General features: G+C 61.9%; 78 protein-coding genes, 1 tRNA gene and 3 pseudogenes (1 of these 82 only partly in view). 54 read left to right on the top strand and 28 right to left on the bottom strand.

What is annotated here, in order from left to right:
• Window positions 1-5: 5 nt before the first annotated feature.
• From P0D71_RS08860 to P0D71_RS08845, 4 genes and pseudogenes are all read right to left on the bottom strand, one after another.
• Window positions 6-1,580, bottom strand: a pseudogene (locus tag P0D71_RS08860) (DHA2 family efflux MFS transporter permease subunit); the annotation flags it as partial.
• Window positions 1,581-1,599: 19 nt separating this feature from the next.
• Entirely contained in the window at window positions 1,600-2,838 is a 1,239-nt protein-coding gene (locus P0D71_RS08855) for an EmrA/EmrK family multidrug efflux transporter periplasmic adaptor subunit (RefSeq protein WP_408479749.1), read from the bottom strand.
• 81 nt (window positions 2,839-2,919) lie between these two features.
• On the bottom strand, window positions 2,920-4,428 hold the full coding sequence (locus P0D71_RS08850; protein WP_091794891.1) for an efflux transporter outer membrane subunit: 1,509 nt from the start codon (window positions 4,426-4,428) through the stop codon (window positions 2,920-2,922).
• Between the two features lie 49 nt (window positions 4,429-4,477).
• Window positions 4,478-4,996 (bottom strand): MarR family winged helix-turn-helix transcriptional regulator, encoded by a 519-nt coding sequence (locus tag P0D71_RS08845; RefSeq protein WP_091794887.1) that lies wholly within the window; start codon window positions 4,994-4,996, stop codon window positions 4,478-4,480.
• 318 nt (window positions 4,997-5,314) lie between these two features.
• On the opposite strand from P0D71_RS08845, the gene typA reads away from it, so the two are divergent.
• Window positions 5,315-7,141, top strand: a complete 1,827-nt coding sequence (gene typA, locus P0D71_RS08840) for a translational GTPase TypA (RefSeq protein ID WP_091794884.1) — start codon at window positions 5,315-5,317, stop codon at window positions 7,139-7,141.
• 163 nt (window positions 7,142-7,304) lie between these two features.
• Here typA and P0D71_RS08835 read toward each other — a convergent pair whose 3' ends face one another.
• A complete protein-coding gene (locus P0D71_RS08835; protein ID WP_408479748.1) occupies window positions 7,305-8,363 on the bottom strand; it encodes a hypothetical protein in 1,059 nt (352 codons plus the stop codon).
• A 555-nt stretch (window positions 8,364-8,918) separates the two neighbouring features.
• On the opposite strand from P0D71_RS08835, the gene P0D71_RS08830 reads away from it, so the two are divergent.
• The 5 genes from P0D71_RS08830 to P0D71_RS08810 all read left to right on the top strand — a co-directional run bounded on the left by P0D71_RS08830 (window position 8,919) and on the right by P0D71_RS08810 (window position 16,591).
• Window positions 8,919-11,780, top strand: coding sequence for a 2-oxoglutarate dehydrogenase E1 component (locus P0D71_RS08830; protein WP_408479747.1), 2,862 nt, complete (start codon window positions 8,919-8,921; stop codon window positions 11,778-11,780).
• Window positions 11,781-11,920: 140 nt separating this feature from the next.
• Window positions 11,921-13,207, top strand: coding sequence for a 2-oxoglutarate dehydrogenase complex dihydrolipoyllysine-residue succinyltransferase (gene odhB / locus P0D71_RS08825; RefSeq protein ID WP_408479746.1), 1,287 nt, complete (start codon window positions 11,921-11,923; stop codon window positions 13,205-13,207).
• A gap of 150 nt (window positions 13,208-13,357) precedes the next feature.
• Window positions 13,358-14,788: a dihydrolipoyl dehydrogenase gene (gene lpdA / locus P0D71_RS08820; protein WP_091794868.1), complete on the top strand. Its 1,431-nt coding sequence runs from the start codon at window positions 13,358-13,360 to the stop codon at window positions 14,786-14,788.
• Window positions 14,789-14,883: 95 nt separating this feature from the next.
• Window positions 14,884-15,981, top strand: coding sequence for a cell division protein ZapE (zapE, locus tag P0D71_RS08815; protein ID WP_091794865.1), 1,098 nt, complete (start codon window positions 14,884-14,886; stop codon window positions 15,979-15,981).
• Window positions 15,982-16,141: 160 nt separating this feature from the next.
• Window positions 16,142-16,591, top strand: a complete 450-nt coding sequence (locus P0D71_RS08810) for a transposase (protein ID WP_091794861.1) — start codon at window positions 16,142-16,144, stop codon at window positions 16,589-16,591.
• A 206-nt stretch (window positions 16,592-16,797) separates the two neighbouring features.
• On the opposite strand, the gene P0D71_RS08805 is transcribed toward P0D71_RS08810, so the two are convergent.
• From P0D71_RS08805 to P0D71_RS08790, 4 genes are all read right to left on the bottom strand, one after another.
• Window positions 16,798-17,283, bottom strand: coding sequence for a DUF2147 domain-containing protein (locus P0D71_RS08805; RefSeq protein WP_408479745.1), 486 nt, complete (start codon window positions 17,281-17,283; stop codon window positions 16,798-16,800).
• A 259-nt stretch (window positions 17,284-17,542) separates the two neighbouring features.
• Window positions 17,543-19,252: a ShlB/FhaC/HecB family hemolysin secretion/activation protein gene (locus P0D71_RS08800; RefSeq protein ID WP_091794854.1), complete on the bottom strand. Its 1,710-nt coding sequence runs from the start codon at window positions 19,250-19,252 to the stop codon at window positions 17,543-17,545.
• A 283-nt stretch (window positions 19,253-19,535) separates the two neighbouring features.
• Window positions 19,536-20,993: a collagen-like triple helix repeat-containing protein gene (locus P0D71_RS08795; RefSeq protein WP_408479744.1), complete on the bottom strand. Its 1,458-nt coding sequence runs from the start codon at window positions 20,991-20,993 to the stop codon at window positions 19,536-19,538.
• Between the two features lie 178 nt (window positions 20,994-21,171).
• Window positions 21,172-22,731 carry a collagen-like triple helix repeat-containing protein gene (locus tag P0D71_RS08790; protein ID WP_408479743.1) on the bottom strand — a complete coding sequence of 520 codons (1,560 nt, stop codon included), beginning with the start codon at window positions 22,729-22,731 and terminating at the stop codon, window positions 21,172-21,174.
• Window positions 22,732-23,387: 656 nt separating this feature from the next.
• Between P0D71_RS08790 and P0D71_RS08785 the strand changes: the two genes are divergently transcribed.
• From P0D71_RS08785 to P0D71_RS08720, 14 genes are all read left to right on the top strand, one after another.
• Window positions 23,388-23,555 (top strand): Flp family type IVb pilin, encoded by a 168-nt coding sequence (locus P0D71_RS08785; RefSeq protein WP_091794848.1) that lies wholly within the window; start codon window positions 23,388-23,390, stop codon window positions 23,553-23,555.
• A 160-nt stretch (window positions 23,556-23,715) separates the two neighbouring features.
• Window positions 23,716-24,216: an A24 family peptidase gene (locus P0D71_RS08780; RefSeq protein ID WP_091800584.1), complete on the top strand. Its 501-nt coding sequence runs from the start codon at window positions 23,716-23,718 to the stop codon at window positions 24,214-24,216.
• Complete coding sequence (locus P0D71_RS08775) at window positions 24,213-24,710, top strand: TadE/TadG family type IV pilus assembly protein (RefSeq protein ID WP_408479742.1); 498 nt, start codon at window positions 24,213-24,215, stop codon at window positions 24,708-24,710. Before P0D71_RS08780 ends, P0D71_RS08775 begins: the two co-directional genes overlap by 4 nt.
• 91 nt (window positions 24,711-24,801) lie before the next feature.
• A complete protein-coding gene (gene cpaB / locus P0D71_RS08770; RefSeq protein WP_408479741.1) occupies window positions 24,802-25,752 on the top strand; it encodes a Flp pilus assembly protein CpaB in 951 nt (316 codons plus the stop codon).
• Window positions 25,753-25,794: 42 nt separating this feature from the next.
• Window positions 25,795-27,210 (top strand): type II and III secretion system protein family protein, encoded by a 1,416-nt coding sequence (locus P0D71_RS08765; protein ID WP_408479740.1) that lies wholly within the window; start codon window positions 25,795-25,797, stop codon window positions 27,208-27,210.
• 132 nt (window positions 27,211-27,342) lie between these two features.
• On the top strand, window positions 27,343-28,584 hold the full coding sequence (locus P0D71_RS08760) for a fimbrial protein (RefSeq protein ID WP_408479739.1): 1,242 nt from the start codon (window positions 27,343-27,345) through the stop codon (window positions 28,582-28,584).
• Window positions 28,585-28,587: 3 nt separating this feature from the next.
• Window positions 28,588-29,988 carry a TadA family conjugal transfer-associated ATPase gene (locus tag P0D71_RS08755; RefSeq protein WP_408479738.1) on the top strand — a complete coding sequence of 467 codons (1,401 nt, stop codon included), beginning with the start codon at window positions 28,588-28,590 and terminating at the stop codon, window positions 29,986-29,988.
• On the top strand, window positions 29,981-31,042 hold the full coding sequence (locus tag P0D71_RS08750; protein WP_408479737.1) for a type II secretion system F family protein: 1,062 nt from the start codon (window positions 29,981-29,983) through the stop codon (window positions 31,040-31,042). Before P0D71_RS08755 ends, P0D71_RS08750 begins: the two co-directional genes overlap by 8 nt.
• A 2-nt stretch (window positions 31,043-31,044) precedes the next feature.
• Window positions 31,045-32,043 carry a type II secretion system F family protein gene (locus tag P0D71_RS08745; protein WP_408479736.1) on the top strand — a complete coding sequence of 333 codons (999 nt, stop codon included), beginning with the start codon at window positions 31,045-31,047 and terminating at the stop codon, window positions 32,041-32,043.
• 9 nt (window positions 32,044-32,052) lie between these two features.
• On the top strand, window positions 32,053-32,904 hold the full coding sequence (locus tag P0D71_RS08740) for a tetratricopeptide repeat protein (RefSeq protein WP_408343217.1): 852 nt from the start codon (window positions 32,053-32,055) through the stop codon (window positions 32,902-32,904).
• Window positions 32,905-32,955: 51 nt separating this feature from the next.
• Window positions 32,956-33,366 (top strand): DUF3613 domain-containing protein, encoded by a 411-nt coding sequence (locus P0D71_RS08735; protein ID WP_408479735.1) that lies wholly within the window; start codon window positions 32,956-32,958, stop codon window positions 33,364-33,366.
• Window position 33,367: 1 nt separating this feature from the next.
• Window positions 33,368-35,155, top strand: coding sequence for a TadG family pilus assembly protein (locus P0D71_RS08730; protein WP_408479734.1), 1,788 nt, complete (start codon window positions 33,368-33,370; stop codon window positions 35,153-35,155).
• A gap of 10 nt (window positions 35,156-35,165) precedes the next feature.
• A complete protein-coding gene (locus tag P0D71_RS08725) occupies window positions 35,166-36,557 on the top strand; it encodes a sigma 54-interacting transcriptional regulator (RefSeq protein ID WP_091794812.1) in 1,392 nt (463 codons plus the stop codon).
• A 47-nt stretch (window positions 36,558-36,604) separates the two neighbouring features.
• Window positions 36,605-37,333, top strand: coding sequence for a DUF2968 domain-containing protein (locus P0D71_RS08720; protein WP_408186008.1), 729 nt, complete (start codon window positions 36,605-36,607; stop codon window positions 37,331-37,333).
• Between the two features lie 245 nt (window positions 37,334-37,578).
• Here the strand turns inward: P0D71_RS08720 and P0D71_RS08715 are convergent, their stop codons facing one another.
• Window positions 37,579-37,776 (bottom strand): hypothetical protein, encoded by a 198-nt coding sequence (locus tag P0D71_RS08715; protein WP_091794806.1) that lies wholly within the window; start codon window positions 37,774-37,776, stop codon window positions 37,579-37,581.
• A 333-nt stretch (window positions 37,777-38,109) separates the two neighbouring features.
• Between P0D71_RS08715 and P0D71_RS08710 the strand changes: the two genes are divergently transcribed.
• Window positions 38,110-38,337 (top strand): hypothetical protein, encoded by a 228-nt coding sequence (locus P0D71_RS08710; RefSeq protein ID WP_091800581.1) that lies wholly within the window; start codon window positions 38,110-38,112, stop codon window positions 38,335-38,337.
• 20 nt (window positions 38,338-38,357) lie between these two features.
• On the opposite strand, the gene hfq is transcribed toward P0D71_RS08710, so the two are convergent.
• Entirely contained in the window at window positions 38,358-38,906 is a 549-nt protein-coding gene (gene hfq / locus P0D71_RS08705) for an RNA chaperone Hfq (protein WP_408479733.1), read from the bottom strand.
• A gap of 352 nt (window positions 38,907-39,258) precedes the next feature.
• Between hfq and P0D71_RS08700 the strand changes: the two genes are divergently transcribed.
• From P0D71_RS08700 to P0D71_RS08675, 6 genes are all read left to right on the top strand, one after another.
• Window positions 39,259-39,402 (top strand): hypothetical protein, encoded by a 144-nt coding sequence (locus tag P0D71_RS08700; RefSeq protein ID WP_408479732.1) that lies wholly within the window; start codon window positions 39,259-39,261, stop codon window positions 39,400-39,402.
• A 14-nt stretch (window positions 39,403-39,416) separates the two neighbouring features.
• Entirely contained in the window at window positions 39,417-39,947 is a 531-nt protein-coding gene (locus P0D71_RS08695; RefSeq protein WP_091794802.1) for a sigma-70 family RNA polymerase sigma factor, read from the top strand.
• Window positions 39,947-40,798 (top strand): anti-sigma factor family protein, encoded by an 852-nt coding sequence (locus P0D71_RS08690; protein WP_091794800.1) that lies wholly within the window; start codon window positions 39,947-39,949, stop codon window positions 40,796-40,798. Before P0D71_RS08695 ends, P0D71_RS08690 begins: the two co-directional genes overlap by 1 nt.
• A gap of 243 nt (window positions 40,799-41,041) precedes the next feature.
• Window positions 41,042-41,527, top strand: coding sequence for a hypothetical protein (locus P0D71_RS08685; RefSeq protein WP_408186005.1), 486 nt, complete (start codon window positions 41,042-41,044; stop codon window positions 41,525-41,527).
• 39 nt (window positions 41,528-41,566) lie between these two features.
• Window positions 41,567-43,144 carry an FAD-binding oxidoreductase gene (locus P0D71_RS08680; protein WP_408479731.1) on the top strand — a complete coding sequence of 526 codons (1,578 nt, stop codon included), beginning with the start codon at window positions 41,567-41,569 and terminating at the stop codon, window positions 43,142-43,144.
• Window positions 43,145-43,181: 37 nt separating this feature from the next.
• Window positions 43,182-43,589 (top strand): hypothetical protein, encoded by a 408-nt coding sequence (locus tag P0D71_RS08675; protein ID WP_408186003.1) that lies wholly within the window; start codon window positions 43,182-43,184, stop codon window positions 43,587-43,589.
• On the opposite strand, the gene P0D71_RS08670 is transcribed toward P0D71_RS08675, so the two are convergent.
• The 8 genes from P0D71_RS08670 to P0D71_RS08635 all read right to left on the bottom strand — a co-directional run bounded on the left by P0D71_RS08670 (window position 43,586) and on the right by P0D71_RS08635 (window position 55,925).
• Window positions 43,586-44,611, bottom strand: a complete 1,026-nt coding sequence (locus P0D71_RS08670; RefSeq protein WP_408479730.1) for a DUF1571 domain-containing protein — start codon at window positions 44,609-44,611, stop codon at window positions 43,586-43,588. The genes P0D71_RS08675 and P0D71_RS08670 overlap by 4 nt on opposite strands.
• A 37-nt stretch (window positions 44,612-44,648) precedes the next feature.
• A complete protein-coding gene (locus P0D71_RS08665) occupies window positions 44,649-46,427 on the bottom strand; it encodes an AMP-binding protein (RefSeq protein ID WP_408479729.1) in 1,779 nt (592 codons plus the stop codon).
• Between the two features lie 85 nt (window positions 46,428-46,512).
• Window positions 46,513-47,814, bottom strand: a complete 1,302-nt coding sequence (locus P0D71_RS08660; protein ID WP_408186001.1) for an acetyl-CoA C-acetyltransferase — start codon at window positions 47,812-47,814, stop codon at window positions 46,513-46,515.
• Between the two features lie 166 nt (window positions 47,815-47,980).
• Window positions 47,981-48,901, bottom strand: coding sequence for a MaoC family dehydratase (locus P0D71_RS08655; protein ID WP_408479728.1), 921 nt, complete (start codon window positions 48,899-48,901; stop codon window positions 47,981-47,983).
• Between the two features lie 2 nt (window positions 48,902-48,903).
• Window positions 48,904-50,319 (bottom strand): 3-oxoacyl-ACP reductase, encoded by a 1,416-nt coding sequence (locus tag P0D71_RS08650; RefSeq protein ID WP_408479727.1) that lies wholly within the window; start codon window positions 50,317-50,319, stop codon window positions 48,904-48,906.
• Window positions 50,320-50,478: 159 nt separating this feature from the next.
• Window positions 50,479-52,977: an acyl-CoA dehydrogenase gene (locus P0D71_RS08645; RefSeq protein WP_408479726.1), complete on the bottom strand. Its 2,499-nt coding sequence runs from the start codon at window positions 52,975-52,977 to the stop codon at window positions 50,479-50,481.
• Between the two features lie 489 nt (window positions 52,978-53,466).
• Window positions 53,467-54,342 carry a TetR/AcrR family transcriptional regulator gene (locus P0D71_RS08640; RefSeq protein ID WP_408479725.1) on the bottom strand — a complete coding sequence of 292 codons (876 nt, stop codon included), beginning with the start codon at window positions 54,340-54,342 and terminating at the stop codon, window positions 53,467-53,469.
• A 362-nt stretch (window positions 54,343-54,704) separates the two neighbouring features.
• A complete protein-coding gene (locus P0D71_RS08635; RefSeq protein WP_408185997.1) occupies window positions 54,705-55,925 on the bottom strand; it encodes an MFS transporter in 1,221 nt (406 codons plus the stop codon).
• A 410-nt stretch (window positions 55,926-56,335) separates the two neighbouring features.
• Between P0D71_RS08635 and P0D71_RS08630 the strand changes: the two genes are divergently transcribed.
• Together P0D71_RS08630 and P0D71_RS08625 are read left to right on the top strand one after the other, a co-directional pair.
• Window positions 56,336-56,710, top strand: a complete 375-nt coding sequence (locus tag P0D71_RS08630) for an MAPEG family protein (RefSeq protein ID WP_408479724.1) — start codon at window positions 56,336-56,338, stop codon at window positions 56,708-56,710.
• A 155-nt stretch (window positions 56,711-56,865) separates the two neighbouring features.
• A complete protein-coding gene (locus P0D71_RS08625; protein ID WP_408479723.1) occupies window positions 56,866-58,197 on the top strand; it encodes a chloride channel protein in 1,332 nt (443 codons plus the stop codon).
• 144 nt (window positions 58,198-58,341) lie between these two features.
• On the opposite strand, the gene P0D71_RS08620 is transcribed toward P0D71_RS08625, so the two are convergent.
• A tRNA-Leu gene (locus tag P0D71_RS08620) sits at window positions 58,342-58,428 on the bottom strand.
• A gap of 590 nt (window positions 58,429-59,018) precedes the next feature.
• On the opposite strand from P0D71_RS08620, the pseudogene P0D71_RS08615 reads away from it, so the two are divergent.
• Window positions 59,019-59,523 (top strand): annotated as a pseudogene (locus tag P0D71_RS08615) (NAD-dependent epimerase/dehydratase family protein); the annotation flags it as partial.
• On the opposite strand, the pseudogene P0D71_RS08610 reads toward P0D71_RS08615, so the two are convergent.
• Window positions 59,515-60,262: pseudogene (locus P0D71_RS08610) on the bottom strand (transposase); the annotation flags it as partial. The pseudogenes P0D71_RS08615 and P0D71_RS08610 overlap by 9 nt on opposite strands.
• Before the next feature lie 79 nt (window positions 60,263-60,341).
• Entirely contained in the window at window positions 60,342-62,072 is a 1,731-nt protein-coding gene (locus P0D71_RS08605) for a methyl-accepting chemotaxis protein (protein WP_408479757.1), read from the bottom strand.
• Window positions 62,073-63,120: 1,048 nt separating this feature from the next.
• Between P0D71_RS08605 and P0D71_RS08600 the strand changes: the two genes are divergently transcribed.
• The 6 genes from P0D71_RS08600 (at window position 63,121) to P0D71_RS08575 (ending at window position 70,295) form a co-directional block, all read left to right on the top strand.
• A complete protein-coding gene (locus P0D71_RS08600; RefSeq protein WP_408479722.1) occupies window positions 63,121-64,242 on the top strand; it encodes a zinc-binding dehydrogenase in 1,122 nt (373 codons plus the stop codon).
• 54 nt (window positions 64,243-64,296) lie between these two features.
• Window positions 64,297-65,577, top strand: coding sequence for an acyl-CoA dehydrogenase family protein (locus tag P0D71_RS08595; protein ID WP_408479721.1), 1,281 nt, complete (start codon window positions 64,297-64,299; stop codon window positions 65,575-65,577).
• Between the two features lie 12 nt (window positions 65,578-65,589).
• Entirely contained in the window at window positions 65,590-66,339 is a 750-nt protein-coding gene (locus P0D71_RS08590) for an SDR family NAD(P)-dependent oxidoreductase (protein WP_408263461.1), read from the top strand.
• Between the two features lie 171 nt (window positions 66,340-66,510).
• On the top strand, window positions 66,511-67,263 hold the full coding sequence (locus tag P0D71_RS08585; RefSeq protein ID WP_408263460.1) for an SDR family NAD(P)-dependent oxidoreductase: 753 nt from the start codon (window positions 66,511-66,513) through the stop codon (window positions 67,261-67,263).
• A gap of 221 nt (window positions 67,264-67,484) precedes the next feature.
• On the top strand, window positions 67,485-68,801 hold the full coding sequence (locus tag P0D71_RS08580) for a carbohydrate porin (protein ID WP_408479720.1): 1,317 nt from the start codon (window positions 67,485-67,487) through the stop codon (window positions 68,799-68,801).
• Between the two features lie 36 nt (window positions 68,802-68,837).
• Entirely contained in the window at window positions 68,838-70,295 is a 1,458-nt protein-coding gene (locus tag P0D71_RS08575) for an MFS transporter (RefSeq protein WP_408479719.1), read from the top strand.
• A 64-nt stretch (window positions 70,296-70,359) separates the two neighbouring features.
• On the opposite strand, the gene P0D71_RS08570 is transcribed toward P0D71_RS08575, so the two are convergent.
• Window positions 70,360-71,010, bottom strand: coding sequence for a TetR/AcrR family transcriptional regulator (locus P0D71_RS08570; protein WP_408479718.1), 651 nt, complete (start codon window positions 71,008-71,010; stop codon window positions 70,360-70,362).
• Between the two features lie 105 nt (window positions 71,011-71,115).
• Entirely contained in the window at window positions 71,116-71,691 is a 576-nt protein-coding gene (locus tag P0D71_RS08565) for a flavin reductase family protein (RefSeq protein ID WP_408479717.1), read from the bottom strand.
• 187 nt (window positions 71,692-71,878) lie between these two features.
• On the opposite strand from P0D71_RS08565, the gene P0D71_RS08560 reads away from it, so the two are divergent.
• Genes P0D71_RS08560 through P0D71_RS08550 form a run of 3 tightly spaced genes read left to right on the top strand, consistent with a single transcriptional unit; the run spans window position 71,879 to window position 74,646 of the window.
• Window positions 71,879-73,033, top strand: a complete 1,155-nt coding sequence (locus P0D71_RS08560; RefSeq protein WP_408479716.1) for a maleylacetate reductase — start codon at window positions 71,879-71,881, stop codon at window positions 73,031-73,033.
• Between the two features lie 21 nt (window positions 73,034-73,054).
• Complete coding sequence (locus tag P0D71_RS08555) at window positions 73,055-74,011, top strand: VOC family protein (RefSeq protein ID WP_408479715.1); 957 nt, start codon at window positions 73,055-73,057, stop codon at window positions 74,009-74,011.
• Window positions 74,011-74,646, top strand: a complete 636-nt coding sequence (locus P0D71_RS08550) for an alpha/beta hydrolase (RefSeq protein ID WP_408479714.1) — start codon at window positions 74,011-74,013, stop codon at window positions 74,644-74,646. The genes P0D71_RS08555 and P0D71_RS08550 overlap by 1 nt, the downstream gene beginning before the upstream one ends.
• A gap of 565 nt (window positions 74,647-75,211) precedes the next feature.
• Here the strand turns inward: P0D71_RS08550 and P0D71_RS08545 are convergent.
• Together P0D71_RS08545 and P0D71_RS08540 are read right to left on the bottom strand one after the other, a co-directional pair.
• A complete protein-coding gene (locus P0D71_RS08545; protein ID WP_408479713.1) occupies window positions 75,212-76,225 on the bottom strand; it encodes a zinc-dependent alcohol dehydrogenase family protein in 1,014 nt (337 codons plus the stop codon).
• Window positions 76,226-76,333: 108 nt separating this feature from the next.
• On the bottom strand, window positions 76,334-77,365 hold the full coding sequence (locus P0D71_RS08540; RefSeq protein WP_408263451.1) for a cupin domain-containing protein: 1,032 nt from the start codon (window positions 77,363-77,365) through the stop codon (window positions 76,334-76,336).
• A gap of 315 nt (window positions 77,366-77,680) precedes the next feature.
• Between P0D71_RS08540 and P0D71_RS08535 the strand changes: the two genes are divergently transcribed.
• The 4 genes from P0D71_RS08535 (at window position 77,681) to P0D71_RS08520 (ending at window position 82,659) form a co-directional block, all read left to right on the top strand.
• Entirely contained in the window at window positions 77,681-79,066 is a 1,386-nt protein-coding gene (locus tag P0D71_RS08535) for an MmgE/PrpD family protein (protein WP_408263450.1), read from the top strand.
• A 422-nt stretch (window positions 79,067-79,488) separates the two neighbouring features.
• Window positions 79,489-80,625: a Rieske 2Fe-2S domain-containing protein gene (locus tag P0D71_RS08530; protein ID WP_408263449.1), complete on the top strand. Its 1,137-nt coding sequence runs from the start codon at window positions 79,489-79,491 to the stop codon at window positions 80,623-80,625.
• Between the two features lie 10 nt (window positions 80,626-80,635).
• Window positions 80,636-81,586 carry a PDR/VanB family oxidoreductase gene (locus tag P0D71_RS08525; protein ID WP_408263448.1) on the top strand — a complete coding sequence of 317 codons (951 nt, stop codon included), beginning with the start codon at window positions 80,636-80,638 and terminating at the stop codon, window positions 81,584-81,586.
• 83 nt (window positions 81,587-81,669) lie between these two features.
• Window positions 81,670-82,659: a substrate-binding domain-containing protein gene (locus P0D71_RS08520; protein ID WP_408479712.1), complete on the top strand. Its 990-nt coding sequence runs from the start codon at window positions 81,670-81,672 to the stop codon at window positions 82,657-82,659.
• An 814-nt stretch (window positions 82,660-83,473) separates the two neighbouring features.
• Here the strand turns inward: P0D71_RS08520 and P0D71_RS08515 are convergent.
• Window positions 83,474-84,310: a TauD/TfdA dioxygenase family protein gene (locus tag P0D71_RS08515; RefSeq protein WP_310699333.1), complete on the bottom strand. Its 837-nt coding sequence runs from the start codon at window positions 84,308-84,310 to the stop codon at window positions 83,474-83,476.
• A 723-nt stretch (window positions 84,311-85,033) separates the two neighbouring features.
• Between P0D71_RS08515 and P0D71_RS08510 the strand changes: the two genes are divergently transcribed.
• The 8 genes from P0D71_RS08510 (at window position 85,034) to P0D71_RS08475 (ending at window position 93,052) form a co-directional block, all read left to right on the top strand.
• Complete coding sequence (locus P0D71_RS08510) at window positions 85,034-85,663, top strand: VOC family protein (RefSeq protein ID WP_408479711.1); 630 nt, start codon at window positions 85,034-85,036, stop codon at window positions 85,661-85,663.
• 52 nt (window positions 85,664-85,715) lie between these two features.
• Window positions 85,716-86,489, top strand: coding sequence for an SDR family oxidoreductase (locus tag P0D71_RS08505; RefSeq protein WP_408479710.1), 774 nt, complete (start codon window positions 85,716-85,718; stop codon window positions 86,487-86,489).
• A gap of 95 nt (window positions 86,490-86,584) precedes the next feature.
• Entirely contained in the window at window positions 86,585-87,235 is a 651-nt protein-coding gene (locus P0D71_RS08500) for a glutathione S-transferase family protein (RefSeq protein WP_408479756.1), read from the top strand.
• A gap of 10 nt (window positions 87,236-87,245) precedes the next feature.
• Complete coding sequence (locus P0D71_RS08495; protein WP_408263443.1) at window positions 87,246-87,542, top strand: DUF1330 domain-containing protein; 297 nt, start codon at window positions 87,246-87,248, stop codon at window positions 87,540-87,542.
• 497 nt (window positions 87,543-88,039) lie between these two features.
• Window positions 88,040-89,152: a porin gene (locus P0D71_RS08490; RefSeq protein ID WP_408479709.1), complete on the top strand. Its 1,113-nt coding sequence runs from the start codon at window positions 88,040-88,042 to the stop codon at window positions 89,150-89,152.
• A 382-nt stretch (window positions 89,153-89,534) separates the two neighbouring features.
• Window positions 89,535-91,028 carry an aldehyde dehydrogenase family protein gene (locus tag P0D71_RS08485; RefSeq protein WP_310699327.1) on the top strand — a complete coding sequence of 498 codons (1,494 nt, stop codon included), beginning with the start codon at window positions 89,535-89,537 and terminating at the stop codon, window positions 91,026-91,028.
• A gap of 94 nt (window positions 91,029-91,122) precedes the next feature.
• The gene (locus P0D71_RS08480; protein ID WP_408479708.1) at window positions 91,123-91,998 is read left to right on the top strand and encodes a fumarylacetoacetate hydrolase family protein; all 876 of its coding nucleotides are present in this window, start codon (window positions 91,123-91,125) and stop codon (window positions 91,996-91,998) included.
• A gap of 412 nt (window positions 91,999-92,410) precedes the next feature.
• The gene (locus P0D71_RS08475) at window positions 92,411-93,052 is read left to right on the top strand and encodes a MarR family winged helix-turn-helix transcriptional regulator (protein ID WP_408479707.1); all 642 of its coding nucleotides are present in this window, start codon (window positions 92,411-92,413) and stop codon (window positions 93,050-93,052) included.
• 80 nt (window positions 93,053-93,132) lie between these two features.
• On the opposite strand, the gene P0D71_RS08470 is transcribed toward P0D71_RS08475, so the two are convergent.
• Window positions 93,133-93,753 (bottom strand): carboxymuconolactone decarboxylase family protein, encoded by a 621-nt coding sequence (locus P0D71_RS08470; protein ID WP_408479706.1) that lies wholly within the window; start codon window positions 93,751-93,753, stop codon window positions 93,133-93,135.
• A 503-nt stretch (window positions 93,754-94,256) separates the two neighbouring features.
• On the opposite strand from P0D71_RS08470, the gene P0D71_RS08465 reads away from it, so the two are divergent.
• The 3 genes from P0D71_RS08465 to P0D71_RS08455 all read left to right on the top strand — a co-directional run.
• Window positions 94,257-95,582: an MFS transporter gene (locus tag P0D71_RS08465; protein WP_408479705.1), complete on the top strand. Its 1,326-nt coding sequence runs from the start codon at window positions 94,257-94,259 to the stop codon at window positions 95,580-95,582.
• A gap of 93 nt (window positions 95,583-95,675) precedes the next feature.
• Window positions 95,676-97,427 carry a GMC family oxidoreductase gene (locus tag P0D71_RS08460; RefSeq protein WP_408479704.1) on the top strand — a complete coding sequence of 584 codons (1,752 nt, stop codon included), beginning with the start codon at window positions 95,676-95,678 and terminating at the stop codon, window positions 97,425-97,427.
• A gap of 128 nt (window positions 97,428-97,555) precedes the next feature.
• A protein-coding gene (locus P0D71_RS08455; protein ID WP_408263436.1) for an MBL fold metallo-hydrolase crosses the window boundary here: on the top strand, window positions 97,556-98,199 show its 5' portion. It continues 265 nt past the right edge of the window; 644 of the gene's 909 nt are visible here — the first part of the coding sequence; the start codon lies at window positions 97,556-97,558; the stop codon falls past the right edge of the window.

Raw genomic sequence — 98,199 nt, 5'->3', positions numbered from 1 at the left:
AAAACTCAGTGCGCCGCCGCGGCCGCCGCACCCGCGTCGCCACCGGCGCGCTCAGGCCTCGTGATCCAGATCAGCGCAATTAGCGCGACGAAGATACCAGCGGACACGAAGAACAGATCGTTCACACCCAGTTGCGCGGCCTGCTGCGTCGCCATCGAGTTGAACAGGCCATACGCCTGCGGTTGACTGAAGCCCGCCGCGCCCATTTGGCGGATCGACTGGTCGAACACCGGGTTGTACACGTTGGCCTGCTCGGCCAGTTGCGCATGATGCATGATCGAGCGGTGGTCCCACGCGGTCTGAAAGATCGACGTGCCGATGCCGCCGCACATGATCCGCACGAAATTCGACAAGCCCGACGCCGCCGGAATCCGGTTACCCGGCAGCCCTGACAAGGTAATCGACACCAGCGGGATGAAGAACCCGGCCATGCCGATTCCCTGAATCAAGGTCGGCACCAGCAGCGAGTACGTATCGACGCCGGTGGTATAGCGCGAACGCATCCAGAAACACAGCGCGAACACGAGGAACGACAAGGTCGCGATATAGCGCGGATCGGTACGCGGCAACACCTTGCCCGTGATCGGCGACAGCAGCACGGCGAACAGGCCGACCGGCGCCATGACCAGGCCGGCTTCGGTCGCCGTGTAGCCGATATCGGTTTGCAGCCACAGCGGCAGCAGCACGAGATTGCCGAAATAGAGCCCGTAACCGATCGACAAGGCGACCGTGCCGCCCGTGAAGTTGCGCCGGCTGAAAAGCGAGAGGTCGACCACCGGATGCTCGGCCGTCAATTCCCACACGATGAAGAACGCCAGCGCGATCACCGCGACCAGCGCCAGTACGACGATGGTGGTCGACGAAAACCAGTCGAGATCCTTGCCTTTGTCGAGCATGACCTGGAGCGAGCCGACCCAGACGATCAGCAGACCGAGCCCGACGCCGTCGATCGGCGCTTTTCTGATGACGGAATCGCGGTTGCGGAAGATCATCCACGTCGCCACGGCGGCAATCGCGCCGACCGGAATGTTGACGTAGAAAATCCACGGCCACGAGATGTTGTCCGAAATCCAGCCGCCGAGAATCGGGCCCGCCACCGGCGCGATCAGCGTGGTCATGGCCCACATGGATAGCGCCATGGGCGCCTTGGCGCGTGGATAGCTCGCGAGCAGCAGCGTTTGCGACAGCGGGATCATAGGACCGGCCACCGCGCCTTGCAACACGCGCGAAGCGAGCAGGAACGGCAGCGTCGGCGCGAGGCCGCACATCCACGACGAGATCACGAACAGGATGATCGACGCCATGAACAGGCGCACCTGGCCGATGCGGTCGGTCAGCCAGCCGGTGAGCGGCACGGAGATCGCATTGGCGACCGCGAACGAGGTGATGACCCACGTGCCCTGGTCGGACGACACACCGAGGTCGCCGGAAATCGACGGAATCGATACGTTCGCGATTGACGTGTCGAGCACGTTCATGAAGACGGCGAGCGACACCGCGATGGTACCGATCACCAGTTGCGCGCCCTCGAGCGGCGGGTGAGGGACTTGCGCCTGAGCCTGAGCCATTAAAGAAGCCTTGTCTGATTCGTCACTCGGCTTACATCAGCTTCGCGGCGGCAGGCTTCGCGCTGCCGGCCTGGGCCGACTTCTGCGAGCCGCCGTTCGGGCCTGCGTTTTCCGAAATGATGCGGGCGATTTCGGCGTCGGCCTCGCCACCGTACTTTTCGAACACGTTGGTCTGATAGACCGTGTTCGGCGCCTGACCGAGCTGGCCGCCGTTGTCGTCCTTGATGCTCACGTCAGCCTGCATCGACAGGCCGATGCGCAGCGGGTGCTGTTCGAGTTCCTTCGGATCGAGCGCGATCCGCACCGGCAGACGCTGCACCACCTTGATCCAGTTGCCGGTCGCGTTCTGCGCGGGCAACAGCGAGAACGCCGAACCCGTGCCGGCCGAGAAGCCGACCACCTTGCCGTGATACACCACCGACGAGCCGTACACGTCGGCCGTCAGTTCGACCGGCTGGCCGATGCGCATGTGCTTGAGCTGCACTTCCTTGAAGTTCGCGTCGACCCACACGCCGCCGAGCGGCACGATCGCCATGAGCGGAGTGCCCGGCGAGACGCGCTGGCCGACCTGCACCGAGCGTTTCGCCACGTAGCCCGTGACCGGCGCCGGCAGGTTGTTACGCGCGTTGTTCAGGTATGCGTCGCGGACCTTCGCGGCGGCGGCCTGCACGTTCGGGTGATTCGCGATCGTGGTGTTGGCGGTCAGCGCGCGGTTCGACGCCAGTTGCTGCTGGGCGGCGTCCACGGCGGCTTGCGCGCTCTTCACGGCGTCGCGGGCGTGCGAGATTTCTTCCTGCGACACGGCGCCGGTTTGCGCAACCGTCATACGGCGCTTCAGGTCGTCCTGGGCGCGCGACAGGTCGGCCTGACGCACGGCGACTTGCGCCTGATATTGATTGTCGTCGGCGAACAGGCCGCGCACCTGGCGCACCGTCTGCGCCAGATTGGCCTCGGCCTGTTCCAGCGCGACGCGGGCGTCGGCCGGATCGAGCACGACGAGCGGGTCGCCGGCCTTCACCGTCTGGGTGTCGTCCGCGTTCACGGCGACGACCGTGCCGGTGACTTGCGGCGTGATCTGGACGACGTTGCCATTCACATACGCGTCGTCGGTGTCTTCGTGAAAACGCGCGACGAGGAAGTAGTAAAGGCCGTAAGCGATCGCGGCGATCAGGATCACGATGACGAGCAGCGTCATCATGCGCTTGCGTTTGCCGTTATTCGCCGATTGTGCCGGTTGGGTGTTAGCCGCGGGCTGCTGGGGGGTGCTCATTGATGTGCTCCGGGTTCTCTCAAGCGTCGTCGTTTATTCGGATGTTCGTGCGAGTGTTCGTTCTGGCCGTGGTTCGCGCGCTCAATTTGCCGCCGCGGTCGCGGCGGTGGCCGATGCCGGGGCATCGGTCGGCACCACGAGGCCGGTTTGCGTCGCGTCGAAACCGCCGCCGAGCGCCTTGATGAGGCTGATCTGCATGTCGCGGCGGCGCATCTTCAGGCTGGTGACCGTCTGTTCAGCGGCGAGGCGGTTCTGGTCGGCGGTCAGCACCTGCAACTGCGGTGACAAACCGGCCTTGTAGCGGATCACCGCCAGCTGATACGCCTTGGTCGATGCGTCGAGCGCGCGCTGTGCGTCGCCTTGCTGCTGGTCGATCGACTTGATCGACGAGACTTGCGTCGCGACGTCCGAGAGCGCGTTGATCAGCGTCTGGTTGTAGTTCGCCACATCGAGGTCGAAGTCGGCATAACGGCCCTTCAGTTGCGAGCGCAGCGCGCCGGCGTCGAAGATCGGCAGATGAATCGCCGGGCCGAATTGCATCTGGCGGCTGCCGGCCTTGAGGAAGCGGCCCCAGCCGAACGCGTCGAAACCGAAGCCGGCCGCGAGGTTCACGTCCGGAAAGAATTCGGCCTTGGCTTCCTTCACGTCGTGCATCGCGGCTTCGACCTGCCAGCGGGCGGCGACGATATCCGCGCGGCGCGCCACGAGGTCGGCGGGCAGATTGTTCGGCAGTGCCACGACGTCGCCCTTGGTCAGCGTGGGTTCGGCGATCTGCAGGCCGCGATCCGGACCCTTGCCGAGCAGCGCGCCCAACTGGTAGCGCACGACCGTGATCTGGCCGTCGAGGTCGGTCAAATTGGCCTGGGTGGTCGCGATGTTGCCGTTCGCGGTTTGCCGCTCGACATTGGTGTCGAGGCCGGCGGCCACGCGGCCGTTGGTGATGCGGCCGATATCCTGGCGGTTGGCGATTTCGCGCGCGGCGATGTCGCGCAACGCGTACAGCTGCGCGAGCTGGTTGTACGTGCTGGCCACCGACGCCGCGAGCGTGACGCGCGCCTGCTGCATGTCGGCCTCAGCGGCCTTTTCCTGCGACACGGCCTGGCCGAGACGCTGGCGATTCTTGCCCCACAGGTCCAGATCCCACGACGCGCTCGCGAGCACGTTGTTTTCGCTATACCAGGTGCCGCCGTACGGAGGCGGGTAGAGCGCGTTTTCGGAGAAGAGCTCGCGGGTCCACGAGTAGCTGGCGTTGGCCTTCGGATAAAGGGCCGCGCGCGAACTCTCGATATAGGACGAGGCTTTGGCGAGCCGCGCCTGGGCTTGCGCGATCGACGGGCTGCCTTCCAGCGCTTCCGCGATCAGCTTGGGCAATTGCGGGTCGCCGAACTGGTTGGCCCAATCGAGCGACGGCCACTGGCCGCTCTGAGCGGGCAGGCTCTGCGCGGACTCGTACTGGGCCGGCGACGACATCTGCTTGTCGCTTTTCATGCCGATGTAGTTCGCGCACCCTGTGAGGGCGAGCACCGTCACCGCGGCGGCGACAGCGGCCCGGCTCGAAAGCGCGGGCGCGGACAGGGAAAGGGATTTCATCGCTCGACTCTTTGAGTGAATTGTAATGATGGACGCTGCAAGCAATTTCTTACGATTTACTGTCAAAATTGCTTGCTGCATCACGGGTTAGTCCCGTTTGGTCGCCGGAATTGAGGAGCACGCGGCGCAGCATGCTCTTCAGAAAACCCACTTCTTCCGGGGTGAAGCCGCCGAGCAGGTTGTCCATCACGCCGGTGAAAATAGCCGGCATTCTGGCGGCGATCGCGAGACCTTCCGGCGTCAGCGCGAGGCGCACGACCCGGCGGTCTTCGTTGCTGCGCACCCGTGTAAGCAGGCCGCGCTTTTCCAGCCGGTCGATCAGACGCGTGATGGCGCTTGCGTCGATGCCATATTCACGCGCCAGTTCGGCCGCCAGCAGGCACTTGCCGCTCGCCACCATGAACAGGATGCTGCCTTGCTGGCTGGTGATGCCCAACTCGGCCATGCTGCGCTGATTGACCAGGTTCGACATGGTCGATTTCACTCGCGAGATCAGGTAGCCGACGCTTTCGCCTAACTGGTACTCACTGATGACGTCCGGCGTGGGTGTGGAAGACGGCTCGGTCATGATTCTCGTGCGAATGCAATGGTTGACTAGGCAGGATTATAGTGGGCGGTTGGTTGACGCGGCAAGTGTTATTACAGCTTAGGCAAAGGTCTATTCCATCTCAAGGCAAGGTCCGCGCGATTTTGCGTAGGGTTTTGCCGGCCCTTACACTTTATTTCCGGCGCACCGCTACGAGGAAGACGGCGGGCTTATCAGGGAATACCAGAAAGCTTCATTTACGCGTGCTATAATGTTGGGTTCCCAAAAGTGCGCTTTGGGCTTTGTTGGCTTCGTACACAATGCTGCTCTGCTGGCGCACTCAACTGTCTCCAGGTTCCTATGACTCGCGCCCTACGCAACATCGCCATCATTGCCCACGTCGACCACGGCAAGACCACGCTCGTCGACCAGCTCCTCCGTCAAACCGCCACGTTCCGTGACAACCAGCAGATCGCTGAGCGGGTGATGGACTCGAACGACATCGAAAAAGAACGTGGCATCACGATTCTTTCCAAGAACTGCGCGGTCGAGTACGAAGGCACGCACATCAACATCGTCGACACCCCGGGCCACGCGGACTTCGGCGGTGAAGTGGAGCGCGTGCTGTCGATGGTCGACTCCGTGCTGCTGCTGGTCGACGCCGTTGAAGGTCCGATGCCGCAAACGCGCTTCGTGACCAAGAAGGCGCTGGCGCTCGGCCTGAAGCCGATCGTCGTGATCAACAAGGTGGACCGGCCGGGCGCGCGGATCGACTGGGTGATCAACCAGACGTTCGACCTGTTCGACAAGCTCGGCGCAACCGACGAACAACTCGACTTCCCGATCGTCTACGCATCGGGTCTGAACGGCTACGCAGGCTTGACCCCGGACGTGCGCGAAGGTGATATGCGCCCGCTGTTCGAGGCTGTGCTGCAACACGTGCCGGTCCGTCCGGCCGATCCGGAGGCGCCGCTGCAACTGCAGATCACGTCGCTGGACTATTCGTCGTATGTCGGCCGTATCGGCGTCGGCCGTATCACGCGTGGCCGCATCAAGCCCGGCATGGCGGTCGCCGTCCGTTCGGGTCCCGACGGCGCGATCCTGAACCGCAAGATCAACCAGGTGCTGTCGTTCAAGGGTCTGGAGCGCGTGCAGGTCGACTCGGCTGAAGCCGGCGACATCGTGCTGATCAACGGTATCGAAGAAATCGGCATTGGCGTGACCATCTGCGCACCGGAACAACCGGAAGCGCTGCCCATGATCACCGTCGACGAACCGACGCTGACCATGAACTTCCTCGTCAACTCGTCGCCGCTGGCCGGCCGCGAAGGCAAGTTCGTCACGAGCCGTCAGATCCGTGACCGCCTGATGAAGGAACTGAACCACAACGTCGCGCTGCGCGTGAAGGAAACCGGCGACGAAACCACGTTCGAAGTGGCGGGCCGCGGTGAGCTGCACCTGACCATTCTGGTGGAAAACATGCGTCGCGAAGGCTACGAGCTGGCCGTGTCGCGTCCGCGCGTGGTGATGACGGAAGTCGACGGCGTGAAGCACGAGCCGTACGAAAACCTGACGGTCGACATGGAAGACGGCCACCAGGGCGGCGTGATGGAAGAGTTGGGCCGTCGCAAGGGCGAAATGCTCGACATGGCGTCGGACGGCCGTGGCCGTACGCGTCTCGAATACCGTATTTCGGCGCGCGGCCTGATCGGCTTCCAGTCGGAATTCCTCACGCTCACGCGCGGCACGGGCCTGATGAGCCACACGTTCGACTCGTATCAGCCGGTGCGCGAAGGCGCGGTCGGCGAGCGTCGCAACGGCGTGCTGATTTCGCAGGACGACGGCGCGGCAGTCGCGTACGCCTTGTGGAAGCTGCAGGATCGCGGCCGTATGTTCGTGTCGCCGGGCGAGCCGCTGTACGAAGGCATGATCATCGGCATTCACAGCCGTGACAACGACCTGGTCGTGAACCCGATCAAGGGCAAGCAACTGACCAACGTGCGTTCGTCGGGTACGGACGAAGCGGTGCGCCTCGTGCCGCCGATCCAGATGTCGCTGGAATACGCGGTCGAATTCATCGACGACGACGAGCTGGTCGAAGTCACGCCGCAATCCATCCGTCTGCGCAAGCGTTATCTGAAGGAACACGAGCGCCGCAGCGCGAGCCGTAAGGGCGCGGTGGACTGAGTGAATGGCACGTGCGCTTGAGGTGCTGCTGTTACTGACCTCGGCGCCGCGTGGATAAAAATAAGCCGTTCCGGACTTGTCCGGAACGGCTTCTTTCATTTGGGCGGCGGCCGGGACAGGTTGCATTTGTCGGCCGTGATTCGTGCTTTGTGTGAGGTGAGGTTTAGAGTTGGGTGTGGTGGAGTCCAAAGTGTCGTAGCAATTCATTGGTCTCGGGCAGAACGACGCCGGGCGGAGGAACTTGGGTGACCGGCGCTGCTGAGCCCCAATCACGCGCTGCGGGCGGCGTATAGAAATTAACGCTATCCGGGGCGACCACGTACCCATCCTCTGAGAATGCTGTACCTAGGTAATTGGTCAAAGAGTTTTGCATATCCGCAAGGTTGCTATACGTGAAGGCGCCGTTGTTCGGATCGAAAAGTGTGTACTGGCTCCCGCCCGGAAGATGCTGTATGGCTAACGCGTGTCCGTATGGCTCCGACGCCATCGAGTCAGCGTGCCGGATGCCTAAACGTATGTATGCGAGGGCGCCTTCAGGCATGGTGTTGCCATCGAAGGAATGGATCAATCCGTCGATGCGGGTCGAGCGATCAGCCCTGCCGTCGGGGTTGAAATTAGTGCTCGACGACTGGCGATAGTTCGCGAGTGGCGGGAGCCTCGATCCTCTCTGGAAACCGTCGATCCGGTCATAAATGCCCCCGTGGTTTGAGGCTGACAGGGTGTCCATGTCCCTGTTCATATGGCTGATCGCTTCCTGCAAGGTGTCGGGGGCGGAGGCGCCATCGGTTGCGCGATCAACGCGGCGCATGGCTTCGAAAACAACGCCTTGGCAACTGCCCTTCCCATCGGGGCCGTTTCTCGTCCTGGCGTGGTAGGCCTGATCGAATCTTTCGTGCGATGTTGCATCGTGGAGAAGCTCCTCTCCGCCTCTGCATTCCCGGAAGTAGGACCCGCTACAGGCGCCCAGCACCTGGCCGCGTTTGTCCCGATCCAGTGTCTGATCGGCGCCCGGCCCTTGTTTCGCAGGGTCGGTCGGTCCGTTGCCGATCGCGCCCGGTGTCGGATCGACGGAACGCCCAAGGCGCGGTGTGCGCCTGTCCCCGGACAAAATCTGGCCCGGGAACACCGTTGGTGTCTGTGCCGGCGTTTTCGGTGCGAAAGACGTGCTGTCGGAAACCTGTTTCTGCATAACTGCGCTCATGCTCTGGACAGTGAGTCCCATTAGGTCATTCCTTTGGAAAATCGTAAAAACACCGTGAAAGTAACGGCATACCGATACGCATCGCTTCCTTTGATCAGCGGCGATCCTCTCGTCGGCCTGTCAATGCCGGAACCGTATTGCGTGCATGCAGTCTGTGGAAAACGTCACCGCGCAGGGTATTGAGCAGCCACTACATCCGAAGGTGGCCAGAAGGTGCGGGTGTCCGCGGCCTCGTCTTGTTTATGCGCCACGGCGAACAGCGGTGCGCCCCACAACATGATTTCCCTCTTTGTGTCTATGCATGCGGGCGCCTCCTATTGAGGGCGATCGTTGCGCATGGCGCCATGCACTCTTGCGGATTCTCGAAACGACGCGCAAACGCCGTCCGGACGGGCTCTGGCGCCGGTCCGTCTGCTATCTGCACTATCCGTTCTGTGATATGCTCCCCGGGTGCAAAGTTTTAGGTCCTTCCAAGCAAGACTTGATTCGCGCAATCCGCTAAACGGTCAGGCCGTGTCGCGGAAGGTTCTGTAACCCGCTATTTCTCGAGAAGCTCGAAGAAAGGTGAGCGTAAAAATGATGAAGCAATTCCAGTCGAACTCTTATCTGTTCGGCGGCAATGCTCCGTACGTAGAAGAAATGTACGAAGCGTATCTCGATAATCCGGCGTCAGTGCCCGAGAACTGGCGCAGCTATTTCGACGCGTTGCAGAACGTCCCTGCATCGGATGGCAGCAATGCCAACGACGTGGCCCATGGCCCGATCGTCGAATCGTTTGCGCAACGCGCCAAGGCCAACGCCTTCATCCCGCGCACCGCAACCGGCGGCGAAGACCTCGCCACCGCGCGAAAGCAAGTCTATGTGCAGTCCCTCATCGGCGCATATCGCTTCCTCGGCTCGCAATGGGCCAATCTCGATCCCCTGAAGCGCCGCGAACGTCCCGCCATCCCCGAACTCGAACCCGCGTTCTACGACTTCACCGAAGCCGACATGGACCAGGAGTTCAGCGCCACGAATCTGTATTTCGGATTCGAGCGTGCTTCGCTGCGCGAGATCGTCAAGGCATTGCGCGACACGTACTGCGGCACGATCGGCGCCGAGTACATGTACATCAGCGATCCGGAACAGAAGCGCTGGTGGAAAGAGAAGCTGGAATCGATCCGCTCCACGCCGAACTTTTCGAACGAAAAGAAAAAGCACATCCTGAATCGCCTGACGGCCGCTGAAGGCCTCGAGCGCTTCCTGCACACCAAGTACGTCGGCCAGAAACGCTTCTCGCTCGAAGGCGGCGAAAGCTTCATCGCGTCGATGGACGAAGTCGTGCGTCACGGCGGCGCCAATGGCGTTCAGGAAATCGTCATCGGCATGGCTCACCGTGGCCGTCTGAACGTGCTGGTCAATACGCTCGGCAAGATGCCGGCGGACCTGTTCGCCGAATTCGAAGGCAAGCACCACGACGACCTGCCGGCCGGCGACGTGAAGTACCACAAGGGTTTCTCGTCGGACGTCTCGACCGAAGGCGGCCCGGTTCACCTGTCGCTCGCGTTCAACCCGTCGCACCTCGAAATCGTCAACCCGGTGGTCGAAGGTTCGGCCAAGGCCCGTATGGACCGTCGCGGCGACGACAGCGGCCTGCAAGTGCTGCCGGTGCAGATCCACGGCGACGCGGCTTTCGCCGGCCAGGGCGTCGTGATGGAAACGCTGAACCTCGCGCAAACGCGTGGTTACGGCACGCACGGCACGCTGCACATCGTCATCAACAACCAGATCGGCTTCACGACGTCGGACCCGCGCGACTCGCGCTCCACGTTGTATTGCTCGGACGTGGTCAAGATGATCGAAGCGCCGGTGCTGCACGTGAACGGTGACGATCCTGAAGCAGTGGTGCTGGCTACGCAGCTGGCTATCGACTTCCGGATGCAGTTCCACAAGGACGTCGTCGTCGACATCGTCTGCTTCCGCAAGCTGGGTCACAACGAGCAGGACACGCCGGCTGTCACGCAGCCGCTGATGTACAAGACGATCGCCAAGCACCCGGGCACGCGCGCGCTGTACGCTGAAAAGCTGGTGCAGCAAGGCGTGATCACGGCTGCCGACGCGGACGAATACGTCAAGGCCTACCGCAAGGCCATGGACGAAGGCCATCACACGGTCGACCCGGTGCTCTCGAACTACAAGAGCAAGTACGCGGTGGACTGGGTGCCGTTCCTGAACCGCAAGTGGACCGACGCCGCGGATACCGCAGTGCCGCTCGCGGAACTGAAGCGCCTTGCTGAGCGCATCACCACGATTCCGGAAAACTTCAAGGTTCACCCGCTGGTCGAGCGCGTCATCAACGACCGTCGCGCGATGGGCCGTGGCGAAGCGAAGCTCGACTGGGGCATGGGCGAACACCTGGCATTCGCGTCGCTGGTCGCTTCGGGCTACGCGGTTCGCCTGACCGGTCAGGACTCGGGCCGGGGCACGTTCACGCACCGCCACGCGGTGCTGCACGATCAGAACCGCGAACGCTGGAACGACGGCACGTACGTGCCGCTGCAGAACATCGCTGAAGGTCAGGCGAAGTTTACGGTGATCGACTCGGTGCTGTCGGAAGAAGCGGTGCTGGGCTTCGAGTACGGTTACTCGACCGCTGAACCGAATACGTTCGTCGCGTGGGAAGCGCAGTTCGGCGATTTCGTGAACGGCGCGCAAGTCGTGATCGACCAGTTCATCTCGTCGGGCGAAGTGAAGTGGGGCCGCGTTTCGGGTCTCACCATGCTGCTGCCGCATGGCTACGAAGGTCAGGGTCCGGAGCACTCGTCGGCACGTATCGAGCGTTTCCTGCAATTGTGCGCAGACCACAACATGCAGGTCGTTCAACCGACCACGCCGGCGCAGATTTTCCACCTGTTGCGCCGTCAGATGATCCGCCTGTTCCGCAAGCCGCTGATCGTCGCCACGCCGAAGTCGCTGCTGCGCCACAAGGAAGCCGTGTCGGATCTGTCCGAACTGGCGAAGGGCGCGTTCCAGCCGATCCTCGGCGAAATCGACGAAGCGATCGACGCGAAGAAGGTCAAGCGCGTGGTCGTGTGCTCGGGCCGCGTGTACTACGACCTGCTGGCGCATCGCCGTGAATCGAAGTCGAACGACGTCGCAATCATCCGTATCGAACAGCTCTATCCGTTCGCGCACAAGCAGTTCGAAGCGGAAATGAAGAAGTACGACAACGCGACCGAAGTGGTCTGGGTGCAGGACGAGCCGCAGAATCAAGGCCCGTGGTTCTACATCGAGCACCACCTGAAGGACGGCATGAAGGAAGGGCAGAAGCTGGCATACAGCGGACGTCCGGCTTCGGCCTCGCCGGCAGTCGGCTACTACGCGAAGCACTACGAGCAGCAGAAGGCGCTGGTCGAAGGCGCTTTCGGCCGCCTCAAGAGCGCGTCGATCGCTAAATAATCACAAGAGCCGAACCGGGAAAGCGCAGGGCGCTTTCCCGTGCCGCATCTGAATGATCAGCGCGGCAGTCAAGGTTCGCAGGCGGTCGGCGGATCCATGGATCGCGCGCCGTCACCCGATACGTATTCAGGATATTCATAATGGCTATTGTTGAAGTCAAGGTTCCCCAGCTCTCCGAGTCGGTTTCGGAAGCCACGATGCTGCAGTGGAAGAAGAAGCCCGGCGAGGCTGTTGCTCAAGACGAAATTCTCATCGAAATCGAGACCGACAAAGTCGTGCTCGAAGTGCCGGCACCCTCGGCCGGCGTGCTCGCGCAAGTCATCGCGAACGACGGCGATACCGTCGTCGCTGATCAGGTGATCGCCAAGATCGACACCGAAGGCACGGCAGGCGCCGCTGCTGTCGAAGCCGAAGTGAAGCCCGCTCCGCAAGCCGCACCGGCACCCGCCGCTGCACCGGCTCCGGCGGCTCAAGCCGCATCCGCAACGGGTGCCAACACCGCTGCTTCGCCGGCTGCCGGCAAGCTGATGGCCGAGAAGGGCCTGGGCGCGGGCGACGTCGCCGGCACGGGCCGCGACGGCCGCATCACCAAGGGTGACGTGCTGACCGCGGGCGCTCCTGCTGCCAAGGCCGCACCGGCACCGGCTCCGGCCGCCGCACCGAAGGCTGCGAAGCCGTCGCTGCCGGACGTCAAGGCGCCGGCTTCGGCTGACCAATGGCTGAAGGACCGCCCGGAACAACGCGTGCCGATGTCGCGTCTGCGCGCTCGTATCGCCGAGCGTCTGCTCGAGTCGCAGCAAACCAACGCCATCCTGACCACGTTCAACGAAGTGAACATGGCGCCGGTGATGGACCTGCGCAACAAGTACAAGGACAAGTTCGAGAAGGAACATGGCGTGAAGCTCGGGTTCATGTCGTTCTTCGTGAAGGCGGCGGTTCACGCGCTGAAGAAGTTCCCGCTGGTGAACGCGTCGATCGACGGTAACGACATCGTCTATCACGGCTACTTCGACATCGGTATCGCTGTCGGTTCGCCGCGCGGTCTGGTGGTGCCGATCCTGCGCAATGCAGATCAGCTGAGCCTCGCCGACATCGAGAAGAAGATCGCCGAATTCGGCCAGAAGGCGAAAGACGGCAAGCTGTCGATCGAAGAAATGACCGGCGGCACGTTCTCGATCTCGAACGGTGGTGTGTTCGGTTCGATGCTGTCGACCCCGATCATCAACCCGCCGCAATCCGCGATTCTGGGCGTGCACGCCACGAAGGAACGCGCTGTGGTCGAAAACGGCCAGATCGTGATCCGCCCGATGAACTACCTGGCGCTGTCGTACGACCACCGGATCATCGACGGTCGCGAAGCGGTGCTGTCGCTGGTTGCCATGAAGGATGCGCTGGAAGATCCGGCTCGCCTGCTGCTGGACCTGTAATCACCGACCCGGCCGGTGCCGGCTTGTCGTAGGGCGAGCCGGCACCATATAAGCATCAGGCAAGCAACACGTCTTTCGCATTCCGCAGTACAGGAACGCCGCGCGCCACGAAGCGTGGCCGCGCGCCGTTCCGCCCTCAAAAGGATTGTCATGTCCAAAGAATTTGACGTCGTCGTGATCGGCGCAGGCCCTGGCGGTTATATCGCCGCTATTCGCGCAGCGCAGCTCGGCAAGACCGTCGCATGTATCGAAAAATGGAAGAACCCGGCCGGCGCGCTGAAGCTCGGCGGCACGTGTCTGAACGTGGGTTGCATTCCGTCGAAGGCGCTGCTCGCGTCGTCGGAAGAGTTTGAAAACGCGTCGCATCACCTCGCCGACCACGGCATCTCCGTGGAAAACGTGAAGGTCGATATCTCGAAGATGCTGGCCCGCAAGGAAGGCATCGTCGAAAAGATGACGAAGGGCATCGAATTCCTGTTCCGCAAGAACAAGATCACGTGGCTCAAGGGTCACGGCAAGTTCACCGGCAAGACGGACGCCGGCGTGCAGATCGAAGTGAGCGGCGAAGGCGAAACCGAAGTGGTCACGGCAAAGAACGTGATCATCGCCACGGGTTCGAAGGCGCGCCATCTGCCGAACATTCCGGTCGACAACAAGATCGTCGCCGATAACGAAGGCGCGCTGAGCTTCGACACGGCTCCGAAGAAGCTGGCCGTGATCGGCGCAGGCGTGATCGGTCTGGAACTGGGTTCGGTGTGGCGTCGTCTGGGCGCGGAAGTGACCGTGCTCGAAGCGCTGCCGGAATTCCTCGGCGCGGCTGATCAGGCGCTGGCTAAAGAAGCGGCCAAGCAGTTCAAGAAGCAGGGTCTGGACATCCACGTCGGCGTGAAGGTCGGCGAAGTGAAGACGACCGACAGCGGCGTGACGATTGCGTACACGGACAAGGACGGCAACGCGCAGACGCTGGAAGCCGACCGCCTGATCGTGTCGATCGGCCGCGTGCCGAACACCGACAACCTCGGTCTCGAAGCGATCGGCCTGAAGGCCAACGAGCGCGGTTTCATCGACGTCGACGACCACTGCGCAACGGCGGTGCCGAATGTGTACGCGATCGGCGACGTGGTGCGTGGCCCGATGCTCGCGCACAAGGCCGAAGACGAAGGCGTGCTGGTTGCCGAAATCATCGACGGTCAGAAGCCGCATATCGACTACAACTGCATTCCGTGGGTGATCTACACCGAACCGGAAATCGCATGGGTCGGCAAGACGGAGCAGCAGCTGAAGGCCGAAGGCCGCGAGATCAAGACGGGTCAGTTCCCGTTCATGGCGAACGGTCGCGCACTGGGCATCAACAAGGCGGATGGTTTCGTCAAGATGATCGCCGACGCGAAGACCGACGAACTGCTCGGCGTGCACATCATCTCCGCCAACGCATCGGACCTGATCGCGGAAGCCGTGGTGGCGATGGAATTCAAGGCGGCGTCGGAAGACATCGGCCGCATTTGCCATCCGCACCCGTCGCTGTCGGAAGTCATGCGCGAGGCGGCACTGGCCGTCGACAAGCGCGCGCTGAACATGTAATCACGCGCACGCCTGACTGACAGTACTCCGGCATTACCACGAAGGCGGGCGGGTTCATTCCCTCCCGCCTTTCTATTTGCAGCAACGGCAACACGATGAACGTCACCGAATACTACGAAAAAGAACTGCAGACGCGGGGTTACCAATCGGACCCGGCGCAACGCGCGGCGGTCGACCGGCTGCAGCGGTGCTATGAAGAGTGGACCGAATACAAGTCGCGCCGCTCGAACGCGTTCAAGAAACTGATCATCCACCCGGATCTGCCACGCGGCGTGTATATGTGGGGCGGTGTAGGGCGCGGCAAGAGCTTCCTGATGGACAGCTTCTACATGATCGTGCCGCTGCATCGCAAAACGCGTCTGCATTTCCACGAGTTCATGCGCGAAGTGCACCGGGAACTAGAAGATCTGAAAGGTCAGGCCGATCCGCTCGACGAACTCGCGCGCCGGATCGCGAAGCGCTACCGGTTGATCTGTTTCGACGAATTCCACGTGTCGGATATCGCCGACGCGATGATCCTGTACCGCCTGCTCGACAAGCTGTTCGAAAACGGCGTGCAGTTCGTGATGACCTCCAACTACGATCCGGACACGCTGTATCCGGACGGACTGCATCGCGACCGGATGTTGCCGGCGATCGAACTCATCAAGGCAAAGCTCGACGTGATCAACGTCGATGCGGGCATCGACTACCGGCAGCGAACCCTGGCTCAGGTGGAGGTATATCACTCGCCGCTTGGCGCCGCTGCTGACAAAGCATTGCGCGACGCTTTCGGGCGCCTTGCGGCCGTTCCCGATGAAAGCCCGATCCTGCATATCGAAAAACGCGAGCTGAAGGCGCTGCGCCGCGCCGACGGCGTCGTGTGGTTCGACTTCGCCACGTTGTGCGGCGGTCCGCGCTCGCAGAACGACTATCTGGAACTGGCAAGCCGCTTTCACGCCGTGGTGCTCTCGGGCGTGCCGCAGATGTCGGCGCGCATGGCTTCGGAAGCGCGCCGTTTCACCTGGTTGATCGACGTGTTTTACGACCACAAAGTGAAACTGTTGATGTCCGCCGCCGTGCCGCCCGAGCAACTATATGTGGACGGTCCGATGGCCAACGAGTTCACCCGAACGGTCTCACGTATCGTCGAAATGCAGTCGAAAGAGTATCTCGACGCGCCACGGCGGATCGTCGATACGTCGCTGACCTGACACACCGCGTGGTACCGCCGGCGGTGCTTTCGCGATAGATCGCACGGCGTTGGCGAACGGGGCAACTGCACCCGGCGTATTTTCAAGATTCGGATTGGTCTTATTCTCCGGCCGCGGACGACTGGCTATCTTTTGTCGAGGTTCTGACAAAGGAGAAACCATGAATCCCTACCGTGATATCAACGACGAAGAATGGCAACGTATCGCACCTCTTCTGCCGGAACTGCGTCCGCGCTCGGAACTGCGTGGCCGGCCGCTCGCCAATACGCGCTCTGTACTGAACGGCGTGCTGTGGGTCATGTACAGCGGCGCCACCTGGTCCGCCATGCCGCGTCGATACCCGTCGTATCAGACCTGCCATCGCCGCTTCAAGGCGTGGTATGAGTCCGGCGTACTCAAGCGGGTGATGGAACAACTGTTCGGCGCGGCGAGCGTCGAGTTGTGCGCGCTCATGGAAGGTCGGATGCGCTCGCACGTGAGTGCGGAGCAGAAGAGTGCCGAAACACAAAAAGCGGCGGTCGTCTCGCCTGCGGTGTTCAGCCCGGCATCGCCGCAGCCGCTGCCGTCCTCGCCGTTCGTGTTCAATTCGCCCTTCAAACACGCTGCATGACGGATTCGAACGGGCGACTCCAAACAAAAGAAAACGGCCGAACGATGATGATCGTCGGCCGTTTCTTGTGAGTCTCTCTCGGGTTCTTCCGCGCTCAAGTCCCCTGTATTTCTCTCGCGGTGTGGCCCGGGCTCTGCCAGGTGCTTCGGCGCATAGGTGCGCGCCTCGCGCCGAGCTCGCCGCGTTACATCTGAACTACCCGCGCATCATTGTTGACGCACCCACGTCTGCGAACGGCCCAGCAACGAAACGCCGATATATCCGCGCACGACCAGTTTGTTTCCACCGTCTTCCAGGTGCATCTTGCACTTGTAGAGCTTGCCGTTTTCCGGGTCGAGGATCTGCCCCTGGTCCCAGGCGTCACCGTCCTTCTTCATGTCGCTAATGATCGTCATGCCGAGAATCAGCTGATCCTTGCGCGCGTCGGTGCATGCCGTGCAGCGGCGGTCCGGCTGGTCGTTCGCGCCGAGTCCCTTGATCACCTTGCCATTGAGCGAACCGCTGCCGTCCTGCGCGATCTGCACGAGCGCTTTCGGCTGGCCGGTATGATCGTCGATGGTTTGCCATGTGCCGACCGGGCTGTCGGCTTGCGCCATGGCCGTCACGGCGCTGGCGAGCAGGACGCCGGCGAGCGCGGCATGTTTGACTGAGCGAAGCGCGATTGCGCGAGCACGGTGGGTGAATTGCGGCATTGTCTTCCTCCTTGATTAAAGACGGCGCGATCATGGTCGCGCGGCGTTATTGGCATCTCGGGCGGCCTTCGTACTTTGCCGCCGTGATGCCTGCTGATGTCTGCATGGCCTCTCAGGTTCTGCATCGTCCGGCTGGGTGCGCTACGTGCGGATTGCAGCTCGTGCGCCACCGGTCGCGACATCGTCAGCGCAGAATACGTGAAAGTGCGCGCGCCGTTTGATAGTGGACCCTCTAATCAGGACGCGGCACTTTGGCGAATCAGTTCAGCTGGTAGGAGAACGTCGCGTTGATGCGCGGACTGCGTGACGCGCTTTCCACCGGTGCATCGCCGATCGCTTTGGCCACCGACAGATCCAGGCTGTAGTACTTCGCGTCCGAGATCCGGAAGCCGAAGGCGATCGATGAAAGCTTCGAAGGTGAGGGCGTACCCGCATGCAGATAGACGCGCGCCATGTCGAACGAGACGTAGGGTGTGAGCGTGCGTAGATACGTGAAGCCCGGCGTGAAAGCGCGATTGACTTCGAACATCGCGCCCCAGCCTGAATCGCCCGATGCTTCGCCCGGCTGATAGCCTTGCGCAAACCGCTGCGCACCGAACGAGATCTGTTCCGAGGTAGGCAGCGACACGCCGCTGTATTGGCCGGTCAGCGAGACCGCGGTGCCGATCTTCAACGGCCACTCGTTGGTTTGCGAAAAGCTGGCGCCTGTTCGCACGAAGTTGATCGACGCCGGATTGGTGACGGGCGAGCCCGGCACATTCGAGTCGCCGGATTTCGACGCGCCCAGAATGTCGAACGCCTTGGCCACGTTGACACTCGCACGGCGTACCTGGCCGGTCTGCACGCCGGTGTAGTCGGCCTGCAACTGCATGACGCGTATTTGCGAGCGGAAGCCGATCTGCGCACCCGTGTCGTGGTTGTTGTAGCGATCCTCGTCGTGCGACGCGTAGACCGACGCCGTGCCGATCACGCTCTGCGTGTTGCTCAAGAGGATCGGATACGCCAGCGAGCCGCCCACCTTGTCGTTGATGACCGTGCGTTCGATCGAAGAGGGCAGTCCCGGGTTGTCGGTCGGGTTGCCGCGATAGTGCGAGGCGTCGATCTTCGCGAGCAGGCCGTTGCTGCCGATCGGCACCGCGCCGTGCGCGGCGAGATAGGTGACGTTGTCACGCCCCTTCGGCAGCAAGGCCGACACGCTCAACTGTTCGCCGAACGAGGTCAATCCGTTTTCGGTGGCGGTCAACAATCCTTGTACGCCGGGGTGATTGAAGTCGATCCCGGTGCTGACGTCGAACGGCTTGCGCTCCACGTTCAGCTCGAGCGTGGTGGCGCCGTCGGTGTTCTGCGGCGGCGGCACGTTGGCCGCGACCTTCACGCCCGGCAGCAGGCCCAGCACGTTGACATAACGCTCGAAGGTGGCGCGCCGCAACGGGCGGTCGGCGGTGATGTGGTCGGCGATCGCGCGGATCTTGTCTTCCACGGCGCCCGCCTTGCCCGTTACCTTGACCGCGGACACGTAGCCTTCCACCACCGTCACGCGCACCACGCCGCCTTCGAATGTCTGTGCCGGAACAAACGCGAACGAGAGCGCGAAGCCGCGATCCTGATAGAGCTTCGTGACGCCGTTGGCGACCTGGATCAGATCGCCGATTGTCGTGTCTTTACCGACAAGCGGCGTGAAGCGTTGTGCGACGTCGTCGAATGGAATGGACTTCACGCCCTCAACCTGAATGCGCGAGGGCGTGATGTGGCGGGCGAGCAATTCTTCGAGTTGGGGGGCTTGCGGTGCGACTTGCACGGTCACGTTGGGCCCTTTGTCGGGCGCCTTGATCTGCGGCAGCGAATCCAGGGGATTGCCGCCAACTGCCGTGCTGCCTGCGCGGGACTGCGCGTGTGCCTGCATCTGTAGGGTGCTCGCCGCAATCGCGGCGACTACGACGGTCCATGTGCTGCCATACCCGAGTTTCATCGGATCTTCCTCGTATGCCGTTCTTGTGTCGCGCTCGCGTTGCCTGGCCGGGCGGGTTGCGAACGCTTATATGTGGCTCGATGCGTACTGCCATGCTTGCATGTATTACGTCACATGCTCCGTGGGGCTTGAGCCTTCGCCGAAAAAAACCGGAGCACGTGATGAGTCGGACTGTTTATGCGCATTGGCTATTCGCGGCTTCAGGTTCCATCCGATGAGCTTGCGTGGAGCAAGTCTCATCGGATAGATGATGCGTGCGATAGCCGCAATACAGTTAGGCTTACTACTTATGGGTTGCCGGCAGCAAGCCGCCGAGCAGGGTCGTCAAGCCGCCCGTCGCGGTGCCCGAGCCGCTCGTCGAGCCTGCCGCCGAACTGAGCGTGCCGGTCAACTGGCCGACCAGTGCGGTCACCGGCGCGAGCGGCTGAGCGCTGCTACCCGAAGTGCCGCTCGTGACGCCGGACAGCGCGCCGGTCAGCGTCGACAACGGATTCGAAGCGCTACCCGAACCGCCCAGCGTCGAAGTCAGCGAACTCAACGGCGAACCGCCCAGCGTCGAAGTCAACGAACTCAACGGCGAACCGCCCAGCACCGAAGTCAGCGAACTCAACGGCGTGCCATTCAGACCGGAAGTCAGCGAACCCAGCGGCGTGCCGCTTAGCGCCGAGGTCAGGCCGGCGAGCGGGGTGCCGCCGAGCAGTGTCGATAACGAGCCGACCGGATTGCTGCCAAGTCCGAGACTCGCCAGCGAACTTTGCAGCGGGCCGAACGGATTGCTACTGGCGGGCGGCCCATTGGCGACGTTGACGTTCGTGCTGCCGACGAGGCTCGTAATCAGTCCGGGAATCGGCATGGCGCCGTTCGGGCCGTTCGGATTGACGAGGCCGCCAGCGTTCGTCACCGTGTTGCCGAGCGAGCCGACCACCGTGCCGAGATCGGCGCCGAGCGGGTTCTTCGTGGCGCCGCCTACTTGCGAGCCGGCGGCGCTCAACGCGCCGCCCACTTGCGCGAGCACGCCGCCGAGCGGTGCGCCGAGGCCGGTCTGCGTGCCGACCGTTTGCGTGACGAGGCCGGCCGTCGTCACGATCGGCGTGATGGCGGTGCTGATCGGTTGCGTGATCTGCTGCACGGGCACGGAGCCGAGCGAATTGCCGAGTGTCGCGCCACCGGCGTTCAGCGCGCCCGCGGCGGTGGAGAGGGTGCTGGCCAACGGTGTCGTGAGCGGCGACAGCGGCGCGAGATTGCCGCTGCCGAGACCGCCGACCGCGGTGCTCAATCCTTGCACCACGCCGCTCGTCGAACCGACCACGGAGCCGAGTCCGGCAACCGTGGTGCCGACCGGGTTGGCCGTGGTGCCGATCTGGCCGACGCCGCTGCTCACGGCATTGGCGAGCGCGTTCAGCGTGCCGCTCGTGCTCGATACGGCATTGCCGAGACCTTGCGTGACCTGCGGGCTCAGGCCCGGAATGGTCTGCGAGGCGATCGTCGAGCCGAGGTCGTTGGTGGTCTGTGCGGCCGCGGTGGCGAGGCCGGTGGTGCCGGTCTTGGTGGTGGTGGTGCCGCCGGTGGTCGAGCCGGAGCCGCTGCCGCTACCGGTGCTCGAGGTGGTCGGCGGCGCGCTGACGGTGCTGCCGCCACACGCCGCGAGCAGGCCGGCGACGGCCACGGCGATCAATGGTGTGCGCAACGACGACACAGTCGCGCACGTCGCGTGGAGAGAAAAAAAACGTTGAGTGGACATGTGTGCTCCTCCGTGTCTTCTGGATGTCGTGTGCGTTGGTTCCAGTGCGCCGGTGCAACGGGTCTCTGAGCGGCGCGCCCAGTTCAGTCGGCTTCGGGTAGTGCCGGAGCACGGCTGGCGGGCCGCGCTCCGGCTTGGTCTCGCGCTACGTTTTTTGTGCTGTTTCCGAACGTCCTGTTTACTTCTTGCCCAATCCGCCGAGCAGGCCGCCGACGAGCGAGGTCACCGGTGCGAGCGGATTGCCTGTCGTGCCTTTACCCGTGCTGGTCGACAGCGACAGACCGGCGCCCGAGCTGGTGGAGGCGGCCGTGGTCGTCGTAGTCGGCGTGGCGCTCGCCGTGGTCGTGACGCTGCCAAGCGCGCCCGTCACGCTCGTCAGCAAGCCGGTGACCGGAGCGAGCGGGCCGCTGCTGCCGCCTGCCGCGCCGGAGAGGCCGCTCGTCACGCTCGAAAGCAGGCCGGTGACGGGTGCGAGCGGGCTGCCGCCGCTGGCTGCGCCGCCAACTGCGCCGGTCACGCTGCTGAGCACGCCGGTCACCGGAGCGAGCGGACCGCTGTTGGTGCCGCCAGTCAGGCCGCCGAGCGCGCTGGTCAGCGGAGCGAGCGGGCCGCTGCTGGTGCCGCCGGTCAGGCCGCCGAGTGCGCTGGTCAGCGGAGCGAGCGGACCGCTGGTGGTGCCGCCGGTCAGGCCGCCGAGCGCGCTGGTCAGCGGAGCGAGCGGATTGCCGCCGCTGCCACCCGTGAGCAGGCCGCCCACCGAAGCCACTGTCGTCCCGGTGTCGGTCACCGTGTGGCCGAGTGCAGCCGTGACCGGGTTGCCGCCGGTCGCGGTCAACAGCGCGCCGGCTTTGCCGAGACCGCGGCCGACCGCCGAGAGCAGGCCGTTCAGCGGTGCGCCGAGGCCGGTGGTGTTGCCGACCGTCTGCGTGGTCGCGGCGACCATCGACGTAATCGGCGTGATTGCGGTGCTGAGGGTTTGCGTGACTTGCTGGACCGGGCCCGTCGAGAGGGCGGTGGTGAGCGTGCTGCCGCCATTGGTGAGCGCGCCGCCGAGCGTGTTGACGACGCCGCCGAGCGGCGAGGTGATCGCCGACAGCGGAGCGAGCGGGCCGCTGCCGAGGCTCGTCACGAGGTTGCCCGCATCCGTCACCGCGCCGCCGACATGACCTACGACCCCTCCCAGGCTCGAGACCGTCGTGCCGACCGCGTTGCCGCCGGTGCCGAGTTGGCCGAGCCCTTGCGACACCCCGCCGCCGAGCGTGGACACGGCCGCGCCGACTTGCTGGACGATGCCGCCGGCGGCCTGGGTGGTTTGCGAGCTGACGCCGGGCAAGGTCTGCGAGCCGATCACGGTGCCGATGCTGCCGACCGTCGAGCCGACGTCGCTGACCACGCCGCCCGTATTGCCCGCGACCGTGCCGAGCGCGTTGGCGACCGCGGTGGTGCCCGTTCCCGTTCCCGTTCCGTTGCCTGTTCCCGTGCCCGACGTTCCCGAGCCGTTGCTGCCGGTGGTGGTGCCCGAGCCCGAGCCCGAGCCCGAGCCCGAGCCGCCCGAACCCATCGAACCACTGCCGCCACCCGAGGTGGACAGTGTGCCTCCCGCGGAGCCGCTACCGTTGCTGCCGGTGCCGGAACTCAGGCTGCCGGAGCCGCCGCAAGCACCGAGAGAAAGCATCGCAGCTACGCTGGCCGCAATCAGGGTTGCCCGTATCGTCGTGTTGGTCGTTTGAATGTTCATGTCGCCCTCGAATCGCATGTGTTGTTGGATGTTGCTGCGTGCCTATCTCTGCACGAGCCGTGCCATTTCGATTGAGCGATGCGGAGGATTTTCTCGAGGTGTCGCGCCGCGCCTTATCCGATAAGGCTTTGCGAGAAGTTGATGGAATGCGCGCTGAATCAGAATGGGCTCGCAAAATGCGATGCGCGGGGGTGGTTACGCAGGCGGCGTAACGTAACGAGCCGCGCGCGCCGTTACGCTGTACGACGTAACGCAGGTGCGCGAAACGGGTCCGCGCGCTTGAAACGTTCTGTTCAAACAAATAATTAGTGGAGCGAATCTAACTCATGGTTATACCTATGTGCTGCAACGCACGGACTGCCGTTAATCTGATCGAGCGGATAAAACGCACACGTGACGAGCATCGGGGCAGCGAACAATTGCTTAAATATCATTGTTCGGCTATAAAACCCGAAAGCATCGGAGATTGACGAGGGAGGTGGCTTATCGAACAGACAGCTCATAAGCATCCGTTTTACTGACGGCGGCTGCAAGGTGAAGCTACTGCGGTGCAACAAAAGAACCGGGAATGAGAGACCAACGGTTCGCGCACTCGGGTACTCCACCGACCGATGCAGCACGTACACGAATGAAATAAATGAAGTCCGAGGGTTCACATGAAAAAATTCACACAACGTTTTCTGAACGACAACAAAGGCGTGACCGCCATTGAATATGGCCTGATCGCGGGGCTTGTCGTGCTCGTCATCGCTGGGGCGGTGGGGACTGTCGGCTCGAATATCTCGACTGTGATGAACAAAGTCGCCAGCCTGATCACCACGTAATGATCGTCAAGGGCAAACCGTAAGCGTTATGCAAAGCGGTTGGGCGTAGCGGTCGTCGTTCCGGCGGCCGCTCGTTTCGCTGACGTATTACGCATCGCTGAATGATTAATGCGAATTGCATTGCAATTCGCAGGGCGTAGCTTTGCCTGTCGAGCGCGAAATGAATGTTTTCGTTGGCATTATGTTATTTATCGCCTGGGCCGCGGTAGTCGCGATTAGCGATTGCCGCTGGCGGCGTATATCCAATTCGATTGTCGTGGCGGGTTTAGCCGCGGCATTCGGCTGCGCGCTATTTAAATGCGGGCCTTTCGGCATTTCCCCTGCTCACGCGGGTATTGGGGCACTGATTGGTCTCGCTGCGTTGCTGCCGTTTTTTGCGCTCGGTGTCATGGGCGCCGCCGACGTCAAGATCTTCGCCGTGCTGGGTGCGTGGTGCGGTATGCAGGCGTTGCCCGGTCTGTGGATGGCCGCGAGTCTTGCAGCCGGCGTGCATGCGCTCTGGCTGCTGATCAAGACGCGCACGCGGCTCATGAGTCTTGTCCGTCGATCCGGCGCGACCTTCGAACTTGCCGGTAAAGCATCCACGCCGTACGCCGCGTGTCTCACCGTGGCCGCGAGCGGCTGGCTCGTGCTGCATGGCATGGCCGGAGGACTGCGATGAAGCCCGCCACGATGCAGCGCGCATGTTTGCAACACCAACGAATCCATCAGCGCGGAGCGCGGGCGCAGCGCGGTGCCACGGCGATTGAATTCGCCCTGGTGTTCCCGCTCTTCTTCGCGATCCTGTACGCGATCATCACGTTCAGCCTGATCCTCGTGGCCCAGCAGAATCTGACGTTGGCCGCGGAAGAGGGCGCGCGCGCGGCCTTGAACTGGCAGAGCAACACGTCGCTGCAAACCGCGTTGACCAACCGCGGCAATGCGGCCTGCGCGGCGGCCAAGCTGGTGGCCTCGAAACTGGTGCAGGCCATGCAATGCACGCCGTCTTCCGCGACGTGCGGGCCGGGCGGCGCCATGCAATGCGTGAACGTGCTGCTCACTTATAACTATCAGGCAAATCCGATCGTGCCGATCCTGCCGCTGCTGGGAATCGTGGTGCCGAAGTCGCTGACGAGCAGCGCCACCGTACAACTCAATCCGGAGAACATCCAGTGACGCGCGCGCCGGCTCCATGCCTCGTCGTCCGTGAATGCGTGATTGCACGCGCGCACGGCACCGCATCGTTTAACCGAAGCAGCCAATCGTCATGCCGAATCTGACCAGAATTTTTGCCGGTGTATTGATCGTGGTGGCGCTCGTGCTCGGGATGTTCGCGTGGACACTGTCGCGCCGCCCGGCGCCCGTGGCCGTCACGCCCGCCACGCATGCGAGTTTTCCGGTGGTGGTGGCGACCCGCACGCTGACGGCGGGCAAAGCCATTACCTCCGACGATCTGCGCGTGCAATCGCTGCCGATCAATCCGAACGGCGCCTTCACGGAGCCGGCGCAACTGACCGGGCGCGTGCCGAACGCGGAGATCGGCGCGGACTCGCCGGTGCTGGAAAGCCAGTTGTCGTCGGGACTCGCGGAGCGCGTCGAACCGGGCGAGCGCGCGCTCGCCGTAAGGGTGGACGAAGGCAACGCGGTCGGCAACCGTCTGCGGCCGGGCAATTTCGTCGACGTATTTTTTACGCTCAAGCGCGACGGCGGCAGCATGGGGAACGGCGGCGAAATCGACCGGACCCAGGCGCGTCTGCTGATGTCGAAAGTGCGCGTGCTGGCGTTCGGCAACGCCACCGCGAGCGGCGACAGTGCGGGCGATCCGAACGGCATGGTTCGCACGGCGGTGCTCGCCGTGCCGGTCGCCGATGTGGATCGTCTAACGCTCGCCGAGAGCGCCGGCCGTCTGATCTTCGCGTTGCGTAATCCAAAGGATGCCGAAGTAGTCGATCAAAGCGTTTTGCCGGCTTATCCGGGCGTGCTGAAGACGGCGGCCCAGGCGGGCACTGGCGCGCCGCTTCAGGATTCGACCCGCGCCGCAGCCGGCGTGGCGCTCGACACCTTGTCGGGCAGCGTGAACGCTGGCAGCGCCGGCGCCGCCACGCGGCTGCCGCCGCTTCCGCGCGTGCCGCCGACGCGCGTGGCCGGCAATACCAACAGTACAAAGAGCGGTATCGAAGTGATACGGGGTGGGCGCGCCGAGACGGTCGCCTGGTAAAGCAGTTTCAGGGAGCGGGCGGCCGGTCGCGTCCATAACTACATGACAGAACGGATTTTTGTTTTCCGCAAGACGGCGTGGCTGGGGGTGGTCTTGCTGGCCGTATCGGCGGCGACCGATGCAGCGGGGCCGGTGCAGCGCGGGCAAGCGGCACAAGCGGCACAAGCGGGTCAATCGGCCCAGCCAGCGACCGCCGCGCCTGGGCAGACCATTGCGCTGACGGTCGGCGCGCAGCAGCAAATCGCCGTCGGCCACACGCTGCAACGTGTCGCGATCGGTGACCCGTCGGTGGCCGACGTGCTGATCATCAAGGGCGACAAACGCGGTGGCGTGCTGCTGGTCGGCAAGGCCGCGGGCACGACCAACCTGATGCTGTGGGCGCGCGAGCGCGAAGCGCCGCTGCAATACACGGTCGACGTGACCACACCGGCCGCCGCGTCGTTGCTGGGACCCGACACGCCGGCTGTGAAAGTGCTCGGCGGCACGGCCGTGGTGTCCGGCACGTCCGCGACGATGGAGGCTCACCAGCGCGCCGTGGTCGCGGCCGAGGGCTCGCTCGGCAAGGACGGTTCGGTATTCGACACGTCGAGGGTGGCGAGCCGCGCAGTCGTCCAGGTGGACGTGCGGGTGGTCGAGTTCAGCCGTTCGGTGTTGAAGGAAGTGGGCTTCAACTTCTTCAAGCAGAACAACGGCTTCACATTCGGCTCGTTCGCGCCGTCGGCTTTGACTTCGGTGTCGGCGACGGCGGGCCAGGCGCCGAGTCTGACCGGCGTGACGCCGATCTCGTCGGCGTTCAACCTGATTTTCAACTCCGCGACGCACGGGCTGTTCGCGAACCTGAGCCTGCTCGAGAGCAACAACCTCGCGCGGGTGCTCGCGGAGCCGACTCTGGTCGCGTTGTCAGGCCAGAGCGCGAGTTTCCTCGCCGGCGGCGAGGTGCCGATTCCGGTGCCGCAGGCGCTCGGTACGACTTCGATCGAATTCAAGCCGTACGGCATTGGACTCACGCTCACGCCGACCGTCCTGAGCCCGCAACGCATCGCCCTGAAAGTGGCGCCGGAGGCTAGCCAGCTGGACTTCGCCAACGCGGTGACGATCAGCGGCGTGTCGGTGCCCGCGTTCATCACGCGGCGAGCGGACACCACCGTCGAACTCGGCGATGGCGAGAGCTTCGTGATCGGCGGGTTGATCGACCGCGAGACGGCGTCGAATGTCTCGAAGGTGCCGTTGCTCGGCGACCTTCCCGTGATCGGAACGTTCTTCAAACAGCTGAACTACCAGCAGAACGAGAAAGAGCTGGTGATCATCGTGACGCCGCATCTGGTCTCGCCGCTCGCCAAGGGCGCGACCTTGCCGTCGACGCCGGGCGAGCAGTCCGAGCAGCGCAATGGGCCGGTGTGGCGCTCGCTGATCGGCGGCGTGGCGGCGCGCGATTCGTCGCCGGGATTTTCGAAGTGAAGCCGGCAGGCGCTCTTGCAGTGCGCCGGATGAATACAGGGGTGAGCCGGCGTGCGCGCGAACCGCGTGGGCCCGCCGGCAAGCAGTACGACGCGGGGGCTTTGTCGCCTATGCCGCATAAGGAAGTCCAACATGAACGCGAGAACGCATTCATTGACTGAACGGGCGGTCACCGACTATTTCGTGTTCGCGTCGCTAACCGACGAACACGTGCATTGGCTCGCCGATACGCTGGTGGGCGCCGGTGTGGTCGAAGTGGCCACGCTCGATCCGTCGATGCTGACACAGCGCATCGCGACGCTGAATCCGTCGCTGGTGTTCGTCGATTTTTCCTGCGGCCGCGCCGCGGCGGCGAGCGCTGCCGCGAGCGCGGTGCGCACCGCTTATCCCAGCATGCAGATCGTCGCGCTGGGCTCGCTCGCGGAACCCGAAAGCGCGCTGGCCGCGTTGCGTGCCGGCGTGCGCGACTTCATCGATCTGACGGCGCCCCGCGAAGACGCTCTGCGAATCACGCGCCAGGTGCTCGACAACCTCGTCGAGCCGGTTAGCCGCCATGGCCATGTCACCGCGCTGCTGGGCGCGCGCGTCGGCATGGGCGTGAGCACGCTGGCCGCGAATCTTTCAGTGATGCTGCAACGGCGCGACGTCGCGCAGGGCCGGCAAGCCGCCTTGCTCGATCTCGGCCTGCCTGCCGCGGACGCCTCGCTGCTCCTGAATACGCGCAGCGAATTCAATTTCGTCGAAGCCGTGCGCAACCTGCGCCGCTTCGATCAGACTTTCGTGCATACCGCGCTGTCGCACCACGCGAGCGGCCTCGCGCTCACCACGCTGCCGCCGAATCTGGCGGACATGCGCGAGGTCTCGTACTCGTCGTCGATCGGTTTGCTGAGCCGCCTGCGGGCGTTCTTCGACCAGCAGATCGTCGATCTCGGCGGCTTCACCAATGGCGAGTTCATCGCCCATGTCGTGCAGGCCGCCGATGAAACCTGGCTGCTGTGCGATCAGGGCGTGGCCTCGATCGTATCGGCCGTCGGCGTGCTCGACGCGTTGCGCGAAGAGGGCGTGGATACCTCGAACGTGCAGCTGATCGTCAACAAGTTCGACGCCGATCTCGGTCTCGCCGCCGCGCAGATCGCGCAACGTCTGGACATTCCATTGCTCGCCACCTTGCCGGAGCGGCGTATCGCGCTAGGGCAGGCGGTCAATCAGGGGCATCTGCTGGTCGATGTCGCCGCGCGCGATCCGTATGTGCGCGCGCTCGAACCGTTGATCGAGCGGCTCGGCGGCGCCGAGCGCACCGCTTCGCAGGCACGCGGCAAATCGGCTCTCGGCGCGCTCAAGCGCCTCATTCCAACCACTCACAAGCGGTCATAGACGATGGCAAAAGAAATCGAATTTGCCGACGACGCGCCTTCGTTCGCGCATAGCCAGCAGTTCCAGGATATCAAGAACGCGGCGCACGAACATCTGCTCACGCGCATCGAGGAACTCGGCTCCGAGTTCGGCCGCTGGTCGCGTAACGCAATCAACCAGTTCGTCGATCTGGAGATGGACAGCTTCGTCAGGCTGCGCCGCATACCGATCAACGAGAGCGAAGTGCGCCTGATCGCGGAGGCGCTGACCAAGGAACTCGCGGGCTTCGGTCCGATCGAGGATCTGCTCGCCGATCCGGCCGTCGAAGACATTCTGATCAACGGCTACAACGACGTGTACGTGTCGCGCCACGGCATTCTGACGCGCATTCAGGTGCGCTTTGCCGACAACGCGCATCTGCTGCGGATCGTGCGGCGCATTCTCGCGCCGATCGGCCGGCGTCTGGACGAATCGAATCCGATGGTCGATGCGCGTCTGCCGAACGGCGGCCGTGTGAACGTGGTGATCGAGCCGCTCTCGATCGACGGGCCGATCGTCTCGATCCGCAAATTCCGCAAAGATCCGATGCGGCCGGACGATCTGCTCGGCAACGGCACCTACAGTCCGGAGATCGGCGCGTTGCTCGAAGCCGCGGTGGCGGCGCGCTGCAACGTGCTGGTGTCGGGCGGCACGAGCTCGGGCAAGACGTCGCTGCTCAATGCGCTGGCGTTTCATATTCCCGAACCGGAACGGGTCGTGACCATCGAGGACACCGCCGAACTGTCGCTGAACCATCCGCACGTGGTGCGGCTGGAAAGCCGGCCAGGTGGCTTCGACGGCGCGGGCGTCGTGACGATTCGCGACCTGCTGCGCAATACCTTGCGGATGCGGCCGGACCGCATCATCGTCGGCGAAGTGCGCGGCGGCGAGGTGCTCGAAATGCTGCAGGCGATGAACACCGGCCACGACGGCTCGATGGGCACCGTGCACGCGAGCTCGCCGCGCGAATGTCTGTACCGGCTCGAAATGCTGGCGGGCTTCGCGGGCTTCCAGGGCACCGAGTCGAGCCTGCGCCGCCAGATCGCCAATGCGATCGACTTCATCGTGCAGATCGGCCGGCTCTCCAACGGCCGCCGTCGGATCCTCTCGATCACGGAAGTGACGGGGCTGTCCGACAACATCATCGCCACGCAGGAGCTGTACCGCTACGAGCCGATCCTGACCGCCGAAGGCGACGAGCTCGACAACTGGGTCTCGCTCGGCATTCATCCGCACTCGCCGAAGCTGGCGCGTTTCCGCCAGGCGCTGGGCGGCGGCGAGGCAAACAATGCGTTCGGCAACGCGGGATTCGGCGGCGGCTTTGGCGGGTCGGGCGGCGGCTTCGGCGGTGGCGGCGGCGGGTTTGGCGGAGGCTTCAATGTCTAGCGCGGTCCTGGTCTTCGCGGCGCTTGCGCTGCTCTGCGCGGCGCCCGCATTGCTGCTCTGGCAGCGCGGCGCGCAACGCAAAGGCCAGGTGAGCGCGGAACGCTATATCGACAGCCGCATGGCGTCGCCTAACGGGGGTTCGTTTGGCGCGTCCCCCATGGCGGCCGGCGTCGCTGCGGGTGGGATGGGCAGCGGCCCGGCAAGCGGTGCGCGCGGCGGCCCCGCGCGCGCCGTCGTGACGCAGGCCGTGATCGCTCCGCAGGCGCCGTCTGCCGACGCTAGCTGGCTCGAGTATTGGCGTTATCTGCAGGCGCGCGTGCGTTTCATGGTGCGGCACGCGATGGCGCGTGCGGGCATTGCCAATGCAAAAGCGCCGGCCGCGCTCGCGGGCACCGTGGTGTTGCTGCTGTGCGGCTGGGCCGCGCTGGCAGGCGGCGTGCTCGCGGCCGGCGCCGCGTTGATCGCCTGCGTGATGTTCTTCTATTTTCTGTTGACGCTGCGCGTGAACAAACGCCGTCAGCAGATCGTGCGGCAGTTGCCGCTGTTTCTCGACGGCATCGTGCGTCTGATCACGCTCGGCAACAGCGTGCCCGCGGCCTTCCAGGCCGCGATGCAAACCACCGAGGCGCCGCTGCGCGAATGCCTCGACTACGTGTCGCGAATGCTGCGCACCGGCGTGGAGATCGATCGCGCGCTCTCCCAGGTCGCGCTGATCTATGGCGTGCGCGAACTCGAACTGGTCGGCGCCGTGCTGCGTCTGTCGGTCAAATACGGCGGCCGCGCCGACGTCATGCTCGAACGGATGGCCTCGTTCATGCGCGACCTCGAACACGCCGAGCGCGAACTGGTCGCGATGTCGGCGGAAACGTGGCTTTCGTCGTGGGTGCTGGCCATGCTGCCGGTCGGGATCGGCGGTTTCCTCATCCTCTCCAATCCTAAGTATTTCGCGTCGATGTGGTTCGACCCGACCGGCCGGCAACTGGTCTATCTGGCGTTTGCATTGCAGCTGGGCGGGGCCTATCTGCTGTATCGCCTCGCGAACCTGAGGAATTGACGATGCAGACTCAACAACTCGTCGCACTCGCGCTTGCTCTGGCGGCGCTCGGCTTGCTGCTGATCGCAGGCCTCGTGCTGGCGCGCGTGGCGGCGGCGCGGCGCAGCGAACGCACGCTGCGCCACGCGCTGGACGAGCGCGCGCTGCTCGCCGCCGCGGCGGCCCGCAATGGAGAAGGCGCACAGGGTGGCGCGAAGGCGGCAGCGCGCAGCGCTCGGCCCACGGGTCTAAAAGGCTTGCTGGAGCGCTTTGCGCATGCCGGGATTCGCTGGCTCGACACGCCGTTCGGCCGCCAGGTCGTCGCGGAAGAAGATCGCCGGCTGCTCGAACAATGCGGTTTCGTGGATACGCGCACGCGCGGCCTCTTTCTGGTGGCGCGGCTGCTGGGTGCGCTGGTGCTGCCCGTGCTGGTCGCCATGCTGGCGCGCGGTCAGCTGGAGGGGCCGCGCTATGTGGCGCTGGTGATCATTGCCGCGATGGCGGGCTTCATGTTGCCGAAGGTCGTGTTGCGGCGGCGTGCCAGCAAGCGCCGCAACGGTGTGGTCGACGAGTTGCCGTTGCTGGTCGATTTGCTGCGTCTCCTGCAAGGCGTGGGCTTGTCGCTCGATCAGAGCCTGCAAGTGGTGGTCAACGACTTTCGCGGCATGTTGCCGGTGCTCGCCGGCGAGCTGGAGATCGCGCAACGTCAGTTCGCCGCGGGACGCACGCGCGAGCAGTCGCTGAACCGGCTCGCGACGAGTTACGACAACGAAGATCTGCGCGCGGTGATGCGCTTGCTGGTGCAGGTCGACCGGCACGGCGGCGCCGTGCAGGAACCGCTCAAGCAGTTCGGCGACCGGCTGCGGGAGACGCGCCGCGCGATGCTGCGCGAACGTATCGGCCGGCTCGCCGTGAAGATGACAGGCGTGATGATCGTGACGCTGTTGCCCGCGTTGATGATCGTCACGGCCGGACCCGGCGTGCTGGCTGTCCAGCATTCGTTGGGCGCAGCGAAGCACTGAGGATTTGCCATGACTTACAGTCTCCCGTTCGATTCCGTCAAACCGGGCGCCCGTTGCGCCGCGACGCTGGCCGCGCTGTCGCTGCTCGGCGCGTGCGCATCTAAAGACCTTGTGGGTTACGGCGTCGGACCGCAGGCCGAGCGCGCCGTGCTGGCCCAGCAGGCCAATAAGGATCCCGCGCCGGACACGCCCGGCATGTACCTCGGCTTGATCGACCGGATGCAATCTCAGGGACTGTACTTCGCTTCGCTCGCGCATATCGATGCGTACGACAAGCAGTACGGCGCGAGCCCCGACTCGATTCTGCTGCGCGCCGACGCGCTGCGTATGACCGATCAGCCTGCCGCCGCCGTGGCCGTCTACGGACAACTGCTGAAGACGCCGCTCGCCACGCGTGGCTATCGCGGCCTCGGTCTGATCGCCGGCGCGGCCGGCGACTTCACGCGCGCCGCGCAGGAATTTCAGCAGGCGGTCCAGCTCGCGCCGACCGATGCGGCGACCTTGTCCGACCTCGGCTATGCGCGTTTGCGCGACGGCGATGTGGACGGTGCGCGCGTGCCGCTCATGAAGGCGGCCGAACTGGACCCGACCAATCCGAAGATCGTCAGCAACGTGGCGCTCTATCTGCTCGCCAATGGCGACCAGGCGCAGGCGCTGGCCGTGATGAATCAGCAGCAACTCGCGCCGGACGTGCGAGCCGCGATTCGCAGCGACGCGGCGAAAGTGGCCGCGGCAGGGCGTGCGCAACGCGGCGCGCCAGCGCAGCCACAGGTGGGCGCGGGGAGTACGGGCGCGCGCACGGTCGCGAGCGCGCAGGGGATCGAGCCCGCGCCGCGTCTGTTGCAGCGTTTTTCGCAATGAGCGGGCGCGTGGCGACTTCGTGCTGAGGCATCAGGCAATCATGGAGCAACAATGAAAAACAGAATGACGAAGCGGGGTTGGCGGGCGGCAAAGTCGAGCCGGCGGCTGGCGAAGGCCGCGATGGCCGCAATGGCCGGTATGCTGCTGGGCGCGGCCGTTCCCGCGAGCGCGCAGACGAGCGAAACGGAACAGCCGGTTCAGGCTGTGCAACCGGTGGTGCAGGCCAGTGAAGTGGGTCACGCGGCCCGTGCCTGGCTCGACCTGCAGAGCAGCAATACGCAGGCTGCGCCGGCGCTGCCAATGCTCGGCGCCGAAGCCGGGCTGGCCTACCGTCGGTATATGGAATCGTTCAAGAGCAAGATTCCCGATCTGTACGGCTCCGCATTGAATAGCGGCAGCGGGGGCAGCGGCGCGATGGGCGTGAACAGCGGCATCGGCGGAAGTAGCGGTGGCTCGAACTGACATGCGCAAATTGCCTTTCGCCATGCGCCTCGCCGCGCGCAACGCACGTCCGCTGCGCGCGCGGCGCGCGCTCGCGCGCGGTCAGCACGGCGCGGTCGCGGTGGTCGCGGCGATCTGGCTGAGCCTCGCGATCGCGGCGCTCGGCGCGATCGATGTCGGCAACGTGTATTTCGCGCGCAGGCAATTGCAGCGCACGGCCGATCTGGCCGCGATGGCGGCGGTTCAGATGATCGCCTCCTCGGGCGGTTGCGCGACGGCTACCACCGCCGCGCAGCAGAATGCGAGCGCCAACGGTTTCACGACCGGCAGCACCACGACCATCAGCACCACATGCGGCCGCTGGGACACGAGTTCGAGCACGTACTTCGGCACCAGCGGCAACCCGCTCAATGCGGTGCAGGTGACGACGACTCAACGCGTACCGTACTTCTTCGTCGGACCGAACCGTAACGTCTCGGCGACGGCTACCGCGTTCGCCTCCAACATCGACGCGTTCTCGCTCGGCACCGGCATCGCGACGATCAATACGCAACAGTCGGCGCTGTTGAACGCGATCCTCGGCGGTCTGCTGAAAACCAGCGTGTCGCTGAGCGTGGGCGATACGCAGAGTCTCGCGACGGCGCACGTCAAGCTGGACGATCTGAAGGTGGCGCTGGGTGCCGCGACGATGAAGGGACTGCTCGGCACCACGGTGAGTTTTCAGCAACTGATGGTCGCGATGGTCAACGCGCTGCAGGCGGGCGGCGACACCATCAACGCAGCGATTCTGCAGAAGGTGGCCGTGGCCATTCCCGGCGGGCAGAACATTGCGATCGGCGACGGCGGCAAATCGGCCCCCGGACTGCTCGCGCTCGGCCTTGCTAATCCGAATGCCGCGGCGAGTGCGACGATCAACGCGTTCGATGCTTTACTGGTCGCCGCGCAGATCGCGCAGCGCAGCCCGGACGGCAGCCAGGGCAACGCGCCGGTGATCAATGTGGCGGCTGGGCTGGCGGGCGTGGCGGGCATTTCGCTGCAGATCATCAATCCGCCTGTGCTGGCCGTGGGCGAGGGCGGTACGTCGGCCGACGGGACGTATCGGACTCAAGCGCGCACGGCGGTGATCAACGCGAGTGTGAATCTGTTGCCGCTCAACTTGCCGACGATTACGGTGGGCGGCGCGCCATTGCTTGCCGTGACCCTCTCGGCGTTGAGCACGCCTTTGAACATCTCGGTGCAAGCCGCGCCCGGTAGCGCGTATCTGACATCGGTGGATTGCGAGAGCACCAAGGCGGCCACGAATGCCACGATCAAGGTCAAGCCCGGCATCGCTGCGCTTTGCATTGCCGGCGACGCGTCCTGCAGCACGCCGGTCAACGTGGTGTCGTTGTCGGCGGTGGTGCTCGGCGTCACGGTGCCGGCGGGAACGGTTGCGCTGAACCCGATCAAAGCCTCGCTCGATCCGGGCACGCTGACTCCGCTTGTCTTCAACGGTTCGTCGGGCAGTTTCGACGCCAGCAAGAGTGCGAATTCCAACGCTATCGGCAGCGATGGCGCCGTGCTGACCTCGACGTTGCTCAATAGCCTGTCGGGCGCGCTGGTCGTCAATGTCGGCCCTGTCCCGCTGGGTGGCGTCGTGTCACTAATACTTTCGGGCCTGACCGGCATCCTATTGCCCGTTCTCCAACCCGTTTTCAACCTGCTCGACGCAGTCCTCGTCCCGACACTTTCCCTGTTGGGCGTTCAGGTCGGCACCGCCACGGTCCACAACATGTCGCTGACGTGCGGCGTCGCGCAACTGGTCAACTAGCCTATCCAAGATGAGAACCACCACCAAAATCGAGGAACTCGATATCTACGTCTGGGAGGGCAAGGCCGACATCGTCGACCGGGTCGCGCGCTGCATGGCGAGCTTCGATGTCGAAGTGATCCGTGCGGACGATATCGCGATCTCGCCCGAACGGACCGCGCTGCGGCCGTCGCTCGCGATCATCAGCGTCTCGGTGATCGACAGCGGCGCGTTGATCCTGCGCGACTGGCAGGCGGCGCACGGCATCCCCGTCGTGTGGGTCGGCGCCGCGCCGCGCGAACACGATCCGGCCACCTATCCGTCCGAGTACTCGCATATCCTGCCGCTCGACTTCACCTGCGCCGAATTGCGCGGCATGGTCATGAAGCTCGTGCTGCAAATGCGCGCGCATAGCGCGAAGACGCACGAGTCCGACGCGATGATCGCGAACTCGGAGTGCATGCAGGCGCTGCTGCACGAAGTCGATACCTTCGCCGACTGCGACACGAGCGTGCTGGTGCACGGCGAAACCGGCGTCGGCAAGGAGCGCATCGCGCAACTGCTGCACGAGAAACATAGCCGCTACGGGCAAGGCCCGTTCGTCGCGGTGAACTGCGGCGCGATTCCCGACGGGCTGTTCGAGTCGCTGTTCTTCGGGCACTCCAAAGGCTCGTTCACGGGCGCGGTGGTCGCGCATAAAGGCTATTTCGAGCAGGCCGACGGCGGCACGCTGTTCCTCGACGAAATCGGCGATCTGCCGCTCTATCAGCAGGTCAAGCTGCTGCGCGTGCTCGAAGACAGCGCGGTTACGCGTATCGGTTCGGCGACGCCGGTGAAGCTCGACTTCCGGCTGGTGGCGGCGACCAACAAATTGCTGCCGCAACTGGTGAAGGACGGCACGTTTCGCGCCGACCTGTACTACCGCCTCGCCGTGATCGAGCTGAAGATCCCGTCACTCGAAGAGCGGGGCGCCGTCGACAAGATTGCGATCTTCAAGGCGTTCATCGCGCAGATCGTCGGCGCCGAGCGTCTGGCTGCTTTGCCCGACCTGCCGTACTGGCTCGCCGATGCCGTGGCCGACACCTATTTCCCCGGCAATGTGCGCGAGTTGCGCAACCTGGCCGAGCGCATTGGCGTAACCGTGCGCCAGATCGGCGCCTGGGATGCGGCGCGCCTGCAACGCCTTCTTGCGCTGGCGCGCACCAGCCAGCCGGTGCCGGCGGAGAGCGTCGCCGAGGTGCTGGTGGACCGCAGCAAATGGGACATGGCCGAACGTAACCGCGTGCTGGCCGCGCTCGACGCAAACGGCTGGCGTCGCCAGGATACGGCGCTCTATCTCGGCATCAGCCGCAAGGTGCTGTGGGAGAAGATGCGCAAGTACCAAATTTTTGACGAAGAGCCCGAAACACGCGAAAGTGAGTAATAATGAGACGGTTGTACTAAAACAAAAACTGTTCAAGCAGGAATTACATGGACCGAAAGTCGAAACTACGACAGATTGCCTTCGCCGCAGTCATCGCGATGGGGGCAGCGCGGGGTGTCAATGCGCAGGCTCTGCCGGACAGCAGCGCGAGTGCTGGCGCCGTGAGCGGCGTTGTTTCCCAGCCAGGCACGATGGCGGCGTTGCCGGCAACTTCACAGGCGGGACAGGCCCAGACTTCCGCGCTCACGCCCGACGAAGCGAAGCAATCCGCAGCGGGCAACGTGGCGGAATTGCAGCAAATGATCCACGGCTCGGATCTGAGCGAATTGCGCACCACCTATAACGGTAGTTACGGCGCGAGCTTGCTGTTTTACGGCAAGGAAATGACGTACTACGTGGCGCTGTTCCAGCAGAAAAACTTCTGGCGGGTCATCAAGACGCAGGACGCGGCGCGTGCCGACATGATCTACAAGGATTTCGTGCGTCAGACGGTGCAACTGTCGGACGTCGAGATTCGCCGCACGCAACTCGAGGCGCAGAAGGCGTTCACGGAGCGGATGATCGCGCTGTCGCAGGACCGTGCGAACCGCCTGCAAGCGGACCTGGATGTTGCGCGTCAGCAGCAGACCATCGTGGCGAGCCAGCAGCAGCAAACGCGCGCCGAAGCCACGGCGCTCGCTCAGCAGAAAGCTTCCGCGCAAGATCAGTTGCGTGCTGCGCAGCGTCAGGTGCGCGAACTGCAACGCCAGTTGGAAAGCGGTTTGCCCTCACACTGACGGCGATGCTCTGAGGACTGTCGGCTGGGCAGGGCGGCGCGGGATTGGAGATGCCGCCCGACACCTGCCCGCTGTGCTTGCTGCGCAAGCAGCGCATGCCACCCTCGGCATGCGACCTCTGCGATACCTCATCTGACGTGCACGCGCTCAAGGGGCCACGCCTGGCTCACCGCATCTGCGCAGGCGAGCTCAACGTCCACGACATCATTTCGCTGTGCCCACGTGATACATCAGTGCGGCAATTTCTAGCGCCGCTTCTTTCCCTCCGGAGATGCCTCTTTGTCCTCCACGTGATGCGGGTCTCCCGTGTCCACGGCGATCGGATCGCTGGCGGGAAAACTTTCCTCGAGTGCCTCATCGAGCCTGTTGTCCGCGGACTCGGCGGATTCGGCGGGCGTTTTCGTTTCGGCTTTGTGAGTTTCGTGTTGCTTCTTGCTGGTCATGACGTGCTCCGTGAGAAGAGAGTCGGCAATCCAGCATAGCGCAAAGCGGGCGCCGGCGAATATCGGCCGAATGGCTTAGGACTTCGCGCCGTGAGCGTCTGCTTCAAAAGCGCAAGGCGAACGAGCGGGGAGGCGAAGCGGCGTCGTCAATAAAAACTTAAAACCAATGCGCATCAGCTCGTTTTCCGTGTGTCGACGCAAAGCGGCGCGGGAAAAACAAAATCAATCGCCGATCGTGTTGGCCGGAAGACCGCAACGCATGTCGCGAACCGGCAGTGTCGAGCTCGGGAGGAGCGCAACCAGGAACCCGTGAACAACTAGGCAGCGAAAACCATGAACCGGAAAAAAACTGCGTGCGCACAGCGCCTCAACGCGTCACACGTCGTGGAAGCAGAACTGGAACATCTGGATTGGGCAACGAGGCAACCGGCGCAGCGCATGCTGGACGCCTGCTATTGGCGCCGCCGCGTGCTGGCGGTCAAATGCGGATTCGAACTGACAGAACTGCAGGTGATGCGCCTGGAAAAGATCTTGCAGCGGCTCGGCCATTCAACGGAGTAGCCGAGCGCTGTTGCGGCAACTTACTCGGTGCCGCCATTACCGCCATTACCACCATTACCACCATTACCGCCGCCGTTGCCGTTGCCACCGTGACTGCCGCCACCATGGTGGCCGCCGCCATGATTACCACCGTCGCCGCCCGTGCCGAACAAACGACGGCGGCGCGTCACGACCACCGGGCCGTCCGACGTGCTGCTGCTACGATCTGACGCAGGCCGGTCCGAAGACGGCGCGCCATACGACTCGCGCGGTTCACGCGGTTCGCGCGGCTCACGATGATCGCGCGGCTCGCGCGAACCGTGCGGACCGCGCGTGGTGTGTTCGCCGTGCGACGGACGCCCCGCGCGCGGAGCCGGACGCGTGCCGGTGTCGAGCTGGATCGTCGAGATCGCGCGCTTGTAGATGCCTTGCAGGCCGACAGGCGTGCGCAGCATCACCAGATACTGATCGAACGACTCGATGCACCCGGTCAGGCGGATGCCATTGACAAGGTAGATCTCAACGCGCTTTCGTTCTTTGCGCGCGGCGTTCATGAAGTCGTTTTGCGGATGCGATTCTGCGGAAGCCATGGACAATTCAGGTTAGAAAGACGGTTGTTCGCCGCGATTCTACCCTGTGTGGGGGCGGAACGCGTCGGCGGGCGAACTGCGTCCACTATAACGGCTTGTGGACACATAAGCATCTGATAACTATTGACTGTAACGTTGCGTTACGAATCTGCGGACGAATGCCGCATTCTTCCGCCACCCGCAGGCCTTCGCGGCGCGGATGGCGGAAAAAGATAGCGCAGGGCGGCGCCTTCAGCGGAATAAACCACCGGCTGCCGGCGTTATATCAGGCATGGCGGCGCTGCATCGTGCGCGCGGCCGATCGGTTGCACGGTTCGCGCGAGGCGTCCCGGCGCCCATGAGGAGACTCACCATGACACTATCCCGCATTCTCTCCGCCGTTTTCGTCCTGCTGGCGCTCGCGGGCGGCACGCTCGCGACGAGCGCGTGCACGTCCGCGACCGATAGCAGCGCCTCCGGCACGAGTGGTGGCACGGGCAGCGGCGGCGGCTACTGAATGCCTTACGCCGGGTGAGTTTCGAAACTGAAGTAATTTCGTGGCTCCCGCAGTTGCGCCGCTACGCGCGCGCACTGACGGGTGACCGCGCCTGGGCCGACGACCTCGTGCAGGATACGGCGGAGCGCGCGCTCGCGCGCTGGGCGGCTTTCCGGCCGGACAGCAATCTGCGCGCGTGGCTGCTGACGATCCTGCGGCATCTCTACATCGACCAGTTGCGCGGCCGCCGCGAGATTGCCGTCGACGAAGAGAGCGCGCCGTGGCGCAATCTCGAAGCGCCTCAGGGTGAAGTCGACGGGCTCGTGCTGCGCGATCTGCAGCGCGCGCTGTATTGTCTGCCGGTCGAACAGCGCGAAGTGCTGTTGCTGGTCTGCGTGGAGGATCTGTCTTATCAGGAAGCGTCGCGCGCACTCGGCGTGCCGATCGGCACAGTCATGTCGCGGCTGTCGCGCGCGCGCGAACATATGCGCGCGTTGCTGACGGAGGGGCCGGCTCAAGGCCCGGCGCGTAAAACTCCGCCGTTGAAAGTAGTGAGAAACCCGTGATGAATAACGACGACTACGATTCCAGCTTGCCCGAAGGGCTCGACCTGCGAGCGCTGTCGGCGTTTGTCGACGATGAATTGCCGGGCGCGGAGCGCGCCGCGATCGAGGCGCAACTGCACCAGCATCCGCAGGCCGCCGCGCGCGTGGCCGCCTGGCGCGCGCAGAAATCCGCGTTGCGGGCTTTGTGCGGCGCGCCGCCGCGCAGCGAGCGTGATGAGCGCAATCAACGCCGTGCGGACGATGCCGCCGACGAACCGGCCTTCATCGTGTTGCGCCGGAACACGCCATGGTGGCAGCGAGTGGGCGTCGCGGCCTGCTGGCTGGCGGCAGGCGCCGGGCTCGCGCTGGCTCTGGGTCCGCTCGCGCCGCGTCTGACGGGTGGTGCGTGGGGCGGTTTGGGCGGCCAGCCGCCGAGCTTCGCCCAGCGTGCGGACATCGCTTATGCGGTGTACACGCCGGAGCGTCGTCACCCGGTGGAGGTCGCGGCCAGCGAAGAAGAGCATCTGATCAACTGGCTCTCCAAGCGGCTGAACCGGCCGCTCTCGGTGCCGTCGTTGCAGGAGTATGGCTATTCGCTGGTGGGCGGGCGGCTGTTGCCCGGCGAAGCGGGACCGGCCGCGCAATTCATGTACGAGAACGGCAGCGGCGCGCGGCTCACGCTTTACGTCACTGGCACTTCGCGCGACGAAACCGCGTTCCGGCTGTTGCGCGAAGGCAACCGGCGCACCTTCTACTGGATCAACGACGGCATGGGCTATGCGCTCTCCGGGCCGATCGCAGAAGGCAAACTGCGCACCATCGCCATCGACGTGTGCAGCGCGCTCGGCGGCAAACCGGAGTCCTGGCAGTAGCGGTGTTCGCAGACGCGAAACGCCGTCGCGCGGCGCTGCAATACGCGGTAACCGAAACCGCCGGCGTTGCAGCGGCGCAAGCGGAATAGCGTTGCGCGGCGTTTCGTTTACTCGGTGCTGGATCGTGTCGTCCTCGTGTGCGCATGCGCGGCACGGTTTCGAGCAAGGCAAACCGACGGTGTCTTCACGGCGCCGACACGTTTTTTGCGGGTCGCAACGCCGGTGCGTCGAGGCAGCAAAATCATGTTCACATTTCATCTTTTCGGCAGCCGGCTGTTTAGCGCCGCAGCCTGCCTGTGTTTTTGCGCCGCATGCGCGGCACCCGTCGAGGCGCAAGCGGATCCGGTTTCAGCCGATACGTCGACGTGCCGTTTCGTGGTGGGGCAGGCGGAAATCGACGGCGTCATGCAGCAGATCACCGGCCGCGCGTGCCTGCAAGCGGATGGCACGTGGCAGATCGTCGAAGACGATGCCGCTGCGCAGGCCTTGGCGGATGGGCCGGTCTACTACTACGATCCATGGTATTGGGGGCCACCGGTTGTGTTCGGTGTCGGCGTGTCGTTCGTGTTCGTCGACCGCTTTCATCATTTTCATCACATGGATCATGTGCGCTACATGCACGGCGTGCGCGGACCGTATGGCGTGGGCGGCCATGGCGGTTGGCGCGGTGCGCCGCCCACCCGCTCGTGGGGTGGCATGTCGCATGGCGGCGGTGGAATGCGCCGCTAACCCGCTGCCGCTCGCGCGCGCGACGGCCAAGGAGATGCTTTGATTCGCAGCTTGCCGCCGAAGGTATCCGCCGCGCAGTTCGATCGCGCGCTCGCCGCCTGGCGCTCGATTGTCGGCGAGCCGCAGGTGGTCACCTCGGCGGACGGGCTCGCCGCGTATCTCGATCCGTTCGCGCCCGGCGAGCGCGAGGCGTTTTCGGCCAGTGCCGCGCTCTTGCCTGGCTCCGTCGACGAGATTCGCGCGATATTGCGGATTGCCAATCAATTTCGCATTCCGCTGTGGACCGTCTCGACCGGGCGCAACTTCGCCTATGGCGGAGCGGCGCCGCGACTCGCCGGTTCGGTGGTGCTCGATCTGCACCGGATGAACCGCATCATCGAAGTGAACGAGACGATGGGATACGCGCTGGTCGAGCCGGGCGTGAGTTATTTCGATCTGTACGCGTATTTACGCGAGAAAGGCTACAAGCTGTGGGTCGATCCGCCCGCGGCCGGTTGGGGCAGTGTGGTCGGCAATACGCTCGAGCGCGGCTTCGGCTATACGGATTACGGCGATCATGCGGCGGCGCAATGCGGCATGGAAGTGGTGCTGGCCAATGGCGACGTGTTGCGCACGGGAATGGGCGGGATCGAAATCGGCACCGCGTGGCAGTTGTATCAACCGGGCTTCGGCCCCTCGTTCGACGCGATGTTCATGCAGTCGAACTACGGCATCGTCACCAAGCTGGGCGTCTGGCTGATGCCCGCGCCGCCCGCGTATCTGCTGGGCGAAATCCAGTTTCGCCATGAAGCGGACCTCGAAGCGATCGTGGAGACTTTGCGTCCGCTGCGGCTCGATGAAACGATCCGCAATCATGCGGTGATCGAAGGCGGCCTGCGCCGCGCGGCCGGTTTGTCGGCACGCGCGCAGTGGTATGACGGGCCGGGCGCGATGCCCGAGCGCGCGGTGGTCGCCATGCTCGACAAGCTGAACGTGGGCCGCTGGAATCTGCATTTCGCGCTATACGGTACGCCTGAATTGATCGACGCGCGTTATGCAATCGTGCAGCGCGCGTTTGCCCGCATGCCGCAGGCGCGGTTCTCCGCCACGCGCTATGCGGGCGATGCGCAGCCCACGGCGGGCGGCGACCGCAATCTCGCCGGCATTCCCGCGATGAGCGCGTTTCGCATGCTCGACTGGCGCGGCGGCGCGGGCGCGCATGTCGACTTCGCGCCGGTGTGCCCGGCGACCGGGCGCGACGCGTTGCGTCAATACACGATGGTCAAAACGCGCGCCGCGGAGTACGGCTTTGATTACTACGGCGGTTTTACGGCGGGCGCGCGCCATCTGCATCACATCTTCGCGGCGATTTTCGATCGCGACGACGCGAACCAGGTCGAGCAGGCCGGCGCGCTTTTGCGTTCGCTGATGAGCGACGCGCGCGCCGCCGGCTACGGCGAATATCGCGCGCATCTCGCGTATATGGATTTTGCCGCCGCCCAATACAGCTTCAACGACGGCGCCTTGCTGCGCCTCTCGGAAACGATCAAGGACGCGCTCGACCCGAACGGCATTCTCGCGCCGGGCAAGCAGGGCATCTGGCCGGCTGCGTGGCGCGACCGGCGAGGCTACACCTGAGGGCGCGTCTCACGCGCTATGACGACAGGAGCGAACCATGCATCGGCGCACTTTCATGATGACCGGCGCCTGCCTGCCGAGCGTGGCGGGCAGCGCGTGGCCGTGGCTCGCGCATGGCGCGGCGCGTAGCAACATGGTGGCGGTGGTCGATTCGACGCTCGCGCACGGCGTCGCGCTCGCCGAATATGCCGCGCACAGGCAGTGGCCGATTTTCGAAACCGGCGACGATATCGGCGTGCTCTGGTACACGACCCTCGCGCCGCTGCTCGGCGCGACGTCCGCGCGATCGGCGGCGAGGCTGATCGGCCTCACGCGCGCCTCGGATTTCTTCGTCCTTAGCGAATTCGCGACCCGTGCGGGACACCGGGTCGAACGGAGTGACGAGCACGGGACGGGCGCCCACGCGCAACCGGTCCATGTCGCCTTCGCGTTCGCGCCGCGCTAGAACCTGTACGCCTTGTTCTTCGGATCGAACGTCGAATCGTCGAAGGTTTTCGGCGTGATGGTTTCGAACACGATCCGCTCGAAGATATTGCCGTTGTTGTCGTAAGACTCGACGGAGCGGAAATACGGGTGCCGCAGATCGAGGCCGAGCGTCTCTTTTTTCGCGTAGAACTGCGGTTGGCCGTTCGGCGTCTCGAAGGTGAAGGCCACCACGCGCACGCCGTCGATGGTTTTCACGTTTATCGTGGTCGAGCGCGGCAAGCCGGCCTCGGCGTATTTCTTGCCCTCGGCGAGGTACTGATTCGCAATGTATTCGGTACCGAGATCGCGCACGTCATGGTTCGACTGCGCGCGGGCGAGGACGCCGTGCAGTGAGGTCCACAACGGCATCACGTTCAGGATGCCGCCCAGGTGTCCGTACATTTCGTCGGTCCGCCTGGACTCGTCGTAGATGACTTCCTGGCCTGCGCGCGCGCCGTCAGGCAGCCACTTCGCGTAGATTCGCAGCGGGTCGCGCGCGAGGCGCACCAGCATGTGATCGGGCTTATCGGGCCATTGGCCGTGAATGCGTTCCGAACGCAACATGGTGAACTCGTACGACGGATAACCGTTCGGCCCTTCCTTGATATAGCGCGGCAACGCGAGCGGATCGAGCGACTGGAATAGCGCGACCAGTTGCGCGTCGTCGAGCTTTTCCATGGCGCCGCTTTGCTGTGCGGCACGCAGCCATTTGACCTGCTGATCCAGCGTGAGCTTGCCGACCTGCGAGGACGGCGTGGCCGGCGCCTTGACGGCGCTGACAGTATCGAGCGCGGGCGGCGTATCGTCGTTTTGCGCGAATGCGTGAGGCGTGGCCAGCGCGACCGCGCTCGCCACGAGCGCCGCGAGCAGCAGTTTGCGCGACGGCGCGCTTTGCAACGGCGCATGGAGCGACGCCCGTATACCGGCGGCCTGCGTCGAAACACGGGGGAGAGGCATGAAGGCCGACGTGCGGCATGAGCGTGCGGACATGCGGTGCTTCATGAATCTCTCCGTAAGGTGACGCGAGGCGCAATCCCAGTCAGGCAGGCTTTTGCTTCGCGAGTTCCTCGTCTCGGAGCGCGCGGCGCAGAATTTTGCCCACGTTGGTTTGCGGCAGCTCGTCGCGGAACTCGACGAGCTTCGGCACCTTATAGCCTGTCAGGTTCTTGCGGCAGTGGGCAATCACCTGTTCGGCCGTCAGCGAAGCATTGCGCTTGACGATGAACACCTTCACCCGTTCGCCCTGTGCGGCGTCGGGCACGCCGATGGCCGCCACTTCCCGCACGTCCGGATGCGCGGCGATCACGTCTTCGATTTCGTTCGGATAGACGTTGAAGCCCGACACCAGGATCATGTCCTTCTTCCGGTCGATCAGGCGGATATAGCCGCGCGAATCCATCACGCCGATGTCGCCCGTGGCGAGCCAGCCGTCGTTGTCGATCACCTTGGCGGTTTCGTCCGGGCGGTTCCAGTAGCCTTTCATCACCTGCGGCCCCTTCACGCACAATTCGCCCGCCTCGCCGATGTTCGCCCAACTGCCGTCGTCTTTCCTGAAACGCACGTGGGTGGACGGCGCGGGCAAACCGATCGAGCCTTCGAAGTCACGCATGTTGTTCAGATCGACCGGATTCATCGACACGATCGGCGAGCATTCGGTCAACCCATATCCCTCGATGATCGGCTTGCCGGTCACCGCCTTGAAGCGCTCGGCCACCGATTTCTGCGTGGCCATGCCGCCCGCCATGGCGAGCTTCAGATTTGAGAAGTCGCGCTTGCAGAACTCCTCGTTTTCGAGGAAGGCGTTGTAGAGCGTATTCACGGCCGTCATACCGGTGAATTTCTCGTGACGGATGATCATCATCACGCGTTTCATGTCGCGCGGATTGGCGATCAGAATGTTGCGCCCGCCCAGCCCCATGAAGATCAGCGCGTTCACGGTCAATGAATAGATGTGGTAGAGCGGCAGCGGCGTGAGCACGGTTTCGATGTCGCCGGTCAGTTGACCTTCGGACCATGCTTTCGCCTGCAGCAGATTGGCGATGATGTTCTTGTGCGTGAGCATCGCGCCCTTGGCGACGCCGGTCGTGCCGCCTGTGTACTGCAGGAACGCGATGTCCGCATGCGTGGGGTGCACGGGTGTCAGCGGCCGCGAGTAGCCGATCGACAGCGCCTCGAGGAGCGGCACGGCCTTCGGCAGGTTGTACGCGGGCACCATCTTCTTCACGTGCCGGAGCATGAAGTTGAGCAGGCGTCCCTTCAGATTCAGGCCGTCGGCGAGCAGATCGCCGAGACCCGTCACGATGACGTTCTGCACTTTGGTGCCGGGCAGCGCGTCTTCGACCGTCTTCGCGAAGTTCTCGAATACGATGATGGTTTGCGCGCCACTGTCTTTCAACTGGTGCGCGAGTTCGCGCACCGTATAGAGCGGATTCACGTTCACCACCACGCCGCCGGCTTTCAGCACGCCGAACAGCGACACCGGGTACTGGAACGTGTTCGGCAACATGATCGCCACGCGTTCGCCAGGTTTCACGCCGACGCTTTGCAGATACGCGGCGAACGCGCTGGCCTTGCGGCCGAGTTCGCCGTAGGTCAGGTTCGCGCCCACGCTCACGTACGCCACGCGCTCGCGGAACTGCGCAATGCATTCGTCGAAGAACTGCACGACGGATTCGTACTGGTTGACGTCGATGTCGTGCGGCACGTCCGCCGGATAGGACGCGTACCAGATGCCGTCGGTGTTGGGCGCGTGGGTTGCCGCGCTCGGCGCCGCGGAATCCGTGGCGAGCGGGAAAGGGGTTTGAGTGGGCTGCGTCATGATCGTCTCCTCCCATGCAAAGCTTGATGCGGAATAATCGCTGAAGCTAGGGCTTCATCTATTTGTATGCTGTTCCTACGGCCGTTCACCGCTCCAGAATCGCCACCACACCCTGGCCGCCCGCCGCGCAGATCGAAATCAAACCGCGTGCGGTGCCGGCCGGTTTGTCGAGTTGCGCGAGCATTTTCGCGAGGCCGGCGACAATGCGTCCACCTGTCGCGGCAAACGGATGACCCGTTGCCAGCGAGCTGCCGTTCACGTTCAATTTTGCCCGGTCGATTGCCCCGAGCGCGCCTGGCAAACCGAGTTGCGTGCGGCAATACTCGTCATCCTGCCACGCCGTGAGCGTACACAACACCTGTGCGGCAAACGCTTCGTGGATTTCATACAGATCGAAGTCCTGCAAGCTCAGTCCGGCGCGCGCGAGCATGCGCGGCACGGCGTACGCGGGCGCCATCAGCAGGCCTTCTTTCTTGTCGAAGAAGTCGACGGCCGCGGTCTCGGACCAACTCAGATACGCGAGCACCGGCAATCCGTGCTGCGCTGCCCAGTCCTCGCTCGCGAGCAGCACGGCAGAGGCGCCGTCGGTGAGCGGCGTCGAATTGCCGGCGGTGAGCGTGCCGGCGTCGCGGTCGAACACGGGCTTGAGGCTCGCGAGTTTTTCGAGCGTGAGGTCGGCGCGCAGATTGTTGTCGCGCGCGAGTCCCCGGTACGGCGTCATCAGGTCGTTGACGAAGCCGCGTGCGTACGCCTGGTTGAGCTTGCGGTGGCTGTCGTAGGCGAGCACGTCCTGCGCCTCGCGCGAAATGTTCCAGCGCTTGGCCATCAGCTCGCAATGCTCGCCCATCGAGAGGCCCGTGCGCGGCTCGCCGTTGCGAGGCAGAAGCGGCTTGAAAAACATGCCGGGCCGAAGCTTGGTCAGCGCGCCGACGCGTTGCCCGGCGCTTTTGCCGCGATTCGCCTCGAGCAGAATTTTGCGCATCCGCTCGTTGACGCCGATCGGCGCGTCGGAAGTCGTATCGACGCCGCCCGCAATGCCCACCTCGATCTGTCCCAACGCGATCTTGTTGGCGACGAGAATCGCGGCTTCGAGTCCGGTGCCGCAGGCCTGCTGCACGTCGTAGGCGGGCGTTTCCCTGGCGAGCGTGGTGGACAGCACGGATTCGCGCGTCAAATTGAAGTCGCGCGAATGCTTGATGACGGCGCCCGCCGCGACTTCGCCTAGCCGTTCGCCGTGCAGGTTGTAGCGGTCGATCAGGCCTTGCAGCGTGAAGGTCAGCATGTCCTGATTCGACGCGGTCGCGTAGGCGGTGTTCGAGCGGGCGAACGGAATGCGGTTGCCCCCGACAATGGCGACGCGGCGTACGGCTGGCTGCGGGTTGGACATGCTCGGCTCCTTCGGGTCGTTCCCTGGTTATTGAATGGGCGAATGGTGCGACTGCTGCGATGATCGACTGCGGCGGTCCTGATCGTGCTGACCGTTCTGACCGTCCTGATAGAACAACGATTTCAGCCGGTTCTGATTCCATGACTCGATGCACACCGCGCGCACCTCATTGCAGTCTCCACTGCATGCGGCCGCGCAAATGCGGCTTTTGCCCGCTGATGTCGCGCACTTCGATGTCGCGTTCGATCAGCGAAGGCGACGCGCTCCACAGCGACGCTTCGCCGGGCAGCAGCATCGGCAGTTTGAATTCGGCGCTGAGCGTGGCTTCCGCGAGCGGCTTGGGCGGTTGCAGTGCGGAGGCGGCGCGCGCCAGCGTCCACATGCCATGCGCGATGGCGCGCGGAAAACCGAACGCCTTCGCTGACAAAGCGGTCAGATGGATCGGGTTGTAGTCGCCCGATACGCCGGCGTAGTCGCGGCCCAGTTGCGATGCGAGTTGCCAGCGCGCGATGCGTTGCAGCGGTTCGGGCCCGAGTTCGAGCGGATCGAGCACACTGCCGCTCGCCGGCACGCCGCGCTTCAGATAAACGCTGTCGCCGTCCCACACCGCTTCGCCGCGCCGGTACATGCGGGTATGGACCACGAACGCCTGGCCTTTGTCGTGGCGCAGCAGCGCGCCGAATTCCACCTCGACGCGCAGCATGTCCTTGTAGGCGAGCGGCCGGCGCAGGCGCACGTGGTTGGCCAGATGCACGAGTCCGAGCGCCGGCCACGGAAACGCCGGGTCGGTCAGCATCAGCAGATGCAGGGGAAAAGCGAGCAGGTGCGGATACGTGAGCGGCACGCCGTGCTCGGGGATGAAGCCGCACACGCGCGCATAGCGCCAGATCGGGCCCGGGTCGAGGGGGACGGCGGGGCGCACGAGGCGCAGCGGCGGCAGATGCGTCTCGCGCCCGCGTTTGACGACGCCGGACAACGCGCGCGCGTAGAGCTTCGCGGGCGCCGGCAAGGTCTCGATCACGACGGTCTTCGGCCGCGCCGTGTTCGAGGCATGACCGCCGCCGAACGGGTGCCCCGGCTCGCTCATGATCACGCTCCAATCAGGCTTTGACCGCACACGCGCACGACCTGGCCGCTCACGCCGGCCGATCCCGGATGCGCGAGCCACGCGATGGTCTGCGCGACGTCGACCGGCTGGCCGCCCTGGCTCATCGAATTCATGCGACGACCGGCTTCGCGGATGGTCAGCGGAATCTTCGCGGTCATCTGCGTCTCGATGAAGCCGGGTGCCACCGCATTGATCGTGATGCCACGCGCGCGCAGCGACGGCGCCATGCTCTGCACCCGGCCGATCACGCCGGCTTTCGAGGTGGCGTAATTGGTCTGGCCGAGATTGCCGGCAATGCCGCTGATCGACGACACGCCGATGATCCGGCCGCCGTCGCGCAGAATGCCGGCGGCGAGCAGGGCGTCGTCGATCCGCTCCTGCGCGGACAGATTGATGTCGATCACGCTTTGCCACGCGGCGTCGGTCATCTTCGCGATGGTTTTGTCCTTCGTGATGCCGGCGTTGTGCACGACGATATCCACGCCCTGTTCGTCGAGCGCGGCGGCGATTTGCGCGGGCGCTTCGGGGGCGGCGATGTCGAACGCGAGCGCGGTGCCGTTCAGCTGACGCAGGGTCGCGTCGAGCGCCTCGCGCGCTGAAGGAATGTCGATGCCGATCACGTGCGCGCCTTCGGCCGCCAGCACGCTCGCAATCGCGGCGCCGATGCCGCGCGCGGCGCCCGTCACGATCGCGCGCCGGCCCGCGAGCGGTTGCTGCCAGTCGAAAGCCGGCATGGCCTCATGGCCCGCGCCGGCAGCGGCGATGCGTACGACCTGACCCGACACATAAGCCGAACGTGGTGACAGAAAGAATCGCAACGTCGCTTCCGCACCGTTCTCGGCGCCTTGCTCCACATAGACGAGATTGGCGGTGATGCCACGCCGGGCTTCCTTGCCGAGCGAACGCGTGAGGCCTTCGAGCGCGCGCTGCGCGGTCCACTGACGTGGCGTCGCACAGCTTTCCGGCGGCCGTCCCAGCACGATGATGCGCCCGCACTTGCCGAGCGAGCGCAGCGTGTCGTGAAAGAAGCCGTGCAGCGGTTCGAGCTGGGTGCTGTCGTCGATTCCGCTCGCGTCGAACAGCAGGGCCGCGAGCTTGCCTTGCGATGCAGAGTCGGCAGGTTCGAAACGGCCCGTCATGAGACCGTGGCGATTGGCGAGCGGCACCCATAGCCCGACGCTCTCATGCGCGACGCTCGTCACGCCGATGCTGGCCACGAGATTTGCGAGCGCGTCGAGCAACTGCGGTTCACGGCCCGCACCGATCGCCACCAGACCGCCGAACTCGGGCTGGTCGGCGCGAAAGCGGCGCAGCACCTCGGGCTTGGGCAGGCCGAGCGAGCGCGCAAGACGCGCGCCGAACGGCGAATTGACGAAGTTCAGATAAGAGTCGTTCATATTATTGGTTGCTCCGCTGGCCACGCCTCGAAGGAAGCCGCCCGCCCCGAAGGAGTTCGCCTTTGGGGAGCCGGGGGCGTCGAACGTGTGTCAGTGTGCACCGAGTTCGGCGCACGCGGCGCGCCTTGCCCGGATGTTTTTTTCAAGCCCGCGCAGGGCTCAGGCCGCGAGCTCCAGCGCCTTTTCCAGAGTCTCCTTGCGCTTTTGCAGGTTGGCGAGCATGTCGAAGTCGGCGGGGAAGTCGTCCACCTTCACGACTTGCGCGCCATAACGCGCGTAATCGTCCAGCACGCGGCGCTCGTCGGCGTCGAGCAGGCCTTTTCTCTGTGCCGCTTCGGTCCATGCGGCCAGTTGCGGCAGGCTCTGCGGCATTGGTTCGAGCAGGCCTTGCTTGACCGCTTCACGCAGCTTCTGGTCGATCTGCGTGAAGCGCGGGTTCAGCTCGAACACCAGCTCGCCGTAACCGAGCGCGTCGACATCCGGATGCGGCACGTACGAATCGGACACCAGACGGTTGCGCGCGGCGCCAGGTGTCTGCATGAGTTCCGCGATTTCGCTGCCGAGGCGGTCGGACGGTTCGCGGTGGGGCAACCCGAACGGGAACGCGAGCACGCGCACGAGGCCGGCGGCGAGGCGGTTCGGATAGTTGGCGAGCACGCCGTCGAGCGCATGTTGCGCCTTGTACAGCGAATCCTCCACGCCCCAGCGAACCAGCGGCAGGTCTTCTTCCTGACGGCCTTCGTCTTCGAAACGCTTGAGCGTGGCCGAGATCAGATAGAGCTGCGAGAGCACGTCGCCCAGACGCGCGGAGATGCGCTCACGGCGTTTCAGGTCGCCGCCGAGCACGAACATGGAGACGTCGGCAAGCAGCGCGAACGCGGTGGACAGGCGCGTGGTCGCACGATAGTAAGCATGCAGCGGTGCATACGCCGTGCGCGGTTTGACGATGAACGCGCCACCCGTCACGCCGTACACGAAACTGCGCACCACGTTGGACAGCGTGAAGCTGACGTGGCCGAAGAACGCCGCGTCGAAATCGCGCAGCGCGCGGGTGCGATCCGTTTCGCGCGTGGCGGCCATTTCCTTCAGCACATACGGATGGCAGCGGATCGCGCCCTGGCCGAAAATGATGAGGCAGCGCGTGAGAATGTTCGCGCCTTCCACGGTGATCGCGATCGGCACCTGCTGATAGGCGCGCGCGAGAAAGTTCGACGGCCCCATGCAGATGCCCTTGCCGGCGGCGATATCCATGCCGTCGTTGATGACCATGCGGGCGCGCTCGGTGATGTGATATTTGGCGATCGCCGAAATCACCGAGGGCTTTTCGCCGAGATCCACCGCATGCGCCGACAGGCGGCGCGCGGCGTCCATCACGTACAGGTTGCCGCCCATGCGGCCGAGCGCTTCCTGCACGCCCTCGAACTTGCCGACGGCGGTGCGGAACTGGCGGCGAACCGCGGCGTAAGCGCCGGTGCCGCGCACGGCGATTTTCGCCATCCCCACATTCGAAGACGGCAGCGAAATCGCCCGGCCCGCGGCCAGACATTCCATCAGCATGCGCCAGCCGTTGCCGACCTGAGCGCGCCCGCCGATCACCCAGTCGAGCGGAATGAAGACGTCCTTGCCCGAGTTCGGGCCGTTCTGGAACACCGCGTTGAGCGGCCAGTGACGGCGGCCGATGTTCACGCCCGGATGGTCGGTCGGAATCAGCGCGCAGGTGATGCCGGGTTCGTTGTCCGTGCCGAGCAGATGGTCGGGATCGAGCGCGCGAAACGCGAGGCCGAGCACGGTGGCGATCGGTCCGAGCGTGATGTAGCGCTTGTCCCACGTCACGCGAAAACCGAGCGTCTCGCGGCCCTCGAACGTGCCCTTGCACACGATGCCGACGTCCGGAATCGCCGCCGCGTCGGAACCCGCGTATGGGCTCGTCAACGCGAAGCAGGGGATTTCCTCGCCGCGTGCGAGGCGCGGCAAATAGTGGTTTTTCTGCTCGTCGGTGCCGTAGTGCATCAGTAACTCGGCCGGGCCGAGCGAGTTCGGCACCATCACCGAAACGGCGGCGGCCGAGCAGCGCGTGGCGAGCTTCATGATGACCTGCGAATGCGCGTAGGCGGAGAACTGCTTGCCACCGTACTGCTTCGGAATGATCATGCCGAGAAAGCCGCGCTCCTTGATGAACTGCCAGGTGGTCGGCGACAGGTCCTGCCAGACCATGGTGGTTTCCCAATCGTTCGCGAGATCGCACAACTGCTCGCATTCGACGTCGAGGAACGACTGCTCCTCCGCTGTCAGCGTGGCGGGACCGTAGCCGAGCAGCTTGTCCCAGTGCGGGCGTCCCGAGAACAGTTCCGCGTCCCACCAGACCGTGCCGGCTTCGATCGCATCACGCTCGGTCGGCGACATCTCCGGCAGGATCTTGCGGAAGATGTCGAGCACCGGTTTCGCGAGCCACGCGCGGCGCAGCGGCTTGAGCGCGAGCACGAGAGCAGGCAGGACGAATACGATGGCGAGCAGCGTCGTGGCCAGCGGTCCCGCCGCGCCGCTCACATGCGCGGCCGCGACCCAGACGATCATGAAGGCAAGCCACCAGACGGCGCGTGCCTGAACGTAGACGAGCGCGAAAGCGGCGATGACGAGCACTAGGATGAACCACGGCATGACGTTTCCTCCTGTTTCGATGGTGCGTGCGAACGCATCCACGGGGCGCGGATGGTGCGCGTTCTAATGATTTTGTTTCCGGCGAGCGGGATGCTTTGTCGCGCGTCCGGGCGGTGCTTGCGTTTCGCTTTCCTGTCGAGCCTGCTTCGTTGGCGTGTCGCGTTTGTAGTTCGACAGCGCGGCGACGCTTAGGTGCGGGACTTAGACGTCCCGCTCAGGTTGCTGGTCGGGTTGCTGGTCAGGTCGTTGCTCAGGTATGCAGCGTTCATGATGTCCGGTCGCCTTCCTGCTGAGTGTGTATCGGGAACGTGTTGCTTCTCTGATGCTGACCGGCTCTTTAGGGATTGCCGGTCGAGGACTCTTTCGATGCTGCGGCGTGCTTAACGTTGCGTGGGTTGCTTGCATGGTGCGGCGGCGATCCGGTTATTGCCTTGCATGGGCACTCCGTGGCGGACGGCTCACGACAGTGCCGTCCGCCACGGTTTAACGCTATGCCGTGCCGTGAAGCGCCTGCTGAAACGCGCCCGCTTCCATAGTGCCGCCATGCCGTTCGCCTTCCGATACGGACGGAAAGGGCGACGCCGAAGCTGATTCGCCCGACTCGCGTGCCGCGCTCGCCGCGCTTTCCGTGCCGTCTCCAGTCGCGCATTCCGAGCCGCCTTCAGTCGCGTCGCCGAGCACCGCGGCGAACACGGCCAGTTGCGAGCCGTCGGGCAGCGGTGCCTTGAGCGCGGCCACCATCAGCGAGGCGAGGCGTGCGATGAGTTGCAGATCGTTCATCGACTTGCCTTGCGAAAACTCGGAAAGCAGACTGTCCGTGTCGGTGCCGGCCAGCACGCCCGAGAGCGCGCCGATCGCGAAGTGAAGGCGCCAGCCGAGTTCCTCGCGCGGCAGATGCGGCAGCGCGCGTTGGAACGCATCGAAAAAGCGCACCGCCACGGAAGCGTAATGCCCGTTCAGAAAGTCGCGAATGAACGACGACGGGTCGGTATAAGCGCGGCCGAGCAAACGCAGAAACGCCTTGCCACCCACGCGCGGATCACGTGACAGGCGCAGCGCCGGAATGAACATCGCGCCGAGCACATGCTCGCAGGTCAGGCGCTCGCCGAGCATGGCGTCGAAGCGGTCGAGCAGCTTGAGCCGCTCCTGATTGAGACGGTCGAGACGGCGTGACAGCATCGAGTGGATCAGCGACTCCTTGCTGCCGAAGTGGTAGTTCACTGCCGCGAGATTCACTTCGGCGCGCGAAGTGATCTGGCGCAGCGACATGGCCTCGTAGCCGCATTCGATAAAAAGCGTTTCGGCGGCGTCGAGGATGCGGGACTTCGTATCGCCGGCATGCCGGCCTGTTGTGCGAACTGCCATGTTGCGTCTCCCAGTTGCCGGGCATCCGGCCCGCAAACAAGCGATTCAAATGTTGATTTGAAACAGCCGTTTTTTTCAGGATAAGAAGGAATGATGCTTGCGAGCAAGGGGTCGGTGTCGACTAACTCCTCTAGAAGACCTGACGAAGGTCGAGCTTTCCCTGCGCGCAGTGCGTCAAACCGCGCGGAAATAAAAAAAGGCCGTTCCGATGAAAATCGGAACGGCCTCGTATTGCTTTGCTACCTGTGTTTGGCCCTGCTTCTGTTTGCTGACGCGTGCTTTGCGTCGCGGCGGTTCGAGCCGCCTTTGCAGGCTATTGTGCCTGATAACGCGCCGGCAAAATAGCTGTTTAGTTCGAACGCTTAAAGCTGTGCCGCCACCTGTTTGGCGGACTGCGTCATGTCGATGCCGCGGCGCTCGCGGCTGAACGGGATCAGCGCGGCGATCACCACCGCCACGATGCCGATCACGACCGCCATGATGAGCGCGTAGTTGTTGCCGTGCGCTTCAGCAGCGCTCGCCTGCAACGGGCCGTTGACCGACGCGATCAGATTGCCGAGCTGATACACGAGACCGGGGAACGTCGCGCGAATTTCGTCGGGCGAGATTTCGTTCAGGTGTACCGGAATCACACCCCATGCACCCTGCACCGAGATCTGCATCAGGAAGGCGCCGAGCGCGAGCAGCACCGGCGTGCTCGAGAAGGCCCACAGCGGCAGCACCGGCAACGCGATCAATGCGGCGATGAAGATCGCGCGTTTGCGGCCGATCTTCTCGGACAACGAACCGAAGAACAGGCCGCCGCAAATCGCGCCGACATTCAGCGTGATCGTGATCCACGAGACCGTATGCGCGTCGAACTGATGCTGCACGCGCAGGAAGGTCGGATACAGATCTTGGGAGCCGTGCGAGAAGAAGTTGAACGCGGTCATCAGAACGATCGCGTACAGCGACAGCTTGATGTTCTGCCTGAGCGTGGCGACGAGACCCGGTCGCGCTTTCTTTTCGAGCGTCTTGAAGGCGGGCGATTCCGGCACATGCGCGCGTACGTACAGCACGAGCAACGCCGGCAGCACGCCGACGAAAAACATGCCGCGCCAGCCGATGTATTGATAGAACACGCCGAACACGACCGAGGCGAGCAGGTAACCGCTCGGATAGCCGGCTTGCAGCAGACCCGAGACGATGCCGCGCGATTTCGGCGGCACGGTTTCCATGGTCAATGCGCCACCGACGCCCCATTCGCCGCCCATCGCGATGCCGAACAGCGCGCGCAGCACGAGCAGGGTGGCCAGATTCGGTGAAAAGCCGGAGAGCAATTCCAGTAGCGAGAAGCACGCGATGTTGACCATCAGCGTGGGACGGCGGCCGTACTTGTCGGCGAGCCAGCCGAAAATCAATGCGCCGAGCGGACGCATCATCAAGGTCAACATAATGCCGAAGGCGACTTCGGGGATTTTTGTATTGAACTCCGCCGCGATATCTTTCAATACGAACACCATTAGAAAGAAATCGAATGCGTCGAGTGTCCAGCCCAGATAGGCGGCGATCGTGACGTTTCTCTGTTCCCGTGTCCAGCTCATTGATTGTTCTCCTGAGTCCCCGATATCCCGTGGCCGACCACGGGCGGCTGTGCAGCCCCGTACGCCCCCGTGGCATAGGCTTCGAGCGAGTGTACGCCGACTGTTAAACGCTTGCATGAATGAACGCGCGTTTATCCGTATTAATCCCTGGAGCCAATTTCACGCGGAATCGCGGTGCATGTTTATGCGTCGGGTAAATGTAATTATTGTATTAATGGTGTGTGCAATAGAGACCGTAATCTGTAATGTTTTTCGGCTGTCGTTGCGCTAATCCGGTCAGTTTGACTTAAGGTAATTCGCTTGCAGGTAGAGGTGACACTCCTGGGATTCCGGTTGGCGACGGCGCGCACCGGCGGGTATAACAGCGGCTCGCGCGGCATTCGCGCCGCGCATACAAGGGAGACTAACCAATGACGATTCCGCATATATGCCTGCTCATCGTGGCGCTGCTGCCATTCCCGTGGACCATGCTGGCGAAGGTCAGCAAACGCTACGACAATCGCACGCCGCGCGCTTATCTTGCGAACCTCGAAGGCTGGCGAGCGCGAGCTCATGCGGCGCATCAGAATGCGTGGGAGGCATTGGCGATGTTTACCGCTGCGATCGTCGTAGCCGGACAGGCAGGCGGATCGAGCACGTGGATCAACTGGCTGGCGATCACCTTCGTGGTCACACGGGTGCTGCACGGCGCGCTGTATGTGGCTAACCTGGCGTCGCTCAGGTCGCTGGTCTGGTTCGTCGGTGTCGCGTGCGTGGTGTCGATGTTCTTTGTGTCGGCTCGCTAGGCAAGCGTGAAGGCGCCGCGGCTTTCGCGCGGCGGGTTGGTCCGTCTTATATATGCGTGCAGTGAATCAGTCGAGCTAAAAAATCAATTTGATTCATGTTGCGTCGCGGAATAACATGGTTGGCATTCCACTTGTTTCGCCGTAGCCCACGCGCCATGTCATTCAAATCAATCACTTCCGAGCCAGTACGCCGCGAGCGGAGTCCGTTTGCCGTAGTCGCCGCCGTCACGCTGCTCACGGGTCTCGGCGCCGGTCTCGGCGGCATGCTGCTCGCGTTGCTGCTGCATGGCATTCAGCATCTCGCTTACGGCTACAGCGTGACGCACGTGATCAGCGCGGAGAGTTTTCTGCAGGGCGTAAGCGGCGCCTCGCCTGAACGCCGGCTGCTCGTGCTGACGGTTTGCGGACTCGTGGCAGGGCTCGGCTGGTGGGCGCTGTACCGGTTCGGCCGGCCGCTCGTGAGCATTCGCCAGGCCGTCAAGTCCGACGATCCGCAGATGCCTGTAGCAAGCACGACGGTCCATGCCGTGCTCCAGATCGTCACCGTCGCGCTGGGCTCGCCGCTCGGCCGTGAAGTGGCGCCGCGTGAAATCGGCTCGGCGCTGGCCGGCTGGCTGTCGAGGCGGGCGGGCCTGTCGGTCGCGCAGAGCCGGATCATGGTGGCGTGCGGCGCGGGCGCCGGGCTGGCCGCCGTCTATAACGTGCCGCTCGGCGGCGCGGTGTTCGTGCTCGAAGTGTTGCTGGGCAGCTTCGGCTGGCCCGTTCTGGTGCCGGCCATCGTGACTTCGTCGGTGGCGGCGCTGGTCGCTCAGGTGGGCCTCGGCAACGAGCATCAATACCTCGTGCCTTCGCTGACGCTGAGTTCGTCGCTCGTGGTGTGGTCCGTGGTGTGCGGTCCGATTTTCGGCGCGGCGGCGTGGAGCTTCGCGGAACTGATGCAACGCTCGCGTGCGGCCGCGCCGAAAAATTGGCGCCTGCCGGTGTTGTCGCTGCTGAACTTTGCGATGATCGGCGTGCTGGCAATGCATTTCCCGCAGTTGCTCGGCAATGGCAAGGGCCCCGCGGGACTGGCATTCGATGGTGGCCTGACCGTGAGTCTTGCCGCGATGCTGCTGGTGCTGAAGGTAGTGATCACCGCGAGCAGTCTGCGGGCAGGCGCGGAGGGTGGCTTGCTCACGCCGGGGCTTGCGAACGGTGCGTTGCTGGCGATCGTGCTCGGCGGATTGTGGAGCATCGTGTGGCCGGGGGCGTCGCTGGGCGCATTCGCGGTGGTCGGCGCGACGGCATTTCTCGCCGCCTCGATGCAAATGCCGATCACGGCCGTGGTGCTGATGTTCGAATTCACCCGCGTGAGCCAGGATTTTCTGATTCCCGTTCTGTTCGCCGTGGGCGGCGCACTGCTGGGGTTTCGCGCGTGTGCGAAGTGGGTGCCGGCGTTGCAGTCGAGCTTTGGCTTGAACTGGAGCGGGGCAGGTAAAGCGCGATGAGGATTCAGCCTTTGGCCGGGTGGCATGTTGAATGTCACTCTGCCGCAGGCGAAGTTGGGCAGGCATCAAGAAGCGTCGCCAGAAACAAAAAACCCCGCGAAGCGCAAAGGCTCAACGGGGTGCTTTGTTTCACTTGAAGAGGGGTGGTGCCCAGGAGAGGACTCGAACCTCCACGGTGTTGCCACCGCTAGGACCTGAACCTAGTGCGTCTACCAATTCCGCCACCTGGGCACGTCTTCAAGCTAGACCGCTATTTTAACGTGATGATGCAGCGTGTCAATCCCTACATGCAAACTAACTTCGCTTCACTCAACCGCCCGGATAAGTCGTGCAGCGAAGCGATACTTCACTGCTCGACAACCGTCCTGCAGACTACCTCCAACTACCTCTTGACCACGCAATCCCACTCCGAATAACCGGAAGCAGATCGCGATGTCTCACACAAAAAGTAAAGCCGCTCGTAAGCGGCTTTACTTTTGAATCTGGTGCCCAGGAGAGGACTCGAATGAATGATTTAATGTATTGATTATAAATTAAACAATTGTATGAATGCGCGCTTGATGTACTAATCAATGTACTATAAGTTCAATGGCTTGATCGGTGGCGCAGGGTGGTGGCCGACTGGCTTAGCGCGTTCTGAACTGTGGTAATTTCACGATGGTGCCAGCTGCGGCATCATTTTCCAGTGTTGCTCAAGCGCAACGGGTCAGTCGTCGTCGCAGAGCCAGCCGCAGAGCAAGCCGTCGTCCGGATGACTGAACCGTACAGATCGTTTCCGCGTGAAAGGCGCAAAAGGCACATTCCTTTACCAAACGGGTCAAATGCAGGGCGATGACCGCGATCCCCAGAGAGCACTGATTGTCGGCGTCAGCGGCATAGTCGGTGAGCCTTGGCGGAACGTCTGCTGTCGACCGGCTGGATCGTCCATGGGTTGTCGCGTGGGCGTACTGCCGGCGCACCGGGATCCCAGCCGGTCGTCGCGGACCTCACCGCTCCGAATTTGTCGCGGCCGCTACGGCGAACATCAACGTCAGCCATGTGTTCTTTACCGCGTGGTCGCGACAGGAGAGCGAGGAGGAGAACATCCGCGTCAACTGAGCGATGGTTCGCAACGTCCTCGATTCGCTCGGCCGGACATCGAAGCTCGAACATGCGGTGCTGGTGACGGGGGTGAAGCATTACCTTGGCCTGTTCGAAGCCTATGCATCCGGCGCCGTTCCCGATACGCCGTTTCGCGAATCACAGGGCCGCCAGCCAGTCGAAAACTTCTACTACGAGCAGGAGAAGGAAGACCGGCTCTTCGAGGCGGCAGCGCGCGACGGTTTCGCCCCTGAGCGACGCCCGGACATTGATAGCCAGACACTCACGCGTGTAGTTGTCGACGATCGTGAGCGTGCGCAAACGCTGACCGTCAAACAACGCGCCTGCGACAAAGTCCATGCTCCAGATTTCGTTGACGGTGGGGACTGTCTGCTTAGGCTGTCGCAATCTTGCTGACTTGTTTCGCCGGGGCCGCTTGTGCCGCAACGACAGGCCCTGCTCGCGATACAGCCGGTAGACCCTTTAGTGATTATCGCGCCAGCCTTCCCGGCGCAGCATCACGTGCACGCGACGGTAGCCGTGGTGCACACGAGTCTGCGTGATCTCCCTGATGCGTATGCCGAGCGCGCTTGAATCGCTTGCCACGGACTGATAGCTATACACAGAGCGGGACAGCTTCAGTACCCGATACGCATGCCGTTGGCTCGCGCCAAAGCGTTGCATCAGATCCGTTGCGAGTTCACGCAACCGGGAAGGCTTCAGGCTTTTTTGCCAGCACATCCTGCAATATCGCCTTGTCCAGCGACAGGTCAGCTACAAGCCTCTTAAGCTTCGTGTTCTCTTCATCGAGCTGCTTCATGCGCCGGACTTCCGAAGGCGACAACACGCCGAACTTCGTACGCCAGTTGTAAAAGGTCGCATCGCTGATGCCCATTTTGCGACACACCTCCGCTACCGGTGTACCCAGCTCGGCCTGCTTCAGCGCGTATGCAATCTGCTCGTTGGTGTACCTGCTCTTCTTCACGAGCATGACCTCCAGGTCACAGTTCATGAATCATGCCGGATTTTTCCATTTCTGGATGGTCCAGTTTTCCGGGTCAGCCTCACCAATCAGCGGCCCCAACCGATGCAACCGGCCTACGCTTGTCACTGATCGGCGTGAGCGTTTGAAGCCGTGCCGGCTCAACTGTGGCCATGGCGCTTGCCTGCCTCTTCGAAGCGGCCAACGCACGATGCATCATCGCGTGTGTTGGTTCCATGCTACGCGGCGCCTCCGCCGTTCGGATGTCGCACACCTCCCCGTCGTTCAACCGGAACACCGACACCGCTGCCGTCAATGCTCCGGCCTGGTCCTCGAGCGATTGTGCCGCCGCCGCCGCTTCTTCCACCAGCGCCGCGTTTTGTTGGGTCACTTTGTCCAATTGCGTGACCGCGCGTGCCACCTGTTCAATGCCGCTGCTCTGTTCCTTCGATGCTGCCGCTATTTCACCCATGATGTCCGTGACACGCTGTACTGCGCCGATGATTTCCGACATGGTGCGGCCGGCGTCACTCACCAGTGAGGTACCTGTCTGGACGCGCGTGACCGACGTGTGGATCAATTCCTTGATTTCCTTTGCCGCTGCAGACGAGCGTTGCGCGAGGCTGCGAACCTCCGCCGCCACGACTGCGAAACCTCGCCCTTGTTCTCCGGCGCGTGCGGCTTCCACTGCGGCGTTCAGCGCCAGGATGTTGGTCTGGAAAGCGATACCTTCGATGATCGTGATGATGTCGGCGATCTGTGTCGAACTTTGGTTGATATCGCCCATGGTTACGACCACTTGCGACATGACCGTGCTGCCCTTGTTCGCGATATCTGAGGCATGGGCCGCCAGCGAGCTTGCCTGATGGGCGTTTTCCGCGTTTTGCATCACCGTGCCCGTCAGTTCGTCCATGCTCGCCGCTGTCTCCTGCAGCGCCGATGCCTGCTCCTCTGTCCGCGATGACAGATCGGCATTGCCCGCTGCTATCTGCTTTATTGCGGATGCAATGGACTCGCTGCCCGAACGCACCGTGCGCACGGTGGTGACCAGACTTGCCTGCATCCTCGCCAGACCCGCGAGCAGTCGTCCCATCTCGTCATGCGACGTGACGGTCAACTCGCGGTGAAGGTCGCCAGCGGCGATTGCTTCGAACTGGGTAAGCGCTTCGTCCAGCGGGCGCCCGATCGAACGGCGCAGCGAGAGCCACGAGAGCACAGCGGCCGCTAGGCCGAACAGGATGGAGACGAGGCTGATCACGCGGAATACGCCGTATCCTTCCTGCGAAATCTCGTAGGCGCTCTTTGCGGAATCGAATTGATACTTGTGAAGTGCTTCGCCAAGTGCGGCCAGCTCGGTGAATGCGACCTGCATGGCCTCTGCGATGGCTACGACCTTGTCCGCATCGTTCGCCCTAATGCTGGCGTAACCGTCGTCCATGAGTTTTTGTAGCTCAAGTCGTTTGGCTTCGAAGGACCTGGCCAATTGGTGTTCTGCCGGACTATGGGGCAGCGCAACGTAGCTCGCCCACTCCTTGTCGGCCTGCGTGCGCATCAACGCGCCGCGTCCAATGGCCATTTCCGCGCCGGGTTTGGCGATAAGTAAGGCTGCACGATCGAAGCTGATCCGCTCCTGGGCGGCGAACATTTCCGCGTTGCCGGCCGCAATCGCGCTGGGCATCTGGTCCATGAAAAGGCCGCGGGTCGTGTCATTGCCGAGGCTCATTCCCCAGAGTCCCAGTCCGCCGATCGCGATCAACAACAGACCCAGAAGGGCCATGGCGATGCCAAGGCGGCCTTTAATCGTCGAAAACATGTTTGTCTCTCTTTGTATCACACCGATATCGAAGCGGTGGTGCGTCGATGCCAGGTAAACCTGACCGAAGCCGACGACGTTCTTCAGTCCAATCCCCTCAACGGCAACCATGAGCGTCATCTGAGCGAATGCTTGAATCGTCTTTACGTGAAGGCCTGCATTCCAGTGCTCCTCCGGCGGCGTAAATTAATCGCTAGTCTAGACATATGTCAATAGAGGCGTCTACGTAGTTGTCAGCTTGTTGGGCCCAGGTAAGCGTCAGTGGATCCTGTCCTGAATCTGGCGCTCAGGGGCGTGAGCGTGTTGCCTTCGTGTAACAAGCGACCTTGAGGGGCGTTCGCATCGAACTGGACGTGAGCAGGGTCAACGTCCAGCGGATCCTGCGATTCGAACTCGGAGGTGGCCGATCCTGATTGCCTCGGACGTTCGCGCTTACTTGGCCGGGTCCTGTGGTGATACAAGTCGATCGACTGGTTATTCCGTTCGTTTTCGCGGCGCGTGACCGCTCCACGTTGAATATTCTTCATCGGGACGGATCGGGCTTCGCGGTCTGGGGCAACTATTTTGAGTATGCCGGCTTCGCTGACGATCTTGACGCGCCGATGGATAACTAACCGTGAAGTTTCGTAACGGCTACGGGTTCGCACCGGCTTCGTCGAAGAATCCGGCTATACCGACCTTGTGCTCACCGTTTGGAGTAGTTGGCCGATCGGCTGACTATCAACGGGAACATCTTAGCCGGGCTTTCGCTCAGGAACGGCCGGGGCGTCAAGATCGATACTTCCATGAAGTAACGCCGGTCGCAGATGCCGGCGCGCACCGCGAAGCCTTCTGGCGGCGTTGCAAGGGAGCACACCCGGTTCGGCTGATCCCACGCACCGTACTCCGCGTCTTTGTCACCCCCTCCACTCACCAACGTGATCGATTCTGTTCCGCACAGACGACGTCGAAGTATGTGATGTTGCACTGCAAGATTGACATGTGTCTAGACTATTGATTAGTTTACTCGCCATGACAAGCGAATCCGCTTAAGAACGAGGAGATCTGGATGAAGGCTGCCGTCTGGCATTTTGGAAGAGAACCGGCGATTACCGTGGAAGAGGTCGCGTTACTGCCGCTTCGTTCGCGTGACGTAGTTGTACGCGTTGACGCGTCCAATGTATCTATTTCGGACCACCTGCTGCTGGCATTCGATCCGCGCCAGCTTGGCTGGTCCGCACCGCAGGTGCTCGGACACGCCGCGGCAGGAACCGTGGAGGGGGTTGGCGACGACGTGCGCCGCGTGAAGGTGGGCGACCGCGTGATCATAACCAGCACACCAAATTGCGGGGAGTGCTATTTCTGCCTGCATGGCCGTCCGGATCAGTGTGCGGCTATGGTGTTTGTGGGACCGGCGCACGCAGCTTTGCCGGATGGAACACTGATCTACCCGAACGCGAGCGTTGGCAGTTTCGCCGAACTTGCCGTGGTCCCCGAGATTCAGCTCACGTCGGTAAAGACCGACCTGCCGGCAGACCAGCTTTCGTTGCTGGCGAATCCCGTTGGTACGGGTGTGGGTGCAGCCTTGCGCACAGCCCCGATTGCTTCCGGCAGCACGGTTGCAGTCATGGGATGCGGTCCTGTTGGTCTGAGCTATATCCAGGGGGCACGTATCGCAGACGCCGCAAAGATTATTGCAATTGATCCGTTGCCGGCGCGGCGAGCCCTGGCGATGAAATTCGGTGCCACGCATACGGTCGACCCAGCAGAGGAAGATCCCGTCGAGGCAGTGCTGAATCTGTCCACGGATGCTGGTGGCCTGTTGCAGGGCCGGGGTGCCGATTACGTATTCGAATCGGCCGCAGACTCACTTGCTATCCAGCAGGCATGGGCCATGACCAGAGCAACCGGCCACGTGACTCTGTGCAGTGTCTGTCTTGACATGACCACTGCACAGGTCACCTTTCCGGCTCTACCGTTTGCACTGGCGGGTAAGACAGTGCATTCCTGTCAGTACGGATCCCTAGACCAGCGGCGTGATCTGCCCTGGCTGATCGGGCTGGCCGAGCGAGGAAAGCTTGACCTCGAGGCAATGATCGATCGCCGCTATCCCCTTTCCGGGACTCTGGATGCAATGGTCGATGCGAGTACAAGAAGTGTTATCGGACCGACACTGTTGCCATTCGCCTGAGCCGTATTGAATCCCATTTTTATATACCAGTACCGATCTCAAGGAGACTATGAAATGCAGGTGGAGCAACAATTGACGATGGCTGAACAACCGCCGATTTCACACGGCGAGAGTGACCAACGGATCCCTGATGCGGACACGCTGATTTCCAGGGCCGTGGCGTTGCGCGATACGATCCGCGCGCAAGCAGCGGAAGCCGAAGTTCTTGGCCGTTACACCCCTGGTATGCACGAAGCCTTCCTGGACGCCGGCTTCTATCATATGCTGACGCCCCGCATGTACGGTGGCTATGAGACCGATCTTCGGACCTTTGCCAAGGTTATTATCGAAGTCGGAAGAGGAGACCCGGGCACTGGCTGGTGTCTCTGTCTCGGCCATGGTCACGCGTTGACGACCGCGGCGCGCTGGACCAAAAAGGCACAGGATCACGTTTTCAACAACGATACCGGCTACTTTCGTGCCTCGCACAGTCTGGTGCCAGCCGGCAAGGCGGTTCCCGTTGACGGCGGATACCGGATCCAGGCCCGGTCGCCGTACCAATCCGGGGTGCCCTATTCGACTCATGCAACGGTCAACGTTCAACTGGTCGAGGACAACGCAGACCCTGACGCGCCGCCGCGCTTCCTGCAGGTTCTGATCCCAGCCTCGCAATTCGAGATACTGGATGACTGGGGTGGCGACAAGATCATCGGGATGCGTGCGAGCGGTTCAAATACCGTAGTGGTTGACGACAAGTTCGTGCCCAGCGAATTCGCGATCGAAATCGATTGGCTCGCTGAAGCTGAGCTCTGGGAGTCTGAGGGGACGCGTATTCACCACAACCCGATGTACCTTGGTGTCTCGCAGGGGTTTCTGAACCTTGAACTGGTCAGCTGCGTGGTGGGAGCTGCGCGAGCGGCTGTCGACGAATATACGCGCCTGATGCTGTCGAAGCCGGTTGCGATGCCGCCTTACGGTCCTCGTCGAGTAGACCCCATGTACCAGCGCGACCTCGGCACCGCAGTGCTGAAGACCAATGCCGCGGAAGCGCTGGTACTGCATGCTGCCGAAGTCTACACCGAGCATTGCGCCGATGCGGTGAACGGAGTTCGTGCATTCGACCGCAAAAGCGACATCGAGGTGTTCGGGCTCATGCAGGAAGCCGGAAAAATGGCCTGCGAAGCAGTGGAAACGTTGTTCCGCTCCGCGGGATCCTCCTCGGCCGGTAAAGGCCAGCCGATGCAGCGCTACATGCGGGACGTGCTCATGTATCGCACTCATACCACTGCGCAGTTCGACGTTATGGCACAGCGTGTTGGTGCGGTTCAGATTGGCGAACGCAACTCGGTCTGGTAAGGAGCGTCGCACATGGTACATCGTGGACTCACATCCAAAGTATTCATCATTACCGGTGGCGCGTCCGGTATCGGACTCGCAACGGTGCGTCGACTGGTCAGTGAAGGCGGCAGGGTAGCGGTCGTCGATCGTTCTGCGCAGGCATTGCAGCAGGTCGTGGGTGAATTCGACCAGAGTCAGGTTATCGGTATTTGCGCTGATGTGGCAGACCCCAGTGATGTGGAACGTTATTTTCAGGCAACTCTCGAACGCTTCGACCGGGTAGACGGCCTCTATAACAATGCGGGGACGACTGGAAAAAATAGTGAGCTGGTCGACCTTCCGCTGGAAGCATTCGAACACGTTCTGCGGGTCAATGTCGTTGGCACGCTACTCGGAATGCAAAGGATGCTCCAGTTAAGTAAGGAGCGGGGCACTCCCGGGGTTGTTCTTAACACAGCGTCGGGGCTGGCCGTACGGGCGGCGGTGCAGCAGGGCGCTTATGCCGCCAGCAAGGCCGCGGTGATCTCGCTCACCCGCACTGCCGCCCTCGAAGCGGCATCTTTGGGCGTACGCGTCAACGTGATAGTGCCGGGCCCTACGGCAACACCGATGCTTATGGCGAACCCTGCAGAGATGATTGAAAGGTTCGAGCAGCTCATGCCCTTCAAACGGTTTGGCGAACCGGACGAAGTGGCCGCGGCCGCGACGTGGCTGTTGAGTGACGAAAGTTCGTTTTGTACAGGTGCGGTGTTTGTCGTTGATGGAGGACAAGGCGCGTAGTGGCCCGTTCGTTTGGTCGGTGTGGCATGTGTACTTCGTTTCCCCTGACGTCGTGAGGCTGAGACACAAACGATGTTCCAGTTCAATCAGGGCGGAGGTGAGGATGGCGGACAGACATCAAAAGGACGCTGCCTCGTTCAGGGTTTGACTATCAGAGGAGAGTGAAAAGCCGTGAGGGATTTGACGGGAAAGATTGCCATCGTTACCGGTGGCGCGCGCGGTATTGGTCAGGCCATTATCAGGCGCCTGGCTGAGGATGGCGCAGATGTCGTTTGCATCGATATTGGTGCGTCGGATGAGACGTGTTCGATGGTGAAGGCCCTGGGCCGCAAGGCGCTTGGCCTTGTCGCAGATGTTTCGTCGCTCGACGAACTTGCGACTGCCGCCGCTGAGGTCGAAAAGCAGTTTGGGCCGGCCCATATTCTGGTCAACAATGCGGGACTACACCCGCATATGACGACCTTCGATAAGCTGACGCCTGAACTCTGGCGCAAGACGATGTCCGTGAACTTCGACTCGATGTTCTACGCTGCGAAGTGCTTCGTGCCGCAGATGCAGCGAAATCGATGGGGACGGATTGTCAACATGTCGTCATCCGTGGTCAATGTGGCGCCCCCCGGGGGCATTCACTACGTTGCCTCGAAGGCCGGCGTTCTTGGTCTGACCCGTGGTCTCGCCCGGGAACTCGGTGAGTACAACATTACAGTTAATGCCATCGCACCGAGCATTGTCGAAACCCCGGGCTTCGAGGCCATGGGCCTGTCGCAGGACATGCTCGATGCTGTCGTGGCACAGCAGTCCATCAAGACGTTGACACAGGTAAGCGACCTGACGGGAACGGTCGCATTCCTGTGCTCGCAGGATGCCCGGCTATACACGGGTCAGCACGTCCATATCGATGGCGGCATCGTGTTTGGAGATTGACCGGCGTTACCAGTAGGTCACGATAAACGAGGCAAAACCTTGCAATTACCCATTTAGCAGGTTTGGAGACCGAGGTGCGGGTGATTGCAGGGAAGGAGACCGCAGCAAAACACCTGGCAGGAAAATAGCGGCGACTATCGCTGCAGCTGCGACAAAATATAAATCTGGAGGAGCACGTGATTAACGAGAAAGGTCGGACCCTGCGACGCAGGCTGTCCGCGATGGCGTACATTCTTTTTTTCGCAGGGTCGTTATTGGCAGCGCAGTCTGCGCGCGCCGATGGTCCGCTTGCAGGTGTCGCGAAGGAGCTTGAGGATGCAGGGGTGACGCCAAGCCTGTTTACATGGAACATATATACCAACAACCTCGCAGTCGGACCACGAACTTACCAGTCAAGTCTTTCCACCAACGTAGCGGCTGGCGCTGACTTCGATCTCAACAAGCTCATTGGCATTCCGGGGGGGACGTTCCATTTTCAATATATTTTCTTTCCCGCCAACCGCAACACCGATGCGACCGCTCCCGACGGTGGGTATTTCGGTGCGGCTGGTGGCTACTATGCGGGTCAGCAGCAAAGCGACATCTCGAAAGGATACCTATCCAATTTCAGCTATGAGCAGAAGTTGTTCCACAACGTCGTCGACGTTACAGTAGGGCGGTTCAGTGGAGGTGTGGAGTTCTATCACAAAGGTTCGCTCGACTGTCTTCTCAAGGTCGATTGCCTGGATCCGGTCTTTGAGAAGTCGAGCGGCACATTGCCTCCGCCATACGGTAGCTGGGCCGGTATGATCCGGCTGAATCCTACTGACCGGTACTACGCCAAGGCGGCCGTATTCCAGCTCGACCTCAACCAGTACCTTGATAAAGGGAACGGCTTCGATTGGAGCTTTCATCACAGCCTTGCCTCCAGTCTTGATCTCGAACTCGGGTACGAAACGAATTTCTCTCAGGATCGATACCCTGCACACTACTGGGCGACGCTATTTAGGAATACATATGCTTTGACCTCGGACGACGGAAGCGGCGACCATGCGAATGGAACAAACGGTTTTATGCTCAATGGCCGCAAGACGATCTGGCGGGCTGATGGCGGTACGGGGGATTCGCCGTTTCCGGAGTCCATCGTGCTTTTTGGTTCGTACAGCGCTGTGATCGCTCCAGACACGGTATTGAGCCTGGAGCAGCGTCCGTACAAACATTCAGGAGAAATTGGAGTGAGCTATATCGGACCTTTCGGGCGTCCGCGCGACGTTGCCTCGATCGCCTTGTCAACGAGCTCGCTTTCTGACCGTTACTACAATTTCGTTAAACGTCTGGTTCCCGATGCAAAGCAAACGAGCTACGCGATACGAGGAAAGTACGACGTCATGCTTCCGCACGGGTTCTTCATCGAACCCGGCTTCTCGTACATCTTCAATCCCGACGATACGGCGAATGCATACGGAATTTTTCGTCCGTCCGCCACGCATCAGCTCCGCGACGGGTGGACGGTCCGCGTAATGATTGGATGGAATATCGGCCAGGCACTGGGCTTCTGATCTGATACGTCCTGACTGCACTCGAGGAATTTGGACATGAAAACATATACGGCACTTCCAATGGCAAGGCGTGATTCCAGAACCCCACACACCACAGGGGGATGGATCAGGGTACTCATCATTCTTTTGCTTTTGACCGAGCAGACTGGGCTGGCCACGGCGCTTTTTGCCTCGGCACTCCCACAACTGGGTGCATCGTTCCGCACGCCGCACGTCGTCTGGGTGCTTTCAATGACGACCCTGGTCGGGGCCATTGTGACACCGCTTGCTGGACGTCTCGCCGATCTTTACGGGAAAAAAAGGATTCTGGTCGCACTGTCGGTTTTCGCGACGCTTGGATCAATTGTGAGTGCTACTGCAGGTTCATGGGATGCGATGCTGGTTGGGCGAGCACTCAGCGGCGCATCAATGGCCTTTCTGCCATTGGCCTACGCACTGATTCAGGATATTTTCCCCGAGCGGATGAAGGCTACCGCGATATCCATTTCGAGCAACGGGCTGGGTCTCATTACGGTCATTGGGCCCTTGATCGCTGGGGAAATGATCGACCGTCTCGGTGTGATGTCCATCTTCTGGCCAATGGTCGTCCTGTCGTTGGTTGGCATGATCCTGATGATGCTGTTTGTGCCGGAGACGACGCTCCGCGCGTCGGGCCGTGTCGACTGGGTCGGTGCGATCCTCCTTGGCGCAGCTCTTGCGGCAGTTCTTTACGCCCTTGACATGGGGATGTCGTGGGGTTGGGCGAGCAGCAGGACCATCGCCTACGTTATGGGTGGGCTGGCGCTGGTACTGGTCTGGATCTTGTGGGAAAGGGCGTTCCCGGCACCGCTTGTGGACGTCCGGGTTCTGGGCAACAGGGTCGTGCTAAAGATCATCCTTGCCGCTGCAGCGGCGATGACTGTGATCTCGGGGATTGCCAGCATCTATCCGCTCATGTTGATGACACCGTCGGCACTCGGGGTGGGCTACGGGTTGGGAACGAGTGCGACGGACGTTGCCTTCCATACGCTGCTTGGCGGCTCGCTCCTTATGCTGGGTGGATTGTACGTTGGAGTCACCGCCCGGCGTATTCATCCGGGTGCGCATATCGCTACAGGCGGCCTGTTCTTGGTCGGTGCGTCTGTGTTCTTCGCATATATGCATTCCCAGTCGTGGCACTACGTCGTCGCATACGGGCTGATGGGCCTCGGGGGGATGATTCTCGCCGCCTGTCCGATTCTCATCGTTACCACGGTGCCCGCTGATTTCAGGGCCGTTTGCGCCGCCATGCTTGGTACGACCACGGCAGTCGCTGGAACGGTCGGGACGCAGCTTACGTTCGCAATAGCTGGTACACAGATGGTGTCGTTTTCCGGAGGACTCCCTGTCTATCACAGCTCGGCCTTCACCGCGGCGTTCCTGGTGTTGGCGGTCATCGCCGTTCTGGCTGTTGCAGCGGGACTGTCGCTGCGCCGGTTGTCACTGATGCCCAGGGAGATTGCCGCACAGTGCTGATGATGCAGTAATGCTCACGGTTGCCGGTCGGGGTAGCGTTTGCTGAACCGACCGGTCTCATTACCTATCGGCGTTCCTTTCGCTCATCATCAGCCTCGGGCTTGAGGCACCGCCACCAGATATCTGTCAGAGCGTCGATGAGGACCGGGCGACCCTGAGGAAGTTCTCCCCGATTCAGGATAAAACACATCCGGTCCAGTTGCAGTAGCAACATGCCCATCCGCATGCGTGCCAGCGGGAGTTCCCTGGTGCTGAAGCGGCTCAGATAGTTTGGCATGGCGTTGACCGCCTGGACATTGAGTTCGACCCACGGGCCTGTCATTTGCGGGTCGAGGGCCAGAACCTGGGCGGTAAGCTCGACCATGTCCGCCGACTTTTCCCAATATGACACCGCCTTGTCAATCCATTTCCGTAGAGCGCTTCGCGTCGGATAGGCGCCGAGCGCATCGAAGTCGGCAATTATTTTAAGAATGTCTTTATCGATCGATGTATGCCAGATCTCGACCAGCACTTCGACCTTGTTGGTGAAGTGAATATAGTAAGTCGCGCGACTGACCCCCGCCCGGCGGGCAATGCCTTCAATGGATGCAGTTTCGTAGCCGACCTCCAGAAACTCTGCCTTTGCGGCCGCGGCTATCCTGGATCGTGTTTTCTGACGTGGAGTCTCAGCGGTTCGGCGGTTGGCGGGTTTGGGTGAGATGGGCGAAGGGCTCATGAATTGTATTAAAAATGCGCAGTGTCGATCGGCGGAAGGATCGCACGTTGACAGGTGTCTGACAAGGTGTCGGGACACCCGTCTTGCAATAGTGATGGTCTCCGGTCAGGTTTGGAGCCGCGATGTGTCGGAGAGTGCGTGCCACGCCCGGTCGTGATAGATCAGCGGGCTCGCCTCATCACCGGACTGGTTCGCACGGGTGGCGCTGATTTCCGATGCGCGTACCGCGACCAGCGTTGATCCGTGGATGTCCATCTGATCGATGATCGTTCCGCGGATCCATACCGGTGCATCGATGAGCACCGGTTCTCCAGACGGAAGTCGTTTCCATTTTGACGTATCAGAAAAACGGTCCGCCCCGCTGGTGGCGCACAGGCGTGCAATGTCCAGTTGTTCCGCCTGCAGCAGGTGTACGACCAGGGACTTCGCTGCCTTGATGTGGGTAGCGCTTGATGAGTCAGCGGACAACGAAAACGCAAGCACTGGCGGATCCGCGCTCACCGAGATGACGGATGTGGCGGTCAAGGCGACCGGCCCGTGCTCACCCTCTGCCGTGATTATCGCAACCCCCGCTGCGTGGCGGCGGAAGGCGCCCTTGAACAGTTCACGCATTGCCGGCTCAGCCGCCTGGACAGCATTGCAGGGCGTCGGATGATTGAGAACTCCGTTCATAGTACGCATGTTGAATCTCCTCCGATGTGATGTCGTCGCCACGGACCTGGGGTGGATCGACAAATTAAAAATATACAACCGACTAGACATATGTCTATTATTGCACGTGTGGGCGGCACGATGCCAGAGCCTCGATTGATGACTCCCCCTGGAGATATCTCTTCGAGATCGTTTTGTTGCAGCGCATGATTGACATATGTCTAGACGAACGATTAATTTATACAAAACGGAGGAGCATTTCGGAATGCAGGCGTTCACATATGAGGCGTTGCCCGCTCGGGTTGTTTTTGGGGCCGACACATGTCACCGTATAGGTGATGAACTGGCTCGACTGGATTGTTGTCGCGCGTTGGTACTGACGACCGCAGCACAACGTCAGATCGGCGAAAACGTCAGGAGCTCTCTGGGTGAGCAGTGTGTGGGTCTGTTCAGCGAAGCGGCAATGCACACGCCAACGGACATCACCGAGGCGGCGGTAAAAGTCGCTCGCGACCTGGGTGCGGATTCTGTCGTCGCCGTGGGAGGGGGGTCTACCATCGGTTTGGGTAAGGCGATTGCCCTCCACACCGATCTGCCGCAAATCGTCGTCCCCACCACGTATGCCGGGTCGGAGGCGACCCCCATCCTCGGGCAGACCGAAAACGGACTGAAGACCACGCAGCGCTCTCTCCGGGTTCTACCGGAGGTCGTCATCTATGACGTCGATTTGACGCTCATGCTCCCGATCGGGATCTCGGTGACTTCCGGGCTTAACGCCATTGCTCATGCCGTGGAAGCGCTGTATGCCCGGGACGCCAATCCGGTGATCTCCATGCTTGCGGAAAAGGGAATCGCGGCACTCGTACGAGCATTGCCAGCAATCTGCGCAGCGCCTGAAGATCGAGAGGCACGATCTGATGCGTTGTTCGGCGCGTGGGCCTGCGGTACCTGTCTGGGGGCAGTCGGTATGTCACTGCACCACAAGTTGTGCCACACGTTGGGCGGCACGTTCAACCTTCCGCATGCTGAAACACATGCGGTCCTGCTTCCCCACGTGATCGCATACAACAGGGATTATGCGCCAGAGGCACTCGCGATCGTAGCGCGTGTATTGGGCGTCAGCGATCCAGCGGCAGGTATGTTCGATTTCGCAAAGCGTCTGGGTGCGCCGACGCAGCTTGCCGCGCTCGGGATGAAGGAGAGCGACATAGGGGAGGCCGTTGCCATTGCATCGCGTGCCGCGTACTGGAACCCGGGGCCAATCGACGCGGACAGGATCGACCGCTTGCTGCGCGATGCCTTTTCAGGAAAGCGTCCCATTTCACAACCGTCCGTGTCCAAGGGCGGACTATCAACCACCAATGAAGCTTGACAATCCAGCAAGGAGGAAACGATGGAACCCAATCCGCATATCCTTAAGCATCACCACATTACATTGAACGTCGGCGTGGCACAGGATGACTACGACTTTCACACGAAAATTCTGGGGCTAAAGAGCGTCAAGAAAACAGCGCTCTACGACGGTGATGAGCCGATTTATCACCTGTACTACGGCAATGACTTCGGAGAGGAAAGCACGCTGATCACCTGCTTTCCCATGCGTCAGTCCGGTCGTAAGGCAACACGCGGCACCGGTCAGATCAAGACGCTTGCACTGTCTGTGCCGGCGTCATCCCTGAGTTTCTGGGAACGCCATCTGCGCGAGCACGGTCATGACGTGAAGCGCAGTGAGCGTTTCGGCGAAGCACTGCTGAGCCTGGCCCATCCTTGTGGTATCCAGTACGAGCTCGTTGCGATTGACGATGACGACCGCAAGCCATACTCGAACGGGATTATTCCGGCGGAGTTTGGGATTCGCGGTACGCATGGGATCATTGTTTCTGTACGCGATCTCGAGATGTCTGACGAATTCATGCAGGTCGGCTGGAGCGGGAAAAACCGACGTACGGATGGGGCGTTCACACGTTACGAGGTTGGTGCGGGCGGGACCGGAACGATTATCGAGTTCGAGCACGAGCCAGATGTGCCACAGGGTTCGTGGGCATACGGAGAGGGCGTCACTCACCACTGCGCATTCCAGGTCGCGGACCTCGACGTGCAGAAGAACGTAAAGTTCCGTCTCGAGGGGCTTGGCTATACCGATACCTCGGACCGTAAGGACCGCGGCTACTTTGATTCCGTGTACGTCCGTACCCCGGGCGGTGCGCTCTTCGAGGCAACGGTGTCCAAGCCGCAGGGATTCCTCGTCGACGAGCCCTACGAGCGACTTGGCAGCGAATTGCAGATTCCGCCAGTCTTCCAGAGCCGCAAGGACAGCATCAAGTCCCACCTCGAGCCGCTTCTCTACTGATGAGCCAGAACAGTCATCTCCAGACCCCGCCAATCTGGCGGGGGGCGGTTGCCGACGGCGCCGGAATTGCCGGTATCCTGGTGCACGGCCGTACGCTGACGCCGGATTTCATGTTCGAGCAGGCAGAGCGCCTCTGCATGGAGCACATTGCCTGGTGTGCGCTGGCTGCACACGGAAATAGCTGGTATCCCGGCAAGTTCATGGCTCCGGTCGAAGAGAATCAGCCGATGCTCGATCACGCCCTCGCGTGCGTAGATCATGCGATCAGACAGGCCATGGCGAAAGGCTACACCCACGACCGCATTGCACTCGTCGGTTTTTCGCAGGGAGCCTGCCTGCTAAGCGAGTACATGTTCAGGAATCCAGCGCGCTGGCGTGCGTTAATCGCGTGGACGGGTGGGTTGATCGGACCGGCTGGGATGCAGTGGCCGGTTCGCGCCGACCAGTTGAAGGGGGTCCCAGTGCTGCTCAGTAATGGCGATGCTGACCCGTGGGTGCCGCTGTCGCGCTCCCGGGAAACTGCCAATGTCTTTCGCGGCATGGGTGCTCTTGTCTCCGAGCGAGTTTATCCCGCTCGCGACCACGGCATCAGTGACGATGAGATCGGGCAGGCCCGCGTTTTACTCGGAGGCTAGGCGATGAGACGGCGGTCCGGGTAGTCGGCCTCGCAACTCGGCGCGCCCGGACCATTTGAACGTCGGAGCTGGCCACCGTGGCCAGCCCGACCCGATTCAGTCCAGATTTCAGGTAGATCGTTGTGGCCTCGCGAGCACGATGGTCGGATGCGGCACAGTTGTCCCAAGTCGGCGCGAACCGATGTGGCGCCCAGCACCTGTCATCATTTTCCGATTCGAGTCGCGATGCTCCGAGTCCTGCCGTGATAGGAACCTGTCGGGCGTCGCGGTAGGCATCGGCTGCCTGTTGTAATGGATAGCGAACATCCAGTGAAGGAGAGAGGAGCAGCGCTCCCAACTCGGCCGTGAGAAGAGGTCCTACGTGCTGGAGCGCGACAATCATGTTGACCAGCGTGTTGCCTGACGCTGTCCAACATCCAGATTTTCTGTGCGCCATGCCCCCAGCCCAGCCGAAATGATGGCGCACACCCGTCGCAGACATACTACATCTGCAGGCAGCGCTCGCGTCTCGCAAGTCCGCTTCATCTTTCAGGACCGGGCTCGCCTATGAGCAACTGACAAGATGCTACGGCCGGGAAATGACCACCTTGCCAAAATGCCGGCCGTTCGCTGCATACCGGTATGCAGCTTTGGCTTCATCGAACGGGAATGCAGTGTCGATAACGGGTTTAAGCTGCCAGCGTGTAATGGCGGCGTTCATCTGCTCGAACATTTCACGGCTTCCCGTGGATATCGCCTGCAAGGTGAGCCGGCGAGTCAGAATGATGGATGGATCGACCTGGGAGCCGCCTGCCAGCACGCCGATGATGACGACCCTGCCTGTGACCGCAGCAGCGCGCATCGATCTGGCGAGCGTTCCCGCGCCGCCTACCTCAATGACACGATCCACGCCGAGGCCGGCCGTGATCCGCATGACTTCCTCGTCCCATTCGGGAGTGGCCGAGTAGTTGATGACGTCGTCGGCACCCAGCGCCTGCAGTGCATGCGCTTTCTCTTCAGTGGAGGTGGTTGCGATCACGTGGGCACCGATGTGCTTCGCAAACTGGAGCGCAAAGAGGGAGACGCCGCCCGAGCCGAGAACAAGCACGGATTGCCCTGGCAACAATGCCTCGCCAGCATGTATTGCATGCCATGCAGTCACGGCAGCGCAGGGCAGCGTTGCCGCCTCCTTATCGGAAAGATGGGCTGGCACCTTTACGATGTTTTCGTCAGTCAGCACGATGCTTTCGGTCAGCATGCCGTCTCGGCTGCCGCCGAGATCGGAGTCCAGCGCGCGCAATGGCATCCTGCCGCCGAGCCAGTTCTGCCTGAAGATTCCTGCTACACGATCGCCGACGGAAAATCCGCGAACACGCTCGCCAGCCGCCACGATTGTGCCCACGCCGTCCGACAGCGGGACGAGACCCGGTTTCGGGCTTGGGCCGCCATAGCCACCAAGCAGGATCCCGATGTCCCGCGCATTCAGCGAGTTAGCGGCGATCTCGATACGAACTTCGTCGGGACCAGGGACAGGTACATCGCCATCCCTTACCGTGAGCCCATCAAGGTCGCCAATGTGATCGATGTGGTAACTACGCATTCCGGTCTCCGGTTACTCGCCAGACGTTCGCGAACAGACGGCCGGGCGCGCGCTTGATTGGCGCGAACGGCCAGAAAATCGACGACGATATTGTGTCGCTCGAACTGCTCATAGGGCGCCCGGTACGGCCGGTTCATTCTCGAGCAGACCGAGCCGCGCCCATACCTCCTGGTCGGTTACGACGAACAGCCGTGCGGGCGCTGCTGACGTACACCGATGCGTGACGCGATTGCCCGCAGGAAGGGTAAATATATCGTTCGGTCCCCACGAGAAGGTTGATTCTCCAATGGTGGACTCGCCGTGCCCGTCTACCACGCAGCACACCGCGCTGCCGGTTGTTCTGACCGGCACGGTCGCCTGACCCGTGGGATCAATCTGAACGAACCAGGCATCCAGCAGCGAGACGCATGAGCCCCCGTTCAACGGGTTCGCATAGCGGACGCGACGTGTTCCGTCGGCGGCCAGGGGGGCCGCCGCGGCGGCCGCGCACGCATCGGCGTAGGGATAGCGAAAGACGGGCGAATAGGATCGGGGGACGCCGCTGATTTCGGGCACCAGATTCGGTACAGCGAAGGCATCCTCTGCAATCGCGTGCGGCATCTGGTCGGGCGGTCCAGGCTGGAATTTCGCGGACCCAAGATAGTTGTGCAGTGGTACGTCGAGTACATCGAGCCAGATCACGGGTCTGTCGCCGTCATGCCGGTGACCATGCCAGGTCCACGCGGGATTCAGGATGAGATCGCCCCTCGACATTGGACACGGTTTTCCGTCGACAACAGTGACTGCGCCGCTTCCCTCGAGAACGAAGCGAAGTGCGTTCATCGAGTGACGATGGGGACGTGCCGACTCTCCTGGCCGCAGGCTCTGGATGGCGGCGGCCAGAATTCCTGCCGTCGATTCGTCCTCGGGTGTGCGTGCTTGCGGATTGACGAGCTGCAATACCCGGCGCTCGACGACAGACGGCGAGGTGATGTTCAACGCTTCGGCCACCATGGGGCGCACCATTTCCCATTTCCAGAGATGGGCCGGGACCGGTCCGGGTGGCCGCTTGTGAGCGGTGGGGCTTTCCCATAGTGGCACCAGGTGTGCCGCTCGCCATGCCTGCCGGACTGCGTCGAAATCAAGCGTTTCTTCTTCCATCGGGTCTTCTCCTGCGCGTTCGGGACGCGCTGCGGTGAGATAGTCGGGCCAGGCGTTCCTGGTCGCGGTATCGGAATGCGTTGCGACCTTGTTTCGAGATGTCGCGACGAGGTAAAAGTCAAACAATCATAGATGTGACATTAAGAAAAAGTCAACGAAGCCACCTAGAATGGCAGCATATAGAGCTTCATCCGCCGAGAACAGATCGGGTAAGCTAACAATTGACAGCATACTGATCGTAACCTAATGTTCCCTGTGAACGTATTCTGACAAATACCAGTGCGGCGCATTGATGCCGAAGGAGACATGTGGATCATGGGCGAAATGAAACTTCGGACAGGCCTTGGGCTGAGTCCGGCAATTGCTGCATTCGTGTCACAGGTGCGCTATGAAGACCTGCCGGCGCCGGTGATCGACAAGCTGAAACTCTGTCTGTTCTTCAATCTCGGGATTGCGACTGCCGGTTTTCGCTCGTGCGCAGGCTCCCTGCAGGCGTTGCGCCCATTTGCCTTGCCGCAGGGCCATAGCGGAGCGCGGGTTCTGGTCGACGGCAGCCTGATGTCGCCGGCGGACGCCGCCTTCATCAACGCGACGATGATGCATGCCCGGACGCAGGATGATTTTCATCATGCCGCTGGTTCCCATGTGGGCGCGGTTGCGATTCCCGCGTGTCTGGCCATCGCGCAATGGCGAAAGACCGACCCGCGCAGGCTGATGGTTGCCCTGGCGGTCGCTTACCAGGTCGCCGCGGCGCTGGGAAGCGGATACGCGGCGGGCGTCGCATCGCGTGGTTTTCGACCGAGCGGCGTGTTCGCCAGCGTGGGCGCAGCGGCAGCCTGCGCAAGTCTGCTCGGGCTTGAGAACAACGCTATCGCGAACACGCTGGGCCTGGCGGCAAATTTTGCCTGCGGGCTGGGGCAGGCATGGATCGCCGGAACCGATGAATGGCGCGTGCATATCGCGCAGGCGAGCCGCAATGCCGTTCAGTTCGCCCTACTAGGTGAGGCGGGACAGACCGCTGCGCCAGATGTATTCGAAGGGGAATCGGGGTTTTTCGCGGCCTATCTGGGTTCTGTGCCCGATGTCGAAGCGATTATCGAGCGCCTGCGCGGGCCCTGGTGTCTCGACGCGATCGGATTCAAGCCATTGCCCGTCTGCGGTATCAACCTGGGGCCCGCGCGAAGCGCTGCCGCACTTTCGCGCGCGCATCACCTTCAGGTATCAGAGATCACGCGGGTGGAAATCTCGCTGCCCGTAGCAGAAGCCGTATTTCCGGGAATTGCGGCCACCGGCCCCATTCAGGGTACGGGCGCAGCCCTGATGCGTACCGCTTACGTTGCCGCCGTCTGCCTGTTACGTGGCAACCTGCGGTTCGTCGATATCGAGGAGCGAACCGATCCGGACATTCTGGCGCTTGCGGAACGAATTACGGTTGCGGGCGACCCTGGGTTGGCTCCCATGTCACACACGATCCGCATTTTTACCCCGCAGGGAATGATCGAAGAGCGGTATAGCCCGGGCAGCGCAGATTTTGAACTCGACCGGGAGAGCGCGGCTGCGGCGCTCGCGCGGGTCTCCGATGAACTCGCAGTTCCATTTGGATGCATCGAGAGCCTTGAGCGTGCGGTATGGAGCGCGGATGGGGTGGTTCAGCCTGACGCACTTGTCGACGCGCTGGTCCCCGACACGAACGGCGGCTGAGGCTGCTGGGCGAGCCCGAGCGCCACCGTAGCGCGCCTGGTTGCCCGGCCGTCCGTGTGTTCGAGCCGGCTCGAAAGTTGGAAGCACCAGACACGCCTGTGAACCGGCTGCGCCGATTGATTGTTCACGTGTAGATGCGGCTGTTTCCGCCGGGGTGATTGTCGGCGGTGCCCGCGCTAGAAGAAAGACCGCCGCGACAGTACTGTCCATTGCGCTGGCGAATGCAATTCAGTGTACTGATATTATGTGAATTTTTAACCATATCCCGAACTTTGGCATACCGGGGAATGTGGATCGTTGTGCGCAGTTTCGCTGAAGGATAGGGGGAATCCCTATCAAACGGGGATTGCCGTTCAGGGGAGATGCTGAGTATACTGACACTATTGTTGGTGTACTGAATGTATTGATTTTTGCGAAGCTGGATGAACCCGGAGGAAAGACAATTGTTTCCCCTTAACCAGTGGTATGTTGCGGGCTTTAGCTGGGAGCTCGGAGAAAAGCCGGTCGCACGGACGCTGCTCAACAGACATGTCGTTCTTTTCCGCCTGAAGGACGGTAGCGCAGCGGCACTCGAAGACCGATGCTGTCACCGGGGGCTGCCGCTTTCGTTCGGCACGCTTGAGTCGCGTGGGATCAGGTGCGGCTATCACGGACTGCTGTTCAATGGCGAAGGTCGCTGTATCGAGATTCCTGGTCAGGAGCGGATTCCGGAAAAGGCGTGCGTACGAAGCTTCCCGGTCGAGGAGCAGGATCAGATTGTCTGGATCTGGATGGGTAGCGAGGAGGGTGCCGCCGCCCCCGACTCGTCACCGCCTGCCTATCCATGGCACAACGATGCGCGATACGAATTCCGCGGCGATGTCTACCACTACGAAGCGCCTTATTACCTCATTCACGATAATCTGATGGATCTTAGCCATCTGGGCTACGTGCATCTGGCGACCATCGGTGGCAATCCCACCACGCATATGACGGCGGAAATGCGCATCGAGCAGACAGGCGACGTCGTGAATGTGAGGCGCTGGATGAAGGATTCGATTCCGCCAAAGACGTACACGGATGCGTGGCCGTTCGCGGGCAAGGTTGATCGCTGGCAGGAGATCGAATTCGACGTAACACACCTGCGGATCTGGACCGGAGCCGCCGAAGCAGGGGCCGAATCGCTGGAGAATCCAGAACGCGGAGGGTTCCATATGCGAGGCTTGCACGGCATCACGCCGGAAACCGATACGACGACCCACTACTTCTGGACGATTGCGAGCAACCACGCCGACCCCGAACATCGCAATATCGACACCGTTTTTGCGCAGACCGCGCAGACCTTTGGAGAGGACAAGGTCATTGTCGAAGCACAGCACCGGAACCTGGTCAGGTTTCCGGAGCATGCGGGAGTCGATATCCATGTTGACGGCGGGGCAAATCGCGCGAGACGGGTTGTGCAGCGTCTGAGCACGGCATCTGCGGCGCGGACGCCTCAAGTAGCCACGTCGCGCAATATCGACGTGGCGCAAAACGCTGCTCCCTCGCCGGCATCGTCTCCCACGGCTGTGCAATCCTGAACGGGCCGCCATGAAAGTTCTGATTCACGGGCGACGGCCCATTGCAGATGGAATCTGCGAGTTCGACCTGCGATTGCCAGATGGTGGACCGTTGCCTGTTTTCTCCGCGGGCTCGCACGTTGACGTATTCCTCGCCGGGGGAGTTGTTCGTCAGTATTCCCTTTGCAACTCGCCCGAAGAGCGGCATAGATATGTGCTCGCTGTGCTGCTTGACAGCAACACGCGTGGTGGCTCGAAAGGCATGCATGCGTTGAACGTGGGGGACTCGATCGAGATCGGTGAGCCCAGAAACCACTTCGCGCTCGATGAAACGGCCCGGCACTCCATTCTACTGGCGGGTGGCATTGGCATTACGCCGATCAAAAGTATGGCGCACAGGCTGGCATTGCTCGGCGCATCGTTCGAAGTACATTACTGTGCCCGTGAACCGGACAGGATGGCGTACGGCGAGGAATTGAAGCTGGGCCACCCGGCGCCACAGATGATGTTCTACTTCGACAGGGACGCACCGGACCGGCAACTCGACATGCGTCAGGTACTTGGCCAACGTACGCCAGGAACTCACCTTTATGTGTGCGGCCCCCAGGGGTTCATCGACGCGGTGATGAAAACCAGCGTCGAACTCGGATGGCCAACGCAAAACGTTCATCGGGAGTATTTCGGTGCAAATCCAGCGAGCCAGCGCGCCGGCGATCGTCCGTTCCAGATCAGGATCGCGAGTACCGGCGACGTGATTGACGTGGCGGCAGACATCACTGTCGTTCAGGCGCTGTCGCGCGCGGGCTACGCGGTGCCTGTGTCCTGCGAGCAGGGAGTATGCGGGACCTGTCTGACCCGGGTTCTCGATGGCATACCCGATCACCGCGACGCTTACCTGACCGATGACGAGCGGGCGGCGAACGATCAGTTTACGCCGTGCTGCTCCCGGTCGAATTCAAGCCTGCTTGTGCTCGACATCTAGAGCCGCATCGCGGGTACGTGTAGCGGCCGAGGTGTAGCGCCTTTTGCACCATGAATCCACATCGATAAAAAAGGAGAGAGCGATTGGGACTTTCATTGACAGTAGCATGCTGGGATTACGACCGGACGAGGGCGTTGTTTGACGGCCGCGTGAAGATTGAAGGGTGCGATGCGACGTTCCTGAATCTGCCGGTCGAGGAAACGTTCTTTCGCGCATTGCGTGGCAGGGAATTCGACGTCGCTGAACTATCGCTGAGCAGCTATACGATGCTGCGGTCAAGAGGCGAATGCCCGTATACGGCGATCCCCGTCTTTCTGTCGCGCATGTTCCGGCACTCGGCGATTTATGTGCGCCGTGGGGCGGGAATCGAAAAACCACAAGATCTCGTGGGCAGAACAGTGGGTGTGCCGGAATACCAGCTGACCGCTCCGGTGTGGGTTCGGGGCATCCTTGAGGACGAGTATGGTGTGAAGCCTTCCGATATACGCTGGCGCACGGGTGGGGTCGAGAAACCGGGGCGCCACGAGAAGGTGGCGATGCAGGCCCCCCCGGGAGTAGAAATCAGCCCCGTCCCGGCGGGCGAGACGCTTGTCGACTGGTTACTTGACGGCAAGCTTGATGCGCTCGTCGCGCCTCGGGCGCCAGGCATTTTCGCGCAAGGGCATCCAGACATCATTCGTCTCTTTCCAGATTTCCGGGAGGTCGAATCGGGATACTTCCGCTCAACGGGGATCTTCCCGATCATGCACGTGGTGGGAATCCGCAATGAACTTGTGGAGCGCAATCCGTGGTTGCCGTCCAGCCTCCTGAAGGCTTTTACCGCGGCGAAAGACCATGCGTTGCGCGAGCTTGGGGAAGTCGGCGCGCTGAAAGTCTCGTTGCCATGGCTGGCAAGCGATTATCTCGACGCGGTCAACGCGATAGGGCGTGATTTCTGGAGCTATGGCGTGCCCGGGAACGAGGCTACGTTGAATGCGTTCCTGCGCTACCACCACGGACAGGGACTGTCGGCGAGGCCAATGACGATCGAAGAACTGTTTGCGCCACAGACACTGGAGCAATTCGTTATCTAGGGCAATGCTGATCTAGTCGGGAAATCGCTGGCTTCCCGAGGCTGCAAGGGCTAACAGTAATACGACTCGCTTTCACGGTGAAATGGCGACGAAGAGTCGATGGGGCTTCGGTTTCGTGACCTGATCAGCCCGGCTTGAAAATGTATGCCCAATTTGGAGCGTGTTGCTCGTCGTGGAATTACCTTTACGCGACATACCTTGCGTCAGGGGGCGCTCCGAAAGCAACACTCGGTAAGCGCGCCTCTGGTAAGCGCCAGGCCCGATCGGAATGAGCAACGCACAGTCGTCGGCTCCTGTCGTTTTATGGCGTTCTTCGCATGCGTGAGACCAGTGCGAAGACCGGACGTGTTGCCCTCTCTCATCGCCGGGATCGACCGGACGGACGCCGCCGATGACTTGGGTGGCTTCACGGCGAGGCTGCAGTGTCTGGCGCCCCCCGAATCATCCCCGGCGTCTTCAGATGCCGGTGCTGGACGGATTCCGAAGTCGAAAACGGCGGCTGTTTCCCGACAGGACAACGCCGTCATCTGCATGAACGGCAGCACATTCAGCTTTTTCCAGAACGCTTCATTGCCGTGCCTCCGCGACGCCGCGCCCCATTTTTGCGCACGGTGCCATCGTCAACGTCATGCCGGCGGGCAACGTGCGCGCTACTGCCACCTCTGCCAGTCAGATAGCTTTTGACAACGGAGCGCTTGAACTGCGCGCTTTACCTACCCGTGAAAAAAACACCCCAGATCGTTGGTTGGGCATCCAACGATCCGGGGTGCAGTTCATGCGAAGCACATCGACGTGCGAGCGTGGCCCGACACGTTTATCGGGGGCGTTCGCGATCCATGACGGACATGCGGTGCATGACGCGCAACTGACCGGCATAATCGTTCACCGCATAATGGACCAGGCAGCGGTTATCCCATACGCCGAATACGTTTGGCCGCCAGCGATACCGGTACTGGAATTCGGGGCGCTGGAGATGGGCGACGAGGTAATCCAGAATTGGCCTGCTCTCGGCGACTGTCATGTTTTCAAACTGGATTGCGGCACCCGGATCAACGTACAGGCACTTGCGGCCGGTCTCCGGTATGGTTCTGAACAGCGGATGGGGGCAGGGCGGCACGTTCTTCAGGGTGTCGTACGCATCGTCGCGCGCAGCTGGCGTCGTTCCAACGAGTTCAAGATATTTGCCGGTGGCATTCAGTAGCCGCACGCCATCGAACAATTTTTTCATCCCATCGGACAACGCATCGTACGCGAGATAGAGGTTGCAGAACATGGTGTCGCCACCAAATTCGGGCGTAATGCGCGAATAGAGGGAATTTGCGGCGACGGGCTTCTCGATGAAAGTAAAGTCGGTATGCCAGGCGCCACCATAGTTGTCTTTCTCGGTCGGCTCCTTGCGCAACTCGTGCACGAACGGATAGTCCTTGTTGACCGTCTTGAGATACGGGTGGACAGTCGGTGTGCCGAGTCGCTCCATGAACGCGATGATGTGCTCGGGCGACATCTGCTGGTCAGGGAAAAAGATCGAGTGATGTTGCAGCAACGCGTCGTGTACGTCCTGCCACGTCTCGGCGGACATCTTTTTCGAAAGATCCACCCCGAATATTTCTGCTCCGCCTGCGCCCGTGAGGCGTCGTACTTCAATACTCATCTGTCGTCTCCAAAAAAATCATCATCCGCGCCCGGCAGGCAACTGCCGGGTGCAAAACAGGTTCTTCAATGTAGTGCGAGCCGGGCGGCACGGGCTACCAGGCCGCGTTAGCATTGCAGTCTACAGATCGATCTGGCTAACCGTCGTGCACATGCCAGCCGAACTTCCCGGCTTCCCACCGGCATACCCAGCCTTCCTGTCGGGTCGTGCTTCCGGCGAAGCATCACGAGTCGCTATCAAATTGCAATCAATCCAGTCGATCAGTCCACTGAATGATAGGTTAGATGGGTGCGAGCGAGATGTACTCGTTTTCCCTGACTCGCACCGGCTGGTCGGGACGAAAGACTGCCAATAATCGCCGGAAATCCCCGTATTGTCTCGCTTATTCCCGTAAGCGTATGTGCGAAAGAGGTGGTCATGCTGGCATATTTCCCTGATTGACAGTGCTATGACGATCTACTATTGTCCGGAACATAGTCAGACACAGCGCCGGAGTGCGGGAGCATCCCTGGTGCGGACAAGGGTAATGGAGACAGTCCGATGATGGCGGCAATGGCGCAGCGGGTTACGTGACGGGCGCAGCGGCCGTCGGCCGCATTTTCCTTCTTCCTGTCGATGTCCAGAGATACGAGCCTTTGTGCTTGCACGGCGCGCGGTTGCGGTCTGGCAAATTCTGACGCGCTGCGCATGCCTATAGATGAACGATCCTGAGGAGACTGTTTCATGACACGCGATGCAACGCTTTCGGTTACCGGGCAAAGACACAGGCCGCTGCAGAGGCCAATGACCCGCGGTGTCCATCATCTGGTGCTCTGTACCGACGACATGAAGAAGACGATCGACTTTTATGTCGACGTCGTAGGAGCTCCGCTCATTCACGTGATGAAGGTGCCGCCAGGTCTTGGTCTGGGTCCCAGGAACCGGGGCAACCCGCCGTATGAGAACTGCCGTCACTACTTCTTCGATATGGGCAACGACAGCATGCTGGCGTTCTTCGAAATACCCAGGGGAGCCGAAAGTCAGCACAACCGGAATGCGATAGGCGCCATGCAACACGTTGCGTTCGTGGTGACGGCTTCGCAGTTTGCTGGGCTCGAAGCCCGTCTCAGGCAGCACGGCGTGCAGTATATTCCTTCAGTCGAGCAGGGGCCGGGCATGTTCGGAATCTACTTCTATGACCCGCATGGTGCGCGACTGGAATTTGCCTGCCAGCCAGAGGATGGTGACGAGCAGCAGATCGTCGGTTTTTTTACCCAGACAAAGTCGCAGGCCAGAGCGGAACTTGAGTCGCTTCCCGGGGTGACGGACGAGTGGGTCGCGCGCCGACTCTCCGCCATGCCCGGGCAGGATTAACCTTTAGGCACGCTATTGCGTGTGAGCAGACACTCAACAATCGGGGATGACTATGAGTAAACGTCTTGATGGACAGGCAGTCGTGGTGACGGGCGGTGGCTCGGGTCTTGGGCGGTACATCGCGGAACGGCTCGCGGACGAAGGTGCGCGTGTTCACGTCTGTGATATTGACGCGGTCGCGCTTGATTCGTTGCGCGCCAGCAACCGGGGAATAACGACGACGGTAGCGGATGTGAGCGATGCGGAGGCGGTGAACAGGCTCTTCAAGGATGCACTGGAGTCAATGGGCCGCCTCACCGGACTCGTGAACAACTGCGGAGTTGCCGGGCCTGTGGGACGCGTGGAGACGCTGTCGCCTGAGCAATGGAACGCAGCGATGGCCATCAACGTAACGGGCTCATTCCTGTGCATGCAGCACGCCATCCCGCTCCTTCGTGATGCAGGTGGTGGCGCGATCGTCAATATGTCGTCAGTCGCAGGGCGGGTGGGCTTTGCGCTGCGTGCATCCTATTGCACCACGAAGTGGGCCGTCATCGGCCTGGCGAAGGCAGTTGCGCAGGAAGCCGGAAGCGAGGGCATTCGGGTGAATGCGGTGCTACCCGGCGCTTGCGACACCGACCGGCTGACACGAGTGCTCGCCGCGCGTGCGCCGGTCGAGGGCAAGTCGGTCGACGAACTGCGCAAGGAGGCATCGGAGATATGCGCGCTGCAACGGCTCATCGATCCTGCCGAGGTCGCGGCCACAGTTGCCTTCCTGATTTCGGCGGACGGTAAAGGCATTACCGGCCAGGCGATCAGTGTTTGTGGCGGCGCCATTGGCTCCTGATGTCGGGTAACCAACTCTCATGCGTGCCGCTGCCTGCGGCGCGTTTTTCCCTCTTACGGGCGTCGCTGCGGACGCTCAACTAACACAGCGTGATCATGATCGATTGCTATGCTGCGGGAACCACGAATGGGCAGCGCGCCGTATGCGTGCTCGAGGAATCTGGTCTTCCGTACCGCCTTCACGACGTCGACATCGCGGCGGGCGAACACAAGAGCGCTTCGTTTCTGGCGCTCAATCCTGCTGGCCAGGTACCGGTGATCGTCGACCCTGACGGTCCGTCCGGGCAACCTCTGACACTGGCGCAATCCGGCGCCATCTGCATTTACGTGGCGGAAAAGTCTGGTCATCTGCTTCCTCGGGACGCCGCTCGGAAAGCACAGGCGGTGCGCTGGCTTATGTTCGTATTGACGGATCTGGGTGCGACTGCGACATCGCTGTTCCATCTGTCGCTGATGAAGTCGCCGCCCGAGGACGCCATAGCGCTGCTACGCGCTCGCCTGCAGAATTTTCTGAGGCTGGCGGATGCGCAACTGGCAACCGACGGAAATTTCATCGGGGAGTTCTCGGTCGCGGACGTGGCGCTATATCCGTTGATGGGGTTTCCGGTCGTGAGGGCGGCCCTTGAGGGCATTCCGGAACTTGTCCATCTGAAACAGTGGCAGGTGGCGATGGCGGCGCGACCGGCTATCGCGCGAGCGATGAATTCCATGCCTGCGCCTGGCTCACGCACTCGTGCGCCCGCTTAAGGAGAATACGATGACTGCCTATTGGCTTGCACGGGTGACGGTGAGTGACCCGGAGCGTTTCAAGGGATATGCCACGCGGGTGCCACACATTATCGCCCGGTACGGTGGACGCTACCTGGCCCGAGCCGGCCGCAGCCAGGTTCTGGCCGGCTCGCCTGGCTTCGACCGCTTTCTGGTGATTGCCTTTCCATCCTTTGAACAGGCACTCGACTGCTACTCGTCCGCCGAATATCAGGAGGCGAGCAGTTTGAGGGAAGGTGCCGCCGAAGTTGAAATCGTGATTGTCGACGGCGTCCCGGAGGAATAGCCGGCCCGTTCGGCTATGTCAGCCGCGTTGTGGTTGCATTGACGGGGGGTAAATCGGATGTGCGTGCGTCGCCCGGATGCCTGGGTGGAAGGGCGACAACAATATGAGAAATCTAATAAGGATAACTATACGGCAAGCAGAAAAATAGACATCTCGATCAGAGATGTCTAGCGCGGAGCGGTACGCGGGGTGGCCAGGTTCAGGAAAAGATGGAGTAACTGCTGTACGGCGGAGCAGAAAAATCAGCGACCGCATGTACATATGATGGCAGAAGGGACGCTATCAGGTAGATCAAGGCGCGCGAGTAATGCTTCCTTGAGACCGTCTGAGCTGCCAAGTTTCGAGACGGACAAAATGCGGAATTGTTGGGCAACGTGAGCCTGCCACATTCCATACATCATAATCTAATTAGATAAATTAGGAGTGGAAATTAATATGTAAAGATGAGGAAGCGGGAAAAGGAAATACATTCCAGTAAAAAATATATGGAGGCGACGTTGAAAAAGTTCTTGATTGTACTTGCGGCAATCTTTGGCGTGAGTGGAAGCGCTATGGCACAGGGCAGCGTGACGCTCTATGGCTTGATCTCAGCCGGACTGCAGTATTCGAATAACCAGGGCGGCCACTCATCGTGGCAGATGGCCAGCGGTACCATGCAACCAAGCCGTTGGGGAATAAAGGGTTCGGAAGACCTGGGTGGCGGCCTGAAGGCGATCTTCACCTTGGAGAACGGGTTCAACGTGATGAATGGAACCCTGATGCAGAACGGCCGTGAGTTCGGACGGCAGGCCTATATCGGATTATCGTCCAATACCTGGGGTACGGTCACGTTCGGCCGCCAGTACGATGAGATGGTGACGCTCTGCGGTTTTTCGTCGGAGTGCCAGTTTGCGTCGACAGCGGCGCACATTGGCGATAGCGATAACGTGTTTGACACGTTCCGCATCAACAATGCCATACAGTATAAGACACCACAATATCGTGGACTGCAAGCTGAAGGACTGTATGGATTTTCTAACAATCCCGGGGGCTTTTCAAACAACAACGCATATAGTGCCGCGGTTCAATATCGGACGGGGCAGTTCTCGGCAGGCGCCGCATTTCTATTGATCAACCGTCCAAACGCGGCAACCAATACCAATGGCGCAATCGTGAGCGACTATGGCTACACGTCCCCCTTCGTGACTAACCCGGCAACGCAATCCGGGGTGCTTAAGCAGCGCGTTTTCGGGGTCGGAGGTGCCTATTCGTTCGGCACGACGAATGTATCTGCGTTGTACACGAACGTGCTCTTCGATTATCTCGATGCGTCCCGCCTTTCGCTGCAAAATTATGAGGTTTCGCTGACCCACTATGTCACACCTGATCTGATGCTTGGTCTCGCATACATATTCACCACAGGCCAATATCATCCTCAGGACGATAGTCCAAAGTACCATCAGGTAAATATCGGCATCGACTATTTCGTGAGCAAGCGGACCGACTTGTATCTGGCGGGCAGCTATCAGAGGGCAGCGGGTGACGCAAAGAATGCCGAGATATACCTGCTTTCGCCATCGACAACGCGCTCTCAGGTATTTGCTGTAGCCGGCATCCGACACAGCTTCTGAGGCTTCTTCTTTGCGGTGCGGCATCACATGCCATGCGTTGCGTTCCCCGACGCAGTCCGGTCGCCTTCGGCTATGGAAGCCGACGGAGGAAGAACTCACGTACCGCATCGAGTTACCTGGTGGAAGCACGCCTCATCGCGGGTGCGTTTCCGTCTTGATTCCTAGGCTGAATGTCAGTATAGTGAATGTACGGTTTCTGCCTATCTTGCAATTTTGGCCTGATGCCGCGAAGTGATCTGTCGTGGAGCTTCTTCCGTCGGCATATTGATCAATCAGGTCTTCAAATCCATCGGGAAATTACGCGCCGATGACGGATCTGTCGGATCGGACGGCCTGATGGACATTCCTCAAGTACGAAGGTTAAACAGGGTAACGAATTATCATGACAACAGCGAGCCAGTTCGTAGAAGTCCAGCCGACCGTCAAGCGCTTTCTCGAGCGTGAACACGGTTTGCTGATCGGCGGCAGGTGGGTACCAGCCAGTGACGGACGAAGGTTTGATGTGGAGGACCCGGCCACGGGTAAAGTGATTGCTACGGCCGCGGCGGGTAACACTGCTGATGTCGATGCGGCGGTGCGCGCGGCGCGTGCGGCTTTCGACGGCCCATGGTCCCGGATGACTCCGCCACAACGGACCCGTTTGCTGCTCCGTCTCGCGGACCTGATCGAGGCCAATGCTGCGGAGATCGCGCTTATCGAGACCCATGATGTCGGCCAGCCGGCGTGGCTGTCTGTGGCCGGGGCAGCCGGCGCGCCGGACGTAGTCCGCTATTTTGCGGGCTGGAGCGGAAAGATCGGCGGTGAAACCGTTACGCCGAATGCCGCAGGCGAATGGCATGCGTATACCGTGCGCGAGCCGATGGGTGTAGTCGGGCTGATCGTGCCGTGGAATTCACCGTTCGGCACAACCATTCACAAACTCGCTGCGCTGCTCGCTGCGGGCTGTACCACGGTGATCAAGCCTGCGGAAGAGACGCCACTTTCGACCATCCGGTTGGGTGAGCTTGTACAGGAAGCCGGCTTTCCTGAGGGCGTGGTCAACATCGTAACGGGCTTTGGCGAGACAGCGGGCGCGGCGCTTGTTGCTCATGACGGCGTCGACAAGATTTCGTTTACCGGTTCCACGGAAACGGGCAAGGCCATCCTGCGCGCATCTGCGGGAACGATGAAGCGGGTCACGTTGGAGCTGGGCGGCAAGTCACCCGTGATCATCATGCCCGACGCCGATCTCGACAAGGCGATCGAAGCGACGGCGGGCGGCATCTTTCTGAACTCGGGGCAGATCTGCGTCGCGGGTTCCCGACTTTTCGCGCACAGGAAGGTGTACGACCAGATCGTTGAGGGTGTCGCCGCGCGCGCGGCGCAGATGCGGGTCGGACCGGGTACCGAAGCGGAGACGCAGATGGGGCCGCTCGTCTCGCGTACCCAGCTCGAGCGCGTCATGGGGTATGTGGAGTCAGGCCGCAAGGAAGGGGCAGAGGTCGTCGCCGGTGGGACACGTCTGGGCGAAGATGGCTATTTTCTGCAACCGACGGTACTCGCGGACACGCAGTCGACGATGGCCGTGATGCGGGAAGAGATTTTCGGGCCGGTGTTGTGCGCGACCGCCTTTGATGACGAGACGATCGACCAGATCGCTGCAGAGGCAAACAACACGATCTATGGTCTTGCTGCCTGCATCTGGACACGGGATCTGAGCGCCGCGCACAAGCTGGCACGACGAATCAAGGCCGGTACTATCAAGATCAATACGCGGGAATTTCCCGAAAACACCTTGCCGTTCGGTGGTTTCAAACAGTCGGGCTTCGGGCGCGAGCGCGGCCGCGCCGGGGTCGAGATGTACACCGAAGTCAAGTCCGTCCTTATTGGCCTCTAGGCTCGCCCCCGGGGCAAGCTTCTGCTAACGCTTTCTACGTCGGCAGAAGCACAACAACCCTGCAGAAGCACTATACGATTCCAGGAAACATGACATGAAGATTTGCCGTTTCGAGCCCGATCGCGTCGGGCTTGTTCAGGGAGACGCCGTATATGACATCACGCAAATGGCCCGGGAGGTGGAACGTCAGCGCGATCCTTCCCTCCCTGGCGACCCGCTGATCGCTCAGCTAGAGCAGCTCCGATCGTTGATTCCCGCTGATCTGGACGGTCTTGCAAAACTGGACCTCGGCGGTATCAATCTGCTCGCGCCCGTTGCGAGACCAGGGAAAATCGTCGCAGCGCCGGTGAACTACCAGGAACATATTCAGGAAATGCAGGAGAACAATGTTTCTCCGGGTCACGATATTCCGGAAATCGGCAAGGCCGGCCTGTTCCTGAAAGCCGCGTCGTCACTTGTGGGGCCGTCGCAGGGCATCGAAATCCGTTTTCCCGAACGTCGTACTGACCACGAACTGGAACTCGCCCTGGTCATTGGCAAGACCGCAAGCGAGGTCGAATGGGAGGACGCGCTGTCCTATGTAGCCGGATACTGCATTGGGCTCGATATCACACTCCGGGGCAGGGAGGATCGCAGTTTCCGTAAATCGATTGACAGCTATTCGGTACTTGGGCCATGGCTGACCACTTCGGATGAGCTGCCATACCCCGATGCGCTCGATCTTCGGCTGAGCGTCAATGGAGAGGAGCGGCAGCAGGCGTTGACGAACCAGTTGATCTTTGACGTGCGAAAGATCATCCAGTTCGCCTCGAGTTTTTACACGCTGCATCCGGGCGACGTCATCTATACCGGCACCCCAAAGGGCGTTGCACCGATTGCATCGGGGGACGTGATTGAAGCGCAATGCCCACAGCTCGGTCTCATGCGGGTGAGGGTACGTGCTCACGAGTCGGCGAAGGCTCGCAGCTAATAATCTGACATAGGGCGCGCGCGTTGTGCAACGGCATCTACCTGTTGCCAGCGGAGCATGTAAACGGGTGAGTCACCGCGGTAGCGGTTGCGCGCGCGTGCCGGACGCGTGCGTTCTGTCGTGCCGGTATCGGTCTGGCAAGATGATTGAATCCAGCTGTGTCGCGTGGAGGCAGAGTGCGAGGGGGGGCAATGGACAGCAGGGCCTCAATATTGGGTCCGGATGTTAGCCCCGGTTCTGCTTGCGGTCTCGGTGTGCATTTTGCCTGGATCGTGCTGTCTTGTGATATTCCGGCGGTACGAGCAGGAACGCCGCCATCCAATCAACATCGGTGTCAGTACACTGATCGCAGATTGACCCGTAAGACTGCTGGAAGTTATGATGGATTGTTGCTGACCGACAGCAGCCCGCGATGAAAGCCGCGGGTGATTCCGCTGACCCGGATAACCTCCGGGGTGTGAAGGCTACGAGCGGTCGCTGCAATGCTGTGACTGAAAAAGGGAATAAAAAGATGACGAAGGATAGCGGGAGCGCTGTCGAAACAGCGTTTGAAGACAGCCAGCGTGAACTGTACAAGCATCCTGGCTACCTGATACGTCGATTGCACCAGATATCGGTTTCCATTTTTCTGACCCAGGCGCAAGAATACGATCTGACGCAGGTGCAATGGGGAGCGCTGACTATGATTGACGCCAACCCCGGCATCGATCAGACCGCGCTGGGTCGGCTGATTGCAATCGATCGCCAGACAGTCAGTACGGTCGTACAGCGGCTATGCGAGAAAGGGCTGTTGCGGCGTGAGCAGAAGGATCGGCGTTCGAGCGCCCTGTTCGTGACGGGAGCGGCAAAAGCGCTGATCAAGATCATGCGTGAGCAATTGCCGGCAGTCGATCAGATCCTGCTTGAACCTCTTACCGCGACCGAGCGGCGTGTTTTTATGGAGCTTCTGACCAAGCTCGTCAATGTAAACAACAGTCTGAGCCGGGCGCCGCTGGGACCCGGCGAAAGTCCGAAGCGCAGCAGGAAGGTGTCGACGGACGCAAGCGTAATCTGAAACATTGGCGCAGGGTGCCTCCCGTCGTCTGGCGGGAGTTCTTTGAAAACCACCGCCTCCGTTGCCCCAAGGTCAGCCTTTCAACTGGCGGTGTCTGTCGTTCCCTGCTGTGCGAAGGGTTCCTCATTGACCGACGGCATTGAGAACCGGCCACTACCGGCTTCACTGACGCACAGGATCATCGATATCGTCGCGTACTGGCCTAGCATGATCGTCAGGTCCGCTACCCCCTGTTCTCCAAGCACGCCAAGTACCGCGGCAAACCCGTCATCGGGGACGGGGCGACGGTTTACGAGTCGCACGGCGAAATCGAAGATACTCCGTTCATCATGCGGCATTGTCGCTGGCGTTTGACCAATCCGCAGTGCCTCGATCGTATCGGCGGTGACGCCGCAGGACGCGGCACGCCCGGCATGCATATCCCACTCGTACTGATCACCCCAGATGCGGGCGTGCACGAGGATGGCCAGTTCCGCGAGTCGTTGCGGAATAGCGGTGCGAAAGCGCAGATAGTCGCTTAGCTGAAGGATGATATCCGTGGCGTCCGGGCTTCGCAGCATCATGTTGAACGGCCCGTTAAGACCGTTCAGCGAAAATCCCAGGATCTTCTGTGCTACCTCCTTCTGTCTGCCTTCGAGCTGTTCGATGGACAGGCCTGCAAAGCGTGGGGGTCTTGCATGAGCATCTGTTGTTGCCATCATTTCCTGTGTTTCCAGTTTTGTTGATGTCCGCGCCTTGCCAGCGCGAGGAGCGCGTTCGGGCAGAGCGGAGAGCCCTGAATTTTAATCATCACAATACTGCCATTTTGCGGAATAAACCGCAACACACCCGACGCTGTCCCTTCGGGAATTAAGGGTCGTGCATTGATGCTGGAGGGTTTTCCGGCAGCCGATATTGATGGAAAAAGCCAGAAAATTTGCCCAACTGTGTCCCACTGACCCGTGGATCGAGCATCTCATACGGGAAACTCCCTAGCATCTGCGATTGAATGGTCTGCAGGCTTTTCGCTATACTAAAAATACATTCAGTGAACTGAGTGAATTAAATTCCGGCGGGGTGCGCGGCGAAGATTCTGGCCGTGGCCTGTCATCCGATGGCGCGCACATTGGTAAGTGCCAGACGCGAGGACGGTATCGCCGCCGTATCTAGTACAAGGAGTGCTTCCGGTATTGCCGGAAAGCGCGACTGGAGACAGGAGGAGCACATGGAGTCGTTGTCTGCCGCGGGGCGCCGTCTGATAGACCGTAAGATCCTGCTGGTGTTCTGTCTGGGGAACTTCATCAGCTTTGTTGATCGCATCAACGTCAGCTACGCCGCGCTCGAAATGAACCGGGAGATCGGCCTGACCCCGGAGCTCTTCGGTTTCGGGGCAGGTCTGTTTTTCATTGCTTATGCGGGCCTGGAGATTCCCAGCAGCTATTTTCTTGTGCGCCTCGGTGGGCCGAAATGGTTTGCCCGCATCATGATCTCCTGGGGAATCTGTTCCGCTGCAATGGGACTGGCCACGGGCCATGTGAGTTTCAGTGTGCTGCGTTTCATCGTTGGTGCTTGCGAGGCCGGGTTTGCGCCGGGGGCGTACTACTACTTTGCGAGATGGTATCCGGCGTCACAGCTCGGGCGCGTCTACAGCCGCTGGATACTGGCCTCGATCATTGCTTCGATCGTTGCAGGGCCGCTTGCCGCCGTTCTGCTGAATGTGAACGCATTCGGTCTGAGCGGCTGGCGCTGGATGTTCTTCGCAGAGGGTATTCCTGCTGTGGCTCTTGGCCTCTATATCCTGAAGTTCCTTCCCCGGGATCCAGCGAGCGCGCAGTGGCTTGCGCCCGGAGACCGGCGTGTCCTGCTGCAGTTGGCGGAAGTCAGGGACGGACATGGTGTAGCGCTGCGCACCTTCTGGACGGCATTTCTTTCCCTTCGGGTCTGGACCTACGCGGTCTGTTTCTTTGTGTATCTGTGCTTCGGTTTCGGATATACCCTCTGGTTGCCACAGGTCGTCAAGTCGCTGTTCGCGGGTTCGTCGAGCGTCTTCATTTCGTTGATGTCGACAGTTCCGTGGCTTTGCGCAGCGGCCGGAACCCTGCTGCTCGGGTGGAGCTCGGACCGTCTGGGGGACCGTCGGTGGCATCTCGCGGGCGCTGCGTTCTGGGCTGCGACCTTTCTTCTTGTCGGTATTTCGACAAAGGGAATGGCCACGTTTATCATGCTCTGCCTCGTCGGGTTCGCCCTGAATGCCTTTATTGCGGTGTTTGTTTCTGTTCCGACTGCGGAGCTCAAAGGGGTAGGTGCCGCGAGCGGACTGTCGATCATCAATGCGGTCGGCGGTATCGGTGGCTTCATGGGGCCATACGCTTTCGGCGCGTTGCGCCAGGCTACGGGGTCCTTCTATGACGGAATGCTGTTTTTTGGTTGCATGGCCATTATCGCGGGCCTGATCCCGGTCGTGTTCAAGGGTGCGTTTCCTTCGTTTGGTGCTGGCAGGAAAGCGGGCAGTGTCGGCGCCATTGCCGTCGGCGAGCTGGATTCCCCTTGAAGCGAACGCCAAGTCTTATCGGAAAGAGCATCAGAAGAGGGCGCGGCGGCCAGTTTCTGCCGGCCAGACGAGAGATATTTGATGGAGTGGAATGTGGAATTTGATTACATCGTCGTGGGCGGCGGTTCGGCTGGTTGCATAGTCGCGAACCGGTTGTCCACATCTCCGACGAACAGGGTGCTTTTGCTTGAGGCTGGACCTGATATCGTGGAAGGGCAGGTTCCACCGGACGTGGACGATACGTACGTTGGCCTGGCGTTCAACAATCCACGATTTCACTGGCCAGATCTCAGCGTCACAACGCAGGGCGCGCCACCGGCGCAGGCAGGGTATCCGACGCAGCCATTACCACGCAGGAAGTACATTCAGCCGCGCGTGCTCGGCGGTGGCTCGACGATAAACGGGCAGGCTGCGAACCGCGGCGCGCCCGATGATTACGATGAATGGGTGCGGTTGGGTGCGGCCGGCTGGAATTGGGATGCGGTTCTTCCCTACTTCAGGAAGCTGGAGACCGATCTCGATTTCGACGGCCCCCTTCATGGCAAGGATGGTCCTATCGCCATTCGCCGTATCCCGCGTGAGCACTGGTGTGGACACGCGCGTGCCGCGGCACAGTCATTCGAAATGGCCGGATACCGTTACCTCCCCGATCAGAACGGCGAGTTTCGGGATGGGTATTTTTCCATGGCAATATCCAATCGCGATGAGCGCCGTGTTTCAGCGGCGACGACTTATCTGGATGGTTCGGTGCGCGCACGCACGAACCTGCGCATCATGACCGGAACACCCGTAACGGCCCTTCGTTTCGAAGGAAAAGTATGCGTTGGTGTCGAAGCGCTGGTCGATGGCGCTCCGACATCCATTCGCGCGCGCGAAGTGATCCTGTGCTCAGGGGCGATCTATTCCCCGGCTCATCTACTACGTGCGGGCATCGGGCCAGCGCACCACCTGCAGGACCTCGGTATTCCCGTTCTGGCAGACCGGCCCGGTGTCGGGCGCCGGCTCATGGATCACCCGGCGATTGCGGTCGGCTGCTTTGTGAAACCTGAAGCGCGGATGAATCATCACACCCGGCGCCATATGCAGGTGGGCTTGCGCTATACGTCGGGTATTGGCGATCGTCCCAGCGATATGTCTGTGGGGGTCGTGAGCAGAACCGCATGGCACCCGGTCGGTAGCCAGATCGGGGCGATGGCGCTGCTGGTCAACGGTACGGAATCTGACAGCGGCGAAATCAGGCTTGCGAGCCCGCACTTCGCGGATGCTCCTCTCGTTGACTTTAATCTCCTGTCCAATCAGCGCGACGCCCAGCGCCTGATGGACGGATTCCGCCGCATGGTCGAAATCCATGCGTTGCCGCCACTCAGAGCGGTGTGTGGCGAAGTGTTCCCGGCGTCCTATACCGATCGCGTCCTTCAGTACGGAGCAGTCACTGCCAGGAACAGGCTGGTGACGGGCTTCGCGCGCATGCTGCTTGACGGCCCTAATGCGATCCGTCGGTACATCATCAACAATATGGTCATCGATCAGTTCGATCTGGCGAGCCTGATGGACAGTGATGAGCGTCTCGAAGCATTTGTTCGAAAGACCGCGATCGGCGCGTGGCATGCGTCGTGTTCCGCGCGCATGGGCCGGGCAGACGATCCTATGGCGGTGACGGATCCTGCAGGTCGCGTTTACGGCGTATCGGGACTTCGCGTAGCCGATGCATCAATATTTCCAACGGTCCCCCGCGCAAACACCAATCTGCCGACGATGATGTGCGCGGAGAAGATATCGGATGCCATTCTCAACGATACCCGGCCGGGCATGCTCCCGGCGGGCGTTCTGGCATATGCGCGGTAGAGGCGCGAGGTCGCCCACGTGAGGCCGGATGGGGCCGGGTATCCGTGCTCACGCGATGGTGCAGGCGGCGTATTGGACACAATCGACGTTTTCTGAGGGGAAGCATGGTGAATTTCAGGATGGGCCACATGACGATAGACAAGATTCCGGAGCTCGAATCCGTGTACATGCCCTTGTCGTTCGCGCTGCCCGACATCAACGGAGAAGACGTGCGCCGCCTGCGCGAATGGTACTGGGACGAGGGCATGAACGAGGATCTTTCTCTCGCGAAGATCCATATGCCGTTTCAGAGTTACGTGCTGCGCGTGAACGGCAAGAATATCCTGATTGACAGTTGCAATGGCAATCACAAGACGCGGGAGCTTCCCTTCTGCAACAGGCTCGACACCCCATACCTGGCAAGACTGCAGGAAGTGGGACTTTCGCCGGCTGATATCGACCTTGTATTGTGCACGCACCTGCATTTCGACCACGTTGGCTGGAACACGCAACTGGCTGACGGGAAGTGGGTTCCGACATTTCCCAACGCGCGATATCTGTTCACCCGGACCGACTATGAATTTTTTGAGAGCCGCTATTCAGACACGCTGAACCGGGCGGCGTTCGAAGACAGCATTCTACCGGTTGTCGAGCATGGCCTGGCCGATCTGGTTGAAACGGATCATGTCATCGAACATGAGCTGGGTAGCGGAGTGTGGTTGCAGGGTGCGCCGGGGCATACGCCAGGTAGCTGTATTGTTCATGCGCAGTGCGACGACCACAAGGTGATCTT

It is taken from the genome of Paraburkholderia sp. RL17-383-BIF-A, from assembly GCF_046028015.1.
Taxonomy (GTDB): Bacteria; Pseudomonadota; Gammaproteobacteria; order Burkholderiales; family Burkholderiaceae; genus Paraburkholderia.
Note: the sequence above shows the minus strand (reverse complement) of the source record. Positions and strands in the feature narration are given on the sequence as shown.

Coding starts and splice junctions, on each gene's coding strand:
- P0D71_RS08855 (WP_408479749.1), bottom strand. CDS start 2,838: ATGAGCACCCCCCAGCAGCCCGCGGCTAACACCCAACCGGCACAATCG.
- P0D71_RS08850 (WP_091794891.1), bottom strand. CDS start 4,428: ATGAAATCCCTTTCCCTGTCCGCGCCCGCGCTTTCGAGCCGGGCCGCT.
- P0D71_RS08845 (WP_091794887.1), bottom strand. CDS start 4,996: ATGACCGAGCCGTCTTCCACACCCACGCCGGACGTCATCAGTGAGTAC.
- typA (WP_091794884.1), top strand. CDS start 5,315: ATGACTCGCGCCCTACGCAACATCGCCATCATTGCCCACGTCGACCAC.
- P0D71_RS08835 (WP_408479748.1), bottom strand. CDS start 8,363: ATGGGACTCACTGTCCAGAGCATGAGCGCAGTTATGCAGAAACAGGTT.
- P0D71_RS08830 (WP_408479747.1), top strand. CDS start 8,919: ATGATGAAGCAATTCCAGTCGAACTCTTATCTGTTCGGCGGCAATGCT.
- odhB (WP_408479746.1), top strand. CDS start 11,921: ATGGCTATTGTTGAAGTCAAGGTTCCCCAGCTCTCCGAGTCGGTTTCG.
- lpdA (WP_091794868.1), top strand. CDS start 13,358: ATGTCCAAAGAATTTGACGTCGTCGTGATCGGCGCAGGCCCTGGCGGT.
- zapE (WP_091794865.1), top strand. CDS start 14,884: ATGAACGTCACCGAATACTACGAAAAAGAACTGCAGACGCGGGGTTAC.
- P0D71_RS08810 (WP_091794861.1), top strand. CDS start 16,142: ATGAATCCCTACCGTGATATCAACGACGAAGAATGGCAACGTATCGCA.
- P0D71_RS08805 (WP_408479745.1), bottom strand. CDS start 17,283: ATGCCGCAATTCACCCACCGTGCTCGCGCAATCGCGCTTCGCTCAGTC.
- P0D71_RS08800 (WP_091794854.1), bottom strand. CDS start 19,252: ATGAAACTCGGGTATGGCAGCACATGGACCGTCGTAGTCGCCGCGATT.
- P0D71_RS08795 (WP_408479744.1), bottom strand. CDS start 20,993: ATGTCCACTCAACGTTTTTTTTCTCTCCACGCGACGTGCGCGACTGTG.
- P0D71_RS08790 (WP_408479743.1), bottom strand. CDS start 22,731: ATGAACATTCAAACGACCAACACGACGATACGGGCAACCCTGATTGCG.
- P0D71_RS08785 (WP_091794848.1), top strand. CDS start 23,388: ATGAAAAAATTCACACAACGTTTTCTGAACGACAACAAAGGCGTGACC.
- P0D71_RS08780 (WP_091800584.1), top strand. CDS start 23,716: ATGAATGTTTTCGTTGGCATTATGTTATTTATCGCCTGGGCCGCGGTA.
- P0D71_RS08775 (WP_408479742.1), top strand. CDS start 24,213: ATGAAGCCCGCCACGATGCAGCGCGCATGTTTGCAACACCAACGAATC.
- cpaB (WP_408479741.1), top strand. CDS start 24,802: ATGCCGAATCTGACCAGAATTTTTGCCGGTGTATTGATCGTGGTGGCG.
- P0D71_RS08765 (WP_408479740.1), top strand. CDS start 25,795: ATGACAGAACGGATTTTTGTTTTCCGCAAGACGGCGTGGCTGGGGGTG.
- P0D71_RS08760 (WP_408479739.1), top strand. CDS start 27,343: ATGAACGCGAGAACGCATTCATTGACTGAACGGGCGGTCACCGACTAT.
- P0D71_RS08755 (WP_408479738.1), top strand. CDS start 28,588: ATGGCAAAAGAAATCGAATTTGCCGACGACGCGCCTTCGTTCGCGCAT.
- P0D71_RS08750 (WP_408479737.1), top strand. CDS start 29,981: ATGTCTAGCGCGGTCCTGGTCTTCGCGGCGCTTGCGCTGCTCTGCGCG.
- P0D71_RS08745 (WP_408479736.1), top strand. CDS start 31,045: ATGCAGACTCAACAACTCGTCGCACTCGCGCTTGCTCTGGCGGCGCTC.
- P0D71_RS08740 (WP_408343217.1), top strand. CDS start 32,053: ATGACTTACAGTCTCCCGTTCGATTCCGTCAAACCGGGCGCCCGTTGC.
- P0D71_RS08735 (WP_408479735.1), top strand. CDS start 32,956: ATGAAAAACAGAATGACGAAGCGGGGTTGGCGGGCGGCAAAGTCGAGC.
- P0D71_RS08730 (WP_408479734.1), top strand. CDS start 33,368: ATGCGCAAATTGCCTTTCGCCATGCGCCTCGCCGCGCGCAACGCACGT.
- P0D71_RS08725 (WP_091794812.1), top strand. CDS start 35,166: ATGAGAACCACCACCAAAATCGAGGAACTCGATATCTACGTCTGGGAG.
- P0D71_RS08720 (WP_408186008.1), top strand. CDS start 36,605: ATGGACCGAAAGTCGAAACTACGACAGATTGCCTTCGCCGCAGTCATC.
- P0D71_RS08715 (WP_091794806.1), bottom strand. CDS start 37,776: ATGACCAGCAAGAAGCAACACGAAACTCACAAAGCCGAAACGAAAACG.
- P0D71_RS08710 (WP_091800581.1), top strand. CDS start 38,110: ATGAACCGGAAAAAAACTGCGTGCGCACAGCGCCTCAACGCGTCACAC.
- hfq (WP_408479733.1), bottom strand. CDS start 38,906: ATGGCTTCCGCAGAATCGCATCCGCAAAACGACTTCATGAACGCCGCG.
- P0D71_RS08700 (WP_408479732.1), top strand. CDS start 39,259: ATGACACTATCCCGCATTCTCTCCGCCGTTTTCGTCCTGCTGGCGCTC.
- P0D71_RS08690 (WP_091794800.1), top strand. CDS start 39,947: ATGAATAACGACGACTACGATTCCAGCTTGCCCGAAGGGCTCGACCTG.
- P0D71_RS08685 (WP_408186005.1), top strand. CDS start 41,042: ATGTTCACATTTCATCTTTTCGGCAGCCGGCTGTTTAGCGCCGCAGCC.
- P0D71_RS08675 (WP_408186003.1), top strand. CDS start 43,182: ATGCATCGGCGCACTTTCATGATGACCGGCGCCTGCCTGCCGAGCGTG.
- P0D71_RS08670 (WP_408479730.1), bottom strand. CDS start 44,611: ATGAAGCACCGCATGTCCGCACGCTCATGCCGCACGTCGGCCTTCATG.
- P0D71_RS08665 (WP_408479729.1), bottom strand. CDS start 46,427: ATGACGCAGCCCACTCAAACCCCTTTCCCGCTCGCCACGGATTCCGCG.
- P0D71_RS08660 (WP_408186001.1), bottom strand. CDS start 47,814: ATGTCCAACCCGCAGCCAGCCGTACGCCGCGTCGCCATTGTCGGGGGC.
- P0D71_RS08655 (WP_408479728.1), bottom strand. CDS start 48,901: ATGAGCGAGCCGGGGCACCCGTTCGGCGGCGGTCATGCCTCGAACACG.
- P0D71_RS08650 (WP_408479727.1), bottom strand. CDS start 50,319: ATGAACGACTCTTATCTGAACTTCGTCAATTCGCCGTTCGGCGCGCGT.
- P0D71_RS08645 (WP_408479726.1), bottom strand. CDS start 52,977: ATGCCGTGGTTCATCCTAGTGCTCGTCATCGCCGCTTTCGCGCTCGTC.
- P0D71_RS08640 (WP_408479725.1), bottom strand. CDS start 54,342: ATGGCAGTTCGCACAACAGGCCGGCATGCCGGCGATACGAAGTCCCGC.
- P0D71_RS08635 (WP_408185997.1), bottom strand. CDS start 55,925: ATGAGCTGGACACGGGAACAGAGAAACGTCACGATCGCCGCCTATCTG.
- P0D71_RS08630 (WP_408479724.1), top strand. CDS start 56,336: ATGACGATTCCGCATATATGCCTGCTCATCGTGGCGCTGCTGCCATTC.
- P0D71_RS08625 (WP_408479723.1), top strand. CDS start 56,866: ATGTCATTCAAATCAATCACTTCCGAGCCAGTACGCCGCGAGCGGAGT.
- P0D71_RS08605 (WP_408479757.1), bottom strand. CDS start 62,072: ATGTTTTCGACGATTAAAGGCCGCCTTGGCATCGCCATGGCCCTTCTG.
- P0D71_RS08600 (WP_408479722.1), top strand. CDS start 63,121: ATGAAGGCTGCCGTCTGGCATTTTGGAAGAGAACCGGCGATTACCGTG.
- P0D71_RS08595 (WP_408479721.1), top strand. CDS start 64,297: ATGCAGGTGGAGCAACAATTGACGATGGCTGAACAACCGCCGATTTCA.
- P0D71_RS08590 (WP_408263461.1), top strand. CDS start 65,590: ATGGTACATCGTGGACTCACATCCAAAGTATTCATCATTACCGGTGGC.
- P0D71_RS08580 (WP_408479720.1), top strand. CDS start 67,485: ATGGCGTACATTCTTTTTTTCGCAGGGTCGTTATTGGCAGCGCAGTCT.
- P0D71_RS08575 (WP_408479719.1), top strand. CDS start 68,838: ATGAAAACATATACGGCACTTCCAATGGCAAGGCGTGATTCCAGAACC.
- P0D71_RS08570 (WP_408479718.1), bottom strand. CDS start 71,010: ATGAGCCCTTCGCCCATCTCACCCAAACCCGCCAACCGCCGAACCGCT.
- P0D71_RS08565 (WP_408479717.1), bottom strand. CDS start 71,691: ATGCGTACTATGAACGGAGTTCTCAATCATCCGACGCCCTGCAATGCT.
- P0D71_RS08560 (WP_408479716.1), top strand. CDS start 71,879: ATGTCTAGACGAACGATTAATTTATACAAAACGGAGGAGCATTTCGGA.
- P0D71_RS08555 (WP_408479715.1), top strand. CDS start 73,055: ATGGAACCCAATCCGCATATCCTTAAGCATCACCACATTACATTGAAC.
- P0D71_RS08550 (WP_408479714.1), top strand. CDS start 74,011: ATGAGCCAGAACAGTCATCTCCAGACCCCGCCAATCTGGCGGGGGGCG.
- P0D71_RS08545 (WP_408479713.1), bottom strand. CDS start 76,225: ATGCGTAGTTACCACATCGATCACATTGGCGACCTTGATGGGCTCACG.
- P0D71_RS08540 (WP_408263451.1), bottom strand. CDS start 77,365: ATGGAAGAAGAAACGCTTGATTTCGACGCAGTCCGGCAGGCATGGCGA.
- P0D71_RS08535 (WP_408263450.1), top strand. CDS start 77,681: ATGGGCGAAATGAAACTTCGGACAGGCCTTGGGCTGAGTCCGGCAATT.
- P0D71_RS08530 (WP_408263449.1), top strand. CDS start 79,489: ATGAACCCGGAGGAAAGACAATTGTTTCCCCTTAACCAGTGGTATGTT.
- P0D71_RS08525 (WP_408263448.1), top strand. CDS start 80,636: ATGAAAGTTCTGATTCACGGGCGACGGCCCATTGCAGATGGAATCTGC.
- P0D71_RS08515 (WP_310699333.1), bottom strand. CDS start 84,310: ATGAGTATTGAAGTACGACGCCTCACGGGCGCAGGCGGAGCAGAAATA.
- P0D71_RS08510 (WP_408479711.1), top strand. CDS start 85,034: ATGACACGCGATGCAACGCTTTCGGTTACCGGGCAAAGACACAGGCCG.
- P0D71_RS08505 (WP_408479710.1), top strand. CDS start 85,716: ATGAGTAAACGTCTTGATGGACAGGCAGTCGTGGTGACGGGCGGTGGC.
- P0D71_RS08500 (WP_408479756.1), top strand. CDS start 86,585: ATGATCGATTGCTATGCTGCGGGAACCACGAATGGGCAGCGCGCCGTA.
- P0D71_RS08495 (WP_408263443.1), top strand. CDS start 87,246: ATGACTGCCTATTGGCTTGCACGGGTGACGGTGAGTGACCCGGAGCGT.
- P0D71_RS08485 (WP_310699327.1), top strand. CDS start 89,535: ATGACAACAGCGAGCCAGTTCGTAGAAGTCCAGCCGACCGTCAAGCGC.
- P0D71_RS08480 (WP_408479708.1), top strand. CDS start 91,123: ATGAAGATTTGCCGTTTCGAGCCCGATCGCGTCGGGCTTGTTCAGGGA.
- P0D71_RS08475 (WP_408479707.1), top strand. CDS start 92,411: ATGAAAGCCGCGGGTGATTCCGCTGACCCGGATAACCTCCGGGGTGTG.
- P0D71_RS08470 (WP_408479706.1), bottom strand. CDS start 93,753: ATGATGGCAACAACAGATGCTCATGCAAGACCCCCACGCTTTGCAGGC.
- P0D71_RS08465 (WP_408479705.1), top strand. CDS start 94,257: ATGGAGTCGTTGTCTGCCGCGGGGCGCCGTCTGATAGACCGTAAGATC.